The organism is Fictibacillus enclensis, assembly GCF_001457035.1.
GTDB classification, from domain to species: Bacteria; Bacillota; Bacilli; order Bacillales; family Fictibacillaceae; genus Fictibacillus_C; species Fictibacillus_C enclensis.
In genome coordinates this window covers 1-113,878 of record NZ_KQ758620.1, presented here as the reverse complement: position 1 = coordinate 113,878, position 113,878 = coordinate 1, and the positions used below count along the sequence as shown (strand labels likewise).

General features: G+C 45.3%; 121 protein-coding genes, 1 rRNA gene, 1 pseudogene and 1 riboswitch (1 of these 124 cut by a window edge). Of the genes and pseudogenes, 79 read left to right on the top strand and 44 right to left on the bottom strand.

Translation table 11 applies throughout. The features are described from left to right. The 3 genes from AS030_RS18585 to AS030_RS18575 form a co-directional block, all read left to right on the top strand. On the top strand, positions 1-238 hold the 3' end of the coding sequence (locus tag AS030_RS18585; RefSeq protein WP_074440610.1) for an alpha-amylase family glycosyl hydrolase. 2,222 nt of this gene lie to the left of the window's left edge; 238 of the gene's 2,460 nt are visible here — the last part of the coding sequence; its start codon lies beyond the left edge, outside the window; it ends in the stop codon at positions 236-238. Positions 239-393: 155 nt separating this feature from the next. Continuing rightward, positions 394-1,662, top strand: a complete 1,269-nt coding sequence (locus AS030_RS18580) for a sensor histidine kinase (protein WP_061974460.1) — start codon at positions 394-396, stop codon at positions 1,660-1,662. A 52-nt stretch (positions 1,663-1,714) separates the two neighbouring features. Next, the gene (locus AS030_RS18575) at positions 1,715-4,003 is read left to right on the top strand and encodes an ATP-dependent DNA helicase (RefSeq protein ID WP_061974458.1); all 2,289 of its coding nucleotides are present in this window, start codon (positions 1,715-1,717) and stop codon (positions 4,001-4,003) included. Positions 4,004-4,058: 55 nt separating this feature from the next. Here AS030_RS18575 and AS030_RS18570 read toward each other — a convergent pair whose 3' ends face one another. Further along, positions 4,059-5,735: a M14 family metallopeptidase gene (locus tag AS030_RS18570; protein WP_061974456.1), complete on the bottom strand. Its 1,677-nt coding sequence runs from the start codon at positions 5,733-5,735 to the stop codon at positions 4,059-4,061. 277 nt (positions 5,736-6,012) lie between these two features. Between AS030_RS18570 and pheA the strand changes: the two genes are divergently transcribed. The 4 genes from pheA to AS030_RS18550 all read left to right on the top strand — a co-directional run bounded on the left by pheA (position 6,013) and on the right by AS030_RS18550 (position 11,279). Beyond that, complete coding sequence (gene pheA, locus AS030_RS18565) at positions 6,013-6,837, top strand: prephenate dehydratase (protein WP_061974449.1); 825 nt, start codon at positions 6,013-6,015, stop codon at positions 6,835-6,837. Between the two features lie 9 nt (positions 6,838-6,846). After that, the gene (locus tag AS030_RS18560) at positions 6,847-7,800 is read left to right on the top strand and encodes a DUF1835 domain-containing protein (protein ID WP_061974447.1); all 954 of its coding nucleotides are present in this window, start codon (positions 6,847-6,849) and stop codon (positions 7,798-7,800) included. A 315-nt stretch (positions 7,801-8,115) separates the two neighbouring features. After that, positions 8,116-9,288 (top strand): endonuclease, encoded by a 1,173-nt coding sequence (locus tag AS030_RS18555; protein WP_061974445.1) that lies wholly within the window; start codon positions 8,116-8,118, stop codon positions 9,286-9,288. Positions 9,289-9,530: 242 nt separating this feature from the next. Continuing rightward, the gene (locus AS030_RS18550; RefSeq protein ID WP_240482422.1) at positions 9,531-11,279 is read left to right on the top strand and encodes a Xaa-Pro dipeptidyl-peptidase; all 1,749 of its coding nucleotides are present in this window, start codon (positions 9,531-9,533) and stop codon (positions 11,277-11,279) included. 286 nt (positions 11,280-11,565) lie between these two features. Here AS030_RS18550 and AS030_RS18545 read toward each other — a convergent pair whose 3' ends face one another. Continuing rightward, positions 11,566-13,122, bottom strand: a complete 1,557-nt coding sequence (locus AS030_RS18545; protein ID WP_061974440.1) for an ABC-F family ATP-binding cassette domain-containing protein — start codon at positions 13,120-13,122, stop codon at positions 11,566-11,568. A gap of 69 nt (positions 13,123-13,191) precedes the next feature. On the opposite strand from AS030_RS18545, the gene AS030_RS23780 reads away from it, so the two are divergent. Next, positions 13,192-13,365, top strand: coding sequence for a hypothetical protein (locus AS030_RS23780; RefSeq protein WP_156412593.1), 174 nt, complete (start codon positions 13,192-13,194; stop codon positions 13,363-13,365). Positions 13,366-14,251: 886 nt separating this feature from the next. Here AS030_RS23780 and AS030_RS18540 read toward each other — a convergent pair. The 4 genes from AS030_RS18540 to AS030_RS18525 form a co-directional block, all read right to left on the bottom strand. Further along, entirely contained in the window at positions 14,252-14,860 is a 609-nt protein-coding gene (locus AS030_RS18540) for a class I SAM-dependent methyltransferase (RefSeq protein WP_061974439.1), read from the bottom strand. Positions 14,861-14,942: 82 nt separating this feature from the next. Further along, a complete protein-coding gene (locus tag AS030_RS18535; protein WP_061974437.1) occupies positions 14,943-15,593 on the bottom strand; it encodes an SdpI family protein in 651 nt (216 codons plus the stop codon). Next, positions 15,590-15,877, bottom strand: coding sequence for an autorepressor SdpR family transcription factor (locus AS030_RS18530; RefSeq protein WP_061974435.1), 288 nt, complete (start codon positions 15,875-15,877; stop codon positions 15,590-15,592). Before AS030_RS18530 ends, AS030_RS18535 begins: the two co-directional genes overlap by 4 nt. A 130-nt stretch (positions 15,878-16,007) precedes the next feature. Continuing rightward, the gene (locus AS030_RS18525; RefSeq protein WP_061974433.1) at positions 16,008-17,612 is read right to left on the bottom strand and encodes an FMN-binding glutamate synthase family protein; all 1,605 of its coding nucleotides are present in this window, start codon (positions 17,610-17,612) and stop codon (positions 16,008-16,010) included. Positions 17,613-17,935: 323 nt separating this feature from the next. Here AS030_RS18525 and AS030_RS18520 point away from each other — a divergent pair, with 323 nt between their 5' ends. Both AS030_RS18520 and AS030_RS18515 read left to right on the top strand, forming a co-directional pair. Beyond that, the gene (locus AS030_RS18520; RefSeq protein ID WP_061974431.1) at positions 17,936-18,940 is read left to right on the top strand and encodes a hypothetical protein; all 1,005 of its coding nucleotides are present in this window, start codon (positions 17,936-17,938) and stop codon (positions 18,938-18,940) included. 22 nt (positions 18,941-18,962) lie between these two features. Then, the gene (locus AS030_RS18515; RefSeq protein ID WP_061974429.1) at positions 18,963-19,523 is read left to right on the top strand and encodes a hypothetical protein; all 561 of its coding nucleotides are present in this window, start codon (positions 18,963-18,965) and stop codon (positions 19,521-19,523) included. Between the two features lie 67 nt (positions 19,524-19,590). Here AS030_RS18515 and AS030_RS24060 read toward each other — a convergent pair whose 3' ends face one another. Both AS030_RS24060 and AS030_RS18510 read right to left on the bottom strand, forming a co-directional pair. Next, entirely contained in the window at positions 19,591-19,746 is a 156-nt protein-coding gene (locus tag AS030_RS24060; protein WP_164988911.1) for a hypothetical protein, read from the bottom strand. 65 nt (positions 19,747-19,811) lie between these two features. Continuing rightward, positions 19,812-20,096, bottom strand: a complete 285-nt coding sequence (locus AS030_RS18510) for a hypothetical protein (RefSeq protein ID WP_061974427.1) — start codon at positions 20,094-20,096, stop codon at positions 19,812-19,814. Between the two features lie 147 nt (positions 20,097-20,243). Here AS030_RS18510 and AS030_RS23775 point away from each other — a divergent pair. Continuing rightward, positions 20,244-20,360, top strand: a pseudogene (locus tag AS030_RS23775) (HIT family hydrolase); the annotation flags it as partial. 75 nt (positions 20,361-20,435) lie between these two features. Here the strand turns inward: AS030_RS23775 and AS030_RS18505 are convergent. Further along, on the bottom strand, positions 20,436-20,840 hold the full coding sequence (locus AS030_RS18505; RefSeq protein WP_061974425.1) for a hypothetical protein: 405 nt from the start codon (positions 20,838-20,840) through the stop codon (positions 20,436-20,438). A 108-nt stretch (positions 20,841-20,948) separates the two neighbouring features. Here AS030_RS18505 and AS030_RS18500 point away from each other — a divergent pair, with 108 nt between their 5' ends. Then, on the top strand, positions 20,949-21,317 hold the full coding sequence (locus tag AS030_RS18500; protein WP_061974423.1) for a DnaJ family domain-containing protein: 369 nt from the start codon (positions 20,949-20,951) through the stop codon (positions 21,315-21,317). A gap of 85 nt (positions 21,318-21,402) precedes the next feature. Here the strand turns inward: AS030_RS18500 and bshB2 are convergent, their stop codons facing one another. From bshB2 to pdxK, 4 genes are all read right to left on the bottom strand, one after another. Continuing rightward, positions 21,403-22,065: a bacillithiol biosynthesis deacetylase BshB2 gene (bshB2, locus tag AS030_RS18495; protein WP_061974421.1), complete on the bottom strand. Its 663-nt coding sequence runs from the start codon at positions 22,063-22,065 to the stop codon at positions 21,403-21,405. A gap of 11 nt (positions 22,066-22,076) precedes the next feature. Further along, positions 22,077-22,427 (bottom strand): YojF family protein, encoded by a 351-nt coding sequence (locus AS030_RS18490; RefSeq protein WP_061974419.1) that lies wholly within the window; start codon positions 22,425-22,427, stop codon positions 22,077-22,079. Positions 22,428-22,569: 142 nt separating this feature from the next. Then, positions 22,570-22,767: a YfhD family protein gene (locus AS030_RS18485; protein ID WP_061974417.1), complete on the bottom strand. Its 198-nt coding sequence runs from the start codon at positions 22,765-22,767 to the stop codon at positions 22,570-22,572. A 112-nt stretch (positions 22,768-22,879) separates the two neighbouring features. Beyond that, complete coding sequence (pdxK, locus tag AS030_RS18480) at positions 22,880-23,692, bottom strand: pyridoxine/pyridoxal/pyridoxamine kinase (RefSeq protein WP_061974414.1); 813 nt, start codon at positions 23,690-23,692, stop codon at positions 22,880-22,882. A gap of 225 nt (positions 23,693-23,917) precedes the next feature. Here pdxK and AS030_RS18475 point away from each other — a divergent pair, with 225 nt between their 5' ends. Next, positions 23,918-24,424, top strand: a complete 507-nt coding sequence (locus tag AS030_RS18475) for a PTS sugar transporter subunit IIA (RefSeq protein WP_061974412.1) — start codon at positions 23,918-23,920, stop codon at positions 24,422-24,424. Between the two features lie 34 nt (positions 24,425-24,458). On the opposite strand, the gene metH is transcribed toward AS030_RS18475, so the two are convergent. Both metH and AS030_RS18465 read right to left on the bottom strand, forming a co-directional pair. Beyond that, on the bottom strand, positions 24,459-27,902 hold the full coding sequence (gene metH, locus AS030_RS18470; RefSeq protein WP_061974411.1) for a methionine synthase: 3,444 nt from the start codon (positions 27,900-27,902) through the stop codon (positions 24,459-24,461). After that, positions 27,895-29,742, bottom strand: coding sequence for a bifunctional homocysteine S-methyltransferase/methylenetetrahydrofolate reductase (locus AS030_RS18465; protein WP_061974409.1), 1,848 nt, complete (start codon positions 29,740-29,742; stop codon positions 27,895-27,897). Before AS030_RS18465 ends, metH begins: the two co-directional genes overlap by 8 nt. A 95-nt stretch (positions 29,743-29,837) precedes the next feature. After that, positions 29,838-29,954: riboswitch (SAM riboswitch) on the bottom strand. Positions 29,955-30,063: 109 nt separating this feature from the next. Between AS030_RS18465 and AS030_RS18460 the strand changes: the two genes are divergently transcribed. The 12 genes from AS030_RS18460 to AS030_RS18410 all read left to right on the top strand — a co-directional run bounded on the left by AS030_RS18460 (position 30,064) and on the right by AS030_RS18410 (position 39,492). Continuing rightward, positions 30,064-30,993 (top strand): MBL fold metallo-hydrolase, encoded by a 930-nt coding sequence (locus AS030_RS18460; RefSeq protein WP_061974407.1) that lies wholly within the window; start codon positions 30,064-30,066, stop codon positions 30,991-30,993. A 79-nt stretch (positions 30,994-31,072) separates the two neighbouring features. Then, positions 31,073-31,321 carry a spore germination protein gene (locus AS030_RS18455; protein WP_061974405.1) on the top strand — a complete coding sequence of 83 codons (249 nt, stop codon included), beginning with the start codon at positions 31,073-31,075 and terminating at the stop codon, positions 31,319-31,321. Positions 31,322-31,361: 40 nt separating this feature from the next. After that, complete coding sequence (locus AS030_RS18450; RefSeq protein WP_061974403.1) at positions 31,362-31,604, top strand: spore germination protein; 243 nt, start codon at positions 31,362-31,364, stop codon at positions 31,602-31,604. A gap of 99 nt (positions 31,605-31,703) precedes the next feature. After that, entirely contained in the window at positions 31,704-31,937 is a 234-nt protein-coding gene (locus AS030_RS24390) for a spore germination protein (protein ID WP_074440609.1), read from the top strand. 214 nt (positions 31,938-32,151) lie between these two features. Further along, complete coding sequence (locus AS030_RS18440; RefSeq protein ID WP_061974401.1) at positions 32,152-32,946, top strand: serine hydrolase; 795 nt, start codon at positions 32,152-32,154, stop codon at positions 32,944-32,946. 77 nt (positions 32,947-33,023) lie between these two features. Next, positions 33,024-34,430: an amino acid permease gene (locus AS030_RS18435; protein WP_061974399.1), complete on the top strand. Its 1,407-nt coding sequence runs from the start codon at positions 33,024-33,026 to the stop codon at positions 34,428-34,430. A gap of 189 nt (positions 34,431-34,619) precedes the next feature. After that, on the top strand, positions 34,620-36,017 hold the full coding sequence (gene nhaC, locus AS030_RS18430; RefSeq protein ID WP_061974397.1) for a Na+/H+ antiporter NhaC: 1,398 nt from the start codon (positions 34,620-34,622) through the stop codon (positions 36,015-36,017). 112 nt (positions 36,018-36,129) lie between these two features. Then, positions 36,130-37,176 carry a phosphotransferase gene (locus tag AS030_RS18425; protein WP_061974395.1) on the top strand — a complete coding sequence of 349 codons (1,047 nt, stop codon included), beginning with the start codon at positions 36,130-36,132 and terminating at the stop codon, positions 37,174-37,176. Then, the gene (locus AS030_RS18420; protein ID WP_061974393.1) at positions 37,173-37,805 is read left to right on the top strand and encodes a phosphatase PAP2 family protein; all 633 of its coding nucleotides are present in this window, start codon (positions 37,173-37,175) and stop codon (positions 37,803-37,805) included. The genes AS030_RS18425 and AS030_RS18420 overlap by 4 nt, the downstream gene beginning before the upstream one ends. Before the next feature lie 94 nt (positions 37,806-37,899). After that, complete coding sequence (locus AS030_RS18415) at positions 37,900-38,127, top strand: hypothetical protein (RefSeq protein ID WP_061974391.1); 228 nt, start codon at positions 37,900-37,902, stop codon at positions 38,125-38,127. A 119-nt stretch (positions 38,128-38,246) separates the two neighbouring features. After that, the gene (locus AS030_RS23770) at positions 38,247-38,384 is read left to right on the top strand and encodes a hypothetical protein (RefSeq protein WP_156412592.1); all 138 of its coding nucleotides are present in this window, start codon (positions 38,247-38,249) and stop codon (positions 38,382-38,384) included. 97 nt (positions 38,385-38,481) lie between these two features. Continuing rightward, on the top strand, positions 38,482-39,492 hold the full coding sequence (locus AS030_RS18410; protein ID WP_061974389.1) for a LacI family DNA-binding transcriptional regulator: 1,011 nt from the start codon (positions 38,482-38,484) through the stop codon (positions 39,490-39,492). A 310-nt stretch (positions 39,493-39,802) separates the two neighbouring features. Here the strand turns inward: AS030_RS18410 and AS030_RS24385 are convergent, their stop codons facing one another. Beyond that, positions 39,803-40,444 carry a peroxiredoxin gene (locus AS030_RS24385; protein WP_240482421.1) on the bottom strand — a complete coding sequence of 214 codons (642 nt, stop codon included), beginning with the start codon at positions 40,442-40,444 and terminating at the stop codon, positions 39,803-39,805. Positions 40,445-40,512: 68 nt separating this feature from the next. Between AS030_RS24385 and AS030_RS18395 the strand changes: the two genes are divergently transcribed. Then, positions 40,513-41,322, top strand: a complete 810-nt coding sequence (locus AS030_RS18395; protein WP_074440608.1) for an AAC(3) family N-acetyltransferase — start codon at positions 40,513-40,515, stop codon at positions 41,320-41,322. Positions 41,323-41,359: 37 nt separating this feature from the next. Here AS030_RS18395 and AS030_RS24140 read toward each other — a convergent pair whose 3' ends face one another. From AS030_RS24140 to AS030_RS18380, 3 genes are all read right to left on the bottom strand, one after another. Then, a complete protein-coding gene (locus tag AS030_RS24140) occupies positions 41,360-41,647 on the bottom strand; it encodes a hypothetical protein (RefSeq protein WP_061974383.1) in 288 nt (95 codons plus the stop codon). Between the two features lie 125 nt (positions 41,648-41,772). Next, complete coding sequence (locus AS030_RS18385) at positions 41,773-42,234, bottom strand: Hsp20/alpha crystallin family protein (protein WP_061974381.1); 462 nt, start codon at positions 42,232-42,234, stop codon at positions 41,773-41,775. Positions 42,235-42,258: 24 nt separating this feature from the next. Beyond that, the gene (locus AS030_RS18380) at positions 42,259-42,483 is read right to left on the bottom strand and encodes a spore germination protein (protein WP_061974379.1); all 225 of its coding nucleotides are present in this window, start codon (positions 42,481-42,483) and stop codon (positions 42,259-42,261) included. 152 nt (positions 42,484-42,635) lie between these two features. Here AS030_RS18380 and AS030_RS18375 point away from each other — a divergent pair, with 152 nt between their 5' ends. The 7 genes from AS030_RS18375 (at position 42,636) to abc-f (ending at position 46,776) form a co-directional block, all read left to right on the top strand. Further along, positions 42,636-42,857 carry a spore germination protein gene (locus AS030_RS18375; RefSeq protein WP_061974377.1) on the top strand — a complete coding sequence of 74 codons (222 nt, stop codon included), beginning with the start codon at positions 42,636-42,638 and terminating at the stop codon, positions 42,855-42,857. A 65-nt stretch (positions 42,858-42,922) separates the two neighbouring features. Then, positions 42,923-43,564: a spore germination protein GerPC gene (gerPC, locus tag AS030_RS18370; RefSeq protein WP_061974375.1), complete on the top strand. Its 642-nt coding sequence runs from the start codon at positions 42,923-42,925 to the stop codon at positions 43,562-43,564. After that, a complete protein-coding gene (locus tag AS030_RS18365; protein WP_061974373.1) occupies positions 43,539-43,718 on the top strand; it encodes a hypothetical protein in 180 nt (59 codons plus the stop codon). The genes gerPC and AS030_RS18365 overlap by 26 nt, the downstream gene beginning before the upstream one ends. Positions 43,719-43,721: 3 nt before the next feature. Beyond that, a complete protein-coding gene (locus AS030_RS18360; RefSeq protein WP_061974371.1) occupies positions 43,722-44,177 on the top strand; it encodes a spore germination protein GerPE in 456 nt (151 codons plus the stop codon). Positions 44,178-44,179: 2 nt separating this feature from the next. After that, the gene (locus AS030_RS18355) at positions 44,180-44,374 is read left to right on the top strand and encodes a spore germination protein GerPB (RefSeq protein WP_061974369.1); all 195 of its coding nucleotides are present in this window, start codon (positions 44,180-44,182) and stop codon (positions 44,372-44,374) included. 40 nt (positions 44,375-44,414) lie between these two features. After that, a complete protein-coding gene (locus AS030_RS18350; RefSeq protein ID WP_061974367.1) occupies positions 44,415-44,882 on the top strand; it encodes an Hsp20/alpha crystallin family protein in 468 nt (155 codons plus the stop codon). 241 nt (positions 44,883-45,123) lie between these two features. After that, a complete protein-coding gene (abc-f, locus tag AS030_RS18345; protein ID WP_061974365.1) occupies positions 45,124-46,776 on the top strand; it encodes a ribosomal protection-like ABC-F family protein in 1,653 nt (550 codons plus the stop codon). A gap of 38 nt (positions 46,777-46,814) precedes the next feature. Here the strand turns inward: abc-f and AS030_RS18340 are convergent, their stop codons facing one another. Continuing rightward, positions 46,815-47,000, bottom strand: coding sequence for a hypothetical protein (locus AS030_RS18340; protein WP_061974363.1), 186 nt, complete (start codon positions 46,998-47,000; stop codon positions 46,815-46,817). A gap of 116 nt (positions 47,001-47,116) precedes the next feature. Here AS030_RS18340 and AS030_RS23765 point away from each other — a divergent pair, with 116 nt between their 5' ends. Together AS030_RS23765 and AS030_RS18335 are read left to right on the top strand one after the other, a co-directional pair. Beyond that, a complete protein-coding gene (locus AS030_RS23765) occupies positions 47,117-47,284 on the top strand; it encodes a hypothetical protein (RefSeq protein WP_156412591.1) in 168 nt (55 codons plus the stop codon). Positions 47,285-47,448: 164 nt separating this feature from the next. Continuing rightward, on the top strand, positions 47,449-48,228 hold the full coding sequence (locus AS030_RS18335) for a TIGR00266 family protein (protein ID WP_061974361.1): 780 nt from the start codon (positions 47,449-47,451) through the stop codon (positions 48,226-48,228). 54 nt (positions 48,229-48,282) lie between these two features. Here AS030_RS18335 and AS030_RS18330 read toward each other — a convergent pair whose 3' ends face one another. Further along, positions 48,283-48,531 (bottom strand): hypothetical protein, encoded by a 249-nt coding sequence (locus tag AS030_RS18330; protein ID WP_061974359.1) that lies wholly within the window; start codon positions 48,529-48,531, stop codon positions 48,283-48,285. Between the two features lie 192 nt (positions 48,532-48,723). Between AS030_RS18330 and AS030_RS18325 the strand changes: the two genes are divergently transcribed. Then, on the top strand, positions 48,724-50,625 hold the full coding sequence (locus tag AS030_RS18325; RefSeq protein WP_061974357.1) for an ABC-F family ATP-binding cassette domain-containing protein: 1,902 nt from the start codon (positions 48,724-48,726) through the stop codon (positions 50,623-50,625). A gap of 60 nt (positions 50,626-50,685) precedes the next feature. Here AS030_RS18325 and AS030_RS18320 read toward each other — a convergent pair whose 3' ends face one another. After that, positions 50,686-50,994: an Mpo1-like protein gene (locus AS030_RS18320; RefSeq protein ID WP_061974355.1), complete on the bottom strand. Its 309-nt coding sequence runs from the start codon at positions 50,992-50,994 to the stop codon at positions 50,686-50,688. A 292-nt stretch (positions 50,995-51,286) separates the two neighbouring features. Here AS030_RS18320 and AS030_RS18315 point away from each other — a divergent pair, with 292 nt between their 5' ends. The 3 genes from AS030_RS18315 to rsgA all read left to right on the top strand — a co-directional run bounded on the left by AS030_RS18315 (position 51,287) and on the right by rsgA (position 57,735). Continuing rightward, complete coding sequence (locus tag AS030_RS18315) at positions 51,287-53,686, top strand: immune inhibitor A domain-containing protein (RefSeq protein WP_061974353.1); 2,400 nt, start codon at positions 51,287-51,289, stop codon at positions 53,684-53,686. Positions 53,687-53,865: 179 nt separating this feature from the next. Further along, the gene (locus tag AS030_RS18310; protein ID WP_061974351.1) at positions 53,866-56,289 is read left to right on the top strand and encodes an immune inhibitor A domain-containing protein; all 2,424 of its coding nucleotides are present in this window, start codon (positions 53,866-53,868) and stop codon (positions 56,287-56,289) included. Positions 56,290-56,673: 384 nt separating this feature from the next. After that, positions 56,674-57,735 carry a ribosome small subunit-dependent GTPase A gene (rsgA, locus tag AS030_RS18305; protein WP_061974349.1) on the top strand — a complete coding sequence of 354 codons (1,062 nt, stop codon included), beginning with the start codon at positions 56,674-56,676 and terminating at the stop codon, positions 57,733-57,735. A 36-nt stretch (positions 57,736-57,771) separates the two neighbouring features. Here rsgA and AS030_RS18300 read toward each other — a convergent pair whose 3' ends face one another. Further along, positions 57,772-58,539, bottom strand: coding sequence for a DUF3050 domain-containing protein (locus tag AS030_RS18300; RefSeq protein ID WP_061974347.1), 768 nt, complete (start codon positions 58,537-58,539; stop codon positions 57,772-57,774). A gap of 92 nt (positions 58,540-58,631) precedes the next feature. Here AS030_RS18300 and AS030_RS18295 point away from each other — a divergent pair, with 92 nt between their 5' ends. Next, on the top strand, positions 58,632-59,033 hold the full coding sequence (locus AS030_RS18295) for a secondary thiamine-phosphate synthase enzyme YjbQ (protein ID WP_061974345.1): 402 nt from the start codon (positions 58,632-58,634) through the stop codon (positions 59,031-59,033). A gap of 39 nt (positions 59,034-59,072) precedes the next feature. Here the strand turns inward: AS030_RS18295 and AS030_RS18290 are convergent, their stop codons facing one another. Further along, on the bottom strand, positions 59,073-59,798 hold the full coding sequence (locus AS030_RS18290; protein ID WP_061974343.1) for an SIR2 family NAD-dependent protein deacylase: 726 nt from the start codon (positions 59,796-59,798) through the stop codon (positions 59,073-59,075). Positions 59,799-59,911: 113 nt separating this feature from the next. Here AS030_RS18290 and AS030_RS18285 point away from each other — a divergent pair, with 113 nt between their 5' ends. Beyond that, positions 59,912-60,382, top strand: coding sequence for a low molecular weight protein-tyrosine-phosphatase (locus tag AS030_RS18285; RefSeq protein WP_061974341.1), 471 nt, complete (start codon positions 59,912-59,914; stop codon positions 60,380-60,382). Between the two features lie 12 nt (positions 60,383-60,394). Continuing rightward, complete coding sequence (locus tag AS030_RS18280; RefSeq protein ID WP_082635889.1) at positions 60,395-60,826, top strand: GNAT family N-acetyltransferase; 432 nt, start codon at positions 60,395-60,397, stop codon at positions 60,824-60,826. 47 nt (positions 60,827-60,873) lie between these two features. Here the strand turns inward: AS030_RS18280 and AS030_RS18275 are convergent, their stop codons facing one another. Continuing rightward, positions 60,874-61,128 (bottom strand): GlsB/YeaQ/YmgE family stress response membrane protein, encoded by a 255-nt coding sequence (locus AS030_RS18275; RefSeq protein WP_061974337.1) that lies wholly within the window; start codon positions 61,126-61,128, stop codon positions 60,874-60,876. A gap of 163 nt (positions 61,129-61,291) precedes the next feature. Here AS030_RS18275 and AS030_RS18270 point away from each other — a divergent pair, with 163 nt between their 5' ends. From AS030_RS18270 to AS030_RS18260, 3 genes are all read left to right on the top strand, one after another. After that, positions 61,292-61,813: a YtxH domain-containing protein gene (locus AS030_RS18270; RefSeq protein ID WP_061974335.1), complete on the top strand. Its 522-nt coding sequence runs from the start codon at positions 61,292-61,294 to the stop codon at positions 61,811-61,813. A gap of 46 nt (positions 61,814-61,859) precedes the next feature. Beyond that, on the top strand, positions 61,860-62,735 hold the full coding sequence (locus AS030_RS18265) for a YihY/virulence factor BrkB family protein (RefSeq protein WP_061974334.1): 876 nt from the start codon (positions 61,860-61,862) through the stop codon (positions 62,733-62,735). 170 nt (positions 62,736-62,905) lie between these two features. Further along, a complete protein-coding gene (locus AS030_RS18260) occupies positions 62,906-63,388 on the top strand; it encodes a VanZ family protein (RefSeq protein WP_082635888.1) in 483 nt (160 codons plus the stop codon). A gap of 407 nt (positions 63,389-63,795) precedes the next feature. On the opposite strand, the gene AS030_RS18250 is transcribed toward AS030_RS18260, so the two are convergent. Beyond that, the gene (locus tag AS030_RS18250; RefSeq protein WP_061974329.1) at positions 63,796-64,245 is read right to left on the bottom strand and encodes a TlpA disulfide reductase family protein; all 450 of its coding nucleotides are present in this window, start codon (positions 64,243-64,245) and stop codon (positions 63,796-63,798) included. A 140-nt stretch (positions 64,246-64,385) separates the two neighbouring features. Beyond that, positions 64,386-65,570, bottom strand: a complete 1,185-nt coding sequence (locus tag AS030_RS18245; RefSeq protein ID WP_061974327.1) for an MFS transporter — start codon at positions 65,568-65,570, stop codon at positions 64,386-64,388. 131 nt (positions 65,571-65,701) lie between these two features. Here AS030_RS18245 and AS030_RS18240 point away from each other — a divergent pair, with 131 nt between their 5' ends. After that, complete coding sequence (locus AS030_RS18240) at positions 65,702-66,085, top strand: OsmC family protein (protein ID WP_061974325.1); 384 nt, start codon at positions 65,702-65,704, stop codon at positions 66,083-66,085. A 39-nt stretch (positions 66,086-66,124) separates the two neighbouring features. On the opposite strand, the gene AS030_RS18235 is transcribed toward AS030_RS18240, so the two are convergent. Continuing rightward, complete coding sequence (locus AS030_RS18235) at positions 66,125-66,541, bottom strand: pyridoxamine 5'-phosphate oxidase family protein (protein WP_061974323.1); 417 nt, start codon at positions 66,539-66,541, stop codon at positions 66,125-66,127. Positions 66,542-66,643: 102 nt separating this feature from the next. Between AS030_RS18235 and AS030_RS18230 the strand changes: the two genes are divergently transcribed. Then, positions 66,644-67,999: an MATE family efflux transporter gene (locus AS030_RS18230; RefSeq protein ID WP_061974321.1), complete on the top strand. Its 1,356-nt coding sequence runs from the start codon at positions 66,644-66,646 to the stop codon at positions 67,997-67,999. Between the two features lie 100 nt (positions 68,000-68,099). Further along, positions 68,100-68,915, top strand: a complete 816-nt coding sequence (locus AS030_RS18225; protein WP_061974319.1) for a YfkD famly protein — start codon at positions 68,100-68,102, stop codon at positions 68,913-68,915. Positions 68,916-68,948: 33 nt separating this feature from the next. Here the strand turns inward: AS030_RS18225 and AS030_RS18220 are convergent, their stop codons facing one another. Both AS030_RS18220 and yfkAB read right to left on the bottom strand, forming a co-directional pair. Further along, on the bottom strand, positions 68,949-69,278 hold the full coding sequence (locus tag AS030_RS18220) for a winged helix-turn-helix transcriptional regulator (protein WP_061974317.1): 330 nt from the start codon (positions 69,276-69,278) through the stop codon (positions 68,949-68,951). A 103-nt stretch (positions 69,279-69,381) separates the two neighbouring features. Next, positions 69,382-70,491, bottom strand: coding sequence for a radical SAM/CxCxxxxC motif protein YfkAB (yfkAB, locus tag AS030_RS18215; RefSeq protein ID WP_061974315.1), 1,110 nt, complete (start codon positions 70,489-70,491; stop codon positions 69,382-69,384). 163 nt (positions 70,492-70,654) lie between these two features. Here yfkAB and AS030_RS18210 point away from each other — a divergent pair, with 163 nt between their 5' ends. The 4 genes from AS030_RS18210 to rlmD all read left to right on the top strand — a co-directional run bounded on the left by AS030_RS18210 (position 70,655) and on the right by rlmD (position 74,934). Beyond that, positions 70,655-70,846, top strand: a complete 192-nt coding sequence (locus AS030_RS18210) for an SE1561 family protein (RefSeq protein ID WP_061974313.1) — start codon at positions 70,655-70,657, stop codon at positions 70,844-70,846. Between the two features lie 98 nt (positions 70,847-70,944). Continuing rightward, complete coding sequence (locus tag AS030_RS18205) at positions 70,945-72,489, top strand: fumarate hydratase (RefSeq protein ID WP_061974311.1); 1,545 nt, start codon at positions 70,945-70,947, stop codon at positions 72,487-72,489. Between the two features lie 126 nt (positions 72,490-72,615). After that, on the top strand, positions 72,616-73,419 hold the full coding sequence (gene pdaA, locus AS030_RS18200; RefSeq protein ID WP_061974309.1) for a delta-lactam-biosynthetic de-N-acetylase: 804 nt from the start codon (positions 72,616-72,618) through the stop codon (positions 73,417-73,419). Between the two features lie 102 nt (positions 73,420-73,521). Continuing rightward, complete coding sequence (rlmD, locus tag AS030_RS18195; RefSeq protein WP_061974307.1) at positions 73,522-74,934, top strand: 23S rRNA (uracil(1939)-C(5))-methyltransferase RlmD; 1,413 nt, start codon at positions 73,522-73,524, stop codon at positions 74,932-74,934. A 345-nt stretch (positions 74,935-75,279) separates the two neighbouring features. On the opposite strand, the gene AS030_RS23170 is transcribed toward rlmD, so the two are convergent. The 5 genes from AS030_RS23170 to AS030_RS18180 form a co-directional block, all read right to left on the bottom strand. Then, positions 75,280-75,450, bottom strand: coding sequence for a YfhD family protein (locus tag AS030_RS23170; protein ID WP_129477712.1), 171 nt, complete (start codon positions 75,448-75,450; stop codon positions 75,280-75,282). 68 nt (positions 75,451-75,518) lie between these two features. Further along, a complete protein-coding gene (locus tag AS030_RS23760; protein ID WP_139168439.1) occupies positions 75,519-75,662 on the bottom strand; it encodes a YfhE family protein in 144 nt (47 codons plus the stop codon). Between the two features lie 106 nt (positions 75,663-75,768). Beyond that, entirely contained in the window at positions 75,769-76,335 is a 567-nt protein-coding gene (locus tag AS030_RS18190; protein ID WP_061974305.1) for a GNAT family N-acetyltransferase, read from the bottom strand. Positions 76,336-76,525: 190 nt separating this feature from the next. After that, entirely contained in the window at positions 76,526-77,668 is a 1,143-nt protein-coding gene (locus AS030_RS18185; RefSeq protein ID WP_061974303.1) for an amidohydrolase, read from the bottom strand. A gap of 43 nt (positions 77,669-77,711) precedes the next feature. Next, positions 77,712-78,608: a TIGR01777 family oxidoreductase gene (locus tag AS030_RS18180; RefSeq protein ID WP_061974301.1), complete on the bottom strand. Its 897-nt coding sequence runs from the start codon at positions 78,606-78,608 to the stop codon at positions 77,712-77,714. Between the two features lie 102 nt (positions 78,609-78,710). Here AS030_RS18180 and AS030_RS18175 point away from each other — a divergent pair, with 102 nt between their 5' ends. The 3 genes from AS030_RS18175 (at position 78,711) to recX (ending at position 81,911) form a co-directional block, all read left to right on the top strand. After that, positions 78,711-80,813, top strand: a complete 2,103-nt coding sequence (locus AS030_RS18175) for a carbon starvation CstA family protein (RefSeq protein ID WP_061974299.1) — start codon at positions 78,711-78,713, stop codon at positions 80,811-80,813. Continuing rightward, positions 80,813-81,016: a YbdD/YjiX family protein gene (locus tag AS030_RS18170; RefSeq protein WP_061974297.1), complete on the top strand. Its 204-nt coding sequence runs from the start codon at positions 80,813-80,815 to the stop codon at positions 81,014-81,016. The genes AS030_RS18175 and AS030_RS18170 overlap by 1 nt, the downstream gene beginning before the upstream one ends. Positions 81,017-81,098: 82 nt before the next feature. Beyond that, positions 81,099-81,911, top strand: coding sequence for a recombination regulator RecX (recX, locus tag AS030_RS18165; RefSeq protein ID WP_061974296.1), 813 nt, complete (start codon positions 81,099-81,101; stop codon positions 81,909-81,911). On the opposite strand, the gene AS030_RS18160 is transcribed toward recX, so the two are convergent. Continuing rightward, positions 81,898-82,566: an SDR family NAD(P)-dependent oxidoreductase gene (locus AS030_RS18160; RefSeq protein ID WP_061974294.1), complete on the bottom strand. Its 669-nt coding sequence runs from the start codon at positions 82,564-82,566 to the stop codon at positions 81,898-81,900. The two genes, recX and AS030_RS18160, sit on opposite strands and share 14 nt — an antisense overlap. Positions 82,567-82,641: 75 nt before the next feature. Between AS030_RS18160 and AS030_RS18155 the strand changes: the two genes are divergently transcribed. Continuing rightward, positions 82,642-82,959, top strand: a complete 318-nt coding sequence (locus AS030_RS18155) for a YfhH family protein (protein ID WP_061974292.1) — start codon at positions 82,642-82,644, stop codon at positions 82,957-82,959. 116 nt (positions 82,960-83,075) lie between these two features. On the opposite strand, the gene sspK is transcribed toward AS030_RS18155, so the two are convergent. Next, on the bottom strand, positions 83,076-83,231 hold the full coding sequence (gene sspK, locus AS030_RS18150; RefSeq protein WP_061974290.1) for a small, acid-soluble spore protein K: 156 nt from the start codon (positions 83,229-83,231) through the stop codon (positions 83,076-83,078). A gap of 101 nt (positions 83,232-83,332) precedes the next feature. Between sspK and AS030_RS18145 the strand changes: the two genes are divergently transcribed. Then, on the top strand, positions 83,333-83,587 hold the full coding sequence (locus AS030_RS18145; RefSeq protein WP_061974288.1) for a YfhJ family protein: 255 nt from the start codon (positions 83,333-83,335) through the stop codon (positions 83,585-83,587). A gap of 17 nt (positions 83,588-83,604) precedes the next feature. Here the strand turns inward: AS030_RS18145 and AS030_RS18140 are convergent, their stop codons facing one another. Beyond that, positions 83,605-84,600 carry a metal-dependent hydrolase gene (locus AS030_RS18140; RefSeq protein ID WP_061974286.1) on the bottom strand — a complete coding sequence of 332 codons (996 nt, stop codon included), beginning with the start codon at positions 84,598-84,600 and terminating at the stop codon, positions 83,605-83,607. A 47-nt stretch (positions 84,601-84,647) separates the two neighbouring features. Here AS030_RS18140 and AS030_RS18135 point away from each other — a divergent pair, with 47 nt between their 5' ends. From AS030_RS18135 to AS030_RS18125, 3 genes are read left to right on the top strand one after another with little or no spacing between them, the layout of a single operon-like run. Beyond that, entirely contained in the window at positions 84,648-84,959 is a 312-nt protein-coding gene (locus tag AS030_RS18135) for a hypothetical protein (protein WP_061974284.1), read from the top strand. 5 nt (positions 84,960-84,964) lie between these two features. Beyond that, on the top strand, positions 84,965-86,056 hold the full coding sequence (gene mutY, locus AS030_RS18130) for an A/G-specific adenine glycosylase (protein WP_061974282.1): 1,092 nt from the start codon (positions 84,965-84,967) through the stop codon (positions 86,054-86,056). Beyond that, the gene (locus tag AS030_RS18125) at positions 86,053-86,814 is read left to right on the top strand and encodes an SDR family NAD(P)-dependent oxidoreductase (protein ID WP_061974280.1); all 762 of its coding nucleotides are present in this window, start codon (positions 86,053-86,055) and stop codon (positions 86,812-86,814) included. Before mutY ends, AS030_RS18125 begins: the two co-directional genes overlap by 4 nt. A 43-nt stretch (positions 86,815-86,857) precedes the next feature. Here the strand turns inward: AS030_RS18125 and AS030_RS18120 are convergent, their stop codons facing one another. Continuing rightward, positions 86,858-87,082 carry a hypothetical protein gene (locus AS030_RS18120; protein WP_061974278.1) on the bottom strand — a complete coding sequence of 75 codons (225 nt, stop codon included), beginning with the start codon at positions 87,080-87,082 and terminating at the stop codon, positions 86,858-86,860. A 188-nt stretch (positions 87,083-87,270) separates the two neighbouring features. On the opposite strand from AS030_RS18120, the gene AS030_RS18115 reads away from it, so the two are divergent. The 8 genes from AS030_RS18115 (at position 87,271) to AS030_RS18080 (ending at position 96,388) form a co-directional block, all read left to right on the top strand. Further along, the gene (locus AS030_RS18115; protein ID WP_090237575.1) at positions 87,271-87,447 is read left to right on the top strand and encodes a gamma-type small acid-soluble spore protein; all 177 of its coding nucleotides are present in this window, start codon (positions 87,271-87,273) and stop codon (positions 87,445-87,447) included. Between the two features lie 369 nt (positions 87,448-87,816). Further along, positions 87,817-88,344: a nucleoside tri-diphosphate phosphatase gene (gene ntdP / locus AS030_RS18110; RefSeq protein ID WP_061974274.1), complete on the top strand. Its 528-nt coding sequence runs from the start codon at positions 87,817-87,819 to the stop codon at positions 88,342-88,344. A 412-nt stretch (positions 88,345-88,756) separates the two neighbouring features. Then, positions 88,757-90,505, top strand: a complete 1,749-nt coding sequence (locus tag AS030_RS18105) for an ABC transporter ATP-binding protein (RefSeq protein WP_061974272.1) — start codon at positions 88,757-88,759, stop codon at positions 90,503-90,505. A 251-nt stretch (positions 90,506-90,756) separates the two neighbouring features. Beyond that, positions 90,757-91,761: an ABC transporter ATP-binding protein gene (locus AS030_RS18100; protein WP_061974270.1), complete on the top strand. Its 1,005-nt coding sequence runs from the start codon at positions 90,757-90,759 to the stop codon at positions 91,759-91,761. Continuing rightward, positions 91,742-92,710 carry an ABC transporter ATP-binding protein gene (locus AS030_RS18095; RefSeq protein ID WP_061974268.1) on the top strand — a complete coding sequence of 323 codons (969 nt, stop codon included), beginning with the start codon at positions 91,742-91,744 and terminating at the stop codon, positions 92,708-92,710. The genes AS030_RS18100 and AS030_RS18095 overlap by 20 nt, the downstream gene beginning before the upstream one ends. A gap of 55 nt (positions 92,711-92,765) precedes the next feature. Beyond that, positions 92,766-94,367: an ABC transporter substrate-binding protein gene (locus AS030_RS18090; protein ID WP_061974266.1), complete on the top strand. Its 1,602-nt coding sequence runs from the start codon at positions 92,766-92,768 to the stop codon at positions 94,365-94,367. Between the two features lie 92 nt (positions 94,368-94,459). Further along, positions 94,460-95,461: an ABC transporter permease gene (locus AS030_RS18085; RefSeq protein WP_061974264.1), complete on the top strand. Its 1,002-nt coding sequence runs from the start codon at positions 94,460-94,462 to the stop codon at positions 95,459-95,461. A gap of 15 nt (positions 95,462-95,476) precedes the next feature. After that, positions 95,477-96,388, top strand: a complete 912-nt coding sequence (locus AS030_RS18080; protein WP_061974262.1) for an ABC transporter permease — start codon at positions 95,477-95,479, stop codon at positions 96,386-96,388. Positions 96,389-96,432: 44 nt separating this feature from the next. Here the strand turns inward: AS030_RS18080 and AS030_RS18075 are convergent, their stop codons facing one another. From AS030_RS18075 to AS030_RS18065, 3 genes are all read right to left on the bottom strand, one after another. Continuing rightward, positions 96,433-97,509: an FUSC family protein gene (locus AS030_RS18075; protein ID WP_061974260.1), complete on the bottom strand. Its 1,077-nt coding sequence runs from the start codon at positions 97,507-97,509 to the stop codon at positions 96,433-96,435. Between the two features lie 178 nt (positions 97,510-97,687). Continuing rightward, on the bottom strand, positions 97,688-102,148 hold the full coding sequence (locus AS030_RS18070; protein WP_061974258.1) for a glutamate synthase-related protein: 4,461 nt from the start codon (positions 102,146-102,148) through the stop codon (positions 97,688-97,690). Between the two features lie 276 nt (positions 102,149-102,424). After that, entirely contained in the window at positions 102,425-103,720 is a 1,296-nt protein-coding gene (locus tag AS030_RS18065) for a glutamate-1-semialdehyde 2,1-aminomutase (protein ID WP_061974256.1), read from the bottom strand. 182 nt (positions 103,721-103,902) lie between these two features. Here AS030_RS18065 and AS030_RS18060 point away from each other — a divergent pair, with 182 nt between their 5' ends. The 6 genes from AS030_RS18060 to bcp all read left to right on the top strand — a co-directional run bounded on the left by AS030_RS18060 (position 103,903) and on the right by bcp (position 108,977). Next, a complete protein-coding gene (locus tag AS030_RS18060; RefSeq protein ID WP_061974254.1) occupies positions 103,903-104,919 on the top strand; it encodes an ABC transporter ATP-binding protein in 1,017 nt (338 codons plus the stop codon). Beyond that, entirely contained in the window at positions 104,912-105,703 is a 792-nt protein-coding gene (locus tag AS030_RS18055) for an ABC transporter permease (protein WP_061974252.1), read from the top strand. The genes AS030_RS18060 and AS030_RS18055 overlap by 8 nt, the downstream gene beginning before the upstream one ends. A 7-nt stretch (positions 105,704-105,710) precedes the next feature. Beyond that, positions 105,711-106,496 carry an ABC transporter permease gene (locus AS030_RS18050; RefSeq protein ID WP_061974250.1) on the top strand — a complete coding sequence of 262 codons (786 nt, stop codon included), beginning with the start codon at positions 105,711-105,713 and terminating at the stop codon, positions 106,494-106,496. Between the two features lie 244 nt (positions 106,497-106,740). After that, positions 106,741-107,910, top strand: a complete 1,170-nt coding sequence (locus AS030_RS18045) for a S8 family peptidase (protein WP_240482401.1) — start codon at positions 106,741-106,743, stop codon at positions 107,908-107,910. Positions 107,911-108,027: 117 nt separating this feature from the next. Continuing rightward, positions 108,028-108,447 carry a potassium channel family protein gene (locus tag AS030_RS18040; protein ID WP_061974249.1) on the top strand — a complete coding sequence of 140 codons (420 nt, stop codon included), beginning with the start codon at positions 108,028-108,030 and terminating at the stop codon, positions 108,445-108,447. Positions 108,448-108,506: 59 nt separating this feature from the next. Next, complete coding sequence (gene bcp, locus AS030_RS18035; protein WP_061974247.1) at positions 108,507-108,977, top strand: thioredoxin-dependent thiol peroxidase; 471 nt, start codon at positions 108,507-108,509, stop codon at positions 108,975-108,977. A 33-nt stretch (positions 108,978-109,010) separates the two neighbouring features. Here the strand turns inward: bcp and AS030_RS18030 are convergent, their stop codons facing one another. Then, positions 109,011-109,190 (bottom strand): H-type small acid-soluble spore protein, encoded by a 180-nt coding sequence (locus AS030_RS18030; RefSeq protein WP_061974245.1) that lies wholly within the window; start codon positions 109,188-109,190, stop codon positions 109,011-109,013. 144 nt (positions 109,191-109,334) lie between these two features. On the opposite strand from AS030_RS18030, the gene AS030_RS18025 reads away from it, so the two are divergent. The 3 genes from AS030_RS18025 to perR all read left to right on the top strand — a co-directional run bounded on the left by AS030_RS18025 (position 109,335) and on the right by perR (position 112,057). Further along, positions 109,335-110,444, top strand: coding sequence for an aminopeptidase (locus tag AS030_RS18025; RefSeq protein ID WP_061974243.1), 1,110 nt, complete (start codon positions 109,335-109,337; stop codon positions 110,442-110,444). 133 nt (positions 110,445-110,577) lie between these two features. Next, on the top strand, positions 110,578-111,531 hold the full coding sequence (locus AS030_RS18020) for a D-2-hydroxyacid dehydrogenase (RefSeq protein ID WP_061974241.1): 954 nt from the start codon (positions 110,578-110,580) through the stop codon (positions 111,529-111,531). A gap of 82 nt (positions 111,532-111,613) precedes the next feature. Beyond that, complete coding sequence (gene perR / locus AS030_RS18015) at positions 111,614-112,057, top strand: peroxide-responsive transcriptional repressor PerR (protein ID WP_061974238.1); 444 nt, start codon at positions 111,614-111,616, stop codon at positions 112,055-112,057. Between the two features lie 21 nt (positions 112,058-112,078). Here the strand turns inward: perR and AS030_RS18010 are convergent, their stop codons facing one another. Beyond that, positions 112,079-112,447, bottom strand: coding sequence for a YgzB family protein (locus tag AS030_RS18010; RefSeq protein ID WP_061974236.1), 369 nt, complete (start codon positions 112,445-112,447; stop codon positions 112,079-112,081). Positions 112,448-112,555: 108 nt separating this feature from the next. Here AS030_RS18010 and AS030_RS18005 point away from each other — a divergent pair, with 108 nt between their 5' ends. Next, the gene (locus AS030_RS18005) at positions 112,556-113,422 is read left to right on the top strand and encodes a nucleotidyltransferase-like protein (protein ID WP_061974233.1); all 867 of its coding nucleotides are present in this window, start codon (positions 112,556-112,558) and stop codon (positions 113,420-113,422) included. A 275-nt stretch (positions 113,423-113,697) separates the two neighbouring features. Then, positions 113,698-113,878, top strand: a 16S ribosomal RNA gene (locus tag AS030_RS18000); the annotation flags it as partial.

Here is a 113,878-nt window from a genome sequence, read left to right as displayed (position 1 = left end):
AAGAAGCAACAAACATGACCATTTCCTCGTTGTTCTGAACAATGGAAGTGCCGAAAAAATCACGCTGCAAAAGTCTTTGGCTAAAGGCCATGAGCTTGTATTAAAGAATGTTTGGGATAAAAAAGATGTGATACATCCAGGAAAGAAAGATGATCTAAAGATTGCTTCCAAAGCAGGCGGCGTTCAGATCTACGAAATGGTGAAAGGCAAGAAATACAGTAAGAAAAAAGCTTCCTGACCAAAAATGAAGGCCGATTCTCCAAGTTAGGGGAGCGGCCTTTTTACTTTTGGGGATACTTGCCACAAAAGGTCGATTTTTTCGGCAGGTGGCAGGGGAACGTCATTTCTTGTCGTAATAAATTAAGATAACTAAAATCGTCAGGAGACAGGCTGATGCTGACAGAAAAACTCCTTTTACATGTGTTGATGGTTCTTGCCCCGGTTTTGGGGTACGGCTTCTTTTTTGAAAAAAAGCATTTTTTTTCGTCTCCTTACCTCTGGGGAGTACTGCAAAGCATTTGCGCTGCTTTTTGCATGATCTTTGCCCATGAGGAAGGCGGTCTGTATTGGGATTTGCGTTATGTAGCGCTAATCCTTGCCTTTTTGTACGGAGGTAAAGTTTCAGGAGGGATGGTTTTGGCAACCATTCTTGTTTGCCGTACAGCTCTTGGCGGAGAGGCCTTGTTATTTGCTTTGGCAGGAATTGTATTGGCTGCCCTGACTCCTTTTTTACTTAGTAGTACCTTCAGGAACTACCATCCTTATAAACGGGTGAAGATCGCCATGCTGGTGGGGGTATGGCCCACTGTTGTGCAAATTTTTATCCTTTTGTCCTATACGGCCTATTCGGGTGAAATCAACAGCACGCTGGTGGATTCAGTCTATCGTGTGCTGCCCTTTGGCATCATTGGCGTTCTCGGGGTGGGAACCGCTGCCCGGCTGAATGAATTGATTATTGAACGTACTCTCATGAAGCAAGAGATTGAGAAGGCCGAAAAGCTGAACACCATGGGCGAGCTCGCAGCCTCGATCGCTCATGAAGTCAGAAACCCGCTTACTGTTGTGAAAGGATTTCTTCAGCTTATGCAAAAAGACGACAAGGACCATCATTTTTCTTATATTCCCCTTGTGCTGAGCGAGCTGGGAAGGGCTGAGGTGATTATTAATGATTATTTGAATTTCGCCAAACCCGAATTTAAGAAGCTTGAACATTTCTCTTTATCTCAAATTCTTTCAGAGGTATGCATGCTTTTGAATGCCCTGGCGGTAAAGCAGGGAGTGGAGCTGAAATGGGGAGGGACGGAAGAAGCCTTCCTTTTTACTGACCGGAACCAGCTGAAACAGGCACTCGTTAACGTGATAAAAAATGCGATTGAGGCCACTCCGGGCGGAGGAACCGTTACCGTGGCACTCTCCTTATCCGGCGACCGGGCGGTTGTTTCCATTACGGATACCGGTAATGGCATGACACCAGAGCAGCTGTCCCGGATCGGCACTCTTTTTTATACCACAAAAGAGAAAGGGACAGGGCTCGGAACCACGGTTTCAGTGAAGATCATTGAGTCCATGCAGGGAAAAATCTCGTTCAAAAGCGAAACGGGAAAGGGAACCGAAGTTACCCTCAGACTTCCGCTCCACAATAAGGTGAATATCAATTATTAATCGATATATTCTGTTAAACTGTTCATAAGAGAACTTATGGAATGGTGATAACATGCCGGACATTGTAAAAGTTTCCGTTCGGGGACTGGTCGAATATGTGTACAGAGGCGGCAGTATCGACTCCCGCTTCCGTTCGGTGAGCACGATGACCGAGGGCACGAAAGCCCATCAAAAAATACAAAAAACCTATGCCGAAAATGATCAAAAAGAAGTGTTTGTCCAGACTGAGGTGGTACGGGACCAGCTTGCATTCGTGATCGAAGGCCGCTGTGACGGGTTGCTCTTTTCAGAGGGCAATGTCACCGTAGATGAAATCAAGTCCACCTCCCACGATCTGCAATGGATTGAAGAAGATACCTATCCTGTCCATTGGGCACAGGCCAAGGTGTATGCCTGTATTTATGCATCTGACCATGACTTGGATTCGATTGATGTGCAGCTCACCTATATGCAGGTGGAAACAGAGGAACAGAAACGCTTTAAAAAAACGTTCACTCAAAGTGAGCTGTCGGATTTTTTAACCGAAACGGTGGACAAGTATGTCCCTTATGCGCAGCTGATGGTTCATCACCGCCAGGAACGTGACCGGAGCATCAAGGAGCTTCCGTTCCCGTTTGACACCTACCGGGAAGGGCAGCGAAAACTGGCCGGAGCCGTCTACACCACGATTATGGAGGAGAAAAACCTGTTCGCCCAGGCGCCAACAGGCATTGGAAAAACAATGTCCACCATGTTTCCGGCTGTAAAAGCAATCGGAGAAAATCTTCTGCAGCGCTTTTTATATCTCACGGCCAAAACGATTACACGAGAGGCCGCGGAAGAAGCGCTTATGCTCATGCAACAAAAGGGGCTTCAACTGCATACGGTCACACTGACCGCCAAGGAAAAAATGTGCCTGAAGGACAAAACCATCTGCCAGAAAGAGTACTGTGAATTTGCAGAAGGCTATTATGACCGTGTGAACGGTGCTGTTTTGGACATCCTTGCCAATGAAACGGTCATTCACCGCAGTGTGATCCAGGAATATGCGTTAAAGCACAGGCTCTGTCCATTTGAATTTTCGCTGGATCTTGCCTATGGCGCGGACGCAGTGGTCTGCGATTACAATTATGTATTCGATCCCAGGGTTTCGCTCAAGCGGTTTTTTGAGGAACAGAAAAAACAAAGTGCCCTGCTTGTTGATGAAGCACACAATCTTGTTGACCGCGGCCGCTCCATGTTTTCGGCAGAGCTGTTCAAGTCTGCGTTTCTACAGGTATCCAGAGAATTTAAGGGAAGAAACAGCGAGCTGCAGAAATCGGCCAAGGCCGTTAACGATTTTGCACTGGCAGTGAAAAAACAATGTGGTGAGAAAAGAAGCCTGGTGCAGGAAGAACTGCCTGAAGCGCTTATTGAACTCCTTGAACTCTTTGTAGCGGCGGCCGAAAGTGAACTGCTTCGCGGGGAGGAGGGAGAAAGCCAGCAGCTTCTTCTTGATACGTATTTTACGGCGCAAAGCTTTATCCGCATTTCAAAACTGTATGATGAACGGTATGTCACTTATGTGGAGTATGTGAGAAGTGAGGTAAAGATCAAGATGTTCTGTCTGGACCCGTCAGTGCTGCTTCAGCAGATGAGCAAGGGATATCGCTCAAGCATCTATTTCTCGGCCACCTTCACGCCCATTGACTATTACAAGGATATGATCGGTTTTCGGGAAGACGATTATGCGCTGGCGATCCCCTCTCCCTTTGACCCTGACCAGCTGGAAGTTTATATTCAGCCGTTATCAACCAGATACAGAGACAGAGAAAACACAAAAGTACCGATTGCAGAGATGATTTTCAGCGTAACCGGAAAAAATAAAGGGAACTTTCTTGTGTTTTTTCCTTCCTATCAATACATGAATGACGTATATGAACAGTTTCAAAGTCTTGATGCTCATGTGCAGTCCATCGTGCAGTCACCCGGTATGACAGAGGAAGAGAGGGAAGGCTTTTTACAATCCTTCCAGGCAGGCACAGACAACACTCTGGTCGGCTTTGCCGTGATGGGCGGCATCTTTTCAGAAGGTGTCGATCTAGTTGGTGATCGTTTAAATGGTGTCATTGTTATAGGAGTGGGTCTTCCACAACTTGGGCTTGAGCGGAATATCATCAAGGACTTTTTTTCGTCACGCGGAAAGAATGGTTATAATTATTCCTATGTCTTTCCCGGCATCAATAAAGTGCTGCAAGCCGGCGGCAGGCTGATCCGATCCGAAAGTGACCATGGCACCATCGTGCTCGTGGACGACCGTTTCTTGACCAGGCAGTATCAGACGCTTTTGCCGAACGAGTGGAAACACTTCACCGTCATCTAAACAAAGAAAAGCAGCAGCGCAGCGGGTCGTCCCGCTGTACTGCTGCTTTGTTTATTTATTTCACATTCAAATTTTTCTCGCTCATATAACGGTAGATCGGGATTTCATCTCCTTTTTCAACCGGCAAAAAGTTAAAGGTGACATAGCTGTCCACCGATTCTGGTTCAAGAGCCAGCGAGATGAAGTTTGCATTTGGCTGTGCCATGCTGAAGACATAGCTTCCGGCCGGGAACGGATGAACATGCTCTTTTACTTCGGTTGTTACTTTATTGGTGTAGTGGCCGTTTTCAAGCTCGGTAGAAACGACTTTATCAGTCACCTTGTAGCTTTCCACAGAAAGGGAGGCCGGTTTTTTCAGCTTTTCAACCTTCACGCCGAGAACGGCAAGCTTTTTGGCAATATCGTGGTACGCGGGCGGCATGATATACGCTGTTGGTCGTTCTCTTTCAAGTGTTGGATACGCATCAGTGGAGTCCTCCCAGATGATGGGGATGTCCGCTTTTTTCGCAGTGGCAAGGTCCACGACCTTCAGCTTCTGATCCGGTACCCGCTTGTTTTCGCTGGTGACCACCACGTTATCCCCATCATTTGCTTTCTTACCTTTAGAGATGACGTCCTGACGGGCCGTTTTGACCAGCTTCTTTACCCTGGCCGCATTGCCTGCCGCGACTTTGATGAAATATTGCTGCGCCATGGTCTGTGCATAGACGCGGCGGTCAAAATCAGCACGGCCGATATTGATGCCCCTTGTTTCAATTAAAAAGGTCATCGTATTTTTCAGGCCGAGCGCATTTCTTCCGATTCGTGTTTCCGTGCTTCCTTCCGTAGCAACGAGTTCACTGCCTTCGGTTGCAAGCGTATAGTAGGCATGATGAGAAAGATTTTTTGCATCAAGTCCTTTATTGACATTCTTCAGAAGAAGGTTGTCAGACGCTTTTCTTAAGCTTTGCGGAATATTAAGGTTCTTCGCAGATGAAATCAACAGGTCGTAGGAAGGAAGAGAACCGCTTTCCCCGAATTTTTTGAGTGGCCCTGAATTAACCGTGTACTCGTGCGTATCAAGCACAACATCCGGCTGAAATTCATTTATTGCCTTATGTATGGCTTGAACTTCAGGGTATTCAACCTTCATGTAGTCGCGGTTGGCATCCAGGTTGGTGGCGATGTACCGTTTGAAGTAGAAAGAACCATCGGGATTGACGCGCGGCATTATCGCAATATTTACTTTATCGAGAACATTGCCCATCTTGCCCTGTGCGAGCTTTTGGGCGGTAACAAGCACAGACTCACCAGCGGCTGGTTCGTTGCCGTGGATTTGTCCCTGAATCCAGATCAGAGGCTTCTTTTTATTGGTTTTGATCTTGTTGGGATTATCGTTGCTGAAGAGGAGCAGCGGCAGCTTTCGTCCTTCAAGGGAACGGCCGATGGTTGTCAGGGAAACATTTTTGTGGTTACGGTCCAACTTTTTAATGAACGACATCATTTCTTCCTGAGAAGTAAAGGGAAGCCTTCCTTTTTCAAAGGCGGGAGTTGAAAAGCTTTCGCTGGGTTTTGGAAACAGATACGCAATGTTGTCGGGCTGGACATAGCTTGGACCATTTCCGTAGTAAGGTGTGAAGGGATCCGACGCATCAGCAGCGGCAGCCTTTTCGGTGTGTGATGCAGGAGCAGAGATGCCGGCTGCAAGAACAAGAGCCAGAACGAAAGAAGTGGGACGCAGGACTTTTTTCATGCAATACCTCCTGTTAAATTATTTGATTATCCAATCTATATCATAGTTTTCCTGGCTGATAAATGGTTTTGGTCCAATTATAAGTAAAACAGGAGATATTTACCAAGTGTAAAAAAAAAAACGAGAGAAGCTGAGTGATAAGGCCTATGCCGACTGGCAGGTTCTATAGGCCCTGTTTAATACGAACCGCCGGACACCTATGGTTATTCTTTCCCTAACGTGGTATAATCCTCAGAAAAGTTTCCGTATATGAAACATTAAAAGAGGAGTTTTGGCAATGAAAGTGGCATATTTGGGGCCTCATGGCACATTTTCTGAAGAAGCAGCTCATCGTTATTTTAAAGACCGGCAGATAGACTGGCATATGTGTGATTCGGTGCCTGAAGTGCTTGAGGCAGTAGGAGACGGACTGGCAGATTGGGGCATTGCACCCATCGAAAATGCGATTGAAGGAACCATTAACATGACCGTGGACAGTTTGCTTGTAAATGATTTATATATCGCTGGCGAGGTCATTCTTCCGGTATCTCTTCATTTGCTTGGCACTCCAGGTACAAAGGAGGAGGATATTCGGGAGGTTTGGTCGATTCCTCCGGCTCTTGCGCAGTGCAGGGAATACATACGAAGTCTGAAGGTGAAAACGCGGCACTTTGACAGCACTGCTTCTGCAGCGGCAGCGATCCGCGAAGCCGGACGGAATGATGTGGCTGCAGTGGCCTCCGCGTATGCAGGGGATTTGTTTGGTTTAGTAAAGGTACGCCGGAATATTGAAGAAAGCTATGAAAATCAGACCCGTTTTGTGGTCGTGACCAATGACAAAAAGGCACCGGCTGATGCAAGGAAAACGATGCTTCAGGTGATTCCGAGCGATGAATATACCGGGGTGCTGTCTTCCATTCTGAACGTTTTTTCAGCACTGAACATCAACTTGACCTGGATCGAATCAAGGCCCACCAAAAAGAAGCTGGGCGCTTATCAATTTTTCCTGGAGGCTGGTTTTGGAGTACAGAATCCATTGATCGAAAAAGCGGTTGCTGTTCTGCAAACCTATGGACACGAAGTTAATATTCTGGGCAGCTTCACTGCCACAAAGCTGGATTAGGGGGATGGCATGAAAGTTCATATTGTCAATGGCGACATGGTTGGAAATAAGTTAACTGATCTTGAAGGTGACATGATCATCTGGAGGGAAATGTATGACTTGGGTCCTGTTGATCCCGATATGAATGACAGATTGCTAAAGAAACGGGCTGTATTCTTTGAAAATATGCTTGGCCTGCCCAATGAGCTGTTTCTTAATACGTGCCGGCAGCAGGAACAGGAGCTCCGTTCCATTCCTATCGATGCGGACATCACGCTCTGGTTTGAGCATGACCGTTATGACCAAACCATGCTGCTCTATTTGCTGAAATCTTTGAAAGAACGCGGATTAACCAATCTATATATGGTGACGGCGGATGCGTATCCTGGCATCGACCCATTTTTCGGATTGGGGCAGCTGACCGCATCCCAGCTGACCGCACTGCATACAGACCGCATCCCGATTACTGAAAAACAAATGCAAGAAGCTGAACTTGGCTGGAATGCCTATGCATCGGATGACCCGCGGGACTTGGTGTACTGGCTGCTGCAGGGGGAATGCAGTCTTCCTTACACGAAACGTGCGTTGCGGAGGCATCTCACCTATTTTCCATCGGAGAAAAATGGGTTGAATGAAGTGGAGGAGCACATATTTCAGCTGATTCATGAGGGGATAGGCTCCTTTACAGAGCTCTATCAAAACGTAACGGCACAACGATCAGACGACGGGCTCAGCGATTTGCATTTTGCAGCTATCCTCGATCATTTGAAGCCTCTGCTCAGACTCACGGAAGGTACGCTGCCGAGCTATGATGCTGAACCGGAGGAAGCCGTTTTGGAGCTGACCTATGAAGGCATTGAAGTTCTGATGGAACGAGAAGACCGCTTCGACTATGCCGCGAGCGAATGGTGGCTCGGCGGTGCAGCTGTGCAGCATGGCGAGTGGCGCTGGGATGGAGAAAAAATCATCGGTAAACGTACGTGAAAAAAGCCAGGATGCTAGTCCTGGTTTTTTTTGTGGTTTTTGGAACTTGCCCGGAAAACCAATAAACTTGCCCGCAAAACCCCATCAATGGCAAACATTCCTCTTCACGCCGTGCCATAAGGTGCGGTTTTGTCTCTTAAATAATTCCTTCTTTGGTAACTGTGTGAATGTTTTATAACTTTATAAAATGGAATTAACAGAAGTCTTTTAAGATAAAACTATATTCATCATACATGATGCTGCTTTTTCAGCAAGGAACCAAAACTTCAGTCAGTATGTCCAATGGATAAAATTAAGATGCGGGAGGGTATCCATATGAAAGGTCAACCGGTTAAAAGTATAAAACTGGTCTTTCTTTTATCACTTGTTTTAACCATGGTCATTGGAAGTTTGGCTTTTGTTCCAACATTGAAAGCAGCAGGGGATGGCTCAGCATCATCGCCGTATACGGTGTCACAGGCGATAGCCAATCAAAGCAACACGCTAAAGACCGTGCAGGGATACGTGACAGGCCAGCCAACAGCTGCATCGACCGTTGTAACCAGCAATTATCCAAGTGATTATGCCATTGCCCTGGCAGATGCATCCGGAGAAGCAGCGACATCCAAAATGATTTATGTTCAAGTGCCATCCTCGTATCGAAGCCAGTTCGGTCTGCAGAGCAACCCAGGACTGAAAGACACGAAAGTAAAGGTGACCGGTTATTTAACGGCTTACTTTACCCATCCCGGCGTGAAAAACGTTACCTTGATGGAAACAGGAGGCGGAGGAACACCGTCTGATCCGCCGCCAGCCGCCGATACGGGCTCGTATTACGACAGTGCACAAGGAAAAACAGGAGCGGCGTTAAAGAGCGCGCTTCATAACATTATCGATGATCACACAGAGATTTCATATGATGCGGTCTGGGATGCACTCCGCCATACGGATGAAGATCCGAACAACAAAAACAATGTGATCCTTTTATATACAGGACGATCGCAAAGCAAAACAACCAACGGAGGCGGTGTGAACGACTGGAACCGCGAGCATGTCTGGGCGAAATCGCACGGTGATTTTGGAACCGCAATGGGGCCGGGCACCGATCTTCATCACCTTCGCGCGACCGATGTATCGGTAAACAGCTCCAGAGGCAATCTTGATTTTGACAATGGCGGAACCGAGAATTCCGAAGCAAAGGGAAACTATTCGGACAGCGACTCGTGGGAACCTAGGGATGCGGTTAAAGGTGATGTGGCGCGAATGATTTTTTATATGGCGGTCCGCTATGAAGGCGATTCCGGTGAGCCGGATCTAGAGATGAATAACAATGTGAACAATGGATCAGCACCTTATATCGGTAAAATGTCTGTTCTTCTGCAATGGAACGACCAAGATCCGGTGGACAGTATGGAACGCCACCGCAATGATGTGATATACAATGATTATCAGCATAACCGAAATCCATTTATCGATCATCCGGAATACGCGGATGTCATCTGGCAATAAGGGGCGGGCTCACCATTGTGAGCCTTTTTTATTTGGGCCAAAGGTTGCATCTCGAAAAAATAGGATGGTAACAAAATCCTGTTTTATCCATTTTTGTTTAACACCTGCTAATTAACCTCTCCTTTTCAGTTATGATGAAGATACAGCAAAGTCAGTCATTTTTTTTAAAAAAAGGAGGAGATTTATTGGTGAGAAAGTCGCTTTCGGTTACCTTGTGTTCAGCTTTACTTCTGCCCTTCATGATGGGGGCCAATGTGCAAAAAACAGTACATAGCACAGAGGCGGACGTTCAGCATCCGGTGGTGAAAAACGGAATGACACAGCCGGTTTATTCATTGGATGACGCAATTACGGAGAAGGTTTTCATAGAAACAAAGATTGATAGCGACAGGGACGGAAAGCTGGACCGGGTGCATGCGGATATCATCCGGCCAAAAGAAACGGAAGAAGGGCTCAAAGTACCGGTGATCTATGAAATGAGCCCCTATCGCGCTGGCTTGAAGGATGTACCGGTCTATGATGTGAACACCGAATTGTATGCTGTTCCGAAAAAGGGCGGAAACGGCCACCGGGAGGGTAAACCGGCGCCAGAAGCCAGTGCTGCCAACCTGCCGGGCTATTACGATGATTATTTTGTTCCCAGAGGTTATGGAGTGGTGCTGGCAGAGAGCATCGGCACAGGCTTATCGGAAGGCTGCCCGACAACAGGCGATGAGCGGGAAATTGAAGGAACAAAAGCGGTGATCGACTGGCTGAACGGAAGAGCCAAGGCGTATACGGAAGATGGAAAAGAAGTAAAGGCTGAGTGGACAACTGGCAACGTCGGGATGACCGGTGTTTCGTATAACGGCACGCTTCCCAACGCAGTAGCCGGAACTGGGGTAGAGGGACTGAAAACGATTGTTCCGATTGCAGCTATCAGCTCCTGGTATGACTATTACAGAGGAAACGGTGCGGTCATCGCTCCTGGCGGCTATCCGGGGGAAGACACGGATAATATGGCTGAAGCGATTTTAACCCGTGCCAATCCTGAGGTTTGCCGTGATGTGATGAAAGAACTGACTGAAGGCCAGGACCGTAAAACGGGGGACTACAATGATTATTGGTCTCACCGTGACTATGTGAAAAATGCGGACAAGGTAAAAGCGAGCGTTTTTGTTGTGCATGGGTTGAATGATTGGAATGTAAAGACCAAACAGTTCGCGCAGTGGTGGAAAGCACTTGGCGAAAATGATGTCCCGCGCATGCTTTGGCTGCATCAGGGAGCACATGCCAACCCGTACAGTTTCAGACGGGACGTATGGCTGCCTACGCTAAATAAATGGTTTGATTACTGGCTGTATGATGTGAAGAATGACATTATGGAGGAACCTGAAGTCGATATTCAGCGGGAAGACAAGCAGTGGCAAACCGAAAACAGCTGGCCGGCAGAAAAAACAAAGCCGGTTTCGCTGCATCTTAGTTCTGGAGTCTTGTCCAAGCTGCCGATTGACCATGGGAAAAAGCTGAGCCAGAAAATTGTGGATGATGCGACACAAAAGTCAGAGGATCTTGTTCTGAACCCGAAAACAAATTCGTTAAACCGGTTGGCGTATCTGACACCTGAGCTGCGAAAAGATGTCAGAATCAGCGGTACTCCGAAAGTGAAATTGGCAGCGAGCATTGACCGCCCCGTAGCCAATCTGACGGCTTTGCTGGTTGATTACGGACTAGAGAAAACGGAAATTGTAACACGCGGATGGATGGATCCGCAAAATATCAAATCTGATTTCCGTTCCAAAGCATTAAAGCCCGGCAAGCAATATACATTTGCATGGGAAATGCAGCCGGATGATTATGTGATCCAAAAAGGGCACCGTCTAGGATTGGTGTTAGTGTCGAGCGATTATAACTACACCCTCAGGCCAGCGGCAGGGACAGTGATTACAGTGAACCCGCTAAAAAGTGAGCTGATCCTTCCGGTAACTGGTGGAAGCAAAGCTCTTCAATAAAGAAAAGGCAAGTAAAAAAAGGGCGTGTCCAATAAGTGTCTTTGAAGCTCTTGAAAGTGTTACTTTCCGTTTCGGGTCGCTCGCTTTCAGCAGGGCGTGCGCTGAGCCCCACCGGCGCAAGCGCCTATGTGTCTCACCTGTCACGCTTCCCCTGCAGGAGTCTCGCACCCTCCACTCCAAGTAACTTATCAATGAAGATGATGACCCAAGCCCATCCTGCCTAATGAAAAGGAGCTTCCAGAAGTCATTTTTACTGACTTTCAGGACAGCTCCTTTTTCTCTATGCTTAAAATACTTTGGTTGTCCAGTCTTCACAGTTCCAAACTTCGGTTACCACCTCACGGTAAAATTCCGGTTCGTGGGAAATGAGAAGGATGCTTCCTTTATAAGCCTTTAAGGCACGTTTGAGTTCATCCTTCGCATCCACATCCAGGTGGTTGGTCGGCTCATCGAGAACCAGAAGGTTGGTCTCATTGCTGATCAGTTTGCAGAGGCGCACCTTGGCTTTTTCGCCGCCGCTCAGCACCTGCACCTTGCTTTCAATGTGTTTGGTGGTCAGGCCGCACTTTGCCAGCGCTGAACGCACTTCATGCATATTGAAGGAAGGGAACTCATTCCAAACTTCATCGATACATGTATTATTGTTGGTGCTTTTGATTTCCTGTTCAAAATATCCAATATGAAGATATTCACCCTGTTCAACGGTTCCGGAAATCGGCTTGATTTCGCCGAGAATGCTTCTGAGCAAGGTGGTTTTACCGATTCCGTTTGCCCCAACGAGCGCGATTTTCTGTCCGCGCTCCATGCGGAGATCCAGCGGACGGGAAAGCGGTTCGTCATAGCCGATGACAAGGTCTTTTGTTTCAAAGATCAGCTTTCCTGACGTTCGCGCTTCCTTAAAGTTGAATTCCGGCTTCGGTTTTTCCTTGGCCAATTCGATAACGTCCATCTTATCCAGCTTCTTTTGGCGGGACATGGCCATGTTACGTGTGGAAACACGGGCTTTGTTTCGCGCAACAAAATCCTTCAGCTCGGAAATTTCCTGCTGCTGTCGCTTGTAAGCCGCTTCAAGCTGCTGCTTCTTCGCGGCATGGATGTTCTGGAAGTTGTCGTAATCTCCGACATAGCGGGTAAGCTCTTGATTTTCCATATGGTAGATTAAATTAATAACACTGTTTAAAAATGGAATATCATGCGAGATCAGGATAAACGCGTTGTCATATTCCTGAAGATATCGCTTCAGCCACTCGATATGCTGTTCATCAAGGTAGTTGGTCGGCTCATCCAGAAGGAGAATTTCAGGTTTTTCAAGCAATAGCTTGGCAAGAAGGACTTTCGTACGCTGCCCGCCGGACAGTTCATGTACATCACGATCGAGACCAATGTCATCAAGACCAAGACCGCGTGCAATTTCTTCTACCTTTGCATCAATGACGTAAAAGTCATTGTTGGTCAGTGTATCCTGAAGAACACCGACATCCTCAAGAAGTTTTTCAAGCTCTTCGGGAGTCGCTTCTCCCATTTTTTCATACATGCCGTTCATTTCCGCTTCAACATCAAACAGATACTGGAACGCGCTTTTGAGAACATCACGAATGCTCATGCCCTGCTCAAGGACAGTATGCTGGTCAAGGTATCCAACGCGGACCTTTCTGGCCCATTCCACCTTGCCTTCATCTGGCTGAAGTTTGCCGGTAATAATGTTCATGAAGGTTGATTTACCTTCACCGTTTGCTCCAATTAAACCTACATGCTCTCCTTTTAAAAGACGAAAGGAAACGTTATTAAAAATGGCACGGTCACCAAAACCGTGGCTCAAATCTTTTACTGCTAATACACTCATCTATATGCACCTTTTCTTGTTTGTTACGATTCACCATTTGATTATAGTACGTTTGGCGGGGGAAACTCAATGTTTCAGAAGGATTTTTCAAATAATGTTTGTTTGGCAGGGAGATGGGAAACTTTTACTGTACCAAGCCAAAGGAGGATTGCCGAAGCGGAAAGGCTGGCAAAAGAAGATTCACCGAGCAGGGTGCTTGTGTATGATTCGAAGCTGGAGATTGAGGAAGAAAAATCATTTTAAGAGAAAAACCCCTTTCAACTCAACAGGAAAGGGGTTTTGGCATAAAAAAAGGAGCCTTGGGACCAAGACTCCTTCAATCTTAATGCTTCTTCAACGTACGTGGTTTCTTGCGTTTCATTCGTCCTACAAACTTACATTTCCTTCACATTTCCACCATTAGATCCATCTTTTAGTTCTTCGCAAGGTTCGGAACCTATTCACTCAGCTCCTTGACAAATCACTTCAATTTGGGTCTGAATAGTGTTTATTCGATTTTCGTAAAAAGTTGCACACGTCTTTCATCCGTACAATGCTTTTACTTGCTTTACTTCCTTTTAATCATTTGCTTAAATCGCTTTTACATACTTACAAGTACTACCAGGTCCATCTCTCGGTTCTTCGCAAGGCTCGGAACCTATTCGTTCCGCTCCATGACAAATCACTCCAATTTGGGTCTAAATAGTATTTTATTCGATGTTCATAAAAAGTTGCACAGGTCTTTCATCCGTACAATGCTTTTACTTGCTTTTGCTCATTTCCCTAAATCGCTCTTACACACTTACATGTACTACTAGGTCCATCTCTTGGATCATTGCATGTCTCGGAACTGTAAACGTTCTTACCCATTGCAAACCCTCCAGTATATGACTTAGTAATGCGTAATGCATCTTACCATAGAGCTGACTTTTTGAATCATAAATCGGTGTGGCTAATTCTTCTTGCTTCTTGTTACTTTATTTCTGTCAAGCATTCACTATTTCGGTCCATCTCTTGGCTCATTGGATGTTTCGGAACGATTGTTCTTACTCATCACAATTCCCTCCATATGGTTGATATAGTGTTGCATAGTTTGTTTTCCCGCTCATCCAGAATTAAAACATGATTTACAATAAATTTTAAAACTTTTTTAGAATGGATTGACTGCCGTAACAATCACCGCATCCACGGGCTTTAAGTCCAAAATGGTCTCAGTGATTTGTTCAAAGTTGGCTTCTTTTAAATACAATGCAATGATCTTGCTGATTTCTTCTGTTGTTTCATCATCTGCACCTTTTTCATGAGGCTGAAGGGTTATGGCGATGCGTGCTCCGGGCTTCATTAACTGCTGGATCGTTGTAAGGTCGGCAATGGGATCTTTCCAAATAAGGATCGAGTTGACGGAATAGACACCGTCAAACTGCATGGATTTCTCAGCCGAGGCAATGGGACCGTGAAACAGTTGCACACGTCCTTCATTGATATACTCCTCATTTCGTGCGGCGGCCTGTTTTTTCATTTCCTCTGAGACGTCAAAACCAACAACATGGCAGGAAGGGTAGGTGCTGCACACATATTCAATGCCAACGCCGGGGCCGAAACCCACTTCAAGCAGATCATCATCATTTTTGGGCTTTAGCATGGAAATCGTTTTTTCGTTTAATTCTTTGTTTTCATTGGACATGATTCTACCGGCAAGCTTGCCAAGCAATCCCTCCGGTTTTTCAAACTGCTCTGATATCTTTTTTCGAATGCTCATACGGCACGCTCCCATTTTTAAGAATTCAATATTCAATGTACCCAAAAGGGAGCGATTCAAAAAGTTTGGAATGTGAGCAATGTTACAGGTTATTGGTGTAGTTCTGATTTTTTTTGAAAAAGTAGTAAGATGAAGCAATAGACAAAAGAGACGAAACGACGATTACAGGAAAGATCAAATAGCTTCTCCATTCGGAAGGGGCAAGCAACGAAAGGATAATAATGATACCCGTTGCGAAAAAGAGCTTGGCACTGAACCGGTGGGTCTTCTTCCAAACTTCTTCATCCGAAAGGGTCCAGGGGGTTTTTATGCCAAAGAACCAGTTTTGCTTGACCTGCTGCATATAGTTTCCAAGAATAATAAACAGACAGCCGAGTATGATGGGCATGATGAGTTTCATGGAAGGGGAGTACCCGAGTCCTGAACCAATAATCATAAGATTAATGACAAAAAACAGGGCCATCAGGCAATAATTAATGGCGAAATAGCTTCGGGAAAATTTTTTGTAGTTCTCTCTCTTTGGATCAATTTTCGGTAAAGAGTAAAGACTCAGATAAACAAAAATCAAGAGCCCGAGGCTCATGGCCATGGCTGAAAACTTGGCGGCATATCCATCGACCTCGCCGTTCGGACCCCAATGGATGGGCAATTGGGAAGGAAGCTGCGAATAGAATACGAGCCAAATAGCTGCTGCAGCAAGAATGATTAAAATGGGAAAGACATGTTTTTTCATTTTTCATTCTCTCCTTTATGATTAGGATTGCTCTGCATGACACCAAAAAACCAATTCATTACGTCTTGGAACACGGTGGTGTTGATGGAATAGATAACATACTGTCCTCGCTTTTCATCCTGGATAAGCTCTGTTTTTTTGAGCGTGTTCAAATGATGGGAGATCGTCGGTTTTGTCATTTGAAAATGATCGGAGATTTCACCTGCTGTCATATCCCTGTTTTTGAGAAGATCCAGGATCTGGCGCCGGGTGGGATCGGCTAACGCCTTAAACACCTCGTTCACAGCAACTCTCCTTTCTGGAAGAAAAAGTATTTAGATGTTTATCTAAATACTATACAAATAATAAGGAATTGTAAATAGGCGGAGATACAATTGCAAAAAAAAAGACAGCGATGAGCTGCCTTTTTTACTATTAATGTTCTTGATGCTGCGTTCTTTTTGCAGCGTGTAAAATCTCATCCAGCGGGAACACACGGCCGAGCTTATCTTTATGAACGATATGCTTTCGTTCAAACTTGGTCGGGGAGTCAATTCCTGCAGCTGCAGCAAGGTTAAATAAACCTTCCCTCAGCGAAACCAGATAGTTGCAGACCCTGTATTGCTTTTCATCGACGATGAGTCCGTCCTGCAGCTTTTTGTTGGTGGTTGCCACCCCGACAGGGCAGTTATTCGTATGGCAAACCTGGGCCATGATGCAGCCCACGCTGATCATGAATCCACGGGCAATGTTGACCAGGTCTGCGCCCATAGCCAGCGCAATGGCGATTTTGTCAGGGGTAATCAACCTGCCGGAAGCAATGAGCTTGACCCTGTCCCGTATGCCGTATTCTTTGAGCATTTCATCCACAATGGGAAGGGCGGACTGGATCGGCAGTCCGACAGTATCGGCCAGTTCTTGGAAAGTGGCTCCGGTTCCGCCTTCACCGCCATCAACCGTAATAAAATCAGGGCCTTCTCCGCTTTCTTTCATATAGGCCACTAATTCTTCCAATGCATCCAGGTCGCCTACCACAATTTTAATGCCAATGGGTTTCCCGGACACATTTCTTAATTCTTCGACAAAGTGAATAAGGGATGCCGGAGAGTCGAACTCTTTAAAGCGGTTGGGGCTGTTAATCGTTTTTCCTGGTTCCACCAGACGTATTTTTGCGATTTCCTCGGTCACTTTTTCACCCTCTACATGGCCGCCGCGTGTTTTTGCCCCCTGTGCAAGCTTGAGCTCAAACGCTTTTATCTGTTCCATTTCACTTTTTTTCTTAAACGCTTCCCATGAAAATTCTCCATTTAGATTTCTTACTCCAAAGAGACCCGGACCGATTTGAAAGATAATGTCCGTTTTGCCTGCAAGGTGATATTGGGACAGTCCGCCTTCACCTGTATTCATCCACGTTCCTCCGGCCATGGCCAGTCCTTTGGATAAAGCGGTAATTGCGTTTTCACCGAGAGCGCCATAGCTCATGCCGGATTGGCCGATCAGTCCTTTCAGCTTAAACGGGTGCCTGCAAGTATGTTCTCCAAGAATCACGGCATTGTCATCCGTAAGAAATACCGGGTTAATAAGGCGTTCCTCGCTGCGCTCTTTTCGGGAGAATAAGTTATCACCTTCCTCGACATAAATTCTGGTTCTGATCTTGGGCTCATTATCCACTTTTAGTTCGGTTCTCAATTTAGGAAATAGGGTATTGCGGATGTAAAAGCCCTCATCACCAAAATCCCTCAGTGAGCCAAACCCGACCAGCCTGTCTTTATATTTTCCCGACTTCACTACATCCTGAAATTCCTTGCGTGAAAAAGGCTTTCCTTCATTGTCGTTGTTATACAGATACTGCCTGAGCTCCGGCCCTATCTTTTCTGTGAAGTATCTGACTTTCCCGAGAACCGGGAAGTTCCTAAGGATGGAATGCTGCTTTTGGCGGTCGTCTTTTATGTATAAATAGATGAAGAAGACAAGGGGAACCAAAAGCATGATACCAATAATGATAAGTAAAGCAGTAACCAGATCAAATAGAACGTTCATCACAATCCTCCTTGCCGAATTTTGTAAACAGAATCCAGAATCCCTATCATTCCTTTTCCACGAATGGTAAAAATAAAACCAGAGAAAGAACGAGGATGCTGGTAAAGAATTGATGTATAAAGAAGAATCAAAAGAGAAGCTTTCAATTCGCCCCTTTCCTTTTTGTGAATTAAAACATTTACAGAAAATTTATTGGAATATTGTAAATAAAAACAATTATGCTAACGAAGTCCTTTTATGTTCATATTTCTATGAATTGAAGTGGGAGTTTAGGGTATTGTTTTTTTGCAACTGTAAAAGTTCAAAGAGAAGAGGGGTAAGAGATGTTGAAGAACATGGGATTAAATGCAGACTACATAAGTAAAGTAGTGGTGTCATTGTCACTGGCTTTAATGTTTAGTTTTGGTTGTTTACTGCCGGTAAAGAATGTCAGCGCAGCTACACCGCCTCCGTCAGCCCAAAGCTACTATATGGACACGGTTGATACTGCGACGCTGTATGATATGGGGTACCAAAAAGGCCGCGCGGATTATAAGAAAGCGGGAACACAGAAAAGTATGGTCATTTTAGATTTCGGTGGACAGCCTTCTCCAACCAGTTTATCTCTTTTTGGGATGCCTGATGCCACGTTGACTCAGGTCGGGGCAGCGGTCGAAGCTTACTCTCGGGGATATTGGAAAGGAACAGCAAGTGATTCACTTTCCACGGTTCATCTCATTGTGGGAACGAACAACTCCTTTACCGTTACGTATGAAGGCGGCCAGAACTTTGCCAATATGATTGATGATATTAACAGCCATAATAACACAAATTCTTATGCTGATCAGGTTGAAGTAGATGGCGGTAACGATATGGAGCCGGGTTACGATCCTGTATCGACGACCACTGAGTGGGTGAAAGGCTATGATTCTGTTAACAGCTATTCGCTCTATAATTATGGTTCTGCAGACGGTTGCTTTCACACCAATGTGAACTCCGGCACGACCAATTATTCATGCAATAACGGCTGGACCTATAAAGACATTCAATATATTTCCTGGGGAGCAGGACCTGCATGGCCACTTCCTGAAATTTATGATAATAGCGGAGATATGGCCGAGCAGTGGCAGAATATTGCCAAATACTCTGCCGTCACTGCTGCTAAACCAATGCAATTTAGTGCTTCTTTAACCCAATATGGTGCTTGTACGAATACTGGGTGCCATTCGGAGCTTGATAATACACCAGACGAGGGCTGGAACCAGCTGTACAACGAACTATATAGTGATTCAAAAACCAAAGCTGCTACAAATTATCCAATGCTCTCAACGGATATCCGTTGGCATTAATTCCGTCTAAGGGGTGAAAGACATGAAAAAAATAACCATTTCATTAATAACGACAGCTGTTTTGTTTGGGGCAGGATTTACTTATTACCATGTATCTGCTTCTGGCACGTATGATAATCTTCCAAAAGAAAAAAGAGAGATTATGGAACGAAAAGCTGAGAACAAAAATAAAGCAAGAAATGACAGCATCTCAAAGAAAGATGGAGTGAACGGCCCGCTTGTTGTTCAGAATGACAGCGCGGTGGCGGCTCAAATTTTGACACATGTAGAAGATCCGGTAAACGACCAAAAAGCTAAATTCACAAATGGCTGGGTTAGCTCGATCAAAAACGGTGAGATGAGCGGCAAGAACGTAACGGTCGAGGCAGGGGCATTGACCACAGACTCGCTGCAAGGCTACCTGATTGTGAGAACAGAAGGGGATAAACGCAAGTATATGGGGGAGAAGGAATATAAGACCCCCAGCAAGCATGGTGCGGTAAAAATTGCCGGAGCAAAAGGATTTATATTAACTCTCCAGGCAAAAGACGGAAAAAAATGGTCATTTGACATCCCTACGGGAACATTTAAGGATATAAAATAAAAGCCCTTAAATGACAAGAATATGGCCAGCATAAAAAACCGCCGGCAACCCGTCCGGCGGTTGATCGTTATTCTTCTTCTTTTCGATTTTTGAAGGCTTCGTTTGTTACGATATACGGATCCACTTCCGCTTTTTCTTTCCCTTGGTCAGAGGTAATGCTTCCTTCAGGAAAATTACCCGGGTGCCCTTTTTTCTTATGTTCAAATTCTTTTCCGCGAGACATAATGGAGTATCCTTTCTTTGGTTGGAATATCGTTTCATAAAGATTATGTGCCAATGAACGATATTTTAAACCATTCCCACCAGCTCTACGGAAACATCGTTGAACATCCCATTTCCGATATAGTTGCCGTCGAGGTCGAATTGCCAGTCATGGGGGCCGGCTTCAATATGTATAATGCCAGGCATAATATCCATCACGATGGAGGTGATCAAGGAAACCGAAATTTGCTCTTTCGTAAAATCATCTGCCACTTTATAGGCAACTTTCATCAAATGTTCATCTATGATATTCAAGTCTTTCTCCTCAAAAGCCATCACAATATTCATCACTGTGTATTCATATACGTTCATTCAGCTCATCCCCTTAAGCTTATTTACAACCAGTATTGCCCTAATCTATGAATCTATTCATCTCTCTTTAAAAAAGTTAAAGATAAATTTCAGGTATGAAAAAATGATTGGCAAAAGGGGAGATGTGTCAATTGGGCGACTGCAGTAGAAGACTTTTATTGTGATGAAGTATTAAGCGGAAATACGGAAGTGGAAAAGGTGTGGGAAACAGAACATACGCTGGCTTATTATCATGCCCGTCCGTTTTACGAGGTACATATTGTCGGAGATCGCATCCGGTTAGTGGATGGGACATGGTGCTAACGTCATTTAGGAGATAAGAGCCCGTATCCCGGGCTCTTACTTAACGGTGGGCGTTTCTTTTACGACAATGACTGGTGTAATTTTACGCTGTACACACTCATCTAATTCTCCATAGGGGATCAGACCGAGAGTCAGGGCGGCTTCAATTTTTTGCTTATCTGGCTGTTTGGTTGTGATAATGCAATCCTGAAGATTCAGTTCTTCCAGCTTTTGAACGGTTTTATTGTTATGAAAGCTTTCAGATTTGCGGATTTGCCGCTGCAGCTTATAGTTTCCGTACCGAATTTCGCCCTTTTCGCTTTGTCCAAGAACAGAATCAAAATGAGCATTGAATTTTGTTTTTAATTCGGAAAGCTCTACGTCAATGGCTTTCGAGAGCTGATTCAGCTCGTGAAAACGTGACACCATCTCTTCGGTAACTTGTCCCACTTTTAAATCCATCCATTTACCCCCTCGGTTTTTACTTCATCTTTATGCGGCTAAGTAAAAAATAGTACGATGTAGTATAATAAAATGTGGTAAATACTCTTTGGAAAGGGGAGTTGGCTTGTGGATTTTGCCTTTATGATGGCTGAGCAGCGCATTAAGGATGCGATTCAAAAGGGAGACTTGGACCATTTGCCGGGGAAAGGGAAGCCGCTTGAACTTGAAGATCTCTCCACCGTTCCCCAGGAACTGAGAATGGGCTACAAGATTCTGAAAAATGCAGGATATGTTCCTGAAGAAGTGCAGTTGAAAAAAGAAATGATGTCGATTCAGGATATCATTGACCTTTGCCAAGACCCAGAGGAAAAAGAAACGCTCAAAAAGAAATGGACCGAGAAGTCACTGCGGTTTAATTCGTTGATGGAAAAGCGAAAGATGTCCAGTTCTTCTGCAATTGGAGCGTACAGAGATAAAATTCATAAAAAATTTTAACCGCTCCCAGTTATATGGGGGCTTTTGTTTTTACCGATTGGTCGCATAAAAAAAGCCGGCCCCATAGAAGCCAGCTTATTGCCTATTAAAATTTATAGGTCCAGAATTGCTCTTTGTTGATCCGCTTGAGCACTTCCGGTACTTTTTCCGGATTTTCTTCAGCCATCGCCGCGATGATCCATTCGGTCTGCGAACGGTGGGCTTTAATTGCTTCAAGCTTTTGGTGTGATACGGAGCTCACATCCTTGACCACATCAGGTTCACCAAGCATCTCGTAGCAGTCATTTGAGAATGCCACGCAATGAACAGTGGGACGCCGGTCTTCCGGCAGCTGTTCCACTGCCCGGATAACGGCCCGGCCTGTTGCTTCATGATCCGGATGCACACTGTAGCCGGGGTAGAAGGTAATGATCAATGTAGGCTTCAGCTCATCAATCACATTGCCGATCCTGGCGGTTAATGTTTTGGGATCCTCAAACTCTACGGTTTTATCACGCAAGCCCCACATTCTGAGGTCTTGAATATTCAGTGTATCGGCAGCTGCCTGCAGTTCTTTTTTTCTGATTTTCGGCAGGGATTCACGAGTGGCAAAGGGAGGATTCCCCATGTTGCGGCCCATTTCTCCTAAAGTGAGGCACACATAAGTGACAGGCACTCCTTTTTCGGTATTCATGGCGATCGTGCCGGATACCCCGAATGCTTCATCATCGGGGTGCGGAAATACGACTAAAACATGTTCATGTGACATATGGTAACCTCCTATTCAAACGGATGGGGGCTAAGCTGAAGTGCAACAGCCAGTTTGCCTTCTGCATCATGTCCGGCAAGCAAAAGCTGTCCGTCCTCGTTTACTTCCCAATGCGTCAGGCCCTCAGCGTAAACCCATCCCAGTTCAATTTTTAATCCAGCACGGTAAGGAGCTTTGTCTCCCGTGATAATTCCCCGCTCAATTTTCACTTTTGCATTTCGTATATAAGCGCCCACTGAAAAGAACGACTGATTAAAGTGAGAAGCGTATGCTCCGTTTGTTGTTTCCAAATGTAGGTAGACATCCTGATTCAAAAACTTGTCGATCTCGTTTTGAACCGTATCTAGTGTGATCGGCTGCAAGGTTTTCCCTCCTCGATAAGCTTCATTTCAATCATTATACTTGAACTATTGCCAAAGCGTTAAATAAACTGCCTGACCGCTACAGGGGTTTTTGCCCATAAAAAAGAGGAATTCGTTAAGCTTAATTCCTCTTTTCACCCTTTTATTTATTCCCTTCATCCTTACGAACCACTTCTGTCGGCTCGAAGCCCGGAGGCGATGTTAGTTCATATTGAGAAGTCAGTTCCTCTGCCAGCTCAGCTTCCTGATTGTCATGAACGATTTCGTATTTCGGTGTTTGAGGAAGCTTTGCTTTATTTTTGTCACGTGCTGGTTGTTTATGGCTGTTGCCTCTGCCCATGGTTACCCCACCTTTTCTTGTAAGTATAGTGGTTAGCGTCCCAATGCACGGCATTTTTTATTCGTGGAAAGCCCATCAAAAAAGAGCAGACCGGAGTCTGCTCGTGTACACATTATACATTTTTGGAGTTACGGTAAGCGCTGTGATCCGTTGGGCCGACATACTCGTTCAGAGGAAATGAATGGCGGATCGCTTCTGTAATAAAGTCCTTGGCCACAGAAATGGCTTCTTTTACCGATTTTCCTTTCGCCAGCTCTGCCGCTACAGCGGAAGAGTACGTACAGCCTGCGCCATGTGTGTAAGTGGTATCAATTCGGTCGGATTCAAGAACTTCGAACGTTTCTCCGTCAAATACCACATCCACCGCTTTTTCGTGTACGAGTTTGCCGCCGCCTTTTACGATGACATACTTGGCACCTGCAGACTGAATCTTTTGTGCGGCTTCCTTCATTTCTTCAACCGTCGTGATGGGGGGCATGCCTGCCAGGTGGGCTGCCTCAAACAAGTTTGGTGTCACGACCGTAGCGCGCGGCACAAGAACGTTTTGAAGCGTATCCGCGAGCTCGGGCTGAAGCGGTTCTGCTCCTTTGCAGACCATAACAGGATCAACCACTACGTTTTTCAATTCGTACTTGTCAATCACTTCAGCTGTTGCTTTAATGACATCAACAGAAGCAAGCATTCCCGTTTTCACTGCGTCCACACCAATTCCTGCAAGAACGGTTTCGAGCTGGGCCTTGAACAAATCAAGAGGGAGCAAAAAGACTTCATGGAACCAGTCCCGCTTCGGATCCTGGGCCACCACAACATTTATAGCTGTCATGCCGTATACACCCAGCTCCTGAAAGGTTTTTAAGTCCGCCTGAATGCCTGCTCCGCCGCTAGTATCGGAACCGGCAATGGTTAATGCTTTATACATACTCATTGTCCAATCTCCTTTTATGCCTTTTTTTATGATTATCAATAAATTTTATTATAGCAATGATCTGATCCGAGACAAAGCCTATGGCCTTCTTGGATGCTTTTTGCCCGATCATTGTTTAGTTTGCCGGGAAAACGTGAAAAGTAGTAGCAGACATTATTTCTTTGCTCCCAGCCTCTGAGTTATGGTTTACTTAGTAAATAAAAATAAAACGAGGAAGGTGTTCTTATGCTGAGAAAGTTATTTGGAAAAAAAGATCAAGAAACACTCACTGAAGAAATTGTGGTTTCACCGTTAAATGGCAGAATTATTCCTCTTGAAGAAGTGCCTGACCCCGTTTTTTCAGAAAAAATGATGGGTGACGGCGTTGCCGTTGTTCCTGAAGACGGTGAGTTGATGTCCCCGGTCGATGGCGAAGTGCTCCAAGTATTCCCGACCAAGCATGCGGTGGGAATTAAAACTAAATCCGGTCTTGAAATCCTCATTCACATTGGTCTTGAAACCGTAATGATGAAAGGGGAGGGCTTTACTTCGCTTGTAAAAGAGGGAGACCGTGTACGAACAGGCCAGCCATTGATATCCTTTAACGTGGACCTCGTCAAAGAAAAAGCGAAAAGCACCGTTACACCCGTTATTATTACAAATGGCGAGAAAGCGGGTACCGTTGAAAAGCTCAGTCCGGATCAGGCTCAGGCTGGGACGACCCAGATCATGCGGATCACGGACATTAAATAACCAGGAAAGAAGAGAAATCTTCTTCCTGGTTTTTTTATACTAATACGTTGAAGTACCGGGCCTGCGTATGGGAAAACACAAGGGCGGTAACTGATGCTTCCGGTTCCATCATAAAGCCCTCGGTCAGCTGGATACCGATTTCCTCAGGCTCCAGAAGTTTAAAGAGCTTTGCCTGATCCTCAAGGTCAGGGCAGGCCGGGTAGCCGAATGAGAAGCGCTGTCCTTGGTATCTGGCGGAGAAGCGGTCCTGCATGGACATGCTGACAGGATCCGGGAATCCCCATTTATCACGCATTTGCCTGTGCACCAGCTCGGCCAGCCCTTCCGCTGTTTCAAGTGCCAGGGACTGAAGGGCAAAGCTTTCGAGGAAACGGCCCTCCGCTTTCAGCTGCTGCGCACGTTCACGAATGCCGCTGCCCGCAGTAACAGCGAAGAATCCGACATAATCCATCTCGCCGCTCTCTACCGGCTTTGCGTAATCTGCTAAACAGAGATGCGGGCTTCGGCTCTGGCGCGGAAATTCAAAGGTCTCAATGATCCGGGATGTATCATTCGGATCGTAAATATATAATTTCTCGTCCTCAGACTGTGCAGGGAAAAAACGATAAAGCGAGGCCGGAGCAATCAAGTGGTTTTCCTGGCTTTCCTTCAAAAGCTGATCCACTATTTCCTTAACTTCCAGTGCACGCTCATCTTTTTCAGCGAGCAGCCGCGATACCTTCCCCTTTACCCCTAAATGGTGACCCATCAGCATCTGTAAATTGATGTACGGAATCACAGAGGAAAGAGGATAGGACTTAAATACATGCCGCTCCGTATCTTTAGGCACAAAAACCTTTAGCGTCTGATCCACAGAAGGTCGGACTTTTACCGCGGTTGCAGTCGAAGCTGCCGTTCCTGCAGCAGGGAAATCCTCAGGCTCCTCTATGGGTGTCTTAACTTCAGGCTTTTCAAACGTTTCTCCTTTTTGCAGTTTGTTCGCAAGACTTAATCCATCCATCGCATCCTTTGCGTAAAGAACGGTACCCTCATACTCGTTGGCAATCCGGTTTTCGGTGAATTTACGCGTCAAAGCGGCACCGCCTACAAGGATTGGCACAGATATACCGGAATTTTTTAAATCAGAGGCAGTGAGCACCATCTGCTGAGCTGATTTTACTAGCAGACCCGAAAGGCCGATCATATCGGGTTTTTCTTTTTGAATGGCCTGGATCAGTTCCTGCGGAGCGACCTTAATGCCGAGGTCAACCACCTCATAGCCATTGTTCCCGAGAATAATGTCCACCAGATTCTTTCCGATGTCATGCACGTCACCTTTCACTGTGGCGAGCACTACTTTTCCTTTGGTGCTCGTCGTTCCCCCCTTTTCCATGTGGGGTTCAAGATGGGCGACAGCGGCTTTCATGACTTCGGCACTCTGGAGGACCTCCGCCACAATCAACTGGTTATCGTTAAACAGCCGGCCTACTTCTTCCATTCCTGCCATTAAGGGGCCGTTAATAATATCGAGCGGTGCATCGTACTCTTTTAACGCAAGATCAAGGTCCGGGATCAGCCCTTCTTTTGTTCCTTCTACCACATAAAATGCGAGACGTTCTGCAAGGGGCAGCTCCACAACAGGAGTTTTTGCCTCTTTTTTCTTGCCGCGGTAAAACTCTGTAAATTTCGCAAGATTCTCGTCATTGGTCTCGAAAAGCAACGCTTTGGCTAGCTCCACTTCCGCCTGCGGGATGGAGGCAAAACGTTCGAGTTTTTCGGTATTCACAATCGCGTAATCCAACCCGGCCTGTGTGCAGTAATAAAGATATACCGCATTTAAGATTTCACGACCGACAGGGGGCAGACCGAAGGATACGTTTGAAATACCAAGAATGGTCTGGCATTCTGGAAGCTGTTCTTTCAGTTTCCGGAGCCCTTCCACTGTTGCATTTGCGGAGCCGATATATTGCTCATCACCGGTTCCGACAGGAAAGACCAGCGGATCAAAAATAATATCGCTTGGGGCAATGCCATATTTATGGACCAAAAGGTCGTAGGAGCGCTTGGCGATTTCCAGCTTGCGCTCTGTCGTTACACCCATTCCTTTTTCATCAATGGTTCCGACAACCACGGCAGCACCGTAACGGGAAACAATCGGCGCCACTTTTTCAAATCGTTCTTCGCCGTCCTCTAGGTTGATGGAGTTGATGATCGCTTTTCCCTGCGAGTATTTTAAGGCCTTTTCGATGACCTGGTCGTCGGTAGAATCAATCACAAGCGGAACCTTTACTTTTTTGACCGCTTCTTTTATGAAATTCTCCATGTCTTCCAGTTCATCACGGTCGGGGTCTGCCAGACAGATGTCGATTACGTGTGCGCCTTTTTTGACCTGGGCACGTGCGATTTCCGAAGCTTCTTCAAATTTTCCTTCCGCGATCAAACGCTTGAATTTCCGGGACCCGATGACATTCGTCCGTTCACCAACCATGAGCGGCCTCATGGAGGGATCATCGTAAATAAGCGGTTCGATACCGGAAACCACGTGTGAATGATTTTCGGGAAGCTGTCGCGGAGGCAGGGATTCCATCGCCTCTGCTATTGCCCGGATATGATCCGGAGTGGTTCCGCAGCAGCCGCCGGCAATGTTCAGCCATCCTTCCTCGGCAAACGCGCTGATTTTCTTTGCCAGCGTTTCAGGTGTTTCATGGTAATTTCCGTCTTCGTCCGGCAGTCCGGCGTTTGGATAACAGCTGACCGCGGAGAGCGCAAGTGAAGAAAGGGAGCGAACATGGTCGGTCATAAATTCAGGTCCGGTGGCACAGTTTAAACCTACCGCAATCGGCTTCATATGCTCAAGCGAAATATAAAATGCCTCAATTGACTGGCCGGCAAGCGTGGTACCCATGGGCTCAATGGTTCCTGACACCATGAATGGCAGCTCTTTTCCCGTCGATTTAAACGCTTGTTTAATGCCGATAAATGCGGCTTTTACATTGAGCATATCCTGACTCGTTTCCAAAAGAAGCAAGTCTGCTCCTCCGTCGATCAGACCGCGTGCCTGCTCCTCATAAGAGGCTGTAAGCCCTTCGAAGGTGGCTCCGCCAGTCACACTTAACGTCTTTGTAGTCGGGCCCATGGAACCCGCCACAAAGCGCGGCCACTCGGGAGTAGAGATCTGCTCGACAGCCTGTCGTGCAATCTCTGCTGCCACTTTATTCGTTTCGTAGGCTTTGTATCCGATGCCATATTCATCAAGGACGATGTCTGTAGCTCCGAACGTATTGGTTTCAATGATGTCGGCTCCGGCTTTCAAATATTGAAGGTGTACATCGAGAATCACATCCGGACGGGTGAAATTCAGATTTTCGTTACAGCCTTCAAGCTCTTCGCCGCCAAAGTCGTCTGCTGTCAGGTTGGCTTGCTGGAGAATGGTGCCCATCGCCCCGTCCATAATCAGTATTTTCTTCTTTAGCTGTTGTTCAAGGGTGATGTTAGACATTTTGTATCCTCCTTACGATTTGGGGAGCAATATTATATGCATATCGCGTCAATTCAACGGTTAGTTCATAGCGCATAAACGGTGTGATCAGGTAGATGCCATTGAAGAGTTCCGTGGCTGCATCAATTAATGACTTTGAAATCGCCAGTCCTTCACGAGCCGCGGCTAACGGATCATCCTTGAATTCCGCCATCCGGTTCCTTACTTCATCACTCAGCTTGATGCCGGGCACTTCATAGTGAAGGAAATCGGCATTGCGGCTTGAAGTCAGCGGCATAATGCCCACATAGACCGGAACAGGGAGGTCTTTTACCGCCTCATGGAACTGCAACAGTTTTTCCTCGGAATAAACAGGCTGGCTGATAAAGTAGTCTGCACCGGCTTCTATTTTCTTCTCTGCGCGCTGGACAGCACGGTCGAGTGCTTTCACATTCGGATTAAAGGCCGCTCCCACGGTAAAATGTGTTTTCTCTCCGAGGTCTTTACCGGAGAGGGAGACCCCTTCGTTAAACTGCTTGATCATTTTGATCAACTCGATCGATGTTACATCATAGACGCTGGAGGCACCCGGAAAATCACCCACTTTTGCGGGATCACCGGTAATGGCCAGAATGTCATGAAGACCAAGCGTGTGAAGGCCCATCAAATGGGACTGCAAACCGATGATGTTCCGGTCACGGCAGGCCAGGTGGACGATGGGCTGGGCACCGGTCTGCGCTTTTGCAAGAGATGACAGCGAGGTGTTGCAAATTCTTGGCGATGCCAAAGAGTTGTCTGCCAGCGTAATCGCATCTGCGCCTGCTTCCTTGAGGGCTTTGGCGCCTTCGAAAAATCGCGTCGTATCCAGTTTTCGGGGAGGGTCGAGCTCCACAATGACCGATCGGCGTTCCTGCAGTATTTCCGGCAAAGAGATTTGAGGCTTTTGCCCGGATGATGCAACAGCAATCGGCTCTGGCCGCTGCCGAACATTTTTTTCGGTAACAGGTGAGAGACCGTTCAGTTCCTCTGCGAAGGCCTCTATGTGGGCCGGTGTGGTTCCACAGCAGCCGCCAAGCAGACGGACACCCTGATTTCTGAAAAGAGAAGCACTGTTTTTAAAATACTCCGCATCGCCTTCATATTGAAACTTGCCATCCACATAGGAAGGAAGGCTCGCATTGGGATAGGCGGAAAGAAAAGCATGCTTTGGAATTTCTACTTCCTCCAAGGTTTTGATCATGTGGAAAGGGCCGAGCCGGCAATTGAGGCCGACGACATCGGATCCCAACTCTTCCAGCCGCTTGATCGCCGTATTCACCGGGGTTCTGTCGTTTAAGATGCCTACCTCCTGGAGGGAAATCTGTGAAATGATCGGCAGATCGGTCTGGCTTCGGGCGATTTTAAGTACGGCCTCCAGTTCCTCCAGATCATAGAACGTTTCCAGAAGAAGCCCGTCTACACCCTCAAGGAGAAGGCAGTACAGCTGCTCCCTGAAGCTTCTTTTTATTTCTTCAAGAGACAAAGAACTGGGGCCGGTTCCCCGTATACCCCCAATGGTTCCAAGAACGTACGCATTGCCGCCGGCTGCTTTTTTCGCTAGAGAAACGGCTGCGCTGTTTAATTCTTTTACCTGCTCCTCCAGTCCGTACCGCTGCAGCTTAATATAGTTGGCGCTGTACGTATTGGTCTGGATCACATTTGCCCCGGCCTGAATATAAGCCTGGTGAATCGACTGGATCTGTTCAGTGTGAGACAGATTCAGTTGCTCGAAACAGCAGTCGGTTCCATAGGAATACAGCAGCGTTCCCATGGCTCCGTCAGCGATCAGAATCTTGCTTTCTAGGTCTTTCAATAATCCCATTATGAGTCCTCCTGTTGGTTCGGTATCTTCCAGCGGCCCAAAAAAATAAAAAAAGCCTTCTTAAAGAAGAAGACTTTGAACATTCGATGTCATTCTTCTTATCTTTCAAGTTCTGCAATCGAACTTGTTGGACTTAGCACCTTTTCAGCTCGTAATCGCTGAAGGTTGCTGAGGTGTCAACGGGCCATTCCCTTAACCTCTCTGGATAAGAAACCAAATTGCTATAAAATTAGTTCTTTATACCTTACAATAATTATTAGAACATTTCAATAGCTTTTTACAATCTTGCTAGGATCGTATCAAACAGGAGGAATCCGGACGATGAAGAAGTTCGCCAACCTTGACAACATTGAAAATACACATACATTTAAAGACTTACTCCGCTGGCAGCGGGAAAGACGAAGCAATAAAAAGGATTTGACCCAACAAATTCAGCAGAGCACGAATAAAGAGCCTCAGAGATTAAAAGAAAACCGCAGCATACACTCGATTACATGGATTGGCCATTCAACCTTTCTTTTGCAGGTGGGCGGACTGAATATCCTGACAGACCCTGTATGGGCTCCAAAAATGGGATTGCAAAAGCGGCTCACAGCCCCTGGGTTGTCCGCCGGGCAGCTGCCGGACATCGATCTTGTTCTGATCTCCCACGGACATTATGACCACCTTGATTTCAACAGCATCAAACAGCTAAAAGGAAAAATCTCTTTTTATGTGCCTGCCGGACTTAAAGGTTTGTTCCGCAAAAAAGGGTATCAGGCAGTAACAGAGGCCAACTGGTGGGAGGAGTTTGTGGAAAGGGGCCTGAAGATTATGTTTGTTCCTGCCCAGCACTGGTCGCGCAGGAGCGCTTTTGACATGAACACTTCCCATTGGGGAGGCTGGGTAATCGAAGACCTGAAAACGGGAGAAAGCGTCTATTTTGCCGGAGATACCGGTTATTTTCGCGGATTTCGGGACATTGGAGAACGTTTGAAGCCGGATACGGTGCTTATGCCGATCGGTGCATATGAACCGGAATGGTTTATGAAGGTATCCCATATCAACCCGGAAGATGCGGTTAAAGCGTTTCTGGAAACAGGCGCTTCTCTCTTTATCCCTATGCATTACGGCGCCTACCGTTTGGCGGACGATACCGGACCGGAAGCCCTTCGGCGGCTTGAAAAAGAGTGGGAGAAACAGAGCCTTGATGAGGCGAGGCTGAAGGTTTTGTCGCTTGGAGAGACGCTTTGGAAGCAGCCGGTTTCGTAACTCGGGAGATTCTGGGGTTTTCACCTTTAAGGGACATTTATCATACACTACACTAACACTTTTAAAGGTGGAGATAGCAATGGGGTGCATGGTAAATATCTATTATTTAAAAATAAACAGCCTGGCGAGCAACAGTTCATTGAATTTGGGATCCACATTCCATAACAGCCATACAGCCAATACCAAATCGACAGGGGACAACAGTTCTGTAGGTGACCATTCCCCGGCTGATGCGGTAATGAAAAACATGGTATTTGACCCGGATGTTCACGATCAAAATGAATTTGCAAACACAGATGCAGCGTTTACGAGCCAAAACCATACGTAACCGATAAGCCTGTCATTACTCAATGAAGGGAGGCCACTTTATGCCCTACCTCTTTAACATCTTTAACATCAAGACGAACGGTGTGACCATGAACGGTAACATTGACATTGGTCCCACGGTGCATAACAGCCATACAGCCAACACGAAGTCTGTCGGTTCCACGGTTTCTTTGGGGGACTTTTCACCTTCCACCGGTTTCATGGTAAACAGCAATATCGATCCGGATATCAGCGACCAGGATCAAATCGCGAATCCATCCGCTCCAATCGTCGCCCAGCCGTAATATCTGTCCGCCTGTTTTTCTCGAATGGGGCAGTCTGTCCAAGCAGCTTTTTGTTCAAGCCATACACTGAAGGTAAAGACAAAAAGGGATGGAACAGATTTGCGTTATTCTTTTAAAATCGGCAGAATCAGTGTGAACGGTGTTACGATGAACGGTAACCTTGATATTGGGACCACCATTCAAAACAGTCATACAGCCAATACCAAATCAGTGGGAGCCGTCATCTCGTTTGGCGATTGTTCGGATGCCTGTGCCTACATGCTGAATTTCAACGAAGACAACGATGTAAACGACATGATTCAGAGTGAAGGACAGGGCGGACAGCAAAAATGAATAGCAAGACGGGAAAGCGCCCTGAGTTACGTGGGGCGTTTTTTTGATGTGGAGATTGGGCTGGGTGCTGACGTCGGGGAGTTTGTTGACATCACGAGCGTTTGGCGGTAAAAAGCGGATTATGGCGGGTATTTCAAAAACCGCACCCAAAAAGGAGTCCGCCACCCACATAAAGAACTCTATCAGGAAGACGGACACATGAAAGGAGCGGGAAATGACGTTAGACGAGCTGAAAAACAGGGTAAATGGCATTATTGACCCTCTAAATGGGGAATTTGCGTACTATATTGAAACTGAGGAAGGATACATAGGTAAAAATGAAGAGAAAGTGTTTCCGGCGGCGAGCCTGATCAAGCTGCCGATCTTGATCGAAGCCTTCCGGCAGAAGGAAGCGGGTCTTCTTGACCTGTCAGTGCCTGTACATATTAATCAAAAAGACAAAGTAGGCGGAGCAGGAGTAATGAACCATCTATCGCCGGGTGCCTCTCTTACCGTTTTGGATGTGTTAACCTTAATGATTACGGTATCGGACAATACTGGAGCAAACGTGATGATTGAACATGCAGGAAGGGAGCGGATCAACGCACTGCTTACGGAACTTCAATGCGATCAAACTGTGCTCGAAAGAAAGCTTATGGATTTTAAAGCAATCGAAGCGGGGAAGAACAATTACACGTCTGCGAAAGATGTGGTTCTTCTTTTGAAGGAAATTCATCACGGTAAGCTGCTGCAAAACGAAAGCAGGAAAATGATGCTGGATATTTTACGGAATCAGCAGTTTCGCCATAAACTCCCGGGGAGCATGGACGAAGAAGCAGTTATTATTGCTAATAAGACAGGTGAACTACAGGGCACAGAGCATGATGCCGCAATATTTGAGTACAACGGAAGAATCATTTTCGCAGTGGTGCTGACGAAAAATCTCACCCGCGAAGCCGATGCACGGCATAAGCTCGCAGCCGTTGGCACGGCGATCCAGGACTATTTAATAAGTGTTCAAAAAAATTAGAAAAAAAGCTTTTGGTTTTTCGACAGAAAATGATAAGATAATGAAAGCGTATACATAAAACAACAAGAGGTGAACAGATGAACAGTAATCAGAACAATCACGAACTGAAGCGCAGCATGAAGGCCCGGCATTTATTTATGATTTCTTTGGGTGGAGTGATCGGAACAGGATTCTTTCTGGGTTCCGGGATGACCATTCATGATGCTGGTCCTGCAGGTGCTGTGCTTTCCTATTTGGTTGGCGGTTTTATCATGTACTTAACGATGCTTTGTCTTGGAGAGCTGTCGGTCGCCCTGCCGGTATCCGGCTCTTTTCAGACGTATACGTCCAAATTTATCGGCCCTGGCACTGGGTTCGCGGTGGGCTGGCTGTACTGGCTGGGCTGGGCAGTAACCGTGGCTCTGGAGTTTTTATCCGCGTCTGCTCTTATGCAGCGCTGGTTTCCTCATTCGCAGCTCTGGATGTGGAGTCTCATTTTTGCCGTGGTACTCTTCGCGTTGAATGCCCTGTCGGCAAAAGCGTTTGGAGAAGCTGAATTTTGGTTCGCAAGCATTAAAGTGATTGCGATTATCCTGTTTATCGTTCTTGGCGGAGCGGCTATGTTTGGATGGATTGATATGAAAGGGGCCAGCTCTGCACCCGCATTCTCTAACTTCCTATCTGCTGGCTGGTTTCCGAACGGGCTTACCGCCCTATTTGTAACCATGATCGCTGTGAATTTTTCCTTTCAGGGTACAGAATTAATCGGGATAGCTTCGGGTGAAAGTGAAGATCCGGAAAAAACCATTCCGCGCTCAATCAAGCAAACGGTGTGGCGTACACTCTTTTTCTTTGTGCTCGCCATTGGTGTACTGGCAGCTCTGATGCCGATGGAAAAGGCAGGAAAAGTGGAAAGCCCGTTTGTTGTCGTGTTTGACAGCATTGGAATTCCTTATGCCGCTGATTTAATGAATTTTGTTATTCTGACGGCTTTACTGTCTGTCGCTAATTCGGGGCTTTATGCCGCGACAAGAATGCTCTATTCCTTGTCAAAGGAGGGTATGGCAAGTCCAAAGCTTGCCAAAGTCAACAAGCGCGGCATTCCGATGAACGCGTTGTACATTACAATCGGTGTTGCGCTATTGTCCCTGTTATCAGGCTTTAAAGCGGAAAAAACCGTTTTTGTATGGCTGCTTTCGCTTGCAGGACTTGGAGCGCAAGTGGGCTGGATCGCTATCACTGCTTCACAGCTGGCGTTCAGAAGAAAGTATATCCGCAATGGCGGCAAGGTAGAGGACTTGAAATTTAAAGTGCCGCTTTATCCCATCTTGCCGATTTTGGCTACCACCTTGAACACAGGGGTTCTTGTGAGCATGGCGTTTGATCCCGAGCAGCGTCTTGCTCTTTACCTTGGAGTTCCGTTCTTTATCGGGTGTTACCTTTATTACTACCTGGTCATCAGGAAAAAAGAAAAAGCCGGAACGCTTCGGCGGGAAGTGATCTAATGAAAAGGCAGCAAGGCTGATCAATCAGTCTGCTGCCTTTTTTGTATCATTTTCCAGTTGGAAGCTTCAGATTGACAAAAATAATCGATTTCGGTATCATAACATATTGTTACAGTACTTCAACGCATAAAAGCGTTTAAGCGTTTAAGTATGAATGGAAGTTCAATGTGCATCAGGGAGAGGTCATTCATGAACAGTAAAGTAAAATTGCCAGGAGTTATCCTGTTATTCATATTCATTGTAGTCACCATGTTTACAAGTATGGTTTTTGTAAAAGTAGAACCCCATATTCCTTTGTTTCTTTGTGTAGTGCTTACAGGCATCTTTGCACTGTTTTGGGGAGCCGACTGGAAACGGATTGAACGCGGTCTGATAGCAGGAGTGGTCAGCGGCATACAGCCACTTTTGCTTTTGATTATGATCGGCCTTGTCATCGCAAGCTGGATGATAAGCGGAGCTGTTCCAACGCTTCTGTTTTACGGGATGGATTTTATTCGACCTGAATGGTTTGCACTCAGCGCTTTGTTTATTACCATTCTCGTTTCAACATTTACAGGGAGCAGCTTTACCACGGCCAGCACAGTTGGAGTAGCACTGATGGGGATTGCCCATGTACTGAACGTCAACCCGGGTCTTGCAGCAGGTGCGATCATTTGCGGTGCTTGTTTCGGCGACAAGATGTCACCATTATCAGATTCCACCAACCTGGCTTCAGGTACAGTAGGTGTGAACTTGTTTGAACACATTCGGCATATGATGTGGACGACAGTGCCTGCGCTTGCCATTACAGCGGTTATTTTCTTTTTTGCTGGACACCAGGGTTCCGGAGCCTCTTTGGCTCAGTTGGCTGAGATGAAAAAAACGCTGGGAGACCATTTTGAAATCACTCCGGTTACTCTTATATCTCCACTGATCGTCATGCTGATGGCGTTTCGAAGACTGCCCATACTGCCTACGCTTCTTACCGGCGTAATCACGGCGGTAATTACAGCTTTTATGCTGAATGCGGATATAACCATAGCTCAGATGATGAATGCATTGGAAAATGGAATGAATCTGAAAACGGGCAATGAAGCGGTCGATGCGATCGTGAATAAAGGCGGTCTCGTTCCGATGATGTGGTCGGTTGCACTCATTATCATTGCTCTTTCCCTTGGCGGTCTTCTTCGTGAGCTTGGCGTCATCGATGTCCTGTTGGGTTCAGTGGAAAAACTGCTCAAGAAAACGGAGCATTTGATTGCAGCCACAGCAGCAGCTGGTTTGGGGATCAATCTTCTCACAGGTGAAATGTACCTTTCCATCTTGCTTCCCGGACAGGCGTTTAAGAAGCATTTTGAAAAGAACGGAGTACCGCTGAAGAACCTTTCAAGAACGATGGAAGATGCCGGAACACTGATTAATCCACTTGTTCCATGGAGTGTGAGTGGCGCCTTTTTTGCCGCTACGCTTGGAGTTTCAGCACTCGATTATATTCCATATGCCTTCTTGCTTTACCTTTCTCCGCTGTTTACTTTGATTTACGCATACAGCGGAATTGGGCTCGGCATGAAAAAAACAAAATTATCAGCGGTAACAAAGGCATCCTAGGAAGCATCCGGAATTTCTCCGGATGCTTTTTTAGTTATGGGGTCGATGTTTATTTCATAAGATGAAATGAACGGCAACAGACAGACAATGTGCGAGAAAGAAGGCGGAACTTATGAAACAGGTCCGGGGCCAAAAGGTTTTTTTATCTAATGCCGTCCTGTCCTCCTTAATCAATACAAACTATGGACTAAACGTGCACTCCGTTGAGCGTATCCTCTCCATCCCGAAGGTGTATACAAACGGAGGGATTTTCGGATTTAAAAACGCAAATGAACTCAACGACTTGCCGTTTGTTTCTCAATGCATCAAATGGATCAAGCAAAACGGTTTTCCATTTATACCAAGTGTTCTGCCCTGCAAAAACGGACAAGTTTATTTTGAACATGATAACGAGCTTTATTATATGGAGGAGTGGGTAAAAGGAAAAGATATTCTTTTTGCCGATCTGCCATTGATTGAACGGATTGGATTGGCTCTGGCCCGTTTTCATCAGGCAGCAGAAGGAGCGGCTCCGCCAGCAGACAGCTTTCGTATGGAATTTGGTAAACGTGCTGAGAAATTGAACCGGATACATCAAGATATACAAAGATGGAAATCCGGTTATGAGGCTGTGCCCGAGTGGACGATGGAACCATGGATGCTCGACGTTCTGGAAATGAGGTGCCGGCTGTCTTTTTCATACCTGGATCAAGGTCAAACAGACCATGGAAGGGTCAAAGGAGTTCTGTCACACGGCAGTCTGCATCAGAGGAATATTCTGCTGAATACGGAGGGGGAAGTCTACCTGATTGATGTAGAGTCCTTGTTATTTGCAGAACGGACGTATGATCTTGCTTCATTTATTCATTATTTTGCGCCGTCATACCAATGGGTTCCTTCTGTGATGCACCGGTTGATCAAGGGGTATCACCGGGGGGCAAGGGAACCTTTGTCCTATCCGGAGTGGAGACATTTGTTCTCTTTCCTGGCTTTTCCAAGAAGGATGGAGAGCTGGTGCTATCGGCATTTTGACCATCCGACCGAATTTTCATATTTTAAATTGCTTGGAATTCTGGTTCATGACCAGGCGAAAGAAAACTTGTTCAAACAATATCACCCCGATATACTGGGACACTCCTTTCGATTGTTTGCGGAAATGGCAAAGGGGAGAAAACAGTGAAAAAAGGGTATTCAGTTTCTTTTTGGTTTTTTTGGGGCGGATTATTATCTTGTGCAGCTTTCCTTGCTTTTTCCTTGCTCATTCACTCGAATCTTGTAAATGATACAGATCATCATCAGTTACTGGCGGTATACAGCCAACGTACGCCGGAATGCACATCCGTTTTTATCTTTATCCAGCAGCTTGGCTCCAAAAATACGTTATTCCCAATCTTGGCTGCTGGAGGGCTTTATCTTATTCTGTTTAATAGACTATATGACGTAGTCTTCCTATTTTCTTCGGTATGGGGAGCGTATGTAATAAACGGCTTACTGAAGAACTATTTTCACCGTCCAAGACCATCATTCGGTATGCTTCTCCAGGAAAACAGTTTTGGCTATCCCAGCCGGCATACGATGCTGGCTGTCGCCTTTTATGGAGGAATCGGCATGTTGATATGGATGAACAAGAAGATGTCCGATTTTTTGCTGATGAAACTGGCAGTGTTAACCGCAGCAATCATCCTGTTGATCGGGTTTAGCATGGTGTATCTTGGAGCACACTTTCCAAGTGATATTATGGGGGGATTGCTGGCAGGCACATCATGGCTTTTTTTTTGCGGGGCGTGGTATCAGAAGGCAAGGAAATAGAGGCTTATAGGCAATAACATAAGCAAAACGGCAAGGTCTGGACATACAATGTACTGGATACCAAAGCTGCAGGGAAAGGAGCCTTTGGCAGTAGATGACAAACCCTCAGAATGAAATGGAGTATTATTATCGGTATTATCAGTACCATGCCGAGATGTGCAAATATTACTATCAATTAATGTTTGGTGACCAGGAGGCAACCTCCGAATATATCCTTCCTCCCAACATCGAGGTCAAGGAAAAGTGGAAGACAAAAACCTCCTATGAAAAGACGTATACTCCTATTCAAAGCCAGCCGGAAACAGAACAGCCGAACGGATGATCACCTATGATGATTATGTCTCCTCGTTACTGGTCTGGTGCTTGCGATTAGAAGAGAACATCCGGCAAGTGTCCGTCCAGTGCCGGGATTTACCTCAAAGGAATAGGTTGTCTGTTTTTATGGACCGCGTTCAAACCTTTATTGCCTATCTTTATGGGCTGCAGGAATTAAAGACACCGCATCTCATAGAACACATAGAATTTTATGCTGCATCTTTATATAACGAGTGGAGGGGCATGGACCGGAACAACCTGTAAAAGGGTTGTTTTTTTGTTGTTGAAAATGCTTACATATGGTGGTATATTGTTTTTATAAATTTACGAAAACGTTTACGTAGAGAAAGAAGGGCTTGAATTGTCCTACACGATCAAGGATGTGGCCAAAAAGGCCAATGTCTCAGTGGCTACAGTTTCCAGGATTTTGAACAATCTGCCGGGCTATTCAGAGAAAACAAAAGAAAAGGTTCTAGAGGTTATTGCGGAAATGGGATATCAGCCAAATGCGATAGCACGGGGCTTGATCAACAAAAAGACAAAAACATTGGGTGTGCTGCTGCCAGCAGTTTCTGATACCTTTGCATCGGTTGTTCTCAGCGGGATTGAAGATATGGCACATGAGCTGGATTACAGTGTAATGGTCTGTAATACGGATAAAGATGGAAAGCGAACAATGAAATATTTGCAGGCTCTCCGTGAAAAGCAAGTGGACGGCATCGTTTTTGTCAGTGAATTTTTTAAGGAAGAATACTATAATGCCATCATTGCCATGAATCTTCCAGTCGTTCTCGTATCAACTAAGTCCAAGTATGATGTTCCTTTTATAAAAGTGGATGACAAGAAGGCGGTGTTCGATGGCGTCACCTATCTACTTGAGAGAGGCCATCGTTCCATCGGGATGATTGCCGGGACAAAAGGGGATCCCATCGCCACATTACCCAGAATTGAAGGATATAAACGGGCACTTAAGGAAAAAGGCCACCCGGTCGACAGGAGAAAGATCGCTTTCGGTGATTTCGGATTTGAAAGTGGGATAACAGCAGCAAAGGAACTCCTGGACAAGAATGATGATCTTACAGCCATTTTTTGTTCCAGTGATGAAATGGCTGCAGGTGCTCTGTCCTATCTGTACAGAATGTCGATCCGGGTGCCTGACCAAATCTCCATTATCGGCTACGACAATACGAAGGTGGCGGAAATGGCGATTCCACCGCTCACAACAGTGGGGCAGCCGCTCTACGAAATGGGGAAAAACGCGGTAAAAGTGCTTCTGGACCGAGAAACAGGGGAACAGCAGAGTGTTTTTATGCCACACCAAATCGTGGAAAGAGAAACCGTCAAAGTGATTGAAAAGGAAGAAACAGAGTAAACCAAGGTTTGCTCTTTAATTTAACAAGGTTACGTAAACGTTTACTCCAAAATGACATCAGCAACTATGAAGTTCTTGCGGAAGCACGTATAAACCAGATTAAACTCAAGCCATATGAAGTCAGCTTTTACTGTTTGAAGTAAGGATAGAGCCGTCCTCTGGACGGCTCTATTAGTTAACATAATAACTGTTTGGCCAGTAACGTCCTAGATTAGGACAGTAAAACTTCAAAACCCGCTTGTATTGCTGAAATCGCACCTGTTGGGACCCGCAAAAAGAACGAAAAAGCTCTGATTTCCGTTCCAGATGACTAGAATCTCCCGATGTTCTCGGTATCCATGTTGAGACCGGGCATGCCGGGAAGCCAGTTGGCTGGAACGCCTGATTGTGATTGTTCCCCAAATTGGAGGGCTTGAACGAGCCGCAGGATTTCATATGCATTTCGGCCAACTTCAGAAGGATAGATGAGTTTGCTCGCGATAAAGCCATCGGGCGCTACAATAATGGTAGCCCGGACGGATGCCCCGCTGAATACATCAAGAACCCGGTAGGCCCTGCTGATCATATGATTCCGATCACTTACAAGCGGGTATTGCACCTTGCCGGCCAGGGGAGATACATCTTTAAACACTTTATGGGAAAAGACACTGTCTGTACTGATGCCGAGCACCTCGGTGTTCAGTTTCTTGAATTCTTCATATAAAGCGGCGACCGCCGCTAATTCTGTCGGTCAGACAAACGTGAAATCACTGCCATAAAAAAAGAGGACCACCCAGCGGCCGCGGTAATCTTCGAGCCGGACATCTTTGATTTCGCCGTCTTGAAAGGAAGCTGCAGTGAACACGGGAGCGATATCTCCGAGCCCGGCGCAGTAGGGCTGAGGTGCGCAGGTAGTAAACTGCTCAACAGATGGCTTGGGATAATGCTGATTTCCGTCAAAAGGCAAGCTCATTCAAATCCCTCCTTTCCGTTTGAGATATAGTCCAGTTATACTTATCGTATGAAGGGGGGAGTTCAAGCGTGATAAATACAGAGCAACTGGTTACCCGGTCATCGCTGGTTCAGGATTTTAAGAAACTGGGTGTCCAAAAGGGAATGACTGTCATTGTACATACATCGTTGAGTAAAATGGGTTGGGTGTGCGGCGGTGCTGTTGCCGTTGTTCAGGCATTAATGGATGTGGTGACCGAAGAGGGGAACTTGATCATGCCGACGCATTCTGCAGAACTATCGGACCCTGCAGGATGGGGAAACCCTCCTGTGCCCAAAGAATGGTGGGAAACCATACGTTCCGAGATGCCGGCATTCGACCCGGCAATTTCGCCCACTTACTTCATGGGGGCTGTCGCCGAAGTATTCCGGACCTTTCCGGGAGTCATAAGAAGCAATCACCCTACGGTATCCTTCGCAGCATGGGGTAAGGATAAAGAATGGATTACCGGGAATCACTCCCTGGATAACGGACTGGGGGAATCCTCGCCAATTGCCAGGATTTATGACCTCGATGGATCTATTCTCCTTATTGGAGTCGGACATGACAGCAACACGTCCATGCACTTGGCCGAGTACCGTGTACCTGGACAGAAACAAGTGGAAGAAGAAAGTCCTGTCATTGAATCGGGACAGCGTATATGGAAAACGTATAAACAAATTGAATATCAGGAAGAGTTGTTTGAAGAGATTGGCCGACAATATGAAGAAAACTATGGACAAGAGATAAAAATTGCCGGGGCTGGCTCCGCAACCTGCCGGCTGATGAAACAAAAGAAGCTGGTTGACTTCACAGAAAACTGGTTGAAGAAAAACATCCAGATGTCCTCTCCTATGTAAAAACCATCCGGGAAACGGTTCCCGGATGGTTTCTCATTTATCGGCCTCCGCAGCCGCAGCCTCCGCCGCTTATGGGCGGCTTAGTGTACTGCTGTTGCTGTGGATAGCCCGGATTTTGCGGATATCCCCCAATCACTCCCTGGCCAAAGCCTGGAACTGACCCGGTATAACCCGCTCCGGGATAACCACCTTGTCCGTAAGCTTGGCCGGGGTAGCCGGGGAATCCTTGCTGGCCGTAACCAACGCCCGGCTGCCCATACCCCATTCCCAGGGGATAGCCATATGGAGGATACTGACCGTATCCATAAGGATTTTGCTGTCGCATATCATCGTTCCTATCTGGTAAGATTTTTGTTCCTTTTAGCATATGGAGAATTAGTATTTGTGTACAAGATATTTAACTATGAAGCTCTTATATTAAAACAAAAAGCCTGCGTTTTTTTGCAGGCTTTACTCTTCCGTTTCAGGCTGAATTTCAATAAGGTTGGCAGAAGGCTTTCGTTTGTGCACCCTGATTTTTAATACACCGTTTCCGAATGTGGCACGGACGTCCTCTTGTTTAACGGAAAAGGGAAGCGGAACGAGGCGTTCAACCCGCTTGTTCGCTTGCTTGTACTGGCTGATGTTAGTGCTGTCATTTGTGAAGCGGTTCGTTTCCGAGGCGTAGGCAATAATTTTCAGAGCACGGTCCAGCACTTCAATCTGAATTTGGTTCTGGTCATAGGATTCGAGATTTGCATACGCCAGATATTCATCTTTTGTTTCTTTAACTTCAAGCGGGAATGAGAGGGTATCAACCATTGTATGATAATGCTCAAAGCTTTTATCAATAAATTGTTCGAGTGATTTTACCCATGTACCTAACGATTTCTCATTTAAAAAGGGCAGAATAGGGCCGTCGTTTTCTGACATGATCAAACTCCTCCTTTAATCATTTTAATTGTTGCCGGCTACATTCGAATCTACGGCATCGGTGTCAAGAGTATTGGTGGCGCTGACGAACGTGACGGTTTGCATGAAATTCCCTGTATTTCCTCCACCAGAACCACTGTATCCTTTGCTCGTGCTTTTCGGATTGATGACAAGGGTGTCACCGAAATTGACAACTCCATCAGATTGAACGGCGGAAATGGTGACTGGTCCTACGATGAGTGATGGCAAGTAATACGACCTCCCTTATGACGTGCTGTCTGGATTCCTGCTGCTCTTATCAATCTATGATGATAGCAGGAATTTGGTGTGTATAAGGAGGGTGAACACCTAAGAGAAAGCTACATATGCTATGAAGAGACGGTTACGGCAGGGGGGGTTGGATGCCTGGTATCGTAGGGAGTATCAACATTGCCTCAGTTTCAAGCAGTTCGATTGTCCATATTGGGGATGTTCAGGCCATCCAACCAATCAGCAACGCGAAGACGTTTGCGGGGGCCGGATCCTTTAATACGGGCGACAACATCAGAACCAATACGGGTTATAACCTGACAAACACGTATGATATGGACCAGGTTGACAATACCAACGTCGGAAATTACTAGAAGTGAAGATTTAAAAAGCAAATTTGGGATAGGTCCGGCATAAAACATAGTAAGGAGATGATGTTATGTCGGACACCTACAATCAATACTACTATATACAGCAAATGCAGGGGCAGCTTCAATGCCTCCAGGATAAAGTGTGTGAATTGGAGAAGCAGATTGAAGACTTGACGAAAGATATGAAAAAGGTAAAAGACCAGCCGACCACACAAATCCAATATTCTTTCGATCAGTTGAAAATTGAAAGGCTCGACGGAACCCTGAATATCGGGCTCAGTTCTGATGCGGATGGTAAAAATATCGTGGATGATTTTACCGTGGGAGGAGAATCCATCGCTGTCCCTAATAATGGCGGAAGCCCGCCGGGATCGTTGAGCTCGAGCCGGGAATATACTGAAATTATGCGGAACCTCGAAGAGTACCTGAAGGTTGAAGCAGCGGATGACATTGCCAAGATTGAAGAAGAGCATGAACATAAATTGGAAGAGACCTATCATGAGTTAATCATCAATGATATCCGGACACAACTGCCGGGAAGGCTTGAACATTACATGCAAAAGTACCCGCCTCAAAACCAGGAAGGGCTGCTTCTTGTTGAAAACAAGGTAAAGGGCGATGTCTACAAAGGAATGGAGCATTTTATCCTGAGTTTAAAAAATAATAACATCGGAGGCGAAAACCATGAAATTCCAGGTGATCAATCATGATCTCTCAATCGGGGATCTGAAGATTGTGGGGGTAAGCATCTCTTCGCTTGTATTGGTAGGGGATGCCGGCCACATCGCGCTTGCGGCTGCCTTTGACACACCTCCTGAAACTCTGACGGTCGGAACCGCCCTTGTTCCTTTATCGGTCGTATAAAAAATGATTCCGCGTACATCGGAAGTGAACCACATCCATATTCGCTCGGTTTTATTTTCTTCCATCGTCAATGTGGGAGATACGGATGAACATACGGCGTTTTCAAGGGCAATTGCCATTCAAAAGTACGAACCTGAATTTAATCCCACACTCAACAACCTGCTCGATTTTCCAAGGTATCAGATATTTACCATGGTACGCCCTCCAGCAATTCCACCAAAAGAGGTGGTCATGGAATCCTACCACGATCCAGCGTTCATTAAAGTGAACTCGATTGATATTTTTGGTATTTCCACCGCTGCTATGCTTCATATCGGCGGTATCCAGAACATCGACTTGGAATCAAGAGTAAAGCATGTCCGTGATTACCGGACGAATCCAGATCCCAAAAATTTGTCCATCGTTCCTTTTGCAACTGTATCACGAAAACACCGGGAACCAAAAGGAAGGGAGGAATAGCTGTGAATCTCTTTGTGAACCAAACGATTACCATCTATCAATTAAAGGTACAGGGGATTCAGAATTCCTCTGTTATGCAGATTGGAAGCGCTGGTATGATTCGGCCGGTATCGAACCTGTATAACACCGGGGGCTATACAGGAGCAGCGCCGCCGCTCGCCGCCCTTCCGACAGTGGAACTTCCGGCTCCATCCTGATCTAAGTCATCAACCTTGCAAGAAAGGAGGGAATCACTCCGTGGACTCATGGAAACAGATGATGGAATGGAAGAAGTTCGCCGATCAGTATCTCGGGCAAAACTTCTTTTCGCCTTATGGGCAACAGGATGAGGCACAAAGGAACCAGCCTGCCGAGCCTGCAGAGGAAAAAGGATTTCCGGCTGTTAATATTTACGAATCCGATAATGAGCTTTTGTGCATTGCAGCCATTCCGGGCTTGGAAAAAGCGGAAGACGTAGATGTTTATGTCGACGACAGAAGTGTTCATATAAAAGGAAAGACCAACCTTGTCGGCGGCAAGTACAGAATTGCCAAGCAGGAGTTTGGCTCCGGAAGTTTCAGCAGGGAAATTGAGCTGCCTTACAGAGTCCGTAGTGATGCCATTCAGGCAACGTATAAAAAAGGATTCTTATATCTCAGGCTCTATCGGCTGCCGGCTGACCGTCAAAAACCGAAAAAAGTAGACATCCGCCGGTTTGACGATTGATATTGACAAGATACCGGAGCGGCTCTAAACTAAAAGAGAAGTAAAATCTGGAAAGGAAAAGGTATATCGTCCAATGCGCAACTAACTCCTATTTAACATGAACTTTATCTTCTTTTTTGAAAATAAACTTCAGATAGGATTAGTTTGCCCATTTTTATACCCTTTTTCTTTTTGCGTGATCTGCAACGATCGGGTGTTTTTGTGCAGCTAATTCCTCTCTGATTCTCAGGGAGGTTTTTTTATGCTTTTATTGGAAACAACAGATCTTGAAAAATCGTATCAGGCCAAGCTGATTGTTCAGCTGAAGGAACCGCTGTTAATTCATAGCGGCGACCGGATCGGCGTGGTCGGACAAAACGGTGCAGGTAAATCCACACTGATGCATATGCTTGCCGGAGAAGAGGCGGCGGATAAAGGAGAAGTCCACGTTTACGGGAAAATTGCATCTGTATTTCAATTCGGCCGCGAAGCGGAGGCACTGCCATCACCAAAACTGCAGAAGAAGTGGGGAGTAAACCACAAGTCGTATTCATCCATGAGCGGAGGAGAAAAGACCCGCCTGTTCCTGGCGGCTGCGCTTGAGGAGGAACCCGATTTGCTGTTTATGGATGAACCTACGAGCCACCTTGATCTTGATGGAATCCAGCAGTTGGAACAAGAACTGTCTTCTTTTAAGGGAGCGGTAGTCGTCATCTCTCATGACCGTGCGTTTCTTGATAAGGTATGTACAAAAATGATTGAAATTGCGGATACAGTTCCTTCGTTTTACACGGGTAATTTTTCGTCTTATCAAAAGCAGAAGGAGCTTAATCTGACACGGCAGCAATTCGAGTATGAAGCCTATACAAAAGAAAAGCAGCGGCTGAAGGAAGCGGCAAGTGCAAAAACGCAAAAAGTGAAAAGGATGAAAAAAAAGCCGTCCCGGATGAGCGATAGCGAAGCAAAACTTGGAAAAGGCAAGGTGAAAAGCAAGCAGGCCGCCATGATGAAAAATGTAAAGGCGATGGAAAAGCGGATGGAGCAGCTGGAGAAAAAAGAGAAACCGAAGGAAATGGAAATCGTTCAGTTTGATATCGCAAAATTAAGCCCGGTACATGCGAGATTCGCGTTACAAGTAAAAGATATGGAGAAAACGGCTGGACAGAGGAAGTTGTTTCAAGAGGTTTCTTTTGCTGTAAAACCTGGAATGAAAGTGGCATTGACGGGGCCGAACGGGTGCGGAAAGACTACTATGATAAACATGATTCTTAAGGGGCATTCGTCCGTAACCGCCTCCCGGGCATTGAAGATCGGATATTTCCATCAAAATTTAGAGATTGTGGACGGAGAACGTTCTATTTTGGAAAATGTTTCGGAACAGAGTCCATACAGCAAGATGTTTATTCGGACGGTGCTTGCGCGGATGCTGTTTAAACGGGAAGATGTACACAAAAAAGTGAAGGTGCTGAGCGGAGGCGAACGAGTAAAAACAGCCCTGGCCAAGATATTTCTCGGAGACTTTAACCTGCTATTGCTGGACGAGCCAACCAACTATCTGGATATTTTTACAAGAGAGGCATTGGAGCATGTCTTGTCCGTTTATCCGGGTACCATTTTGTTTGCTACCCACGACCGCCAACTGATGAACACCGTTGCGGATCATTTGTTGATATTCAGGGAGGGGAGATGTATGTTTTTCAAAGGCAACTATGCTGCCTTTGAACAGCAACATGCAAAGGAAATCCAACAGGAACCATTTACTGGACAGGAAGAGCTGTTAGCGCTGGAGCTTGAACGCGCAGATCTGATTGGAAGACTGTCCATGCCAGGAAAAGGCGATCAGAAAGAAGTGCTTGAGCTGCGGTATCAAGAACTGCTGAAATCCATACAGCAGATCAAACAACACATGAACTGATTAAAAAAAAGCAGGGAGTCACGAGCTCCCTGCTTTTGCTATTTCTTGTCTTCTTCCTGCCGGATTGGCGGTTCTTCCTCTTCACCTATTTCGGTGGAATAGCTGATTTGATTCAAATCATACTCATGGGCCACTGTTCCCCCGGCCATCCCTTCATTGATCATCCGGTCGATGTCGAGGTAAAGCTTTTTCTTTCCTTCATAGTCGGTTTCTTTTTCTGACATCTCATAACCCTCCTTTTTACGTAGTCTGTCCCAAATCTATCCGTAAATATAAGCTTAAGAACAAAGTAAAGCGGGTAATAGAGAATATTATCTGTAATTTTGAGGAGGAGCATCACATGGCAGACTACAGCCAGGTTGTGGAAAAGTACTTTTTTATCATCAGGAAGAAACACTTACAGGGCGGTTTAAATATAAATGAGTACAACAAAAAGGTAGAACTCATCAATTTGTGGTTTATTCGGCACACCTTGCGTTCCGGGCTGACAAAAAAAGAAGTACAATAAACATTCAAATAGATTTCAATGTGATGAACTTCCTAAAATATTTCGGAAGTTTTTTTATAAAAAGGAATATCCATGAAAAAAGCCGTATTCTTATTATTGAAACCTTTGGCAGCATGGATGCGTAAAAGGAGTAGTGATTTTTAATAGTTTAGGAGGAAGAAAAGATGAATAACCATGAAATTGATTATAAAATTTATGGGGATGACATGCAGTTTGTTGAAGTGGAGCTGGATCCCCGTGAAACGGTTGTAGCTGAAGCAGGTGCCTTGATGATGATGGAGGATGGCATCAGCATGGAAACCATCTTCGGAGACGGCTCTTCCCAAGGATCGGGTTTGATGGGCAAGTTATTCAATGCCGGAAAGCGCATGCTGACAGGTGAAAGCCTGTTTATGACGACCTTTACAAACGATGGATCAGGAAAAAAACACGTTTCCTTTGCTTCTCCTTATCCAGGAAAGATTATTCCAATGGATTTGAGTGAGTATGACGGAAAAGTTGTTTGTCAAAAGGATGCCTTTTTGGCCGCTGCGAAAGGGGTATCTGTCGGCATAGAACTGCAGCGAAAGCTGGGAACCGGTTTTTTCGGCGGTGAAGGATTCATCATGCAAAAGCTTGAAGGAGACGGGATGGCCTTTGTTCACGCAGGCGGTACCATTCATGAAAAAACACTGCAGCCGGGAGAAGTGCTTCGTGTGGATACCGGGTGTCTCGTTGCCATGACAAGAGACGTCGACTACAGCATCGAAATGGTGAAGGGAGTCAAAACGGCATTGTTTGGCGGTGAAGGATTGTTCTTTGCGACACTTCGCGGTCCGGGAGCAGTCTGGATCCAATCCCTGCCGTTTAGCAGGCTGGCAAGCAGGGTCTTTGCTGCCATTCCTCAATCCAAGGATGAGGGAAGTATTGCGAAAGGGCTTTTTAACCTCTTTGATGGAGATTGATTGAAAGATAAACAAAAAAGGATGGCGCCACGGGCGCGATCCTTTTTTTGCGGGTTATGTACGTTCTTCCTCTGTTCGGTAACGGTTGATTTCATGATTGGATTGAAGCTGGATCAGCCGTTCCAGCTGCTCGTTTCTCAAGCGGTCGGCTTCCAATTTCCGTTTCATAAAGCCCATGGCCTTAAATAAAAAGATGATGGTTAAAACGACGATAAAAATTGTTACGATAAAGGACAGTAAACCAAAGATGCCCATTAACGCACCAATGGCATCCAACGGACCACTGGGCTGCATAGGATCCATCTCAACATTCCCCCTTTTTAGCTTCCATAGTTACATAGCCGTATCCACCTTTGTCTAAACCATTTATTGAATAGGGACCATTTAACCTTTATTATCATAACAGACCCCACTTTTTAAATCACGATCGTACGGGTTGTTCAGCAATTTTTGTTACAATAAAAGAAGATAACTATAGATCTGAGGTAGGAGCAAATGAGTTTATTATCGGTTGAACAACTTTCAAAAAGTTACGGAGATAAAACCCTGTTTCAGGATATCTCCTTTACAATCAGTGAAAAGCAGCGGATCGGCATCATAGGTGTCAATGGAACCGGCAAGTCAACTTTGCTTAAAATAATTGCGGGATTGGAATCGGCGGACACAGGAGAAATCATTCACGCCAATGATTTTCACATCGAATACCTTTCCCAGACTCCTTATTTCGAAGAAGGTGTAACGGTTCTCGAGGCTGTATTTTACGGGAATTCGCCCCTTATGCAGCTGTTGCGCGAATATGAAAGAGCGATCAGCAGCCTTGAAGCAGATCCACAGAATGAAAAGCTTCAGAACAAGCTGTTTTCCCTTCAGCAGAAAATGGATGCCATGGATGCATGGGATACGAATACAACCGCAAAAACAGTGCTCAACCGGCTCGGCATCACAATGCTCGAACAGCAAGTGAGCATGCTTTCAGGCGGACAGCAAAAACGAGTGGCTATTGCCCGTGCTCTCATCCAGCCAGCTGATCTTCTCATACTGGATGAGCCGACCAACCATATTGATAATGAAACGGTGGAATGGCTTGAAGATTTTCTTGCCAAATACAGAGGTGCCCTCCTGATGGTGACACATGACCGTTACTTTTTAAACCGTGTAACGAACCGGATGATTGAGCTTGAGGCCGGAAATCTGTATACGTATGAAGGAAACTACGAAATGTTTCTGGATAAGAAGGCAGAGCGCGAAGAGCGCGAAGCGTCATCCGAACAAAAACGCCAAAATCTCCTTCGCCGGGAGCTGGCCTGGCTTCGCCGGGGAGCAAAAGCCCGCTCAACCAAACAGAAGGCAAGAGTTCAGCGTGCAGAAGCATTAAAGGAACAATCGGGTCCAGCCCAAAAAGGCCAGATGGAGGTCGCGATTGGTTCTGCGAGGCTCGGCAAGAAGGTGATTGAGATTGAGGAGATATCCAAGTCGTTTAACGGAAAGTTATTGTTCAGCGATTTCAGTTACTTGGTTATGCCGGATGACAGGCTGGGCATCATCGGTAAAAACGGAAGCGGTAAAACCACGCTTTTAAATATCCTTGCCGGCAAAATGACTCCGGATACCGGGCAGGTGGAAACAGGCCCGACTGTTAAACTGGGCTTCTACACCCAAAATCATGAAGAAATGGATGAGAACCTGCGGGTCATCGAGTATATACGCGAAGCGGCAGAGGTCATTTATACGAAAGACGGCCAGCCCATCACGGCATCGCAAATGCTGGAACGGTTCCTTTTCTCTCCAAGTGCGCAATGGACATATATTTCAAGACTTTCAGGAGGGGAAAGAAGGCGTCTGTATCTGTTGCGGGTATTGATGGATGAACCGAATGTCCTCTTCCTGGATGAGCCGACAAACGATCTGGATATTGAAACACTATCGGTTCTGGAAGATTACCTGGAGCATTTTCCGGGAGCAGTCATCACGGTATCCCATGACCGGTATTTCCTTGACCGCACGATGGAACACCTTTTTGCCCTTGAAGGAAATGGCAGGGTGGAGCGGTTTGATGGTGATTACTCGGAATACCTGGAGCAAAAAAGAAAAGATGAAGAACAGATAGCAGCTTCGAAAACAGCTGCTTCTCCTGAAGATTGGAAACCGAAAAAAGAAAAAGCCCGCCGCCTTTCCTATAAGGAACAAAAGGAATGGGAGACCATTGAGGACACCATTGCAGAATTGGAAGAAAAGCATCAAGAAATAGAGTCCCAGATTGCTGCAGCCGGAAGTGATTTTGGCAAGATCGATGGCTTGTTCCGTGAACAGCAGGAAGTTGCAGCCCGGCTTGAAGCGGCGATGAACCGCTGGGAAGAGCTTTCTGTGCTCGTGGAAGAGATTGAAAAAAATAAATAAAAAAAGGAAGAATGAAAACCGCACTTTTGTAATGGGACCTCCAAAGTCTGGAGGTGGCTGTTACAGGTGCGGTTTTTCTATTTTTTCTTTTTTGAATGCCTTCCCTGTAAGGATGTTCCTGACATACCAGACAGGACCGACAAGAAGGTAGACCGGATTTTTAAGAAAAGAAGGTTTTTTTCCTTCAAAAAGGTGCCCGATAAATTGAAGGATCCACCCAACGATAAACAAGGCCAGCGCAAGTTTCCATCGCCAGAAAAAGAGAGGCAGCGAAACAACAATCAGCGGTATGCCGATCGAATGGGTCAGTTTGTTTATGGGATGCTGATGATCCTCTTTATACTTTTCAATGAAAGATTGATTGGCCATCTTTTATTCCTCCTTATCAAAGAATATTCTTTCTCATCAAATTAATCCCTTCTGGATATCCGACAAAATATCAATCAAAAACAATTTGGATTTTTATGTAAATAAGACGATTGATTCTTGTGGACTCTTGATATGGTTCGGTAGTCCTTTCAGGATGAACAAATGTATTTTTTGATTAGTTAAAATATTCTAATTATAGTACGAAGGTCGCATTCCAAATTGCTGAGTATATGATACTTTTAGATAGCAAGAAATTACAAAATATTCATTATCTTCTTCAGGAGGGGTACATTTGGGAAAGTGGAGTAAGAGATTGGGATCGTCACTGGCGGTTACGGGATTGTCATTGGGGTTAGTATCAATATCCCTGTTTACTGGGTCTTTGGACGTAAAAGCAAAGACAGCGATGCAGGAAACCGTTTCAAATCATCATAGCAATAGCCACTCGGCGCTTGACCTTGCTATCGTAAATGATGATAAGTTAATAGATTCACTTATTAAAAAAGGGGTCATTTCAAAAAATGCTTCCCAAAAGGAAAAGCAAAAGGCGCTGCAATCCTATCTTGAGCTGAAAGGAAAACCGGATGCTGTAAAAGAGAAGGATCCTCTTGCACCAAAAGCAAAAGCGGCTGCCGCTGAAAAACAACGAGAGTTCAAAGGATTCACGAACGGCCTCCTTCATGGAAACGGTAAAAAGAAAGGGCAATATAAGAAACAGCCGGATCCTGTTAATGATCACGGACCAGGTGAGGTAGTTAAAAAAGGAAAACTTTTAACACTGATGGTTGAATATTCTGATACACCTCACAACACGATTAAGCAGAACGAGACAGACAACTACTACAAAGACTATAACCAGAAGCACTTTGAAGATATGATTTTCGGCGAGAAGGGTGTAAAAGGCCCGAACGGGGAAAATTTTGTATCTCAAAAGCTTTTTTATGAGCAGCAATCGGGCGGGTCATACACCATTGAAGGTAAAGCATATGGATGGCTGAAGGTTCCGGGAACGGCTGCCTACTATGGTGCCGATAAAGCAACAGGCGGCCACGACAATGTGACACCAGGAGGTTCGAAGCAGTTAGTGGTGGATACATATAATGCTGCCAAAGCTGCAGGTATTCCGCTTGAAGATTATGATTTGGAGGATCCGCATGATTTGGACAGCGACGGCAACTATTGGGAGCCGGATGGCCTGGTTGACCACCTGCAAATCATTCATGCCGGAATGGGACAGGAAGCAGGAGGCGGATCTCTTGGAGACAATGCGATCTGGTCACACCGTTCTGCTAAATTCGTTGATCCCGATGGCCTTGGTAAGGGGACACCTGGATTCTATGATTACACCATGATGCCTGAAGACGGGGCAACAGGCGTATTTGCTCACGAATATGGACATGATCTCGGCCTTCCTGATGAATACGACACGATTTATTCGGGTACAGGTGAAGCGGTTGGCTACTGGTCCATCATGGCCAGCGGATCATGGGCAGGAAAGGTTCCGGGAGCTGAACCTACAGGATTCTCTCCTTGGGCAAAATCTTACTTCCAATCTACTTTGGGAGGAAACTGGACAACTCCTACTGTTGTCGACTGGAAAGATGTATCATCTAAAGGAACACAGTTCCTGCTTGATCAGGCCAATACGCCAAACGGCGACAATCACCAGGCTGTTCAAGTGAATCTTCCAAAGAAGAAAACTTACATTAATAAGCCAAAAGCAGGCACTTATGAGTACTGGGGCGGCCAGGGAGATGAGATGGACAACTCCATGGTGACGAATGTAGACCTTACAGGCAAGCAGTCCGCAACCCTGACCTTTGACGCATGGTACGATATTGAGGAGCAGTGGGACTTTGCCTTTGTACAAGTTTCCACCGATGGCGGTAAGACATGGAAATCTCTTGGAAACAACAACACTCGTTCTGACGTCGTTCCGGAGGGATATCCTACGATTCTAAACTCTATGCCAGGATTTACAGGCAACTCCAATGGCTGGCAGGCGCAGTCCTTTGATCTTTCCGCTTACAAAGGGCAGAAAATTCAGCTTCGTCTTCGTTCCGCTACGGATTGGGGAACCAGCAAGGCAGGCTTTTACGCAGATAACATTAAGGTAGTTGCTGATGGTGCTACTTTAATAGACGATGGAGCAGAGAAAGATCCGTCTGCATTCACTCTAAAAGGCTTTGAAAAGTCAGACGGCAACAAATACAGTGAGCATTACTACTTGCTTGAATGGAGAAACCACCAAGGAGTAGATAAAGGTCTTGCCTATATCAAACGTGGCAGCTCTTTCATGAGTTATGACGGAGGACTGGTTGTATGGTATGTGGATCCGACATATACCGATAACTGGACAGGCGTTCACCCTGGCGATGGTTTCCTTGGTGTAGTAGATTCACACATCAACGATTTGAAGTGGAACACTGGTGTAGAGGCCAGCACCCGCTTCCATATTGCAGATGCTGCATTTGGATTGGATAAGACATCTGGACTCAATATCGATTATCCAGGAGTACAAACACTCACTCAAACATCTCAACCAGCGGTATCTCTCTTTGACGACAGCAACTCCTTCAAAAATCCATTTATGCCGGATGCCGGACGTAACACAGACAATTATGGTCTGAAAGTACGGGTGAATGGTGAAGCATCTGATGATTCAGTAGGGGCAATTGTCATTTATAAATAAGCAAATTAGCTCTTCCGCTTTAAAGCGAAAGAGCTAATTAGTTCTTAATACCTGCATTTTCCTGTGAAAAAATTGCTATTTTAGTAAATTAGTATAATCCTCTTTAGCTTAGTAATATGATACCTTTAAAAAGTAAGTATACAGAAAATTCATGCTGTTCAAAAACAGGAGGGGTTACATTGGGAAATTGGTCTAAAAAATTGGGCTCATCGCTCTTGATTGGCGGACTCTCTTTAGGTCTGTTGTCACCATCGGCGTTTGCCAGCGATGTACAGCTGTCTAAGGGGAAAACGTCTGAGTTTGCTCCAATCGACATGAATGTTGTTGATCAGGACCGACTGGCAAAGGCGTTGAAAGATCGCGGGCTGATCGCCAAAAATGCATCAAAAGCGGCTACAGCCAAAGCAGTACAGAAGTACATAGAACGTAAAAATGAAAAAACGGGTGGAACCGAAAACATCGCAGCTTCTTCTTCGTCCAGCAAGAAGAGTTTCGACCAAAAAACAAAGGCTTTCCTCAACAAGCAAAAAGAGCAGTTGTCCAAGAAGTTGAACAACAGCCATGCAAAGCTGCAAAAGGGCGGATCGTCTGATGGTTTTGTAAAAGTTAAGCCGGCAAAGGGAAAGAAGTATAACGGTCCTGTAAGGAAAGACAAAGTGCTTGTGCTTTTGGCAGAGTACTCTGATTTCAAACACAATAATATTGAGCAGGAACCAGGCTATATGTGGTCTGACGACTTCAACCAGCAGCATTATCAGCAAATGCTTTTCGGGGACAAGCCTTTTAAACTATTTGACGGTTCAAAGGTAGAAACCTTCAAACAGTACTATGAAGAGCAGTCCGGTGGAAGCTACACTGTAGAAGGAACGGTTTCTCCATGGCTTACGGTTCCAGGTAAAGCCGCAGACTATGGTGATGATTCACCTAAAGGCGGAAATGACAACCAGGCACCTCTTGGACCTCGTGATTTTATCAAGGATTCCTTGAATGCTGCTGTTAAAGCAGGTATTAATCTAAAAGACTATGATAATCTTGATATTTATGATCTTGATGGTGACGGCAACATTAACGAGCCGGACGGATTGGTCGATCACTTGATGGTTATTCATGCCGGTGTAGGACAGGAAGCTGGCGGCGGAGCGCTTGGAGACAATGCGATTTGGTCTCACCGCTGGACAATCGGAAACGCACCATATAAAATTCCAGGAACTTCGACTGACGTTCCTTACTGGGGCGGACAGATGGCGGCCTTCGACTACACTGTTGAGCCGGAAGACGGTGCAGTTGGTGTATTTGCCCATGAATTTGGCCATGACCTAGGGTTACCGGATGAATATGATACACAATACACCGATGATGGTGAGCCGGTTGCTTCATGGTCTATCATGAGCGGCGGTAGCTGGAACGGGGAAATTGCAGGAACAACACCTACAAGCTTCTCTCCACAAAACAAGGATTTCTTCCAAAAAACTATTGGAGGAAACTGGGCGAACATTCAGGAAGTAGATTACAAGGACATTAACAAGCTCGGTCTTCTAACTACGATTGACCAGTCTGTTACAAAGTCCAAAAATCCAGGTATCGTAAAGGTAAATCTTCCTGACAAAAAAGTACAGGGACTTAAGCCGGCGTTTGGTCAAAAGTATTACTACAGTGACAAAGGCGATGACCTTAACACAACAATGACAACACCTGAATTTGACCTTACAAATGCAAAATCTGCAACATTTGATTTCAAAGCAAACTATGAAGTGGAATATGATTACGACTATATGACGGTAAAAGCCGTAACGAACGATGGTAAGGAAGAGCTTATTGACGTTATTGGTGATGAAGACACAACAGGTAATGGTGCTGATTCATCGAAAGGTGAGTGGGTCGACAAGTCCTATGATCTCTCTGGATTTGCCGGCAAAAAAGTGAAACTAGTCTTTAACTATGTTACAGACGGCGGCTTGGCATTGAACGGATTTGCCATGGACAACCTTTCATTAACGGTTGATGGCAATGTAGTCTTTACTGATGATGCTGAAGGCACTCCTAAATTGACGTTTGCTGGCGGAGCGAAAGCAACCGATGGTATTGACTTTAAGAAAAACAACTACTACCTTGAGTGGAGAAATTATGCTGGTGCGGATAAAGCGCTTGAATTTGCCCGCGGTGTAAAATACAACACAGGTATGATGGTATGGTATGCAGATGACAGCTATTCCGATAACTGGACTGGCCCTCATCCAGGCTATGGATTCCTTGGAGTGGTAGATTCACACCCTAAGGCAATCGTTGGTACGCTTAACGGCAAGCCAACCATTGAAAATTCCACTCGCTACCAAGTGGCAGATGCTGCCTTCTCCTTTGACAAGGCTCCATCCTGGTACATCAACTCTCCATCCCGCGGTATCTTTGACTACAAAGGGCAAAAAGGTGTAAGAACGTTTGATGACTCCAGACAGTATATCGACTGGACGGACTACAACGGTGCTGAAGAAGATGGTGTCATTGCTGATGCAGGACGCATCCTTCCGAACCTTGGATTACAGTTCCATGTACTTGGTGAAGCAAGTGACAACTCTGCCGGTACCATCTGGATCCGCAAAAGATAATGATTAAAGAAACCTGAGTGGCTTTGGCCATTCAGGTTTTTTTGAATCTTTTGAATAACATGTTTACAAATCCTGCATACTTATACTATAGTTAAGAAATTAAAGAGTCTTTAAGGAGGTATGTTTTATGAACATCGCTATTGTATCTGCCATCATTGTTGTTAATTTCATATCACAGCCCTCCGGTAACCTGGACCTTAAGTTTTTTTGATGCAACGTTTGTGTAACTTTCAATGGTTAAGTGTAGATTCCCGTGGGCTGTGTAATATGCTCACGGGTTTTTATTTTGTATGGAAGGCTGTTGTTTAAGCGGCTTCTTACAGACCGGTGACACGGTCTTTTTTTTTCTGCAAAAAAACAACTTATCCCATTGGAGGAATCACATTGAATTTAAAACAATTAGGCTGGGAATCTTTTTTCGAACATCATTTTACCGATTATGATCAAGAACAATTCACGGTGGGAAGAGTGGCTCTCGAGCATAAGAGAATGTACCGCTTGTTTACCGAGCATGGTGAACTTCTTGCCGAAGTCACAGGAAAGCTTCGTCATTTGGCAACGCAACGCCAGGATTATCCTGCGGTTGGGGACTGGGTCGTGATCTCAGCAAGACCAGAGGAACAGAAAGCATCCATTCACGCCATTTTGCCACGAAAAAGCAAGTTTTCAAGAAAGGCTGCGGGAGTCACGACTGAAGAACAAATTGTGGCAGCCAACATTGACACGGTTTTCCTTGTCAATGCTCTGAACACCGACTTTAACCTCCGCAGAATGGAGCGCTATTTGCTCATGGCCTGGGAGAGCGGGGCAAATCCGGTGATTGTTCTAAGCAAGTGTGATCTTTGTGAGGATGTTTCACGAAAGATAATGGAAGTGGAGAGCATCGCGATGGGAGTGCCAGTCCATGCGATCAGTGCCGAAAATGGAGAAGGGCTGGACCAGCTGTCTTCGTATCTCGAATGGGGTCAAACGGTGGCGCTGCTTGGTTCCTCTGGAGCGGGAAAGTCTACTTTAACGAATGCACTTTTTGGTGAAAAGAAACAGGAAGTGAAAACCATCCGGGAAGATGATGACAAAGGCCGCCATACCACGACCCATCGGGAGCTGGTATTGCTTCATGATGGAGGAGTAGTTGTTGATACTCCTGGAATGAGGGAGCTTCAGCTATGGGAAGCGGATGAAGGGGTAAGCCAGAGCTTTTCGGATGTAGAAGCATTTGCCGGTCGCTGCCGGTTCAGAGATTGCAGGCACACAACAGAGCCAGGATGTGCTGTGCAGGCCGCCATTTCAGATGGTACATTGGATCAAGAACGTTATAACAGCTACGTTAAGCTGCAAAAAGAGCTGGCGTTCCTCGCCAGAAAAGAGGATCAGCGTGCCGCGCTGGCGGAAAAAAATAAATGGAAAAGAATCAGCGGGGACCGCACACGTGTAAACCGCAAATAATAAGAAACGCAGCCGGGATTCTCCGGCTGCGTCTTTTTACGCCTGAACGTCTTTTATTTCTTCTAACACGCCATCCCAAAGCTTGATGCGCATTTTTAGAGATTGGATAGCAGCCTGCTTTGCCTGCTGCAGCTTTTCCGGGTCATCAGCGCAAAGCGAAAGCAGCAGTTTTTCCGCAAGCGGGCCATGCTCATCCCCATCCAACTCAATGTGGCGGTTCAGATAATACTTTAATGTTTTTGCGTCCACTCCATGTGAGGAAACTTCATCAACAAGCACCTGAAACATGTCGGGAATCAAGTCTTCTCTTCCAAAAAAGAAAGCCGCGGCTACCTCATGTACTTCTCCATGCTGGGCAAGCTTTAGACTTTGATGTGTAAAAGCAGCAGCGCTTCTTGGAATTTCATCCGACTCAAGCGCAAGAAGCGGGTCTTCTCCTTCTTTTATCCTTGTAAGATAAGTCACAATGGGATTTGTATCTGCTTTTACCTCTTTCATTCCTTTCAAATAAAGCTCAAAGTGGCTGATAAATCCGCCTTCCCCATCTTCATCCGTTTCTTCCCCGAGTACAATTTCATTAATGAACCGGGCATATTCAGGGTGAGGTGCCGGCATCCATGGCAAGGACACACATGTAAGTTTAATTTGGAGCTTTTTTAAAAGACTCATAAAATCCCACACAGCAAAAACATGGTGCTTCATCAGGATTTTCACTCGTTCGGCATTGGTCAGCTGTTTGTAGAGAGGATGTTGAATCAGTTCCTCACGCACTTCTGTCAGGTCATTAAATACGTGGTGTTCCATAGTAAGTAAGCATTCCTTTCTTCGGTGTTTGATGATTTGCCAGAATGGTAATGGTTATAAGATAACGGAAAAATATAGCGAGGTGATCAGTTTTGCTGCAAAGATTCACAATACAGACACATAACCGGGACGAAATGCTGGATATAACGGAGACGATCAGGGCCTATATTCAGGAACAAGGTGTGCAAGATGGGGTTCTTTATGTATATTGTGCCCATACAACGGCAGGGATAACAATTAATGAAAATGCCGATCCGGATGTTAAATCGGATATGTTGATGAGGCTCGATGAAGTTTATCCGTGGGAGCATCCGAAGTACCGCCACGGGGAAGGGAATACTGCCTCCCATTTAAAAGCAAGTACTGTAGGTTCCTCCCAGATGGTCATTATCAACGAAAGAGACCTGGTACTCGGAACATGGCAGGGCATCTATTTCTGTGAATTCGATGGTCCACGCACCCGGAATTATTTTGTAAAAGTGATCCCTGATTAAGCAAAAAATCCTCTTTCATTTGTGAAAGAGGATTTTTTGCTATCTTTTAAGACAAAGCTGCTCTACTTCTAACAAAGTGTCTTTTGCGCTGCTGTAAATGGAAAGGTCAAAAAGATGATCCATCGATGTGGGCTCACGGTTGATTAATACGGTCTTTCCTTTCGCCATGGAAGGAAGCTGGTTTACTGGATAAACCTGCAGGCTCGTACCAATGATCAGGACCAAATCTGCCTGGCGAATGGCCGACATGGCTTGGTGCCATACCTCCTCAGGCAGCAGTTCCCCGAAAAGAACGATGGATGGACGAAGTTTCCCTCCGCAGGAACAGGTCGATCCTTTTTTAAAATCTTCAGCTGAATACACTTTGCTGCAGGTGTGGCAGTAAATGTTATGGAGTGATCCATGAAGTTCATAGATATTCTTTCCTCCAGATCTCCGGTGAAATCCGTCAACATTCTGGGTAGCAATTGCATGTATCAATCCCTTTTGCTGTAATCTTGCTAATGCTTCATATCCCTCATGAGGATTGCAGGTCTCAACATCCTGCAGTCGAAGGGAGTAAAATTCATTAAACAGATCGTAATGATTGTCCAGGGCCTCGACAGATGAAACATAGGCAGGATCAAAGTTTTTCCATAATCCATTATGTGACCTGAAATCGGGGATTCCGCTTTCGGTGGACATCCCGGCCCCGCTCAAAACGACAGTGAAGGAAGAGTGGTTTAACCAGGAAGCCAACTGTTCAATAGCCTGTTGATCCGTCATGAGGCATCACTCCTTTTAGTACTCATTATAGTACACTTAAGGTCTTCTTCTTATTTTTTTGCCCGAATAACGGTATACTTTAAGATAGCATTGAAAAGATGGGGGAGTCATGGATGATTAAAGTGCTGTTTGTATGTCTCGGCAATATCTGCCGTTCACCAATGGCTGAGGCGATCTTCAGGGATATGGTAGCCAAGCGAAAGTTGGAGGATAAAATTTCAGTAGATTCTGCCGGAACCGGAAACTGGCATGTAGGTGAACCTCCTCACGCCGGAACCCAAAAGCTGTTAACCGATAAAAAGATTTCATTTGAAGGGCTAAAGGCCAGGCAGATCACTGAGACCGATCTTTCGGAGTATGATTATGTCATTGGGATGGATGCTGAAAACATCGGAAATCTTCAGCAGCTCGCGGGCAATACACCTGTGGAGCATGTAGCAAGACTCATGGACTATGTTCCTGGAAGTGAGGTACAGGATGTTCCGGATCCTTATTTTACAGGCAACTTTGATGAAGTTTACGCCATGGTAAAAGAAGGATGCACTCATTTGCTTGAAGAGATTGTGGAGCGAGAAAACCTATAAGGAGGAATGGGAATGGGCATTGTTCGGGAGCTTTCAACACGTGTTGAAGTAAAAGAAGCGTTTCCAATAATGAAGCAGCTGCGTCCCCATTTAACGGAAGCGTTGTTTCTCTCTTTATATGAAGAAATGAGAACGAGCGGCTATACGCTGCTTGCCTGCTACGATGATGAGACAATTGTTGCTGTGGCCGGCTTTGCCATGTTGACCAACCTTTATTACGGGAAACATGTGTGGGTCTATGATCTGGTTACCGATGAGCAGGTCCGTTCAAAAGGACACGGGGAAGAGCTGCTTTCGTTCATTGAATCGTTTGCGGCGCAAAATAACTGTAATTGTGTAGCTCTGTCGTCGGGCACAGCACGAACAGATGCCCACCGGTTTTATGAAGCAAGGATGGGATATGCCCGGGTCAGCCATGTATTTAAAAAAGACTTTGCAACATAAAAAAACCGTCGCGCCTTTTGGCGTAACGGTTTTTTTAGTATGGAGTGTTATGCGTTTCTTCGCATACCACGCAGGATAGCACTGACAATCAATACAACGACAATCGCACCGATGATCGCTGGTATGATAGCGAAACCTGCAACGTCAGGACCCCAGTCACCAAGGACTAGTCCTCCAAGCCAAGCTCCAACAAAACCTGCGATAATGTTACCAATGATTCCGCCAGGAACGTCACGTCCTGTGATTACTCCTGCTAACCATCCAATAATACCACCTATAATAAGTGCCCAAAGAAAACTCATGTGTGTGTTCCTCCTTAAAAGTTTTTTGTTTTATTGTGTTGTACCGTTAAGATACCCATTGCTAAATAAAAATAAACAAAATAAAAAAATGTTTTTTCATGCCAAGCATCGGGAATGTAATCCGTACACTCACGCAAATACTTATTATAAGGAGAGATGCAAAATGGCTTACCAAAGTTATGAAACGTATCAGAAAGATGACAGTAAATTGTTAAAAGGCATCTTGATCGGAGCTGCCCTTGGAGCGGCGGTTGCCATGCTGGACCGTTCAACAAGACAATCCATGAAGCAGCGTTCCATTGGGGTAAAGGATACTACAAAGAACCTAGTAAGGACGGTTAAAGATGATCCACAATCTCTGACAAGCGGCATGAAGGAAACGTTTCAATCGGCATCAACAGCAGTAAATGATGTAGTGGAAGATGTAAAACATCTTATGAATACAGTGGACAGCGTAAAAAACACAGGGATGCAGGCTGTAGAACAAGTAAAAGGAGCAGGAAGTGAAGTCGCTAAAATCGGCAGCAAATTAAAGGACGCCGGACAGGATGTAAAAGAGCACAGCAAAGATACAGTAGCCGAAATTTCAGATAAAAATTCTACTTCACCCACTTCCACTTCTGGTCCGTCCTATGCGGATTTAGACAATAATCCACATGTAGTTGGAAGGAATCAGGGCAACTAATCGTTGCCCTCTTTTTCAATGGGCTCAAACAACGAGGTGAACCTATATGAATTTATTTAGCCAGCTTAAAGACATATCTCCAAAATCATTTGCAGTGGAGTTTATGCACAGCTTTAAGAAAAATGATGTGCCGGACTTGGCAGCCCAGCTTGCCTACTATTTTCTTTTGTCCCTCTTTCCATTTTTGATCTTCCTGATTACGCTCGGCGGGATTTTCATCTCTCCGGAAGATGCGGTTAAAGTGTTAAACAATGTGGTTCCTGGTGAATCGATGAAGGTCATCAGGGAAAACCTGCAGACGGTCATTGAGTCAAAAAAGGGAGGACTGCTTTCTTTCGGGATCATTGCGACACTCTGGTCCGCTTCTAATGGCGTAAATGCGGTGATTAAGGCATTAAATGGAGCATACGGCGTCGAGGAATGCCGGTCGTTTATTATGGCAAGAACCCTTGCCGTGTTTCTTACCATTGGACTCATCCTCGCCATCGTTGTTTCTCTTGTCCTTCCCGTCTTTGGGAAAATGATTGGTGAATTTATTTTCTCCTATCTCGGACTGGATCAGGTCTTCCTCAGCTTATGGGGATTGATGCGCTGGCTGATTAGTTTTCTGGTCATAGCGGTCGTTTTTTCTGTTCTTTATTACATGGGACCTTGCAAAAGACTGAAGTATCGTGAAGTATGGTATGGCGCAATCTTTTCTACAGTTGCCTGGCTGATTGTTTCTTTGTGCTTCGCATTTTATGTCGACAGCTTTGGAAATTATTCCGCTACATACGGAAGCCTTGGAGCTGTAATTGTCCTCATGCTGTGGTTTTATTTGACAGGACTGGTTATTGTCCTTGGCGGTGTAATCAATGCGACACTGCATAAATTTAAAATCGATCAGGCTTATGAAAGAGGCCTGCTGACAAAAACAAGATAGCGTTTTTAAAAAGACCGCATTAGGCGGTTTTTTTTTGGACAAATTCACCCCCGAAATGCATGATTTCCTATCGACCTCATATGGTATAATGAATGGGGCTTTTTTTGAACGGAGGATAAGTTGGATGTTCTGCAATTGGCCGGGATCAAGCGATTGAATGGAGAAGGAATATGACCAAGAATAAAAACGTAACTAAGAAAAAGGCCCGGTTAAAGTGGAGAAATATTGGCTGGCTCCTGTTTTTAATTTATTTTACGGTTCTGATATACGTCACTCTCTTTACCTATAACCATTATGTGTACGGTAAATCACTGAACCTTGTGCTGTTTGACAGCATAAGACTCATGTGGAAAAGCGGCGATTACTGGCTGATCTTCAAAAACGTCATTGGCAACGTCGTATTGTTCTTTCCTCTGGGATTCTTGCCACCCCTTATCCACCGCTTCCTTTCAAAATGGGCACTTATGTTCTTCATCGGGTTCGGGACAAGCTCAATCATCGAAGTGCTTCAATATAGTTATGCTCACCGCATTTTCGATATCGACGACATTTTATTAAACGGATTTGGCACCATGGTCGGGCTTGCTGTGTTTAAATTTTGCGCCCTTATCTACAGAATTATTGAAAATAACATACTAAAGAGAAAAAGGTAGCTCCCGCAGCTGCCTTTTGGCAGTTTTTGGGGTTGTTTTTGGAGGTGAAAGAGAGGCGGTAGGGGAATTAGTTGCGGTTCGACAAAAATTAGTTGCATATCAAGTCTTTTTCGTAAAAAAGAGCCGCCTGACAGATGATCAGGTGGCTCTTCAAGATTTAAAGGTGTCCAGCTTCAGAGCCCAAAAGCTCGACCGTTTCACTCTTTCAACACAACACAAAAAGCGTGTTGTATGTTCAAGAGTTCCAACGTCTGCCGCTTTTAAACGGGCTCTTCAGCTTTTCTTGTGATCCAGCTTCAACGCCTAGAGACTCGATCACTTCGGTCTTTGTCAGAAAACAAAAAGCGTTTTATGACAAAGCCCTCCAGTGCTAGTCGTCTCTCAACAGGCTCTTCAGCTTTTCTTGTTTACTTCGTTTCTTTTCCTAGTACGCGGTTGACGCGTTTGGTTAGCATTTTCATGCCTTCGCCGCCAGCCTGGAAATGGCGAAGCTTTCCTTCTGCATCAAAAACGTAATAGGCTGGAACGTATTGGTTTTCGAAGGCATCAGTAAGGTTGTGTTGGTTATCAACAAAGATGGGTTGTGAAATGTCGTGTTCTTTTGCTACTTCTTTGATTTGGTCAAGGTCTAAATCTTTTTCAGAACGAGGCATGTGTACGGCAACGACATTCAATTCATCTTTATAATCGTCCCGGAATTTGTTGATGTTTGGCATAGCTTCTTTACATAGTCCGCAGCTTACAGACCAAAAGTGAATAAGGGTTGGTTTGTTGCCGATTAGATCTTCTTTTTTAACTTCTCCGTTAATCCATTCTGTTGCGCCGTTTAGTTCCGGCATTTCATCACGTAATCTCATGAATAGGTGGCTCCTTTGCTAATTGGTTTATTTATAATTATTATTATTTAATTTCAATTATAAGTATAAGGAATTTCAGCGCAGAATGCAAAAATATTGCCTTCACTAGTATGCATTCTGACAGCTTATATTATTGGTTCTCAGACGACGTTTTTTTGCGACTCATTTCTTTCTCCGGTTCCTTTATGAAAATAGGTGACAAGGAGGAGTACCAGCAGCATGCCGCTGATCGCGTAAACAAATGCGCCTGATTGGAAGGCTTCAATAAACCAGCCGCCAACAAGAGGGCCTGTCATGCTTCCGGAGCTAAAGGCGATTCCGGCCAGGATATTGCCCACAGGCAGAAGGTGCAGCGGAAGGAGATCGCTCATATACGTAATTCCAAGTGAAAACAGGGAACCGACAAACATTCCGGCTATGAAAAAAAGAAGTAAATAAATCCACATGTGGCTGCCGGCCAATAATGTGCCTGTAAAGGCCAGAAAACCTACGAAAAGGCATACGAGAAGCACCTTTCTCCGGCCAAAGCGGTCACTCCATAATCCAAGTGGCAATTGAAAGACAAGGCTTCCCACAACAAAGGATGGCAGTAAAACGGACACCCAATTCACTGGTATGCCATGCCGCAATGCATAAACAGGGAAAGAACCGTTTAGCGAAGCCTCCAGGAATCCGTAGCCAAAGGCAGGCAACAGGGCGACCCAGGCTGCCCGCATAACTTCCCGGTAGCGTCCGAGTGTATTCATTCCTGCTTCTTTTACACCTTCAGATGACGGAAACTCATTTTGGATGAACGTCATAATAAAGAATGATATCAGGCAGAAGGCTCCTGATATAAGAAAAGGCAATGCCTCGCTCACGGAAGCGAGTCTGGTCATAAGCGGTCCGATTCCAAAGCCCGCGCCAAACGCAATACCATACAGCGCAATGTTTCGGCCACGCTTTTGGGCCGGGCTGTTGGACGTGACCCACACTTGTGTGGAGAAATGGAGCATGTGATCTCCTACACCGATCACCAGGCGTAGCGCGAACCAAAACCAGAAGGCTTTCCACCAGGGGAATAAAAAAAGCGAAACAGTAACAAGGACAAGCCCTGACAGGATTATTTTTTTATAGCCAAATCTTCTCATCGGTTTTTCAATAAAAGGGGAAGCAAGAACAATACCGATATACAGAGCGATAGCATTTAATCCATTTAATGTTGAAGAAGTGCCCGCCTCTTCCAGCAGAATGGCGATCAAAGGCAGCAGCATGCCTTGAGAAAATCCTGAAATAAAAACAATACTTACTAAAATGGAGAATTTTGATCGTGTCAATACAGCCATTATATAACCTATCCTTTGCATCAAATCTATCCCCATTTTACAATGAATAGCCATGTCATGGACAGGAAATCGCAATTTTTGTAAAAACCATGGAAAGTTGTATAAACTGTAAGGTATACGAGGTGATAATGATGGAATTTACGATGAGAGAAAACGGGTTTCAAACACAATTTGAATATGGATCCCTTGATGTTTCCGGAGATGCACACTATGGATTCAGACCCTATCAGCTGATGGTGTCATCGGTTGCGGTTTGCAGCGGGGGAGTACTCCGAAAAGTACTCTCAAAAATGCGGCTGGACGTGGAAGATATCAAAATTAAAGCAGATGTGGTCAGAAACAAGGAAGAGGCGGACCGGATCGAAAGCATTCATATGCATTTTATTTTGAAAGGCAATGGCCTGTCACCAGAGAAAATTGAAAAAGCTCTGCGCGTTACAGAGAAAAACTGTTCAATGGTTCAGTCGGTGAAAGGCAGTATCCGCATCAGTGATTCATTTGAACTGATTGCATAAAGAAAAGCATTCCTTTTGGGGAATGCTTTTCTTGATTTATTACATATCCAAAGTAACGGGCTCTTTTTCTTTTGAATTCATCAGACGGAATGATGTTGGTTGAATCTCAAGGATGATTAAATCAGGATCATCCTTGCCTGTAAACCAGTGCTTCATCATATCCTGCCAGAATTCCTCTTTAATGGCTTCTTTCTCACGAACCCTGATGGTTCCCTGCATTTCAATATATGGGCTGTCCCAGTCTGTGTAGCCCAAAAGAACATGAACGTTTGGATTCTCTTCAATTTCATCCACTTTATGTGTTTGTTTACTTGTTGCGGTTAACAGGGTAATATCATCACGTTGGAAGTACATATATCGTGCGTTTGGTTTGTTTTGTGAAACGGTGGAAAGGGTGCCAACAGGATTTGAGTCCACAATATCTTTAATTTTTTGTTTAAATTCCTCCTGATTCATAAATAATTCTCCTTTCATACTTCACCTTTTAAAAAATAGTTCCACAAATTTGTATCGAGTAAACACAGAACCCGATTTTAGAACAAGGAGAGGAGCAAGGACATGGCGCTTAGCCACGATTTTACAAAAGGCAATCTGTTCAAAAGCATGATTTTTTATTCCTGGCCCATCTTCCTGAGCAATCTCCTCCAGGTTTCCTTTCAGATCATTGACAGCTATTGGGTGGGAAACCTTCTTGGAAGCAGGGAAGTCGGAGCGATTTCGATATCGTCCACGGTCATTTTTGCTGTATTGTCGTTTATTATTGGGATCAATGGAGCAGCACTCACGGTTCTTTCGCAGCAAAAAGGAGCGGATGATGCTGAAGGGCTGAGAAAATCGGTGAATGCCTTTGTCACCCTTTTGGGATGCTTGGCCATTTTGCTTGGCATTATTGGATTCTTTTCATCACAGTGGCTGCTTCAGCTTCTCGGAACACCGAAATCCGTCATGCCCATGGCGGTAAACTATCTTCAGATTAATTTTGCGGGAATCTTGTTTTTGTTTGGCTATAATTTTATTTCAACCATCCTCCGGGCAATGGGAGACAGTAAAACACCGGTACAGTTTGTCGTGATTGCTGTCATTTTAAATGCCATTCTGGATCCTTTGTTCATCAGCGGACTTAACATGGGATTGGACGGTGCCGCATATGCCACTATTTTTTCACAAGGTGCCGCTTTCTTGTATGGGGTATATCATTCTGTTAAAACCGGCAAAGTGCCTTTTGAAATTCCTCATTGGCCAGAAAGATATTATCTAAAAACGGTAATGGCACTTGGACTTCCGGCAGGACTGCAGATGCTGTTAATCTCGGGAGGAGTGGCCGCTATCATGAGTGTGGTTGCTTCTTTTGGAGAAGATGTGGTGGCCGGGTTTGGAGTCGCCCAGCGGATGGACAGTTTGATCATGCTGCCGGCCATGACGCTCGGCTCAGCTGTAAACAGTATGGCAGGCCAGAATATTGGAGCGAACAAATGGGATCGGGTTTCATTGGTCGCGAGAAACGGGATTTATCTTATTTTGAGTGTTACCCTTTTGATCAGCGCAATTGTAGTTGCAGGGGCTTCCTGGTTTATTTCCCTGTTTGTAAAAGATGCAGAAACGATTGAATTTGGTGCTCAATATTTAAGAAGCATCGCCTTCTTTTATCCGTTTCTGGGTATTAATTTTGTATTGAACGGCGTTGTCCGGGCTTCAGGCGCCATGGTGCAGGTGCTGATCCTGAACCTCATTTCATTTTGGATTCTTCGATACCCGTTGACCTATTTATTTGCTCAGTGGTTTGGAGAACGAGGAATTGCCTACGGAATGTCCGTCAGCTTTATCATCAGCAGCGTTTTCGCCATTTTGTATTACAAGCTGGGAAAATGGAAGGATATCCGAATATTAAAGCAAGACAAAGAAAAAGACGCCTGAATTTCCAGGTGTCTTTTTTGTGTAAAAATTTGTTATTCGCTCAGCATGGATAAATTTCTACAACAAGAAAAAAATAGGGATATAAAAGGAGGAAAAACACATGAAACGGAACACTTTGGGGTTGGGTTTAAATCGGAACTCAGCCGCCTTATTCCTTGTTATAATTATGATTTTTTCCCTGGTTGTCCAGCCGCATTCCGCTGCGGCCGCAGGTGTAAGGGTTCCGGGATCGGTTGTGAGTATTTCTAAAGAAAACACCTATCCTAACTCTGCACAGGACCTTCCTTATCTTGAACCGAGCAAATTGGCAAAGTCAATGCTGAAAACATCCAACGTGGCTATAACCAACCCGGATTTAATTCGTATGTTGAACGAGTCTGTCATTCATCCGTCAAAATTGGCTATTGGTTACAGAGCCAGAATCTTTCTTGGAGTGTGGCCTCTTTCGTATCAATCTACAGAATCAGCCGTCAATTGGGAATATCAGCAAATCAATTTGAACAGGCTTGATAACCGGGGAGGCAAGTCGCTTGCTCAGCTGCGCTATCATCAACAGATGCATAAACGAGTAACCGGAGGGCTTACCGCTGAAATCCCTAACAGCGAAGCGGTAAAGAAAATGATGATGATTGCTGCAGGAGAAAAAACCAAACTCCCACTTTCATTTCAGACGAATATTGGGGCAGGTACCAAGAAAAACAATGTTTATAATATTGCTCCCAAGCAGGTTGGGTACTTGGCAAGCTATGTTCCAGCTGTGAATGAAAAAGGGAGGGTCACCTACGGTGAAGTCTATATTGTTCTAAAAGGCAGTAAACGAAAAATTGAAGTACAAAATGTAACCCAACAGGGAATCGGAGCATGGATTCCGGTGCAGGAACACGTTTCTTTCAGATTTCATTCGTCGAATATGTAAATAAAAAAGAACCAGCTTTTAGCTGGTTCCTTTTTATTTTTGAAGTTCGCATTCTTCAACCCATTGTTCACTCCAAGATTGAATAGATTCAATAATGGCTCGTAGGGATTCTCCCTTTTCGGTCAATGCATACTCGATGCGGACCGGGGTTTCAGGATAAACATGGCGTGAAACAATGCCAACGGATTCCAATTCTTTCATGCGCTCCGTAAGCATGCGGTCACTCATCTCGGGGATTTGCTTTTTAATATCCTTAAAACGCCTTGATCCTCCCAATAAAACACGGATGATAAGACCCGTCCATTTTTTTCCTATAATATCTATCGCTACTTCATATCTGGGACACATTGTGTTGTAATCCATACAATTCACCTCATTGTATTGATCTTTCGACGACTAATTATAGTCTTTCCTATGATGATACTCCCAAAACTTACTATTGTAAAGTTTATAACTTTTTAATTAGTCATATATTGGAAGAAAGTGTCGTGAAATCAACTTCTTTGTAATACGTATCTTTCACCAGCAAATTCGGACCAAGACATTTTACAGCCGGACAATGGCAATTCACTGATTTCGCTGCAGATGTGTTCAGCCATGCTTCATAGGCTTCAGGAAACGAGGTGGTTTGTATATTGCCAAGTGAGGGGGTGTCACCAAAATCAGTGACAATAATTTCACCATCAAATAAATTGACGTTCAGACGGGAACGACCATCGGGGTCATTCCGGACCGTCACATTTTTTTCAGCATAAAGCCGGTTTAATAATTCCAGGTCCTCGTTTTCAGCAGAACATGGATAAAAAGGCAGGGTGCCAAAAAGCATCCAAACGTCAGAATTACGGACATCAAGCAGTCTGTGAATGGCCGAACGTGTATCCTCAAGTGACAGCACCTGAAGCGAGCTGGCAAAGTCACTCGGGTACATAGGGTGAATTTCATGGCGTTGGCAGCCCATTTCCTGTATGTGATTGTGGATCTTTTCCAGGTAGGGCAAAGTCGTCTTGTTCAGCATTGTTTCAGCAGAGACAAGGACACCTCTTTTTGTGAGCTCCTGTGCATTATGTACCATTCGATCAAACAATGCGGCCCGCTGCTCCATCGAAGGCTTCCTCTCCATTTGGGCAAAACCGATCTCGGCAAAATCTTCGATGGTGCCCCAATTGTGGGAAATATGAAGAACATCCAAAAAAGGAAGAATAGGCTCATAACGTTCAAGATCCAGTGTAAGGTTAGAATTAATCTGTGTTCTTGCTCCACGCGAAGTGGCATAGCGGAGCAAAGGCACCACATAGTTCTCGACAGATTTTTTTGACATCATCGGCTCTCCGCCGGTGATGGAAAATGACCGAAGTTCGGGAATTTCATCCAATCGACCTATAAGAAGCTCAAGCGGCAGAGGTTCTGGATCCTTAACATTCAGTGTGTAACCGACAGCGCAGTGTGCACAGCGCATATTGCAAAGCGTGGTTGTCGTGACTTCAATATTCGAAAGCCGCATGGTGCCGTGCTTTTCAACATCCAAATAAGCCTCCCAGGGATCATTCTGGATGGAAATTGGGTTTTTTACCATCATAAAAAAACTCCTTTATTAATAAAACGGGTAAAAACATAACGTTTCCGCAATCTATAAATACACCATATGATAACGCAATAGCCGTAAAAGAAAAAGGGCTGCGGGGATTTTATTGGCAGAGATTCAATCCTTTGATACAGTATGAAAGAAAGGAGAGGTATATGTGGGTAAATCAGTAGAAGATAAGTCATCTCAAAAAGAATACATTATGAACCGGATTGACATGCTGCTGCAAGTGCTGGATTCAATTGATGCAGAAACAGCAGGTGTGGAAGAAATTGACCGTATCATTGGGATGCTTGATGATCTTGAATTCAAATGCAAACAATTCCGAAATAATTGGGAAAAAGAATAAATTGGAACGAAAAGTAAGCGCTCTTTTATCCTTTTTGTTATAATGGTATTGGTTTAAAGCGATACAAATTATTTTTAAATAATAAAAGGGGTTAGAGCATGGAAAAGTTTCAGGAGAGCATGTATAAGCTAATCGTGGAAACATCAACAAACTTGCCAAAGGATGTCCGCAGAGCCATTGCCGCAGCGAAAATTCGCGAAAATGCAGGCACCCGTGCAGCAATGTCGTTAGACACGATTACAAAAAACATTAAAATGGCCGACGATAACGTTTCACCGATCTGTCAGGATACGGGACTGCCGACCTTTAAAATTAAAGTACCAGTTAACGTGAACCAAATTGAAATGAAAAAGGCGATTAAAAAAGCGGTGGCTGAGGCAACAAACGATACCAAGCTTCGTCCCAACTCCGTGGATTCGATCACTGGCGATAACAGCGGTGATAATCTTGGTGAGGGAACGCCTGTTATTAAGTTTGAACAATGGGAAAGCGATTATATTGATGTCCGTTTGATTCTTAAAGGCGGCGGATGCGAAAATAAAAATATTCAATACAGCCTGCCAGCTGAACTTGAAGGACTTGGCCGTGCGGGACGCGACCTTGATGGCATCCGAAAATGCATCATGCATTCCGTTTACCAGGCGCAAGGTCAAGGGTGCAGTGCAGGTTTCATCGGTGTAGGAATTGGTGGAGACCGTACAAGCGGTTACGAGCTTGCCAAGGAAATGCTGTTCCGCTCGGCAGATGATGTTAATCCAAACGAAAATCTTCGCAAGCTTGAAGAGTATGTAATGGAAAATGCCAACAAGCTTGGCATCGGAACCATGGGCTTTGGAGGGGAAACAACTCTTCTTGGCTGTAAAGTGGGCGTTATCAACCGAATTCCTGCCAGCTTCTTCGTTTCTGTAGCCTACAACTGCTGGGCATACCGCCGTTTAGGCGTTAAGATTGACCCGGTTTCTGGTGAAATCCAGGAGTGGCTGTATCAGGAAGGCGAAGATGTCGACTTCGACAAAATGAAGGAAGAAGCGGCTGCAGCACTTGAAGAAAAAACGGAAGTTCGTCAGGTGACCCTGGAAGCCCCGATCACAGAAGAACAAATTCGCGAACTGCGCGTAGGGGATGTTGTGACCATTAACGGTATGATGCATACCGGACGCGACGCCATTCATAAATATTTAACCGATCATGATGCACCCGTTGATCTGAACGGACAAATCATCTACCATTGCGGTCCGGTTATGGCCAAGGATGAGGAAGGCAACTGGGTCGTTAAAGCTGCTGGTCCAACCACCTCAATCCGTGAAGAGCCTTACCAAGGCGATATCATGAAAAAATTCGGTATCCGTGCAGTCATCGGCAAGGGCGGAATGGGGAAAAAGACCCTTCAGGCGCTTGGCGAGCATGGCGGTGTTTATTTGAATGCCATTGGCGGAGCCGCACAGTACTATGCGGAATGCATGCAAAAAGTAGAAGGCGTTGATTTGATGCAATTTGGTATTCCTGAAGCCATGTGGCACATTAACGTTAAAGGATTTACAGCCGTTGTTACCATGGACTCCCACGGCAACAGCCTTCATCAGGATGTGGAGAGCTCCTCACTTGAAAAACTTGCGCAATTTAAAGAACCTGTTTTTAAATAAAACTCCTGAAAAAAGGCCGGCCAACTGCCGGTCTTTTTTTCATGGCAAAGACTTCCTCGTATGCTTTTAATTCATCCATAAACACTAAAGGTAAGGATGAATTCAGCAAGGAAGGAGAGATACACCATGAAAAAATGGGGAATATCTGCACTGTTTATTGGTGCTATAATGCTGGTAACTACCCATACGACTTTTGCTTTGCAGCCTTCTAATACCCGGCATGAGTGGTATTTTCAAAAGAAAGGGAATGAAGTGCCGCCGACGACCGACCAGCGCTATCTGCAGCTGATGGAAAAGTACGACGGTCTGTTTTTAGGAGATCCAAAGAGAAAAGACATTTATCTTACCTTTGATAATGGGTATGAAAATGGCTATACCGATGATGTCCTGAATACGTTAAAGGAGAAAAAGGTGCCTGCCGCGTTCTTTGTTACGGGACATTTTATCAACACTCATCCAGACTTGATCCTGCGTATGGCAAAGGAAGGCCATATTATCGGAAATCATACGAACCACCATCCGGATATGACACAAATCACTGCAGGGCGCATGAAAGAGGAACTGGAATCGGTTAAGCAAAAATACCGCAAAATCACCGGAAAGAACGACATGCAGTTCCTTCGTCCTCCAAGAGGGGTGTTCAGCGAGCAGTCGATTGCTGTTTCCAAGCAACTGGGATACCGCCATGTATTTTGGTCGCTGGCGTTTGTTGACTGGGAAGTGAACCGGCAGCGCGGCTGGCAATATTCGTACAACAACATCATGAAACAGATTCATCCGGGCTGTATTCTGCTCTTACACACAGTTTCAAGGGATAATGCAGAGGCGCTGGGCAAAGCCATAGATGATTTGAGAAAGCGGGGCTATACGTTCAAAAGCCTTGATGACCTGAAAGTGGATAACCAGACCAATAAAGCTCCTGTCCAATAAAAAAGCCTTCTATAAGGCTTTTTTTTCTGTTTCGGTGTTGTAGTTGGGAACAATCGGGAAACAATGCTATAATGGGACGTAAAAAAATTTTGAGAGAAGTGAATGGCTTTGCCAAAAGAAACAGCCAACCACAAACAAAAAACCATTTTAACCAAAGGACAGACCATCCCGCTCAACATTAAGCGTCTTGGCATTAATGGAGAGGGAGTTGGTTTTTTTAAACGCACAGTGGTTTTTGTACCGGGAGCCCTTCCCGGTGAAGAAATCATTGCGCAAATAGAAAAGGTTTATCCCAACCGTGCTGAAGCTGTGGTCAAGCGCATCAAGAAAAAATCGCGTGACCGGGTGGTGCCCCCATGTCCATTATATGATGAATGCGGAGGCTGCCAGCTGCAGCACCTAAGCTATGAAGGTCAATTGAAGGAAAAGCAGGATGTCGTTCGCCAGGCCTTTGAGCGGTATACAAAAATAAAACCGGAGAAACTGCCTCTCCGTCCGACTGTCGGAATGCAAAACCCTTGGGAGTATCGAAATAAAAGTCAGCTTCAGGTGGCCAAAGAGAAGGAGAAGGTTATTGCTGGCCTTTATGGCATTAACTCGCACCGGATCATTGATCTCGACCAATGCATCGTTCAGCATCCGGAAACTGTGCGTGTAACCAACGCTGTTAAACGGATTCTAGAGGATCTGAATATTCCGGTTTATCATGAAAAAACACGAAAAGGGATCATCCGTACCATCGTGGTAAGAACCGGGTTTGAAACAGGTGAAACCCAGCTGGTTCTTGTGACCACCCAGGAAAAAATTCCGCGCAAAGAACTTTTGATCGCCGAAATCCAAAAACGGATTCCCGAGATCAAATCCATTGTGCAGAATGTGAATGACAAAAAAACTTCGATTATTTTCGGAGAAAAAACCATCCCGCTTGAGGGTCCTGAAACGATTGGGGAGAATCTCGGCAGTTTGTCGTTTGAGCTTTCAGCAAGAGCGTTCTTTCAGCTGAATCCGCAACAGACGGTAAAGCTGTATGATGAAGCCAAAAAAGCAGCGAAGCTCACCGGAAAAGAAAAAGTGGTGGACGCCTACTGCGGAACCGGGACGATTGGGCTCTGGCTGGCCCCGGACGCTGCAGAAATAAGAGGAATGGACGTCATTGAAGAATCCATCCTAAATGCAAAAGAGAATGCAAAACGGCACGAATTTACAAATACGCATTACGAAACCGGAAAAGCGGAAGTGATCCTTCCAAAGTGGCTGAAGGAAGGATGGAAACCGGACGTTATTGTGGTGGATCCACCCCGAACTGGATGCGACCAGGCTTTCCTGAACACTGTTGGAAAGATAAAGCCAAAACGGATGGTGTATGTGTCCTGTAATCCATCTACCCTGGCAAAAGATGTCCACATGTTAATAAGTCACGGATTCGTATTGGAAAATTTAACGCCTGTGGATATGTTTCCGCAAACGGCTCATGTTGAAGTTGTGTGCACGCTCGTACAAAAGAATGAAGGATGAACAAAGAGAGAGGGGAGCGGTTCCCTTCTCTCTTTTTAAAATTATGTATTCACCGATCGAATCATTTCCATGTTCACGTCCTTTGCTTGTCTAGTCTATAGTAGATTAAATGAAAAGTGTGGTACTAATCATTATTTTCAGACATATACACACAATCCACAGGGTTATCCACTGGTTGTTAATATTTATAATAATGAAAAATTTATATAAACATCATGATACGTTTATTTATTTTACAAATCCTTAATAAGCAGGTAAGTTATCCACATTATTAACATCCTGTGGATAAAGTTGCCCACAGAAAAAAGAAAAAGCCCTTCCGATTAGGAAGGGCTTTTTTTATTCTTATTTATCAAGCTGGCGATGGTCTGCTTTTTCTGCGCGCGCCATTGCTTCACGGTCATCCGCATCGGCAACTTCAGAAGAATATTCTACATCTACACCTTCAGGCTGCTTTAGATCCGCTTCGGTCAAACCGTCCTTTTCATTTTCCAACTGGTTCTTTTCATTGTCCATGGGTATTCCTCCTTTAGCAGTATAGGTCATCATGGAGAGGTTAACGTTGTTTTTTTCTGTATATGGAACTACTTGATTTGTGAAGAGGTTTGGGATGTATATTCATTTTTTTCCCTGCCGTTAGCTGACTTAAACTCTTCTTTGTAAAGCACTTCCTGCGTTTTGGTCAAAGCAGCATTGCGCTCCTCAGCCTGCCGTTTTTTACTTTTCATGCCTTTCTCCCCCTTTAAAAGAAATAAAAAAAGAAGATCACCCGGCAAGCAACAGAACTTACTGAGTCATCCCCTTTATAGTTTTTCCTTTAATGGCGCGAAATATTTAAGCCTCTTTCAGGTGGTTGTCGTCAAACATCTCGTGTTGATGCTGGGTTCTCAGCTGATGAAGCACATAGTTATCTTTTTCGATTTGATACAGGTTATACACATCTCCATCACGGTTCAGTTGCTGATAAATGTCTGGACGGGTTTCATTGGCCAGCGTCACATAAGGAATCTTTTCAGCCGCCTTTTGGGAGCGTGGGTTGGATTTTCGAATCCGCATAAATACGGTATTAATGTTATGCTCATAAAACAATTCAGAAAAGAAATGTTCTTTCGCAAGCTTGTTATAGCCCTTTCCAAAGTACGGCTGTCCAATCCAGGTGCCTAAAAAACCACACCCGTCATGTATGTCGTACAGGCTGATCGCACCAATCGGATTATACCACTCATCCAGAATGGTCCTGGAGATCGTTTCTCCGCGTTCTTCTTCTTCAATCGTCTGTTTGGTGAGGAACATAAATTCCTCGAGACATTCGGTTTTTTGCCGAACAAAAGGAAAAACTTCCGGGTGCGCCATTAAATTGAAAAGAACATGACAGTCGTTTAAATCACGCTTTTTTAACAATTTAATCCCTCCTGGAGGGCAGAAAAATCCCACCCTCGAATTAAGAATAAAAATTAATTCGGGGTGGGAATCGAACCCACTAGGACCAGAAAATCTGGTGGCGCACCAATTGCCTTCCCTATGGTTTTTGCTTATTCATTTATACTTGAATCATATGATATTTTACCGAAAAAGAAAATAGTTTTTTTGTTTATTTTTTATAAAAAAAACGCTTATTTTTGTAAAGAATTTTACCTTGAATCATGGTCATAACAGGGAGGGAGGAAAAATGGAACGGATGCTCCGACCACAGGCTGAGATCCCCGTCCTTTCCAGGTTCTAAACTTCCGATCCGCTGGTCCACTCCAAGGTTTTTTGCCGGGTTGATGGTGATTCCTCTAAGTGCATTTTCTTCGCTTAATCCTTCCCGTACGGAAAGAGCTGCGCACACATTCAAGTACTGGATGGGTGTATAGGGATGATCAGTGGTGATTGAAACCTCAATCCCGTGGTCAGCCAAAACTTTATAGGTTTCCCATGTTTTATTTTTCAGTTCGATTTTTGACCTTCTCGTGAGCGTGGGACCGACTGAAACCTGAAGGCCGCGGCCGGATAAATCGTTGGCTACCAAGTGACCTTCCGTGCAATGCTCGATTCTTAAATCGAGGTTGAATTCGTCAGCCAGTCTCACTGCAGACAGGATGTCATCTGCACGGTGAGCATGAATACGGACCGGGATTTCCCGTTCCAAAGCGGCCAGAAGAGGGGAGATTCTTAAATCTTCCTTAAAAGTTGAAGCATTTGCGTGATAAAACGCTTCACGCAGCATTCCCATAATGCCCATCCGGGTAATGGAATTATTTTCTCTTCCGCTGTGAATCCTTTTTGGATTTTCCCCAAGGGCCACTTTCAGTCCTGCAAGTTCTTTCACGAGCATATCACGAATATCTGTGCCGGCTGTCTTAATGACCGATGTGGTTCCCCCAATGACATTGGCACTGCCCGGCATGATGTGGACGGCTGTGATTCCATGTTGAATGGCATCGCGAAATCCGCTATCGAGAGGGTGGCATCCATCGATAGCGCGAATATGGGGAGTGAGAACTTCATTGGTTTCATTGGCATCATTGCCTGCCCAGCCCGTTCCTTCGTCGTAAAGCCCTAAATGGGTATGAACATCAATCAGGCCTGGCAAGAGGTGGAAGCCCACCGCTTCGATAACTTCCATGTCTGAAGAGGGCTCAATGGCCGGAGCAAGATGGAGAATCTTGCCGTTCTGGATGAGAATATCCCCTCTTTTCATGACTGGGGATGTTATGGGGTAAACCTTGGCGCCTTTAATGAGTGTTTTCAACTGCATCACCTATTTTTCTTTTTATATATATATATATTGCAGATTACTTAAGCAAATTCTCCAGCGCCTCTTGAGCCCGCGGGTAATGGTAGGTAAATCCTTTTTTTACCGCCTTTTCCGGGTAGGCGTGCTGTCCTTCCAGGACCAGTACACTCATCTCTCCAAGAAGGCTTTTGATGGCGAAGGAGGGAGCAGGAAGCCAGTGGGGCCGTCCAAGTGTTTCTCCGAGCTCTTTGCCAAAATCACTGTTCTGTACGGGATAAGGTGCCGTCACATTAACGGGTCCTACCATGCCTGGCTGCAGGCAAAACTCAATAAGCCTGGCCGCATCCTCAAGATGAATCCATGATACCCACTGTCTGCCTGAACCGATTCTTCCGCCGGCAAAAAATTTATAGGGCAAAGCCATTTGGGAGAGAGCACCGCCTTTTTCACTAAGAATAACGCCAAACCGCGCAAAAACGGTGCGAATTCCCAGTTCATTGGCATGACTTGCTTTTTGCTCCCAGAGCCGGGCCACTTCCGAGAGAAAATTTTCGTTTTTCGGTGTGGAGCGTTCAGTGAAATGCTCTTGTTCCGATGTTCCGTAATAACCGACAGCGGAGGCATTGAGCAGCACGGACGGTTTTTCGGGGAGCTCAGACAGGATACGCAGTACTTCATCCGTGGCCTTCATTCGGCTGTCCATAATTTTTTTCTTTTTCTCATCGGTCCATCTTCCGTTGATGCTTTCACCGGCCAGGTTAATTAAGGCATCGATGCCTTGAAGCTCATGTTCCGGTGTACTCTCATTACCCAGCCATGGCACATACCTGAGCTTTGGATGGTCGGATTTCTTGTCAGAACGCGTTAGTATGTACACTTCATGGTTCTTCGACAGCAAAAGCTTGGTGATGGCCGAGCCGATGAGTCCGGTACCGCCTGTGATTGCAATTTTCATAAAAACCTCCTGTATGGTAATTTTCCAGAAAAGTTATTTAAAAATTAAGAATATTTGTTATAATTGCACTGTAATTATATCAATGTTTTGAGGGGGAGCCTAATGGAAACACAGCCGAGCACGATTAGAAAGAAAAGTAATCCGGTCGCAAAGGCCTTGATCTGGATTGCTGTTGCCCTTGCTGGAGGCATTAGCTTATCTGTTATTGCCCTGCAGAGGGACGAACACATTAATGCCATCTGGTTCGTGGTGGCATCTCTCGCAACATACGCAGTTGCTTATCGCTTTTATTCCCGTTTTATCTCCAATAAAATCTTCGGATTGGACAAGAGGCGTGCGACGCCGGCTGAAAGGTACACGGACGGTAAGGATTATGTGCCAACCAATAAATGGGTCCTTTACGGTCATCATTTTGCTGCAATTGCTGGTGCGGGTCCACTGGTGGGGCCCACCCTGGCTGCCCAGATGGGATATCTTCCAGGAACGATCTGGATTGTCGCGGGAGCTGTACTTGCGGGCTGTGTCCAGGATTTCGTCGTCTTGATTATTTCCATGAGGCGAAAAGGTAAATCGATCGGGGAGATAGCAAGAGAAGAGATCGGTCCTGTCGGAGGATACCTTGCACTCGTTGGTGTATTTGCCATCATGATCATTTTGATTGCAGTTTTGGGGCTTGTCGTTGTAAACGCTTTAAAAGCGAGCCCATGGGGAATGTATACCATTGCGATGACGATTCCGATCGCCTTGTTCATGGGAATCTACATGAAATTTTTGCGGCCGGGAAGGGTGGGGGAAGCTTCAATCATCGGGTTTGCTCTGTTGATTTTTGCACTTGTCAGCGGTCAATGGGTGGCAGATTCTGCTACACTGGCCCCGATGTTTACATTCGAAGGAAAAACGATCGCTATTATGATGATTGTTTACGGATTCCTGGCTTCCGTGCTTCCAGTCTGGCTTTTGCTCGCTCCGCGTGATTACTTGAGCACATTTTTGAAGGTTGGGGTCATCGGTTTGCTGGCTGTCGGCATATTCATTGTTATGCCGGAAATCAAAATGCCTGCGCTGACCAAGTTCGTGGACGGAACGGGTCCGGTATTCTCGGGGAATCTGTTTCCATTTTTGTTCATCACCATTGCCTGTGGAGCAGTCTCGGGATTCCACTCTTTGATTTCTTCCGGTACAACGCCAAAGCTGATTGCAAATGAGAAACATGCCAACATGATTGGATATGGCGGAATGCTGACTGAATCCTTTGTAGCGGTAATGGCTCTTGTTGCAGCTACCCTTTTATCGCCAGGCGTGTATTTTGCAATCAACTCGCCGGGAGCGGCAATCGGCACAGATGTAAGCGCTGCCGCATCGACCATCTCCTCCTGGGGATTCTCGGTCAGTGCGGATGAAATCAATTCGCTTGCCCAGCAGGTGGATGAAGAGAGCATTCTTTCACGGACAGGAGGTGCTCCGTCATTAGCCGTCGGAATGGCACACATTTTTTCCAAAATGGTCGGTGGACCTCAGCTGATGGCATTTTGGTACCATTTCGCCATCCTCTTTGAGGCAGTCTTCATATTAACGACGATTGATGCAGGAACGAGGGTCGGGCGTTTTATGCTTCAGGATTTACTCGGCAACATTTGGAAGCCGATCGGAAAAACGGATTGGATGCCTGCCGTTTATATTACAAGTGCCATTGTAGTTGCGGCATGGGGTTATTTCCTTGTCGTAGGTGTCACTGACCCGCTGGGCGGCATCAACACGCTCTGGCCGCTCTTTGGCATAACAAATCAGATGCTGGCAGCCATTGCTCTGATTGTGGCAACAACAGTCATCATCAAGATGGGCAAAACCAAATATTGCTGGGTCACGCTGGCCCCGCTGGCCTGGCTCATGATTGTGACGTTTACGGCCGGCTGGCAAAAAATCTTTTCTCAGCTTCCGAAAATTGGCTTCCTGAAGCAGGCGGAAGTGACAAAGCAGGCGTTAACTGCAGGAAAGCTGCCACCGACCATACCGACTGAGGAAGCAGCCAAACAGATTATCTTTAACAACCAGTTAAATGCGGTGCTTACCGGCATCTTTATGCTTCTTATTCTCGGTGTTCTGATTGATGCCCTGAGGATTTGGGGAAAAGTGTGGTTTAAGAAAGAAGAACTGCCGACAAGTGAGGATCCGTTTAAACAGACGAAAATCAGCGAGGTGTCCTGATGAGAACTTTTATTCAAAAAATCAGGCAGGGGGCCGGAGTTATCCGCAAGATCGGGAAGGGAGTATCCAATCTTCCAGATTATGAGTCCTACGTCGCTCATATAAAAATACATCATCCCGAGGTGGCCCCGCCTACAGAGGCTGAATTTTTCAATGATTTTTTGGACAAAAAATACGGAGCATCCGCCAGGAGATGCTGTTAAAAAACGAGAGTCCGCATAAGGTTATGCGGGCTCCTTTTCTGGTCTGATATGTTAATATAAAAGTATTAGCGGGGTGAGAAATATGACAGTCATTACAAAGATCACAACTCAAAAAAAGAATGCGGACCGTTTCAATATCTACATCGACCAGGGCAAAGGAGAAGAGTATGGCTTCAGTGTTGATACTGATATTTTGATTAAATACAAATTGAAAAAAGGACTGAAAATTGATACAGAGGAGCTAAGAGACCTCCTCTATGAAGATGAAATCAAAAAAGGATTTAACACCTCTCTTCAATATCTTTCATTTCGAATGAGGTCTGTGAAGGAAGTCCGGGACTACTTGAAAAAGAAGGAGTACGAGGATAATGCCATCGAAGAGGTGATCAAGCGGCTGCTGGAGTACCGATATCTTGATGATGCCGAGTTTGCCCTGATGTTTGTACGGACAAGGAAGAATACCACATCAAAAGGGGTGGGGGTCATAAAAAGAGAGCTGTCACAAAAAGGCATTCCCGAACCTGTTATTAAAAAAGCATTAAAGGAATATCCGCTTGAAGAGCAAGTTGAGACGGCTGCTTCTTTCGCTCAGAAAAAGGCAAACCAAAATAAAGGCGTGTCCAGTAATGAAAGGAGAAATAAAATATCCCAGCAGCTCCTGCAAAAGGGATACTCCTGGGATGTGATTGAAGAAGCTCTGCGAAATATTGACCTGAAAAGCTCAAGGGATGAAGAAAGGGACGCTTTGTTAAAGCAGGCCAACAAGGCCCATAAGCGCTATAAAAAGTTTTCCGGTCTGCAATACCGCAACAAAATGAAGCAGCATCTATATGGGAAAGGATTTCCTGTCGATATGATCGATGAAGTGCTTAATTCTGATTTTACCGATCAATAAAGATTTCTGCTTTTCCGGTGTCTTCAGCTGCAATTTGTACAGCCACCTGCTCAGGTGTTTTAAACCGCGATTTGTCCTTCACATGGTCGCTGTCCTCCCAAAACGGCGTATCCATTCCTCCCATGTAAACCGCTGTTACGCTGATGCCGGTTCCGTCCAGTTCTTTTACCAGACTTTCCGTAAATCCTCTCACGGCAAATTTGCTGGCGCAATAGACGGATTCATTTATTTTGCCCCGAAGTCCTGCGGTGGAAATGATGTTCATGATTTGGCCTTCTGCTTTTTCCTTTAAATAAGGCAAAGCCGTCATCGTAGTGAATAGTGGGCCTTTTACATTGATATCCAGCAAAAGGTTCACTTCCTCCTCTGTAAACTTTTCCAGAGGCCCAAAGATCCCCGAGCCGGCATTATTGATCAGCATATGTATGTCCTCTTGCTGAAAAAGCTGTCCAAATACGTGTTTTACTTCCTCCATGGATGTTACATCACACGCATAACAATCCGCGTGCTGCCCTCTTTGCACCAGCACATCTTTCACCATCGTCAATTTCATTAAGGTGCGCCCGATAAGGATTACTTTATACTTTTTTGCATATTCTTCCGCGAGCGCCGCTCCAAGTCCTGAGCCGCCCCCGGTAATGATCACTGATTTCATGGGATCATCCTTTCAATACGTTTGGATTCTTATACAATGTTTATTATACTAAAAGCAGAAGAATGGAGGCTCATCATGGAAAAAAGATATAGTGAAATGAACAAGACAGAACTTCAGAACGAAATTGCTAACCTTCATGCAAAAGCGCAAAAGGCGGAACAAATGGGAATGGTCAGCGAATTTGCCGTGTATGAGCGGAAAATTATGATGGCAAAATCATATATGATGGATACGGCCCTGTTTGATCCCGGAAAAACATACGGCGTAGAGGGGGATCCCGGATCTTCCTTTAAAATATTGTATATGAATGGGATTTTTGCCTGGGGATACCGAGACGAATCGCAGGAATTGGAAGCTTTCCCGATCGCCATGCTGCAGCAGCCCGGCCAATAATTGAAAAAAGAAGCGGAAAGGGCCGCTTCTTTTTCCGGCACTACTAACGCTTGCGTGTTTGGATGTAAGCCGCTTGGCATCGCTGATTGTTTCAGCAACATCCATAACCGCAAGAGCTATTGATCATCCCGGTGTCGATTGGATTGAAACATTCGTTCCTCTGGATGGTCACGAATGGATCCGTCTGGCCGCTTGGAAGAGAATTCTTCTTTGGCTCTCGGCTCACCTGAGAAGGAGATCCGATTAGGAAAGTTTTTTGATTTGTTTCGCATGTTTAGCCCTCCTTTTAATCGGTTCCCATCTAGTATGGTTTGAATAAAAACCTTTAATGTGAACAGAAAACGGCAAAATAATGGATAAGGAGGAAGAAAAAATGGAGGATAGATTTGACCGCCTTGCCCGTGTGCTCATGTCCAAAAGTGAACATCTCACCTATGACGATGCCAGAAGCTGGATCGAAGGATTGTGGGAAGATTTTGAATCATCCCGTGCGCGTGCGGGATACAAATATGGCGGTAAAAATAAAACAGAAGAAATGGTTGTGCAATGGATCAACAGCTTTGGTCCCAAGCTCCATGAATACGAAACAACCAATCCCAAATTTAAACACTTGAAAAAAAAGAAGTGATGAAGGAGTTTCCTTCATCACTCGTTTTTTAATACACCCGGTGTATAATCCAGTTTTTTTCGCAATCTGTCCTCACTGTATACCCAGCCGGTATAAGACGTTATGATATTTAATTCTTCATCCAACTGGACAATGGCGACAAAGGGATAATGCCCTTTGCTTCTGTAGCGAAGGTCGATAAAACGGACTTCATGTCCATGGCTGTTCTTTTCCACCTCCCACCGGTAAACCGGTGAAAAGGAAAGGAACGCCGAAAGGTTTTTGTCTTTCTTGGCGGCATGAATAACGTCTGTATCGGGCACTTCTACACGGTCAAAGGTGTCGAGCACCCTGAAACGGCCTTGTTTCATGTTACCTACAAAGAATTGATGTTTTGTTTTAATGGCCAGATGGTACTGTCCCCATTTGATGGTGGGGGATGCGATGACTTCAATGGTTTCCGGTATGTGATGCCGGACCACCTGGGCAATCCGGTGACGGTTCCAGATCCTGAGCAAATAATAACCAGCCAGGATAATATAGGTTACTGCAAACGTCCTTCCTGGATCAAAGCCTCCGTACCATAATGCCAATCCGAGCAAATGAAGGATGAAAATGAATGGGTCAAAAATGCTGATGACACCCAGAGCGACCCACTTCTTTGAAAAAGGATAGAGAGCCTGTGTGCCGTAAGCATTAAATATATCGACAAAAACATGGAGAAACACTGCCAGGGACGTCCAAAGCCATAAATGCAGACCATTGGCCCCGGGGCTCAGTCCATAAATAATTAATGACACTACAGCCGGCCAAATAAACAGGGCAGGTACGGAGTGGGTGATTCCCCGATGGTTGCGGATGTAAACGGCATTGTTTCTTAATTTTAAAATGGTGTCAAAATCGGGTGCTTGTGAACCGATCAGTGTACCCAGAATAACAGCATGGGCAGTGATGGAATCGGAAGAGACGGCCGGATCAAGCATTGCCAGCCCGCCAAGCCCGAGCCCCATTACGACATGGGTTCCAGTATCCAATTTACACACCTCCTAACGTGTTTAGTGGGTGAATGGAGGATCTTACCTTGAATGATAAACTAACGGTTTTTATTGAATATAAAGTAAACACCGATCAGGTCGGTGAATACGAAATGTATATGAAAAAAGTGCTTGATGCATTAATGAAAGATGGTGTGTCGACGCCTGTCTGGATGAAAGCCATCGACCAGGATTTTCTGTATGTTGAATGTTTTGATGTCAGTGATCCACAAGCTTACAACTCCATTAAAGAAAAGCGACTGTCCACAGAGCATACCGTTTATGGAGCGCTGGAGCAAATGATTTCCGGCGGCCTGTCAAAGCTCCATTGCTGGGCATTTGAAAAGAAAGGTGAATAAGCATTTTGAATTCTTATACTGACGATTTTTCGATTTTAAATTTTCAGCGAGACCTGGTGGACTGGTACAAAATGAACCAGCGTGATCTGCCATGGAGAGCAGATCAGGATCCCTATAAAGTATGGGTCTCGGAAATCATGCTTCAACAAACCCGTGTGGACACGGTTATTCCCTACTTCAATCGGTTCCTTAGCCTTTTCCCAACGCTCGAAGCGCTTGCCGAAGCAGATGAAGAGAAGGTGTTGAAGGCATGGGAGGGTTTAGGTTATTATTCCCGCGTTCGCAATTTGCAAACCGCAGTAAAAGAGGTTGCCGAGCAATATGGAGGAAGAGTCCCCGATACACCGGAGGAAATATCCAAGCTAAAAGGTGTCGGGCCCTATACCGCTGGAGCGATACTGAGCATTGCCTATGGCGTCCCGGAACCCGCGGTGGATGGCAATGTTATGCGTGTACTGTCACGGATTCTGCTCATTGAAGAAGATATTGGAAAGGCGAAATCGCGGACTTTATTTGAAAAGGCGGTTCGCGAGCTTATTTCAAAGGAAGATCCTTCCTCATTCAATCAGGCACTGATGGAGCTTGGAGCACTGATCTGCACACCAAAATCTCCGGCTTGCCTGACTTGCCCTGTTCATGAGCACTGCCGTGCCTTTGAACAGGGAAGGCAGCGGGAACTTCCTGTAAAGGAGAAGAAAACAAAAGTTCGTCATGTGGATATAGCTGCTCTTATTTTGTGGAGAGAAGATGGGAAATATCTCATTCACAAACGGCCCAAGGAGGGCCTGCTCGCTAATTTGTGGGAATTTCCGAATGTTCCGGTCAAAAAAAGAGGGCAAAGTGAAATTGAAGATCTTAAAGTTTTTCTCGAAGCCGAATGGGGAATATCAGCAGAAATCGGAGACCATATCAGTAACCTTGACCACGTATTTTCCCATCTGAAGTGGGATATTCAATTATTCGAAGGGCGATGCATCTATGAAATTGGAGACAAGGATGACCTCAAGTGGGTAACCTTTGAGGAAATGGAAGCTTATCCTTTTCCGGTCTCACATCAAAAAATTATAAAATTGGCGAAAGAGGTGGCAGTCTTATGAATTTAGGTCTTGATCAGAAAAGAGTATTAATTACCGGAGGTTCCAAGGGCATTGGAAAGGGAATTGCCAAGCTGTTCCTTGAAGAAGGAGCATTTGTCGGCATTTGCGGACGACAGGAGGAGACGCTGACAGAAGCGAAGGAAGAATTGGGCCAAGCCCTTTTTACCATGAAGGGGGATGTGACGTCACCTGAAGACCGGGAACGCATTCTTCAGGAATTCATCTCGCATTTTGGAGGCATCGATATCCTTGTTAATAATGCGGGAGGAAGCAATGGATCGGCTGTAATGGAAACCACAATGGACCAATTTGAAGAATCGGTGCATTTGAATTATTTGTCCGCGGTTGGGATGAGCAAGCTGGCAGCGGAAAAAATGGTAAAGCATGAAAAGGGCACAATTCTTAACCTTTCTTCCATCTTCGGCCGAGAGTCGGGTGGAAAGCCAACCTACAATGCCAGCAAAGCTGCTCTCATCTCGTTTACAAAGTCCTTTGCAGATGAAATGATATCCCAGGGCGTGAGGGTTGCGGGAATTGCGCCGGGTTCTGTATTGCATCCAACGGGTAACTGGCAGCGCCGGCTGAAAGAAACTCCGGAGAAAATCAACCAGTATATTCAGCAAAACATTCCAGCCCAGCGATTTGGAACGGTAGAGGAAATTGCCAACACGGTTGTATTTTTGGCATCTGACCGGGCTTCTTGGGTGGTTGGTGCCACGTTGAACGTTGACGGCGGGCAATCGTACAGTAATTTTTAAATGAAAGGTGATCCTGAACGTTCAGGATCACCTTTTGTGTGTTTTAATCCACTTTGGGGGTAGTGCCTCTCTCATAACTCGCTTCATCGCTTTTCAGACCGCCCCTGGCTTCAATTTCCTTGATGATTTCTCGATGTATGGTCACACCTTCTTCATTTAAATAAGGTGTAATCTGCTGGAAAGACTGGTGAAAGTGTGCCAGTTCACTGTCCTTCCATTCCTTTTTATCCATCATATCCAGCTCGCTCATGTCTCTTCCTACATACATGATGTTACCTCCCAGTGCCAGTTTTGGTGCATACGCACCACGCTAAAAAGCTTTTTTAGTTTTTCATCCCGTTTGCAATCCTATACCCGGTCTGGGGATGCCGCAACCACGGAAAATATTCATCAAAAAAAATTTTTTTGCTCACATAAAAACATTTGATGAGGGTTAAATTAATTTTCGTGGAGGTGATACACATGGACAAACAGTCAAAAACAAACGCACAGCAAGTTAGACGTCAAAACCAACAGTCTCAAGCTGGCCAAGGTCAATACGGTGCTGAGTTTGGAAGCGAAACTGACGCTCAACAGGTTCGTCAGCAAAACGCTCAATCTCAACAACGCAAAGGCCAAGGTAACCAACAGTAACCTCTATCCATTAATGCTCCCTGCTATACGCAGGGGGCATTTTTGGTTTTCTTGGGTTTTTTGACTACATACAGGGGGAAAAGAACTAGGCAATGAAAAAATGGGCGAGCTTTTTTTCAATAAACAGGGTAACTATCATTTCCAAACTATTCTTAAAACGATATACTATAGAAGAGAAAATAACGTAAAGTAACTGATCTTGGGGATGATGAACGCCGGGCAGGGCTAGAATAGTGATGAGACGACACAATGAACGTATTTTGCAACGAAGCTGGTGAATTACCTATATGTATTATTTTAAACGGAAAGGAGTAACCCCATAACTGGTAAACCATTGGCTTCCGGAATCGCGAAGGAAAGGAGAGGCATATGAGTTTTCCCACACCCGGAAGTATTATTGATATTCAGAGCTACAAACATAATGGATCCCTCCATCGAACCTGGGAAGATACGGTTATCCTGAAAGGAAGCTCGTCAGTTGTTATTGCGGGAAATGACCGTATTCTGGTAACAGAATCAGATGGCAGGCAGTGGCGGACACGAGAACCGGCAATCTGCTACTTTAACGCTAAACAGTGGTTTAATGTAATCGGCATGATCCGGCAGGATGGTTTTTACTACTATTGCAACCTGGGGACACCGTATATTTGGGATAATGAGGCGCTAAAATATATTGATTATGATCTGGATATAAAAGTTTTTCCTGATATGTCCTATATACTGCTCGATGAAGATGAATACAGCCTGCACCGACAGATCATGAAATACCCGCCAGAGCTTGATTACATTATCCAAAAGAACCTAAATGATTTAATTTCCATGATCAATCAGAGAAAGGGCCCGTTTGAACCTGGCTTTATAGAGCAATGGTACGAGCGGTATTTGGAATTCAGATAAGAAAAAACCTGTTGAATCAAGCATTCAACAGGTTTTTCTGCCCATAAGGATGTATACTATAGATGTTTGCGATGGACGCCTTGGCTGGATCCGGACGGGATCTTTCCTCAGGCGTTATTTTGGTATGAAAGCGTGTTAAACGGCCGCTTCAGCATTTCTTGATCCAGCTTCAGCGACCAAAAGCTTGGTCGTTTCACTCTCTCACAAAATACAAAAAGCGTATTTATGTTCGAGAGTTCCAACGCCTTCGCTTTTAAACGGCCGCTTCAGCATTTCTTGATCCAGCTTCAGCGACCAAAAGCTTGGTTGTTTCACTCTCTCACAAAATACAAAAAGCGTATTTATGTTCGAGAGTTCCAACACCTTCGCTTTTAAACGGTCGCTTCAGCATTTCAAATTAGGGTGTGATGTTTTGGACAGTATCAAACGGTATTTGGGTTTTGTTAAACCTTATAAAAAACAGATCGGATGGACGATTGTGATCGGGATTTTGAAATTTGGGATTCCGCTCCTTATTCCGCTCATCTTAAAATATGTGGTGGACACGATTATTGGCGGGGAAGGATTATCGACCAGTGAAAAAATGGTCAAACTGTTCTGGTTGATGGGAGGAGCATTCTTTATTTTTGGTGTGCTGCGGCCGCCGATTGAATATTACAGACAGTATTACGCCCAATGGGTAGGCAGTAAAGTTTTATACGATATAAGAGACAAGCTGTATCAGCATATTCAGCGGCTCTCCTTGCGTTTTTACTCCAATAATAAATCGGGAGAAATCATCTCCAGGGTCATTAATGATGTGGAGCAGACCAAAGATTTTGTCATTACCGGGTTAATGAATGTCTGGCTGGACATGTTTACGATTGTGATTGCCATCGTGATTATGGCCACCATGGACGGCTGGCTGACGGTAGTGGCACTGGCCATGCTGCCGTTCTATGGCCTATCGGTTAAATACTTTTATACAAGGCTGCGCGGACTGACCAAACAGAGATCGCAGGCGCTTGCCGAAGTTCAGGGGCATTTGCACGAGAGGGTGCAGGGAATGTCCGTGATCCGGAGTTTCGCTCTTGAAGACTATGAACAGGTTCAATTTAATAAAAGAAATTCCCATTTTCTAAACAAAGCGATGGATCAAACGACATGGAATGCCAAAACGTTTGCTGTGGTGAACACCATTACAGATATTGCTCCGTTGCTTGTTATTGGCTTTGCGGCCTACCGGGCCATCGGAGGGCATATCTCCATCGGGGAAGTGGTGGCTTTTGCAGGCTATATGGACAGGCTGTACAATCCTCTACGAAGACTGGTGAATTCATCCACCACGCTGACACAGTCCCTGGCTTCCATGGACAGGGTCTTTGAATTTATGGATGAAGAATATGATATCTATGACCAGCCAAAAGCCAGAAAACTGAACGGAGTAAAAGGGCAGCTTTCATTTGATAACGTGTACTTCCGTTACAATGAGAGTGAACCTTATGTATTAAAAGGAATCAATCTGGAAGTGGAACCTGGTCAGACGATCGCCCTTGTGGGAATGAGCGGCGGCGGAAAATCATCCCTCGTCAGTCTGATTCCAAGGTTCTATGATGTTTCCGAAGGCAGCATTCAACTGGACGGGGAAGACATCCGCAACTTTAAGGTACGTTCGCTGAGGGATAAAATCGGCATGGTTCTGCAGGATAACATTTTATTCAGTGAGTCTGTAAAAGCCAATATTCTCATGGGAAATCCTGATGCGTCTGATGAGGCAGTGATATCTGCGGCAAAAGCAGCCAACGCCCATGACTTTATCAAGAGCCTCCCGGAAGGATATGACACAAAAATCGGAGAGAGGGGTGTCAAACTTTCCGGCGGCCAAAAGCAGCGGCTCGCTATTGCCAGGGTTTTTCTTAAGAATCCCCCGATTTTGATTCTTGACGAGGCAACATCCGCTCTCGATTTGGAGAGTGAACACTTGATCCAGGAATCGCTCGACAAGCTTGCAAAGGAACGGACGACGTTTATTGTCGCCCATCGATTGGCGACGATTACTCATGCCGACCGTATTGTAGTGGTGAATAATGGCGAAATTGCAGAAAGCGGAACCCATCAGGAACTTATGGCTCGACAAGGAGTTTATTATAATCTGTTTACGGTTCAGCAGCTTGGAGATTAAATGGGTAAGTCTAGGAATAAAGTTGTGATGTGTGAAACAGAAAACTAAGGAAAAGGGCGGTGTACACCATGTGCACCGCCTCTTTTTTTTATTAAAAAAGACCCGCATTTAACAAAAAATTGTTATTTCTTTTAAACTTTTAAAAATTTTCATATTGTCAAATTATCAGACTAGTGTCATAATTCGAAGTAGAGTGTCCTACTAAATGTTCACGCAGAAAGAAAAAAGCATCATAGAAAGGGGTTGGGTTAGTGAGCAGTCCTGTCTTGGAAGTTAAAGGATTAAGGACCTCCTTTATGACAGATGATGGTGAAATTTCTGTTGTTAATTCCATTGATTTTCAGGTGAATTCCGGAGAAGTGCTCGGAATCGTCGGAGAATCGGGATGCGGCAAGAGTGTTACCTCTTTATCTGTTATGGGACTTGTGCCTTCACCCGCGGGAAAAGTAGAGGGAGATATTCTGTTTAATGGGGAGAATCTTGTTTCAGCATCGGAAAAGAGAATGCGACAAATCCGCGGAAATGAAATCGCCATGATTTTTCAGGAGCCGATGACAAGTTTAAATCCGGTTTTCACCATCGGCAGCCAGCTGATCGAAGCTTTGCAAATACATAAAAAATGGCCAAAGAAAAAAGCTCAGGCACATGCCGTTGATATGCTGAAAATGGTTGGTCTTCCACGTGCGGAAGAATTAATGAAAGATTTTCCGCATCAATTATCTGGAGGAATGCGCCAGCGGGTAATGATTGCCATGGCCATGATCTGTGCTCCGAAACTGCTGATTGCAGACGAGCCGACGACGGCTCTTGATGTAACGATTCAGGCACAGATTCTTGAGCTGATGAAAAAACTCAATGAAGAGACAGATACAGCCATCATGATGATCACGCATGACCTTGGTGTGGTGGCAGAAATGTGCCAGCGTGTGGTTGTTATGTATGCAGGTAAAGTGGTGGAAGAGGCAGATGTCAAAACCATCTTTACATCTCCTAAGCATCCTTATACAGTAGGACTAATTCAGTCTGTTCCGGATATGAGGGATAAAAAAGAGAGACTATACTCCATTCCAGGAAACGTACCAAAGCCCGGCTCGGTAAAAACGGGATGCCAATTTGCGCCCCGGTGCGCCCATGCGTTTGACCGCTGTATCAGCGAAACGCCTGCGCTGGAAAGCCTTGGAGGCAACCAAAGGGTCCGATGCTGGCTGTACGAGGATGAGAAAGGGGTAGACATCGTTGACCGAACCATTAGTTAAAGTTGAAAATCTTAAGAAACATTTTCCGATAAAAGGCGGTCTTCTTGGAAAGACCATTGGTGAAGTAAAGGCTGTAGACGGAATATCTTTTACCATCCAAAAAGGGGAAACACTGGGCCTTGTAGGGGAGAGCGGCTGCGGCAAGTCGACGACAGGACGCATGCTGCTGAGGCTTCTGGAACCAAGTGAAGGAAATGTTTTTTTTGAAGGAAAAGATGTTCTCGGCCTGTCTTCAAATGAAATGCGCAAAATGCGAAGAGAAATGCAAATGGTGTTTCAAGACCCCTTTGCTTCACTCAATCCGAGACATACCGTTGAGAAAATTTTGGAGGAGCCGCTGCTCGTCCACGGTGTGAAAGATGCAAAGGAACGAAAGAAACGGGTGAAGGAGCTTCTGGAGGTTGTTGGACTGAACAGCTACCATGCCAATCGCTATCCCCACCAGTTCAGCGGCGGACAGCGCCAGCGGATCGGGATTGCACGCGCACTGGCTGTAAACCCCAAACTGATTATTGCCGATGAGCCTGTATCTGCATTGGATGTTTCCATCCAATCTCAGGTGCTCAACCTTTTGCAGGATCTTCAAAAGGATTTTGGTTTAACCTACTTGTTTATTGCCCACGATCTGGGTGTGGTCAGACATATCAGCGACAGGGTGGGGGTCATGTATCTCGGCAGGATAGTGGAGCTGTCAGACAGTGAACCGCTTTATGATAATCCACTTCACCCTTATACCCAGGCTTTGCTATCGGCGGTGCCTATTCCGGACGTAGAAATCAAGAAGGAACGCATCATACTTAAAGGGGATGTACCAAGTCCCTCCAATCCGCCAAAAGGCTGTGCATTTCATACCCGCTGCCCACAGGCAATGGATGTGTGTTCTGCCAGACGGCCCGAATTTAAGGAAGTGGATAAAGGCCATTACGTAGCTTGTCATCTTTATGAATGACAGCTCGTACACATAAATAGAGGCAAAAAAACTATATGAAAATGGGGGAAAGAACATGAAGAAAAGTTCATTAACAGTTTTGGTGTTACTCTTGGTTCTCTCACTGGGGCTCGCCGGCTGTAAGTCTTCAAGTGAAGGCGCCAGCAGCGATGGAAAAGAAAAAGGCGGCGGCGTCATGATTTATGGACGAGGCGGCGATGCGGTTGGACTGGACCCGGCTCATGAAACAGACGGTGAATCTTTTATCGTTACAGAGCAAGTATTTGAAACATTGACAGGCTATAAAAAAGAAAATACAGATGTTGTGCCTGAGTTGGCAAAGAGCTGGGATATTTCCAAAGACGGCCTTAAATACACGTTCAAACTTGAAAAAGGAGTTAAATTCCAGGATGGCACCGATTTTAATGCAGATGCTGTTGTGAAAAACTTCGAGCGCTGGGTGAATGGCGACGCTGCCAAATTCCCTTACTATGCTTCCATGTTTGGAGGATTCAAGAACGATCCTGGCCAGGTGATTAAAGAAGTAAAAGCACTTGATGATTCTACAGTTGAATTTACGCTGAAACGCCCGCAAGCGCCATTCCTTAAAAACCTTGCGATGAGCCCGTTTGCGATTTCAAGCCCTGCTGCGATTGACAAATATGGCGATAAATACGGAGAGCATCCTGTAGGAACAGGACCTTTCAAGTTTAAAGAGTGGAAGCGTGGAGACACGATTTCTGTGGTTAAAAACGATAAGTACTGGAAAAAAGGACTTCCTAAGCTTGACGGTGTTACGTTTAAAGTCATTAAAGACAACTCTGCCCGCCTCAATGCGTTAACCAAGGGCGAAGTGGACTTGATCGACGGAGTAAACCCAAGTGACATTGATAAAATCAAATCGGATAAAAATCTCCAAATTTTTGAGCGTCCTTCCATGAACGTTGCTTACTTCGGTTTCAATACGGAAAAAGCACCATTCAACAAAAAAGAAGTACGCCAGGCGATCAGCCATCTTGTAAACAAAGATGATTTGATCAAAAACTTCTACAATGGAACAGCTGAACCTGCAATAACGCCGCTTCCATCTTCCATTGCCGGACAAAATAAGGATGTAAAAGACTATGCTTATGATGAAGCAAAAGCAAAAGAGCTTCTGAAAAAAGCAGGATATCCAAACGGTTTTAAGATGGATCTTTGGGCAATGCCGGTATCACGTCCTTATATGCCAAACGGACAAAAAATTGCTGAAGCCATCCAGGCAAACCTTGCAAAAGTTGGAATCAAAGCAAACATTGTAACGTTTGAGTGGGGTACGTACCTTGAGAAACTGCGTAAAGGCGAAGCACCTGCTTTCTTGATCGGTTGGACAGGGGATAACGGAGATGCGGATAACTTCTTGTATACGCTTCTTGATAAAGATACGATCGATTCCAATAACTATTCCCGCTATAAGAGCGAACCGGTTCACAAACTGTTGATTGAAGCACAATCCACAGCTGATGAAGCAAAACGTGAAGAGCTATACAAAAAAGCACAGGAAATCATTCACGAAGATGCACCATGGGTTCCTCTTGTACATGCTAAGCCACAGCTTGCTGGTGTGAGCACGATTAAAGGTTTCTACCCGCATCCTAAAGGCTCTCAATCATTTGTTGATGTTTCCATGTCGAAGTAATGAAAAAACGGGGGAGTATCTTGCATGCTCCCCTTTTGTTTTGGAGAAAAACATCAGGATGTAACACAACTATGCGTAAATGAGGTGTGGACATGTTTTCTTATACAATCAGAAGGGTTGGTTTGCTGATACCCGTACTTCTTGGCATGACGTTCATTGTATTTATGATGATTCGCGCGATCCCTGGTAATCCTGCGCAATTGATCCTGGGCCAGCAAGCGTCAAAAGACGCGATTGAAACACTGACAAAACAATTGGGCCTCGATCAGCCTTGGTATACGCAATTCGTTCATTACTTAGGCGGACTGTTCCAGGGCGATCTGGGGATGTCATTAAAAACAAGATCTCCGATCAGCGATGAAATCTGGCCGTATTTAGCAGCAACCATCGAACTGTCGCTTGTAGCGATTTTAATTGCTGTCATTGTCGGTGTGAATGCGGGCATTATTTCCGCCTGGTTTCAAAACTCATGGTTTGACTATGGGGTTATGCTGATTGCACTTATTGGGGTTTCCATGCCCATTTTCTGGCTCGGTTTAATGGAGCAATATTTTGTATCTATTAAATGGGACTTGCTTCCGACAACAGGACGGGACAATATACGGATGCCCGTGGAAGCCATCACGCATTTGTACTTGATCGATACGCTGATAGAGGGAAGGTTTGACCAGTTCATTGAAGTGGTGAAGCACTTAATCCTGCCTGGTATTGCCCTTGGTACCATTCCGATGGCGATCATTGCAAGGATGACCCGCTCCAGCATGCTTGAAGTCATGAGATCTGATTACATCCGTACAGCACGGGCAAAAGGATTGAAAATGTTCTGGGTGGTGTACAAGCACTCCTTGAAAAATGCGATGATTCCGGTTGTTACTGTCATCGGTCTGCAGACGGGGCTTCTTCTTGGAGGTGCCATTCTGACGGAAACCATCTTTGGATGGCCGGGAATCGGAACTTATATATACGATGCCATCCAGTCACGTGACTATCCTGTGATCCAGTCCGGGATACTTGTAGTGGCGACATTGTTTGTTCTTATAAATCTGTTCGTGGATATACTGTATGCGGCCATTGATCCGCGCATTAAGTACTGATAGGGGGAGTTTAGTATGGCAGAATTGGCACAGAGCACACCACCGTTAAACAACCCGCCGGTGATGGAGCAAAGCGATGACAAAGTGATCTCGCCCTGGAAAGATGCGTGGCGCTCCTTTAAAAAGAATAAACTTGCAATGGTTGGATTGGGAATCGTTGTTTTTTTCATCTTGATCGCGATCTTCGCTCCGTTGTTGGCACCATACAGCTTTTCGGACCAAAAACTGGCGGACAAGCATCTTGCGCCTTCAGGCGAGCATTGGTTCGGTACGGATGAGTTTGGCAGGGATATTTTCAGCAGGGTACTCTACGGAGCAAGAATTTCCCTCTGGGTAGGATTTGTTTCCGTAGCCGGATCTGTTATTGTCGGCTCGGCCCTGGGAATTGTCGCGGGCTATTACGGCAAAATCGTGGATGGAATTATCTCCCGAATTTTTGATATTCTGCTTGCATTTCCGAGCATTCTTTTGGCCATCGCTGTTGTATCCGTTCTTGGGCCATCCCTGAGAAACGCATTGATTGCCATTGCCATCATTAACGTTCCGATATTCGGAAGACTTGTTCGTTCACGCGTGCTGAGTGTTAAGGAAGAAGAATACATTACAGCGGCAAAGGCGATCGGCATGAAGGATTCCAGAATCCTGATTCACCATGTACTTCCCAACAGTATGGCACCGATCATCGTTCAAGGGACACTGGCCATCGCGACAGCTATAATTGAAGCCGCAGCTCTCGGTTTTTTGGGTCTTGGAGCCCAGCCTCCAACTCCGGAATGGGGGAAAATGCTGGCGGATTCAAGGGATTTCATTATTCAGGCTCCTTGGACCGTTATCTTTCCGGGCCTCGCCATCATGCTGACCGTTTTGGGCTTTAACCTGATGGGGGACGGCCTCCGGGATGCACTCGATCCTAGAATGAAGAGCTAAAGTGCAAAAAACTCCTGACGTTTGTCAGGAGTTTTTTTATGGTTTTAATTGATGTTCTCTTCTTTTATCGTCAGTTCATTATCATCAGTATGATGATTCTTAAAGCTTTCAACCAGGCGGTTCAAATGCTCCAACTGGTCACTGTAATCAATAATCAGCGCAAATACGGGAAACCATTGCATCCATTGATCATTTTCAACTTCGTTATAATAGTTCATGAAGGACTTCATTAACGAGCTCTTATTCTCATAAAGCTCATCAAGCATCCCTGTTGAATGCTGGGACCTGATTTTGCCTGTATATTTCAGCAGAACCTGTTCATGATAACTGGTCAGGCGTTCCACTTGTTCGGTGATCAGCTCCCGCAGCTCTTCGGGCATGCATAGCAATTCATTTTCATGACGGTGCAGGTTTCGCAGCAGTTCAAGCAGTTTCTTGGTTGTATGGATCATCTGCCGGTAGAGTACAAGCTTCCGGCCTTTGGTAAACTGATTGTTTTTAAGATAAGTGCGGTCCTCTTTGTATAAAAGATAGAGCTGATCCATCTTGATGCTGTTTTCCTTCATTGTCCCAATGTCATCTTTAATGGCCGAGTAGTCAGAGGCATGACGGTTAATCATGCGCATCCATTTAATAATGTCATCAGTTAAATTCGAAATGCTGAAATACAGCTTTGTTTCATGCTTTGGGGGCATAAAAATTAAGTTTACGAGAAAAGCGGATACGACGCCCAGCATAATGAGCAAAAACCGTCCAAGGGCAAACGAGAAAAAGTTTGGCGTCTGGCTTTCCATAATGACAATCACCGTCACGATGGCAAGGGGGATGGTCTTCTCCACATTGATTTTCAAGTTAACGGCGATAACGATAACTACGACAAATCCGATGACAAACGGACTGTTTCCGAGCAGGAGCACTCCGACAATGGCGAAGAATGCACCGATGATATTGCCCTGGATCTGTTCAATAATGGTTTGAAAGGATCGGTATATTGAAGGCTGAATCGCAAACGTGGCTGCAATTGCAGCAAAAACAGGTGTATTCAAATTAAAAAGCATGGCTAGATAAATGGCCATGGTGATGGCCAACCCCGTTTTTATCATTCGGGCTCCAAGTTTCATCTGAAAAGGTGTTCCCTTCTGTAATTAAAATTAGATCACTAATAATCCTGACAACTATACAATGATTCCCCGTAATAATCAAGTATTCATTTGTAACAAATTCTCGAATCACAATAAACAGCAAAAAACCATCCATCATGGGGATAATTCCCCATATTGGATGGTTTTAATAGTCTATTTACTCAGTAGAAACATCCGGATCGGCTTGTTCCTTAACCGGGATCACCTGAACAAAATGCTCAAGCGGATGTTCAATTAAGTGTTTGATTTCAGCCGCCTCTTCGAACTGTTCGGATTTCACAAGAGCTGCCATGTACTTTGTCAGCAGTTCAGAGATGTCTTCTGCGCCTTTAAATCCGATAGGCTCGAGGGACACCTTCGCGCCCTTTGCAATTCTGGACTGCAGTACTTCTGTCGTAAGGCCCAGCTCTGGCTGGAGACGGAGGTAGACCACACCGCCTGTCATGCCGGCACAGATCCATGGGCCCGGATCGCCAAGAACAAGCCCTCTTCCATTGGTCATATATTCGAAGGCGAATCCTTTGATATTCGCGTTTATACCGACATTGCCGCGGTCCGTAACAACCGGACCGGTCAGCTTGCCGCCAATGATGAGGTCTGCACCGGACAGGCGGATACCCGCTCTGGCATCGGCATTTCCCTGGATCATGAAGAGCCCTTTTTGGGCGCCATAGGCAACCCCTTTTCCGACGGAACCGTTATAGTAGTTGCCGTCTTTTCCTTTGGCCTTCAAAATGGTAATCGATCCGCCAAACGCAGTCTTGGCCAGACCGTCCTGTGCTCCGCCTTCTACCTTGATTTTAATTCCTTTTGACGTGTAGGCGCCAAGACCGTTTCCGGGAATGGAGCCGCTTTTAAAGTTAAGCGTAATGTCAGGCTTTTTGCCGGTTTGCTTTGAACGAACGTTGTACCCGGAGACACGGCTGCCAAGCACGCGTTGCTCCGCGGTAACAAATTGAAACTCTCTGGACTGGGCGAGCTGGGCAACGTCATTATCCAGATACTCTGCTCCTGCAGCCATTGTGACAGCTGCGAGCAATTTTTCCTCCGCTTGAGGCACCGGGATCATTTCTTCCACGACCGAGGTCTGAAGCAGTGTGGATAAGTCGATCTGTTCCTGGCCGCGGGCTTGAACAAGTAAATCGGACTTTCCAACGAGCTCCTGAGCCGAAGAAAAACCAAGGGAGGCGGTGAGCAAGCGCAATTCCTCTCCAAATGCACTAAACAGTCGCACAAGTCCCTGAACAGCCGGGTCAAACTTTCTTGGCACAAAGCGGCGAAGACCATGATCAATGGCTTTTTGTTCGGAATCAATTTGAGTGGCAATTCCCACATGGCATGTATCCAGGTGACAGCCCCGGCAGGTCGTACATCCGATCGCTACCATGGACAGTGTACCAAAACCAATCCGGTTCGCCCCAAGCAGCATCATTTTTACTGCATCGAGGGCACTGCGGATTCCTCCATCAGCCCAAAGCTCAACCTTGTGGCGAAGCCCTGATTCAAGCAAGGCCGTATGGGCGGCTTTTACACCGATTTCAGCAGGCAAGCCAACATGCTGCAGTGCATGAACTCTGGCTGCGCCCGTACCGCCGTCAAAACCGCTCAACGTAATAATATCAGCTCCTGCTTTGGCAATACCGACAGCGATGGTGCCGATATTGGGAACAACCGGAACTTTTACCGATACCTTTGCCTGATCGTTCGCGGTTTTCAATTCCGTAATCATTTGCGCCAAATCTTCGATGGAGTAAATATCATGGTTGTTGGAAGGGGAGATCAAATCCGATCCAATGGTCGCATTCCGTGCCTCGGCGATTTTATTTGTCACCTTGGAGCCAGGCAAATGACCGCCTTCACCTGGTTTTGCTCCCTGGCCAATTTTAATTTCGAGCAGGTTGGAAGAATTGAGCAATTCGATATTGACGCCAAAACGTCCGGAAGCAATTTGCTGTCCCCGTGTTTTTGGATATTTTCCAATCATATCCTTGATCTCTCCGCCCTCGCCGTTCAGACTGATCATATTCAGAACATCTGCGGCTTCCGCATATGCTCTGAATGCGGTTTCGTTTTGCGAGCCAAATGACATCGAGCTGATGACAAAAGGAAGGCTGTGGTCTTTAACGCCTATGTCCACTTGAGCAGGATCAACAGGAGTCTGTGACGGAATCAAATCGGTCAGATGGCGAAGAGCGATCGGATTTTTCAACTCTTGTTCCGATAATTTCTCTGCATAGCTTCTGTAGTCAGCCTTTCCGCTTGCAATATCTCCGATGGATTTCCAAACGCGCGGAAAGAGGCGGAAACTTTTGCTAGGTCTTGCATTTTCCTGTTTGAAAACTTCCATGCGGGCAAAACTGTCTTCTTTCAGTGCCGAGAAATTATAGCTTAGGTTTTCTGAACCGAAAAAGTTAACGATGTTCAGTGTTTCGGCAATTTCCTGGCTCAGCCCGATACTGGAGAAGAGACGGTCATAGCCTCTCAATTCATGGATTCCGATAGTGGAAATCACTTTCTCCAGTCCTTTGTTCAATGCTTCAAACAATTTGATTGCCGGAGTGGTATCCTCTGGCTCCGTAACGGTTTCAAAGAGCAGATAAGGACTGACCGCATCCGCTCCGAGCCCGATCGCCAGGATAATGTCGTGAAGCGACCGAATGGCGGCGGATCTTAAAATAAGGGATGCACTGCGGCGCAGCATTTGTTTTCTGAGGCTTTGATCCACAGCCGATAATACGAGGTGGGGATCGAGCCATAAATGCATACGGTGTGCCTGATTGTCGTCCAATATAAGGATGGTCGCCCCGTCCTTAATGGCAGTTGCCGCTTCAGTGCAAAGCCGCTTTAAGGCCTCTTCCACTGTTTCTTCGTCTTTCATGATGGTGTGAAGAATATATTTTTCGTTTCTTGCTTCAAAGTAGGCGCTTAATTGCTCATATGAAGGGTGGGGGTTTTGTTTAGAAAGCTCGTTTCCGTCCTTTCCTTCCACCAGCAGGGGAGTCAGCAGCTCGACCGTTCCAAGTGACTCTTCTTTTTCAAAAAGGGAAGGCCGTTTCCCCAGAACGGTACGTGTAGAAAAATGCTCTGTTTCACGGTCTCTGTCAATGGCCGGATTGGTAACAACAGCCACACTTTCTTTAATAAAATCCGCAATGTTTTGACGTTCCGGATGAAGGGCAGCCAATGGGGAGTCGTGCCCGAGTGATTGGATTGGCTCAACCCCTTTTTCCGCCATCTGTTCGAGCTGATGGATTTGTTCTCGGTCCCATCCGTAAGCGGAATACCAGCCATTGTGCTTCTTGAGCGGGGCACGGACATAACCGGTATCAAAGGCTTGAGTGTGCAGTTGCTTGCGGGCGCCGTCCACCTTAATTCGTTCTTTCATGGAAGAGAAGACAGCTTCCTGGTAACCGTTATGATCATAGTAAACCAGGCGTCCGTCCTCTTCGCGCTTTAACCCTACTTTTTCCCCGGGCGCGAAACACTTGGGCTCTGCCATAAATTCATTGTTTGATAGAATGCCCTGTTCGGAGGAGAAGTAAAGGGAGGTTCCCGTTTCAAGCTGCCAAATCGGACGAAGCCCAAGCGCATCTACGCTGAATACCGCTTCCCGTCCAAATCTTGAAATAATACCCGCAGGTCCCTGTGCAAAATGGCCCCATGCTTCCCTTAAGTAGGTATAGAGATCCTGAAGATGATGAGGATAAGATTTAATTTCATGTACGATAGGAGGAAAAAGTACATCCATCGCTTCAAACAGGGTAAATCCATCACGTAAGATCAATGTTTCGATGACCCGGTTTAAATCCTGCGAATCACTTCCGCCGACGGTGACCGGAATACCGACAATTTCAGCTTCCTCCCGTAGCTTGGCAATCGTATTAAGTTCTCCGTTGTGGCCAAGTACACTGAACGGCTGCACCCTGAAAAACGTAGAAAGCGTGTTGGTGGAATAGCGATTATGCCCGAGTGTAACAGTCGATGCAATCAGCGGATTGTTCAGGTCATGGTAATAGGCAGGGAGGGTCTCTCCAGATCCCATGACTTTATAAACTGCATGATGGTTGCTTAAGGACGCAACATGAACAGAAGGTGACACTTCAATATCAGTCAGCAGGTTATACAGCGTACAGTCGAGGTCCGCCATTACTTTCTTCGGGTGGAGGGCCACCTGCCAGAATACAGGCTCTTCACCTCTGGCGATCGGACCAAGTGCTTCAGACTTTGTCACAGATGTGGTTTCAAACAGCAGTTCAAAACCATGTGTCCCAAACAACTTCTTGATTTGAGTCATTTCTGACAGACTGTCCGCATTTTTATCAATAAAAATATGTCCGACGGTAAATTGGTCCGATTCCACGGCAGCATAAGGGAGACCTGCCCGGGTCAGCTTTTCTTTCCAAAGGGTCTTTGGAATATCAATATTAATCCCGATGCCGTCTCCTTCGTTTTCGATAAAACCTGCTCTGTGGTTCATTGTGATCAATGCAGAAATGGCATCATCCACGTTCTTTTTTGTAGGAATGTTCTCCTTTTCTATGACCGAAACAATTCCACAGCTATCAAACTCTTGCTTCCTGTAATCCTTAAATTGCGCAGGACTCCATAACTTAACCATCCGATCGCCCCCTTACCTCCAAGTTTTAATATAAGACATAAAAAAACCAAATCGATAGATATGGTTTTATCTCTTTGCCAATGTATTTTTCGAGAAGTTATTTTTTCTCCGTTCTTATCATAGTATCATTGTTTAAATAGTCAGTCAATTATCTTTATTCAAAATTGCGAATATTGCGTATCGGAAAAGACAACAGAACGAACCTTATAATTTAAGTAAGCGCTTACATAATGAGATGAAAAAAACAGAGTGATTATTCACTCTGCTTAATAAAAATTACATTTCGGCAAGTTTTTTAAATGAAGACTCCACCGCTTTTAATGTTTCTTCAATATCCTGTTCGGTATGGGCGGCGGTAAGGAACATCGCTTCATATTTAGATGGTGCGAGATTGATTCCCTCTTCAAGCATGGCTTTAAAGTATTTGCCAAACAGCTCGCCGTCCGTGTTTTCTGCCTGTTCATAATTGGAGATTTTCTCATGAGTAAAGTAAACCGTCAATGCTCCTTTAAGGCGGTTAATCGTAATTGGCATATTGTATGTTTTTGCATGGGCGAGGATGCCTTCTTCGAGTCTTTGCCCGAGTTTATCCATTTTTTCGTATACGCCCTCTTCCCGAAGCACTTCAAGGCAGGCGATCCCTGCTGATATGGATGCCGGGTTTCCTGCCATGGTTCCGGCCTGATAGGCAGGTCCAAGAGGCGCCACCTTTTCCATAATCTCTTTCTTCCCGCCGTAAGCTCCGATTGGCAGTCCGCCGCCGATAATTTTTCCGAGGGCAGTCATATCAGGTTTCACGTTCAAAAGGTCCTGTGCTCCGCCATACATAAATCGGAACGCTGTGATCACTTCATCATAGATAACGAGGGCTCCTGCTTCATGGGTCAGATCATTTACTGCTTCAAGGAATCCTTCCTTCGGTTCAACAATACCGAAATTGCCGACGATGGGTTCGACAAGAACAGCGGCGATCTCATCGCCCCATTTTTGCAAAGCCTCCCGATAGGAATCAATGTCATTGAACGGAACGGTGATCACTTCCTGGGCGATGCTTTTTGGAACACCGGCAGAATCGGGAGTGCCAAGCGTGGAAGGTCCTGAGCCTGCGGCTACAAGAACGAGATCAGAATGGCCGTGATAAGAGCCGGCAAACTTAATGATCTTGTCTCTTCCTGTGTACGCACGTGCCACGCGGATGGTTGTCATGACAGCTTCTGTTCCTGAATTAACAAAACGGACTTTTTCCATGGCAGGCATGGCTTCCTTCAGCATTTTTGCAAACTTCACTTCGAGACTTGTAGGTGTACCAAAAAGAACGCCGTTTTCGGCCGCTTTTGTGATCGCCTTTGTGATATGGGGATGGGCATGTCCGGTGATGATTGGCCCATAAGCCGCGAGGTAATCTATGTACTTGTTACCGTCCACATCCCAAAAGTACGCTCCCTGTGCTTTTTCCATAAACACCGGTGCACCGCCGCCAACTGCTTTAAACGAACGCGACGGGCTGTTTACGCCTCCGACAATATGCTCCTGTGCGTCTTTATATAGTAATTCTGACTGTTGATGATTCATGAATTGTCCTCCTTGCTGTTTACAACCTAGTTAAAAACCATCCTTTATTGTAGCACGTTTTGGGCTATACAGCTGAAGAAACGCCCGAAGTTCAGGATGAAACAATTGTGGTCCTTGGTGAGTTAGGATAAACTAGTTCAGGTGCTAATCACGAGAACGAGGTTTTTTGGAGGAAAATAATAATGGACTATATTATAGATGTAAAAGAGTTGCGCAAGGAATTTACGTCTCATTCCAGCCGCTCCGGGCTTAAGGGAGCGTTCCGGGATTTATTTACAAGAAACTATACCATCAAGACAGCAGTCGATGATATTTCCCTTCAGATTAAAAAGGGGGAGATGGTCGGTTATATCGGCGAAAACGGCGCCGGAAAATCAACAACGATCAAAATGCTTACCGGAATTTTGACTCCGACATCCGGACACGTCCGGGTAAACGGGATGAATCCGCATAAGGACCGTGAACAATTTGTTCGGAGCATTGGCGTGGTGTTCGGCCAGCGGTCCCAGTTATGGTGGGATATCGCAGTTCAAGAATCGTTTCGGCTGTTAAAAAAAGTGTATAACGTTCCTGACGATTTTTATAACACACATATGGCAGATGTCATCGAGACACTCGCTATTGAACCATTGCTTGATAAACCGGTGCGAAAGCTGTCTTTGGGACAGCGTATGAGGTGTGAGCTCGCGGCGGCACTTATTCACAATCCGCCGCTTTTGTTTTTGGATGAACCCACGATCGGACTGGATGTGCTCGTCAAGCTCAAGATTCGCGAGTTACTGAAAGAGATCAATGCGAAGTACGGAACGACCATTCTTCTTACCACCCATGACCTGTCTGATATCGAAGCACTTTGTGAGCGGGTCATCATGCTGGATGAAGGGAAAATCATTTATGATGGAGCACTTCGGCAGCTGCGTGAAAATTGGGGTGAAGGGAAGCAGATTCAATTTGCCTTTGCTGAAGAGGCAACACATACCGAACTGCAAAGCTTGACTCATGATCATTTAGTGGTGTGGGAGCAGGGCAGCAATGCCAGCAACTGGACGGCCAGCGTTGAAAACAACGAGGATATTATTTCCTCTGTGATCGGCCAAGTGGTTGGTGCGAAAAAAATAGCCGACCTGAAAATCGTAGAAATTACGACAGAGGAAATCATACGAAATATCTATGAAGAAGGAGTCATCCGGAATGGCTAAATATATGGAAATGATCCGCATTCGTTTTTTAATGATGCTTGCCTACCGGACCAACTATTACAGCGGTATTTTAATCTATAGCATCAACATTGGCGCGTACTATTTTTTGTGGAGCGCCATCTATGGTGACAAATCCTCCATTCAGGATCTTTCCATTGTACAGATGACGACGTATATTGCGGTTTCCTGGATGGCACGGGCGTTTTACTTTAATAACATCGACCGTGAAATTGCTCTCGAAATTAAGGAAGGCAAAGTTGCGATTGAGATGATCCGTCCTTATAACTACCTGGGGATGAAGATGATGCAGGGCCTCGGTGAGGGGTTATTCCGGATTTTGTTTTTCTCGGTGCCAGGAATGGTGATCGTTTACTTTATTTTTCCGATACAATTTACCACACATCCGGCCACCTGGGGTTATTTTTTAATTTCCATTCTTTTGAGCTTTATTATCAATACACAAATTAACCTGCTGACAGGTATTGCTACGTTCTTTTTGTTTAACAATGATGGGCTGATTCGCGCGAAACGGGTGGTTATCGACTTGTTTTCCGGCCTGATTCTCCCGATCAGTTTTTTCCCGGTATGGGCTCAGAGTGTCATGGATTATTTGCCGTTTAAAGGAATCAGTTATATACCTAGCATGATTTTTACAGAGGGATTTCAAGGAAACGAAATTTTACATGGACTTATGAATCAGACGGTATGGGCACTGGTTCTCTTTATCCCGATTCAGTTGCTTTGGACGACGGCAAAACGGCAGCTGATTGTGCAGGGAGGATGAGGGCAGAATGTCGTATTTATCTATCTTTTTTCAATATGCAGGACAGTATTTAAAAACAAGGCTCACTTATCGAGCTGATATGCTGGTTGAGATCTTTTCCGATTTGCTTTTTCAGGCTGTAAATCTAATTTTTATTTTGGTTGTTTTTGGACATACCAGCCTGCTGAGCGGCTGGAGCAAGGATGAAATGGTTTTTATCTATGGTTTCTTTCTTGTACCCTTTGCTATATTCGGTGCCTTTTTTAACATTTGGGACTTTACGGACCGGTATATTGTCAAAGGGGAGATGGACCGGATTCTCACCCGGCCCATTCACAGTCTGTTCCAAATCATCCTTGAAAGAATGGAATTGGAATCCTTGTTCGGGGTTATTACAGGACTTGGTATCATGTTTTATTCCGGCCGCCAACTCGGTTTAAGCCTTCACTGGTACGATCCTTTCGTTTTTGTGGTGCTTGTTGCCGGCGGGGCGCTCGTTTATGCGGGTATCTTTGTTGCCTTGGCAAGTATCGGGTTTTGGTCCGACAGCAAAACGGATATTATGCCGACGATGTACAATATCGGAAATTACGGCCGTTATCCGGTCAACATCTATAACCGTATTATTCGTTACGTGCTGACATGGATTCTTCCCTTTGCCTTTGTCGGAGTATATCCGTCTGCTTATTTTCTCGGCAGGGACGAATGGTATGGATATGCGTTTTTCACTCCGGTGATCGGCGTCATCTTCTTCGGACTTTCGGTTGTGTTATGGAATTACGGTGTTACCAAATACCGGGGAGCAGGAAATTAACGGATAAAAGACACCTCGAATGGAGGTGTCTTTTTTATGTCTTTTATTCACACGGCATCTAAGGTAGCAGGAAAAAAGGATTATTTTTTTTACAGTAATTTTCTAGTTAATTAACCTTACAAATGTTAGGAATGTGAAATTATTGGTATATAGTATTCATCTTTCTACAAATATGTAAAATTTTCTTTATCTTCTGCTAAATTGCTACTATGCTAAAAGTATCCCAAACAAAGGAGTGATCGATTTGATCAAGAAGTTCATGGCAGTAGCCGCTGTATTACCGATTGTTGTGTCTTTAGCATCCCCTGCACAAGCCGCAACACAAGTTTCACAAAAAACAGCTGTGAAAGCAGAAGTAGCCCCTAACGAAATTATTGTAAAATTTAAAAAAGGTGTTTCTTCAGCCAAAACAAAAGCGATCCACGCAAAATCTGACGCTCAGCTTGTTGAAAAGGAAAATGGTTTTCAAGTGGTTAAAGTGAAGGATGGCGATGTAAAAGGAGCCATCAAGGAGTACAAGAACAACGCGAACGTAGATTATGCAGAACCAAACTATACATACAAAGCAACCTACACACCAAATGATACGTATTTTTCTTCCTATCAATATGCGCCTCAAAAGGTGGGAGCACAGTCCGCATGGGATGTTACAAAAGGATCGTCATCTGTGAAAGTGGCTATTGTCGATACAGGCGTGGACTACAACCATCCGGACTTGGCAGGTAAAGTAATCAAAGGATACGATTATGTGGACAATGACAGCGATCCAATGGATCTTAATGAGCACGGCACACATTGCGCAGGTATCGCGGCAGCGGTAACCAACAACAGCCGTGGTATTGCGGGCATGGCGCCAAACGTTTCAGTTTTGGCAGTTCGTGTGCTTGATGCAAACGGAAGCGGTTCCCTTGATGACGTGGCAAGCGGTATCCGGTATGCGGCTGATCAAGGAGCTAAGGTTATTTCTCTCAGCCTTGGCGGGCCAAGCTCTGCGTCCACTCTTCAAAGCGCAGTAAGTTACGCGGCAAGCAAAGGATCTGCAGTGGTCGCTGCTGCAGGTAATGAAAGCACTTCTGCTCCAAGTTACCCAGCTTATTACTCTTCTGCTATCGCGGTTGCGGCAACAGATCAGAATGACCGGCTTGCTTCCTTCTCCAATTACGGTTCATGGGTAGATGTAGCGGCTCCAGGTGTTAACATCCTTTCCACAATACCTGGCGGAAATTATGCTTACCTTTCCGGAACAAGCATGGCCACTCCTCTTGTGGCTGGTGTAGCCGGTCTGCTGGCTTCACAGGGAAGAAGCGCTTCACAGATTCGTTCTGCGATTGAGAACACTGCGGACAAAATTTCCGGTACCGGAACCTATTTCTCGAAAGGACGTGTGAACGCAGCAAATGCTGTTCGTTATTAATCAAATTGCAAAAGGCAGCGGCGATAAGTACCGATGCCTTTTTTTATGAAAAGGTCTGACCTGTCCTAATCGTTCCAGGTGAAGCATAAACTGCTACCAAGGGATGGTGGACGGAGTATGTATGTTGCGATTCTTTTTTTATCAGGGTTTATTGTGTTCAAAAGCCTGCAGTCCCTTTTTTCCCATCCGGTAATGAAGTATCAGCTTATGTCACTGAACCACCTATTGGTATTAATCACTGTTTATATGACCATTATTTTGGGTTTTGGCTTAATGTACACCTCACTGCTCTTGATGGACATCCATGTCCTTGAGAAAGATGGGTTGGTGATCGGTCATCAACATTTTTTTCACGTAGTTGATGATGCGATGTATTTCAGCTCGATGACAATGCTGTCTGTCGGGTATGGAGATCTTACACCGATGGGTTTTGGCAGGTGGCTTTCAATTCTGGAGGCGCTCATCGGGTATCTGCTGCCGGCCGCATTTGTCCTGAATTCTGTGATTGATCGCAACCCTCCATCAAAAAGGTTGTAGGAAGGCACAGAATTGGTTACCCTCTTTATATGGAAACAACTTAAGCAGGAGGGATACAAATGGCTGTTGCCGAAGGAGAAAAAGCGCCGGATTTCACATTGCCGGCAAGCAACGGAAAAGAAGTAACGTTATCAGATTTCAAGGGGAAAAATGTCGTTCTTTATTTTTATCCAAAAGATATGACGCCGGGCTGTACTACCCAGGCTTGTGATTTCAGGGACAAGCATGAGGAATTTCAGGATTTGGATGCGGTGATTCTTGGGGTTAGCACGGATCCGCTCGCAAGGCATGAAAAATTTATTGATAAGTACGGTCTGCCGTTTTTGCTGCTCGCAGACGAAGACCATAAAGCGGCCGAGCTGTTTGATGTTTGGAAACTCAAAAAGAACTTTGGGAAAGAGTATATGGGGATTGAACGATCCACATTTATCCTTGATAAGGAAGGTACGCTTGTAAAAGAATACAGAAAAGTGAAGGTCAAAGAGCATATAGAGGAAGTGCTGAGCTATATCCGGGAAAACTTGAAATAAAATAGGGGTGCTGCAATTGATGCAGCATCCCTTTTAATGTTCCTCAAGATCCGAAACAGGGACTTCCATATCATGAGTCGGGTTATCATTCGGGTGTACCCAGGCGGTTCCGCTTGCAGCGTTTATCGATTCAATCCATACAGGTTTTCCATAGTAGTGAACTTCAATTTCGCCAGGGGAAGTAATAATTTGTTTTGCTCGGTCTGTATTCATGATTATTTGCTCCTTTTTTTGTTTAGTATGGGACGTATAACGGGCGTGTATACGTTAGGATGAAATCTAAGCATGGTGAAAGAAATCATGATAATATTAAATTGTTGGAATTTTTGTAAGATACATAGAACAGGGGGATTTTACATGATTGACCAGAGAGTGGTTACTCTTGCGAAAACACTGCTTCACCATTCCGTTCAATTAAAGAAGGGGGAACGGGTGCTGATCACTTCACCGCTGACGGCCCGCCCATTAATAAAAGCACTAATCGAAGAAGCTTATGCAATGGGTGCTTACCCGTATGTTAACCTTTATGATGATGAAATAAACCGGTATTTGTATACGGGTTATGAAGCGGAACAGCTCGAAACCTCCATGCAATGGGACTTAAAGAGGGTGAAGGAAGTGGATGCGTATATCTCCATTTCAAGTTCTGAAAACGATGCTGAACTTTCTGATGTGCCCGGAGAGAAGTTCCGCCTGCGCGGTGAATACTTTAAGCCGGTACAAAAAGTGATCATCAACGACCGCAAATGGGTATTGTTAAATTATCCGACGCAGGGTCTTGCCCAAAAGGCTAAGATGAGCTATGAGGCGTTTACAAATTTTCTTCTTGATGTCTGCAATGTGGACTATGAAAAAATGGACCAGGCCCAGCAGCCTTTACAGGAATTAATGGAACGCACCGATAGAGTAAGGATTGTGTCTCCGGGTACGGATCTGACATTCTCCATTAAAGGCATTCCTGCCGTGAAGTGTGCAGGGGAAAACAACATTCCGGATGGAGAGGTATTTACAGCTCCGGTCAAAGATAGTGTCAACGGAACCATCACCTACAATACTCCTTGTCCATACCGCGGAACGGTATTTAACAATGTAAGTCTTACATTCAAGGACGGAAAAATTGTAGAAGCAACAGCTGATAATTCAGATAAAATCAATGAGATTTTTGAGACGGATGAAGGAGCGCGTTTTGTCGGTGAGTTTGCGATTGGCGTAAATCCGATGATTTTGCACCCAATGGGAGATATCCTGTTTGACGAAAAAATAGCAGGAAGCATTCACTTCACTCCGGGTGAGGCCTATGAAGATGCGGACAATGGAAACCGTTCTTCCGTTCACTGGGATATGGTGCTCATCCAGCGACCTGAGTATGGCGGGGGAGAGCTGTATTTTGATGACGTTCTTGTTCGAAAGGATGGATTGTTTGTCCTTCCTGAGCTTGAAGGGCTAAATCCTCAGCATTTAAAATGAAAAATTTAACAGAACAGTTGGTACCGCAGATTCGAAAATGCATAGAATTTAGTAATAACTCTTCCAATTAGTGTGGGATTCATTCCCGCACTTTTTCCTTTGACCACCTTTTTAATCCTTGGGAGGAAACAGCATGTACATTGTGACATCAGCAAAAATCAGACAAGACCTTCAGAAAGCACTTTTGGACCGTTTTCCCAATGACAACTTTTATTTTCATGAAAACATAAACGAAGCACAAACGAATTTAAAAAACGCAGAAATTTTAATAACGCTTGGGGAAGACTTAAGTAGAGAGCATATTGAAGAAGCTGTTCATCTAGAATGGATTATGGTCATATCCGCCGGAATGGACAGGATGCCATTTCACGCCATCAAGGAAAAGGGGATATTGGTGACGAATGCAAGAGGCATCCATAAAACCCCAATGGCCGAGTATACGATGGGCATGATATTGCAGACGGCAAGACAAGCTAAAATCCTGATCAAGCACCAGGAGCAGGGCATTTGGGACAGAAGTGTTGCGATGAGTGAAATATCTGGCCGTACGATTGGTATTTTGGGAACTGGGGCTATTGGTAGTGAAATCGCCAGGCTCGCCAAGGCATTTGGCATGACGACGCTTGGGTTTAACAGAAGCGGGGAGCATGCTGAATACGTGGACAGAATGTATTCGAAAGGGGAGGAGCTGGCATCCGTCCTCAAGGAGAGCGACTACCTTGTCTCTGTGCTTCCGACTACAGAGGAAACAAAGGGCTTTCTTTCGCTCGAGCATTTTCGGCGCATGAAGAAGTCTGCAGTATTTCTTAACATCGGGAGGGGAACAACGGTTGTTCAAGATGACTTGATTTCGGCTCTTCGGCAGGGGGAGATTGCCCATGCGGTTCTCGATGTGTTCGAAGAAGAGCCTCTTCCTGCAAACAATCCGCTCTGGAACATGAAGAATGTTACCATTACTCCCCATATTTCCGGGATCTCTCCTTTATATCAGGACAGGGCCATTCAGCTGTTTGCAGAAAACCTGGAGAAATATAAGAAGAAAGACCCCCTTTTAGCCAATATCATCGCAGTAGAGCGGGGCTATTGATTGACAAATGCAGGCATTCCGAGATACACTATTTATAAATATTACAATGTAAGAATATCTTTTGAGAGCGAGGTGCATGACGATGTCTGAAGTACGCATTAATGAAGCAATTGACACATTAAAGCAGTTTGGAGTCCGCATTACTCCTCAGCGTCATGCGATTCTGGAACATCTGATTCAATCAATGACCCATCCGACCGCAGATGAAATATATAAGTCCTTGGAAGGCAAATTTCCCAATATGAGTGTAGCGACGGTTTATAACAACCTTCGTGTATTTAAAGAAGTTGGTCTCGTTAAGGAATTGACGTACGGAGATGCCTCCAGCCGTTTTGATTGCGTCACCACCGAACACTATCACATCATTTGTGAAGGGTGCGGAAAAATTGTGGATTTCCATTATCCAGGACTGGATGAGGTGGAAGCGCTGGCCGAGTCCGTTACAGGTTTTGATGTTGGCCATCACCGCATGGAGATCTACGGTACATGCCCGGAATGCAGAACCAATAAAACAAAAATAAGCTGAACCAGCTTGGCTGGATTCAGCTTATTTTTTTGATGCTTGTTTCATTGCGCGTCTGGAGTTGTATTTTTCATCAAATTCAAGGCCTTCGAGATTTTTATCAAGTGTCAATGGCTGATTGCAGGACATGCAGGCATCCGCTCGCCCCAGAACCTTTGTTATCTTATTGCAGTTCGGACAGACCACCTGAACCGCATTGGTTGAGATCATTCCGATCCAAAAATAAACTCCGGCACTGGCGAGGGTTGCAAGAAATCCAATTAACATAAATAATGACATTAGTATAAAATGGCTTCTGAAGTACAGGCCGGCGTACATAATAATAATTCCGATAAACACAAGACTTAGAGCAAACGTACGTATTTTATTAATCTTGCTCGTATATTTTATCATGATTGTCCCTCCTAACTTACAGTATACAAGGACTTGGAAAAAAAGAAAGGATTTTCAGACCTTGCGTTGAATTGGTTGGAGACCGAAATCAGAACGGGAGTTGAAGGCATGGAAGACTTGTTACGCCCGCTTTATCAAGAAAGGGCGAGTAACGAAAACACATTGGGAGTACTGTTAATCGAGAGCAATAAACCGTTTAGCCCATTAACAGACAACTTTGACAGCATCCTCTTTATTATTGTGACAAAAGGGGAAAAACCATGGAGCGTTAAACATTACGAATATGGTGATAAAATCGCAGCTTTACATATTGTAACGGAAGATCAGCTGAACCAATGGCTTCTTCTGGGTTCGAACCGCCGTGTGGTTGATTGGGTTGTAAACGGAAAAGTTCTATTTAACCGAAACGAATATATTACGGAGCTTCGTGACCGATTGGACAAGTTTCCCGTACCGGAACGATCCAAGAAAATAACCATTGAGTTCGGCAAGCTGCTCCGCCGTTTTTCCGATGGAAAGGAATTGTTCCACAGCGGTCAGTACCTTGATTCATTCAACCATATTCTGCATGCCTTGCATCACCTGGCCCGTCTGGCTGTGATCGAACGCGGATTTCACCCGGAAATTACGGTCTGGAATCAGGTGAAGGTGATTGAGCCCCAAATTTACAAACTATATGAAGAACTTATTACCGGGAATGAACCGATTGAAAAAAGGATTGAACTTCTCTTAATTGCCAGCGAGTTCTCCATTAGTTCCAAAACAAAGCTTGGGGCCGGACATTTGCTGAGCGTATTTCAGGAACAAAACGAATGGTCTGTTGCCGAATTAATGGAGCATCATGAGGTGACCGATTATTCTATTGACCTGACCGTCCTTCTTGAGCACCTGATCGAAAGGGGAATCATCCATGTGATCAGGCAGGAAACCAAGGGGAAACACTTGTATCATCGCCACTACACCACTAAATTCTAAAAAAGAACAACTTTTTTCGAAAAAGGTGTTGACCACTTTCTAACTAACATGGTATAGTACTACTTGTCGCTGAAACGACACGGCAAATAAACGAAATAAACAAAGCAAAAAAGTGGTTGACACCTTTCGTCAAAGGTGCTATCATAAGAAAGTCGCCAAAACGAGCGGCATCGACAAAATGTTCTTTGAAAACCAAACAAAAGCCAGAGTAAGTCAGGGATTTTACAATCCCATCAATTTCTTATTTTTAAACTTTAAGAGCTATATCAAACACTTTATTGGAGAGTTTGATCCTGGCTCAGGATGAACGCTGGCGGCGTGCCTAATACATGCAAGTCGAGCGAATGACGAGGAGCTTGCTCCTCTGATTTAGCGGCGGACGGGTGAGTAACACGTGGGTAACCTGCCTGTAAGACGGGGATAACTCCGGGAAACCGGAGCTAATACCGGATGATA

What these genes read in the sequence shown, in the direction of transcription:
- AS030_RS18580 (WP_061974460.1), top strand. Translation starts at nt 394, where the DNA reads ATGCTGACAGAAAAACTCCTTTTACATGTGTTGATGGTTCTTGCCCCG.
- AS030_RS18575 (WP_061974458.1), top strand. Translation starts at nt 1,715, where the DNA reads ATGCCGGACATTGTAAAAGTTTCCGTTCGGGGACTGGTCGAATATGTG.
- AS030_RS18570 (WP_061974456.1), bottom strand. Translation starts at nt 5,735, where the DNA reads ATGAAAAAAGTCCTGCGTCCCACTTCTTTCGTTCTGGCTCTTGTTCTT.
- pheA (WP_061974449.1), top strand. Translation starts at nt 6,013, where the DNA reads ATGAAAGTGGCATATTTGGGGCCTCATGGCACATTTTCTGAAGAAGCA.
- AS030_RS18560 (WP_061974447.1), top strand. Translation starts at nt 6,847, where the DNA reads ATGAAAGTTCATATTGTCAATGGCGACATGGTTGGAAATAAGTTAACT.
- AS030_RS18555 (WP_061974445.1), top strand. Translation starts at nt 8,116, where the DNA reads ATGAAAGGTCAACCGGTTAAAAGTATAAAACTGGTCTTTCTTTTATCA.
- AS030_RS18550 (WP_240482422.1), top strand. Translation starts at nt 9,531, where the DNA reads ATGGGGGCCAATGTGCAAAAAACAGTACATAGCACAGAGGCGGACGTT.
- AS030_RS18545 (WP_061974440.1), bottom strand. Translation starts at nt 13,122, where the DNA reads ATGAGTGTATTAGCAGTAAAAGATTTGAGCCACGGTTTTGGTGACCGT.
- AS030_RS23780 (WP_156412593.1), top strand. Translation starts at nt 13,192, where the DNA reads ATGTTTCAGAAGGATTTTTCAAATAATGTTTGTTTGGCAGGGAGATGG.
- AS030_RS18540 (WP_061974439.1), bottom strand. Translation starts at nt 14,860, where the DNA reads ATGAGCATTCGAAAAAAGATATCAGAGCAGTTTGAAAAACCGGAGGGA.
- AS030_RS18535 (WP_061974437.1), bottom strand. Translation starts at nt 15,593, where the DNA reads ATGAAAAAACATGTCTTTCCCATTTTAATCATTCTTGCTGCAGCAGCT.
- AS030_RS18525 (WP_061974433.1), bottom strand. Translation starts at nt 17,612, where the DNA reads ATGAACGTTCTATTTGATCTGGTTACTGCTTTACTTATCATTATTGGT.
- AS030_RS18520 (WP_061974431.1), top strand. Translation starts at nt 17,936, where the DNA reads ATGTTGAAGAACATGGGATTAAATGCAGACTACATAAGTAAAGTAGTG.
- AS030_RS18515 (WP_061974429.1), top strand. Translation starts at nt 18,963, where the DNA reads ATGAAAAAAATAACCATTTCATTAATAACGACAGCTGTTTTGTTTGGG.
- AS030_RS24060 (WP_164988911.1), bottom strand. Translation starts at nt 19,746, where the DNA reads ATGTCTCGCGGAAAAGAATTTGAACATAAGAAAAAAGGGCACCCGGGT.
- AS030_RS18510 (WP_061974427.1), bottom strand. Translation starts at nt 20,096, where the DNA reads ATGAACGTATATGAATACACAGTGATGAATATTGTGATGGCTTTTGAG.
- AS030_RS18505 (WP_061974425.1), bottom strand. Translation starts at nt 20,840, where the DNA reads ATGGATTTAAAAGTGGGACAAGTTACCGAAGAGATGGTGTCACGTTTT.
- bshB2 (WP_061974421.1), bottom strand. Translation starts at nt 22,065, where the DNA reads ATGTCACATGAACATGTTTTAGTCGTATTTCCGCACCCCGATGATGAA.
- AS030_RS18485 (WP_061974417.1), bottom strand. Translation starts at nt 22,767, where the DNA reads ATGGGCAGAGGCAACAGCCATAAACAACCAGCACGTGACAAAAATAAA.
- pdxK (WP_061974414.1), bottom strand. Translation starts at nt 23,692, where the DNA reads ATGAGTATGTATAAAGCATTAACCATTGCCGGTTCCGATACTAGCGGC.
- AS030_RS18475 (WP_061974412.1), top strand. Translation starts at nt 23,918, where the DNA reads ATGCTGAGAAAGTTATTTGGAAAAAAAGATCAAGAAACACTCACTGAA.
- metH (WP_061974411.1), bottom strand. Translation starts at nt 27,902, where the DNA reads ATGTCTAACATCACCCTTGAACAACAGCTAAAGAAGAAAATACTGATT.
- AS030_RS18465 (WP_061974409.1), bottom strand. Translation starts at nt 29,742, where the DNA reads ATGGGATTATTGAAAGACCTAGAAAGCAAGATTCTGATCGCTGACGGA.
- AS030_RS18460 (WP_061974407.1), top strand. Translation starts at nt 30,064, where the DNA reads ATGAAGAAGTTCGCCAACCTTGACAACATTGAAAATACACATACATTT.
- AS030_RS18455 (WP_061974405.1), top strand. Translation starts at nt 31,073, where the DNA reads ATGGGGTGCATGGTAAATATCTATTATTTAAAAATAAACAGCCTGGCG.
- AS030_RS18450 (WP_061974403.1), top strand. Translation starts at nt 31,362, where the DNA reads ATGCCCTACCTCTTTAACATCTTTAACATCAAGACGAACGGTGTGACC.
- AS030_RS18440 (WP_061974401.1), top strand. Translation starts at nt 32,152, where the DNA reads ATGACGTTAGACGAGCTGAAAAACAGGGTAAATGGCATTATTGACCCT.
- AS030_RS18435 (WP_061974399.1), top strand. Translation starts at nt 33,024, where the DNA reads ATGAACAGTAATCAGAACAATCACGAACTGAAGCGCAGCATGAAGGCC.
- nhaC (WP_061974397.1), top strand. Translation starts at nt 34,620, where the DNA reads ATGAACAGTAAAGTAAAATTGCCAGGAGTTATCCTGTTATTCATATTC.
- AS030_RS18425 (WP_061974395.1), top strand. Translation starts at nt 36,130, where the DNA reads ATGAAACAGGTCCGGGGCCAAAAGGTTTTTTTATCTAATGCCGTCCTG.
- AS030_RS18415 (WP_061974391.1), top strand. Translation starts at nt 37,900, where the DNA reads ATGACAAACCCTCAGAATGAAATGGAGTATTATTATCGGTATTATCAG.
- AS030_RS23770 (WP_156412592.1), top strand. Translation starts at nt 38,247, where the DNA reads ATGGACCGCGTTCAAACCTTTATTGCCTATCTTTATGGGCTGCAGGAA.
- AS030_RS24140 (WP_061974383.1), bottom strand. Translation starts at nt 41,647, where the DNA reads ATGCGACAGCAAAATCCTTATGGATACGGTCAGTATCCTCCATATGGC.
- AS030_RS18385 (WP_061974381.1), bottom strand. Translation starts at nt 42,234, where the DNA reads ATGTCAGAAAACGACGGCCCTATTCTGCCCTTTTTAAATGAGAAATCG.
- AS030_RS18375 (WP_061974377.1), top strand. Translation starts at nt 42,636, where the DNA reads ATGCCTGGTATCGTAGGGAGTATCAACATTGCCTCAGTTTCAAGCAGT.
- gerPC (WP_061974375.1), top strand. Translation starts at nt 42,923, where the DNA reads ATGTCGGACACCTACAATCAATACTACTATATACAGCAAATGCAGGGG.
- AS030_RS18365 (WP_061974373.1), top strand. Translation starts at nt 43,539, where the DNA reads ATGAAATTCCAGGTGATCAATCATGATCTCTCAATCGGGGATCTGAAG.
- AS030_RS18360 (WP_061974371.1), top strand. Translation starts at nt 43,722, where the DNA reads ATGATTCCGCGTACATCGGAAGTGAACCACATCCATATTCGCTCGGTT.
- abc-f (WP_061974365.1), top strand. Translation starts at nt 45,124, where the DNA reads ATGCTTTTATTGGAAACAACAGATCTTGAAAAATCGTATCAGGCCAAG.
- AS030_RS18340 (WP_061974363.1), bottom strand. Translation starts at nt 47,000, where the DNA reads ATGTCAGAAAAAGAAACCGACTATGAAGGAAAGAAAAAGCTTTACCTC.
- AS030_RS23765 (WP_156412591.1), top strand. Translation starts at nt 47,117, where the DNA reads ATGGCAGACTACAGCCAGGTTGTGGAAAAGTACTTTTTTATCATCAGG.
- AS030_RS18335 (WP_061974361.1), top strand. Translation starts at nt 47,449, where the DNA reads ATGAATAACCATGAAATTGATTATAAAATTTATGGGGATGACATGCAG.
- AS030_RS18330 (WP_061974359.1), bottom strand. Translation starts at nt 48,531, where the DNA reads ATGGATCCTATGCAGCCCAGTGGTCCGTTGGATGCCATTGGTGCGTTA.
- AS030_RS18325 (WP_061974357.1), top strand. Translation starts at nt 48,724, where the DNA reads ATGAGTTTATTATCGGTTGAACAACTTTCAAAAAGTTACGGAGATAAA.
- AS030_RS18320 (WP_061974355.1), bottom strand. Translation starts at nt 50,994, where the DNA reads ATGGCCAATCAATCTTTCATTGAAAAGTATAAAGAGGATCATCAGCAT.
- AS030_RS18300 (WP_061974347.1), bottom strand. Translation starts at nt 58,539, where the DNA reads ATGGAACACCACGTATTTAATGACCTGACAGAAGTGCGTGAGGAACTG.
- AS030_RS18290 (WP_061974343.1), bottom strand. Translation starts at nt 59,798, where the DNA reads ATGACGGATCAACAGGCTATTGAACAGTTGGCTTCCTGGTTAAACCAC.
- AS030_RS18285 (WP_061974341.1), top strand. Translation starts at nt 59,912, where the DNA reads ATGATTAAAGTGCTGTTTGTATGTCTCGGCAATATCTGCCGTTCACCA.
- AS030_RS18280 (WP_082635889.1), top strand. Translation starts at nt 60,395, where the DNA reads ATGGGCATTGTTCGGGAGCTTTCAACACGTGTTGAAGTAAAAGAAGCG.
- AS030_RS18275 (WP_061974337.1), bottom strand. Translation starts at nt 61,128, where the DNA reads ATGAGTTTTCTTTGGGCACTTATTATAGGTGGTATTATTGGATGGTTA.
- AS030_RS18270 (WP_061974335.1), top strand. Translation starts at nt 61,292, where the DNA reads ATGGCTTACCAAAGTTATGAAACGTATCAGAAAGATGACAGTAAATTG.
- AS030_RS18265 (WP_061974334.1), top strand. Translation starts at nt 61,860, where the DNA reads ATGAATTTATTTAGCCAGCTTAAAGACATATCTCCAAAATCATTTGCA.
- AS030_RS18260 (WP_082635888.1), top strand. Translation starts at nt 62,906, where the DNA reads ATGACCAAGAATAAAAACGTAACTAAGAAAAAGGCCCGGTTAAAGTGG.
- AS030_RS18250 (WP_061974329.1), bottom strand. Translation starts at nt 64,245, where the DNA reads ATGAGATTACGTGATGAAATGCCGGAACTAAACGGCGCAACAGAATGG.
- AS030_RS18245 (WP_061974327.1), bottom strand. Translation starts at nt 65,570, where the DNA reads ATGGCTGTATTGACACGATCAAAATTCTCCATTTTAGTAAGTATTGTT.
- AS030_RS18240 (WP_061974325.1), top strand. Translation starts at nt 65,702, where the DNA reads ATGGAATTTACGATGAGAGAAAACGGGTTTCAAACACAATTTGAATAT.
- AS030_RS18235 (WP_061974323.1), bottom strand. Translation starts at nt 66,541, where the DNA reads ATGAATCAGGAGGAATTTAAACAAAAAATTAAAGATATTGTGGACTCA.
- AS030_RS18230 (WP_061974321.1), top strand. Translation starts at nt 66,644, where the DNA reads ATGGCGCTTAGCCACGATTTTACAAAAGGCAATCTGTTCAAAAGCATG.
- AS030_RS18225 (WP_061974319.1), top strand. Translation starts at nt 68,100, where the DNA reads ATGAAACGGAACACTTTGGGGTTGGGTTTAAATCGGAACTCAGCCGCC.
- AS030_RS18220 (WP_061974317.1), bottom strand. Translation starts at nt 69,278, where the DNA reads ATGGATTACAACACAATGTGTCCCAGATATGAAGTAGCGATAGATATT.
- yfkAB (WP_061974315.1), bottom strand. Translation starts at nt 70,491, where the DNA reads ATGATGGTAAAAAACCCAATTTCCATCCAGAATGATCCCTGGGAGGCT.
- AS030_RS18205 (WP_061974311.1), top strand. Translation starts at nt 70,945, where the DNA reads ATGGAAAAGTTTCAGGAGAGCATGTATAAGCTAATCGTGGAAACATCA.
- pdaA (WP_061974309.1), top strand. Translation starts at nt 72,616, where the DNA reads ATGAAAAAATGGGGAATATCTGCACTGTTTATTGGTGCTATAATGCTG.
- rlmD (WP_061974307.1), top strand. Translation starts at nt 73,522, where the DNA reads ATGGCTTTGCCAAAAGAAACAGCCAACCACAAACAAAAAACCATTTTA.
- AS030_RS23170 (WP_129477712.1), bottom strand. Translation starts at nt 75,450, where the DNA reads ATGGACAATGAAAAGAACCAGTTGGAAAATGAAAAGGACGGTTTGACC.
- AS030_RS23760 (WP_139168439.1), bottom strand. Translation starts at nt 75,662, where the DNA reads ATGAAAAGTAAAAAACGGCAGGCTGAGGAGCGCAATGCTGCTTTGACC.
- AS030_RS18180 (WP_061974301.1), bottom strand. Translation starts at nt 78,608, where the DNA reads ATGAAAATTGCAATCACAGGCGGTACCGGACTCATCGGCTCGGCCATC.
- AS030_RS18175 (WP_061974299.1), top strand. Translation starts at nt 78,711, where the DNA reads ATGGAAACACAGCCGAGCACGATTAGAAAGAAAAGTAATCCGGTCGCA.
- AS030_RS18170 (WP_061974297.1), top strand. Translation starts at nt 80,813, where the DNA reads ATGAGAACTTTTATTCAAAAAATCAGGCAGGGGGCCGGAGTTATCCGC.
- recX (WP_061974296.1), top strand. Translation starts at nt 81,099, where the DNA reads ATGACAGTCATTACAAAGATCACAACTCAAAAAAAGAATGCGGACCGT.
- AS030_RS18160 (WP_061974294.1), bottom strand. Translation starts at nt 82,566, where the DNA reads ATGAAATCAGTGATCATTACCGGGGGCGGCTCAGGACTTGGAGCGGCG.
- AS030_RS18155 (WP_061974292.1), top strand. Translation starts at nt 82,642, where the DNA reads ATGGAAAAAAGATATAGTGAAATGAACAAGACAGAACTTCAGAACGAA.
- sspK (WP_061974290.1), bottom strand. Translation starts at nt 83,231, where the DNA reads ATGCGAAACAAATCAAAAAACTTTCCTAATCGGATCTCCTTCTCAGGT.
- AS030_RS18145 (WP_061974288.1), top strand. Translation starts at nt 83,333, where the DNA reads ATGGAGGATAGATTTGACCGCCTTGCCCGTGTGCTCATGTCCAAAAGT.
- AS030_RS18125 (WP_061974280.1), top strand. Translation starts at nt 86,053, where the DNA reads ATGAATTTAGGTCTTGATCAGAAAAGAGTATTAATTACCGGAGGTTCC.
- AS030_RS18120 (WP_061974278.1), bottom strand. Translation starts at nt 87,082, where the DNA reads ATGTATGTAGGAAGAGACATGAGCGAGCTGGATATGATGGATAAAAAG.
- ntdP (WP_061974274.1), top strand. Translation starts at nt 87,817, where the DNA reads ATGAGTTTTCCCACACCCGGAAGTATTATTGATATTCAGAGCTACAAA.
- AS030_RS18090 (WP_061974266.1), top strand. Translation starts at nt 92,766, where the DNA reads ATGAAGAAAAGTTCATTAACAGTTTTGGTGTTACTCTTGGTTCTCTCA.
- AS030_RS18085 (WP_061974264.1), top strand. Translation starts at nt 94,460, where the DNA reads ATGTTTTCTTATACAATCAGAAGGGTTGGTTTGCTGATACCCGTACTT.
- AS030_RS18080 (WP_061974262.1), top strand. Translation starts at nt 95,477, where the DNA reads ATGGCAGAATTGGCACAGAGCACACCACCGTTAAACAACCCGCCGGTG.
- AS030_RS18075 (WP_061974260.1), bottom strand. Translation starts at nt 97,509, where the DNA reads ATGAAACTTGGAGCCCGAATGATAAAAACGGGGTTGGCCATCACCATG.
- AS030_RS18070 (WP_061974258.1), bottom strand. Translation starts at nt 102,148, where the DNA reads ATGGTTAAGTTATGGAGTCCTGCGCAATTTAAGGATTACAGGAAGCAA.
- AS030_RS18065 (WP_061974256.1), bottom strand. Translation starts at nt 103,720, where the DNA reads ATGAATCATCAACAGTCAGAATTACTATATAAAGACGCACAGGAGCAT.
- AS030_RS18060 (WP_061974254.1), top strand. Translation starts at nt 103,903, where the DNA reads ATGGACTATATTATAGATGTAAAAGAGTTGCGCAAGGAATTTACGTCT.
- AS030_RS18055 (WP_061974252.1), top strand. Translation starts at nt 104,912, where the DNA reads ATGGCTAAATATATGGAAATGATCCGCATTCGTTTTTTAATGATGCTT.
- AS030_RS18050 (WP_061974250.1), top strand. Translation starts at nt 105,711, where the DNA reads ATGTCGTATTTATCTATCTTTTTTCAATATGCAGGACAGTATTTAAAA.
- AS030_RS18040 (WP_061974249.1), top strand. Translation starts at nt 108,028, where the DNA reads ATGTATGTTGCGATTCTTTTTTTATCAGGGTTTATTGTGTTCAAAAGC.
- bcp (WP_061974247.1), top strand. Translation starts at nt 108,507, where the DNA reads ATGGCTGTTGCCGAAGGAGAAAAAGCGCCGGATTTCACATTGCCGGCA.
- AS030_RS18030 (WP_061974245.1), bottom strand. Translation starts at nt 109,190, where the DNA reads ATGAATACAGACCGAGCAAAACAAATTATTACTTCCCCTGGCGAAATT.
- AS030_RS18025 (WP_061974243.1), top strand. Translation starts at nt 109,335, where the DNA reads ATGATTGACCAGAGAGTGGTTACTCTTGCGAAAACACTGCTTCACCAT.
- AS030_RS18020 (WP_061974241.1), top strand. Translation starts at nt 110,578, where the DNA reads ATGTACATTGTGACATCAGCAAAAATCAGACAAGACCTTCAGAAAGCA.
- perR (WP_061974238.1), top strand. Translation starts at nt 111,614, where the DNA reads ATGTCTGAAGTACGCATTAATGAAGCAATTGACACATTAAAGCAGTTT.
- AS030_RS18010 (WP_061974236.1), bottom strand. Translation starts at nt 112,447, where the DNA reads ATGATAAAATATACGAGCAAGATTAATAAAATACGTACGTTTGCTCTA.
- AS030_RS18005 (WP_061974233.1), top strand. Translation starts at nt 112,556, where the DNA reads ATGGAAGACTTGTTACGCCCGCTTTATCAAGAAAGGGCGAGTAACGAA.